General features: G+C 69.0%; 100 protein-coding genes and 3 tRNA genes. 58 read left to right on the top strand and 45 right to left on the bottom strand.

Features of this window, described 5'->3' with window-relative positions:
• The 4 genes from C475_RS11080 to C475_RS11065 all read left to right on the top strand — a co-directional run.
• A partial coding sequence (locus C475_RS11080; protein ID WP_204366162.1) for a TasA family protein occupies positions 1 to 653 on the top strand: 653 nt, incomplete at its 5' end.
• On the top strand, positions 654 to 1,202 hold the full coding sequence (locus tag C475_RS11075) for a signal peptidase I (RefSeq protein ID WP_006883919.1): 549 nt from the start codon (positions 654 to 656) through the stop codon (positions 1,200 to 1,202).
• Complete coding sequence (locus C475_RS11070; RefSeq protein WP_006883918.1) at positions 1,199 to 1,984, top strand: SipW-dependent-type signal peptide-containing protein; 786 nt, start codon at positions 1,199 to 1,201, stop codon at positions 1,982 to 1,984. The genes C475_RS11075 and C475_RS11070 overlap by 4 nt, the downstream gene beginning before the upstream one ends.
• A gap of 280 nt (positions 1,985 to 2,264) precedes the next feature.
• On the top strand, positions 2,265 to 2,645 hold the full coding sequence (locus tag C475_RS11065) for a hypothetical protein (protein WP_049930472.1): 381 nt from the start codon (positions 2,265 to 2,267) through the stop codon (positions 2,643 to 2,645).
• Here C475_RS11065 and C475_RS11060 read toward each other — a convergent pair.
• The 4 genes from C475_RS11060 to C475_RS11045 all read right to left on the bottom strand — a co-directional run bounded on the left by C475_RS11060 (position 2,639) and on the right by C475_RS11045 (position 7,507).
• On the bottom strand, positions 2,639 to 3,457 hold the full coding sequence (locus C475_RS11060) for a hypothetical protein (protein WP_152436388.1): 819 nt from the start codon (positions 3,455 to 3,457) through the stop codon (positions 2,639 to 2,641). The genes C475_RS11065 and C475_RS11060 overlap by 7 nt on opposite strands.
• A gap of 209 nt (positions 3,458 to 3,666) precedes the next feature.
• Positions 3,667 to 4,803 (bottom strand): N-methyl-L-tryptophan oxidase, encoded by a 1,137-nt coding sequence (gene solA / locus C475_RS11055; protein ID WP_006883915.1) that lies wholly within the window; start codon positions 4,801 to 4,803, stop codon positions 3,667 to 3,669.
• Positions 4,804 to 4,924: 121 nt separating this feature from the next.
• Positions 4,925 to 6,916, bottom strand: coding sequence for an AMP-dependent synthetase/ligase (locus C475_RS11050; protein ID WP_006883914.1), 1,992 nt, complete (start codon positions 6,914 to 6,916; stop codon positions 4,925 to 4,927).
• A gap of 114 nt (positions 6,917 to 7,030) precedes the next feature.
• Positions 7,031 to 7,507: an Hsp20/alpha crystallin family protein gene (locus tag C475_RS11045; RefSeq protein WP_152436387.1), complete on the bottom strand. Its 477-nt coding sequence runs from the start codon at positions 7,505 to 7,507 to the stop codon at positions 7,031 to 7,033.
• 582 nt (positions 7,508 to 8,089) lie between these two features.
• On the opposite strand from C475_RS11045, the gene C475_RS11040 reads away from it, so the two are divergent.
• The 7 genes from C475_RS11040 to C475_RS11010 all read left to right on the top strand — a co-directional run bounded on the left by C475_RS11040 (position 8,090) and on the right by C475_RS11010 (position 16,670).
• Positions 8,090 to 9,538, top strand: a complete 1,449-nt coding sequence (locus C475_RS11040; protein ID WP_006883912.1) for a hypothetical protein — start codon at positions 8,090 to 8,092, stop codon at positions 9,536 to 9,538.
• A 431-nt stretch (positions 9,539 to 9,969) separates the two neighbouring features.
• A complete protein-coding gene (locus tag C475_RS11035) occupies positions 9,970 to 12,324 on the top strand; it encodes a S8 family serine peptidase (protein ID WP_006883910.1) in 2,355 nt (784 codons plus the stop codon).
• Between the two features lie 69 nt (positions 12,325 to 12,393).
• Positions 12,394 to 13,293, top strand: a complete 900-nt coding sequence (locus C475_RS11030; protein WP_006883909.1) for an NOP5/NOP56 family protein — start codon at positions 12,394 to 12,396, stop codon at positions 13,291 to 13,293.
• On the top strand, positions 13,290 to 13,919 hold the full coding sequence (locus tag C475_RS11025; protein WP_006883908.1) for a fibrillarin-like rRNA/tRNA 2'-O-methyltransferase: 630 nt from the start codon (positions 13,290 to 13,292) through the stop codon (positions 13,917 to 13,919). The genes C475_RS11030 and C475_RS11025 overlap by 4 nt, the downstream gene beginning before the upstream one ends.
• A 258-nt stretch (positions 13,920 to 14,177) precedes the next feature.
• Positions 14,178 to 15,260, top strand: coding sequence for a glutamate--cysteine ligase (locus C475_RS11020; protein ID WP_006883907.1), 1,083 nt, complete (start codon positions 14,178 to 14,180; stop codon positions 15,258 to 15,260).
• A 99-nt stretch (positions 15,261 to 15,359) separates the two neighbouring features.
• Complete coding sequence (locus C475_RS11015) at positions 15,360 to 16,007, top strand: winged helix-turn-helix domain-containing protein (RefSeq protein ID WP_006883906.1); 648 nt, start codon at positions 15,360 to 15,362, stop codon at positions 16,005 to 16,007.
• A gap of 96 nt (positions 16,008 to 16,103) precedes the next feature.
• Positions 16,104 to 16,670, top strand: coding sequence for a phosphopantetheine adenylyltransferase (locus tag C475_RS11010; protein WP_006883905.1), 567 nt, complete (start codon positions 16,104 to 16,106; stop codon positions 16,668 to 16,670).
• Positions 16,671 to 16,715: 45 nt separating this feature from the next.
• On the opposite strand, the gene C475_RS11005 is transcribed toward C475_RS11010, so the two are convergent.
• From C475_RS11005 to C475_RS10985, 5 genes are all read right to left on the bottom strand, one after another.
• Positions 16,716 to 17,024 (bottom strand): transcription initiation factor IIB family protein, encoded by a 309-nt coding sequence (locus C475_RS11005; RefSeq protein WP_006883904.1) that lies wholly within the window; start codon positions 17,022 to 17,024, stop codon positions 16,716 to 16,718.
• A gap of 89 nt (positions 17,025 to 17,113) precedes the next feature.
• A complete protein-coding gene (locus tag C475_RS11000; protein ID WP_006883903.1) occupies positions 17,114 to 17,917 on the bottom strand; it encodes a hypothetical protein in 804 nt (267 codons plus the stop codon).
• A gap of 34 nt (positions 17,918 to 17,951) precedes the next feature.
• Positions 17,952 to 18,248 (bottom strand): DUF5827 family protein, encoded by a 297-nt coding sequence (locus tag C475_RS10995; RefSeq protein WP_006883902.1) that lies wholly within the window; start codon positions 18,246 to 18,248, stop codon positions 17,952 to 17,954.
• Positions 18,249 to 18,409: 161 nt separating this feature from the next.
• On the bottom strand, positions 18,410 to 19,021 hold the full coding sequence (gene sod / locus C475_RS10990; RefSeq protein WP_006883901.1) for a superoxide dismutase: 612 nt from the start codon (positions 19,019 to 19,021) through the stop codon (positions 18,410 to 18,412).
• Positions 19,022 to 19,208: 187 nt separating this feature from the next.
• A complete protein-coding gene (locus C475_RS10985) occupies positions 19,209 to 20,630 on the bottom strand; it encodes a cryptochrome/photolyase family protein (protein WP_006883900.1) in 1,422 nt (473 codons plus the stop codon).
• Positions 20,631 to 20,770: 140 nt separating this feature from the next.
• On the opposite strand from C475_RS10985, the gene C475_RS10980 reads away from it, so the two are divergent.
• Entirely contained in the window at positions 20,771 to 21,460 is a 690-nt protein-coding gene (locus tag C475_RS10980; protein WP_006883899.1) for an enoyl-CoA hydratase/isomerase family protein, read from the top strand.
• 92 nt (positions 21,461 to 21,552) lie between these two features.
• On the opposite strand, the gene C475_RS10975 is transcribed toward C475_RS10980, so the two are convergent.
• A complete protein-coding gene (locus C475_RS10975; protein ID WP_006883898.1) occupies positions 21,553 to 22,608 on the bottom strand; it encodes a DMT family transporter in 1,056 nt (351 codons plus the stop codon).
• Between the two features lie 242 nt (positions 22,609 to 22,850).
• On the opposite strand from C475_RS10975, the gene C475_RS10970 reads away from it, so the two are divergent.
• The 12 genes from C475_RS10970 to C475_RS10915 all read left to right on the top strand — a co-directional run bounded on the left by C475_RS10970 (position 22,851) and on the right by C475_RS10915 (position 34,013).
• The gene (locus C475_RS10970; RefSeq protein ID WP_006883897.1) at positions 22,851 to 23,651 is read left to right on the top strand and encodes a helix-turn-helix transcriptional regulator; all 801 of its coding nucleotides are present in this window, start codon (positions 22,851 to 22,853) and stop codon (positions 23,649 to 23,651) included.
• A 207-nt stretch (positions 23,652 to 23,858) separates the two neighbouring features.
• On the top strand, positions 23,859 to 24,644 hold the full coding sequence (locus C475_RS10965; protein ID WP_006883896.1) for a TMEM165/GDT1 family protein: 786 nt from the start codon (positions 23,859 to 23,861) through the stop codon (positions 24,642 to 24,644).
• A 70-nt stretch (positions 24,645 to 24,714) separates the two neighbouring features.
• On the top strand, positions 24,715 to 25,641 hold the full coding sequence (locus C475_RS10960) for an HhH-GPD family protein (protein ID WP_006883895.1): 927 nt from the start codon (positions 24,715 to 24,717) through the stop codon (positions 25,639 to 25,641).
• Between the two features lie 240 nt (positions 25,642 to 25,881).
• Positions 25,882 to 26,652 carry a cytochrome c biogenesis protein CcdA gene (locus C475_RS10955; protein WP_006883894.1) on the top strand — a complete coding sequence of 257 codons (771 nt, stop codon included), beginning with the start codon at positions 25,882 to 25,884 and terminating at the stop codon, positions 26,650 to 26,652.
• A 75-nt stretch (positions 26,653 to 26,727) separates the two neighbouring features.
• The gene (locus C475_RS24910; protein WP_006883893.1) at positions 26,728 to 27,330 is read left to right on the top strand and encodes a TlpA family protein disulfide reductase; all 603 of its coding nucleotides are present in this window, start codon (positions 26,728 to 26,730) and stop codon (positions 27,328 to 27,330) included.
• A 3-nt stretch (positions 27,331 to 27,333) separates the two neighbouring features.
• Positions 27,334 to 28,215, top strand: coding sequence for a hypothetical protein (locus tag C475_RS10945; RefSeq protein ID WP_006883892.1), 882 nt, complete (start codon positions 27,334 to 27,336; stop codon positions 28,213 to 28,215).
• Between the two features lie 107 nt (positions 28,216 to 28,322).
• Positions 28,323 to 29,330 carry a sodium:calcium antiporter gene (locus C475_RS10940; RefSeq protein ID WP_006883891.1) on the top strand — a complete coding sequence of 336 codons (1,008 nt, stop codon included), beginning with the start codon at positions 28,323 to 28,325 and terminating at the stop codon, positions 29,328 to 29,330.
• An 85-nt stretch (positions 29,331 to 29,415) separates the two neighbouring features.
• Positions 29,416 to 30,846, top strand: a complete 1,431-nt coding sequence (locus tag C475_RS10935) for a receiver/sensor box histidine kinase (protein ID WP_006883890.1) — start codon at positions 29,416 to 29,418, stop codon at positions 30,844 to 30,846.
• Between the two features lie 57 nt (positions 30,847 to 30,903).
• Positions 30,904 to 30,987 (top strand) — tRNA-Leu (locus C475_RS10930).
• 299 nt (positions 30,988 to 31,286) lie between these two features.
• Entirely contained in the window at positions 31,287 to 32,297 is a 1,011-nt protein-coding gene (locus tag C475_RS10925) for a nicotinate-nucleotide--dimethylbenzimidazole phosphoribosyltransferase (protein ID WP_006883889.1), read from the top strand.
• A gap of 124 nt (positions 32,298 to 32,421) precedes the next feature.
• Positions 32,422 to 33,225 (top strand): diadenylate cyclase DacZ, encoded by an 804-nt coding sequence (dacZ, locus tag C475_RS10920; protein ID WP_006883888.1) that lies wholly within the window; start codon positions 32,422 to 32,424, stop codon positions 33,223 to 33,225.
• Positions 33,225 to 34,013, top strand: coding sequence for a mechanosensitive ion channel family protein (locus tag C475_RS10915; RefSeq protein WP_006883887.1), 789 nt, complete (start codon positions 33,225 to 33,227; stop codon positions 34,011 to 34,013). The genes dacZ and C475_RS10915 overlap by 1 nt, the downstream gene beginning before the upstream one ends.
• A gap of 42 nt (positions 34,014 to 34,055) precedes the next feature.
• Here the strand turns inward: C475_RS10915 and C475_RS10910 are convergent, their stop codons facing one another.
• The 5 genes from C475_RS10910 to C475_RS10890 form a co-directional block, all read right to left on the bottom strand.
• Positions 34,056 to 34,529, bottom strand: coding sequence for an acyltransferase (locus tag C475_RS10910; protein ID WP_049930476.1), 474 nt, complete (start codon positions 34,527 to 34,529; stop codon positions 34,056 to 34,058).
• Between the two features lie 197 nt (positions 34,530 to 34,726).
• Complete coding sequence (locus C475_RS10905) at positions 34,727 to 36,133, bottom strand: DUF4397 domain-containing protein (protein ID WP_049930466.1); 1,407 nt, start codon at positions 36,131 to 36,133, stop codon at positions 34,727 to 34,729.
• Positions 36,134 to 36,516: 383 nt separating this feature from the next.
• Positions 36,517 to 36,587 (bottom strand) — tRNA-Gly (locus C475_RS10900).
• Between the two features lie 65 nt (positions 36,588 to 36,652).
• Entirely contained in the window at positions 36,653 to 37,294 is a 642-nt protein-coding gene (locus C475_RS10895) for a class I SAM-dependent methyltransferase (RefSeq protein WP_006883884.1), read from the bottom strand.
• Between the two features lie 21 nt (positions 37,295 to 37,315).
• Positions 37,316 to 38,350 carry a tyrosine--tRNA ligase gene (locus C475_RS10890; protein WP_006883883.1) on the bottom strand — a complete coding sequence of 345 codons (1,035 nt, stop codon included), beginning with the start codon at positions 38,348 to 38,350 and terminating at the stop codon, positions 37,316 to 37,318.
• A 168-nt stretch (positions 38,351 to 38,518) separates the two neighbouring features.
• On the opposite strand from C475_RS10890, the gene C475_RS10885 reads away from it, so the two are divergent.
• On the top strand, positions 38,519 to 39,973 hold the full coding sequence (locus C475_RS10885) for an RAD55 family ATPase (protein ID WP_006883882.1): 1,455 nt from the start codon (positions 38,519 to 38,521) through the stop codon (positions 39,971 to 39,973).
• Positions 39,974 to 40,172: 199 nt separating this feature from the next.
• Complete coding sequence (locus tag C475_RS10880) at positions 40,173 to 41,450, top strand: RNA-guided endonuclease InsQ/TnpB family protein (RefSeq protein ID WP_049930464.1); 1,278 nt, start codon at positions 40,173 to 40,175, stop codon at positions 41,448 to 41,450.
• Positions 41,451 to 41,461: 11 nt separating this feature from the next.
• Here the strand turns inward: C475_RS10880 and C475_RS10875 are convergent, their stop codons facing one another.
• Positions 41,462 to 41,719 carry an HAH_0734 family protein gene (locus C475_RS10875; RefSeq protein ID WP_006883880.1) on the bottom strand — a complete coding sequence of 86 codons (258 nt, stop codon included), beginning with the start codon at positions 41,717 to 41,719 and terminating at the stop codon, positions 41,462 to 41,464.
• Between the two features lie 173 nt (positions 41,720 to 41,892).
• On the opposite strand from C475_RS10875, the gene C475_RS10870 reads away from it, so the two are divergent.
• From C475_RS10870 to C475_RS10840, 7 genes are all read left to right on the top strand, one after another.
• Positions 41,893 to 42,642: a potassium channel family protein gene (locus C475_RS10870; protein ID WP_006883879.1), complete on the top strand. Its 750-nt coding sequence runs from the start codon at positions 41,893 to 41,895 to the stop codon at positions 42,640 to 42,642.
• A gap of 139 nt (positions 42,643 to 42,781) precedes the next feature.
• The gene (locus C475_RS10865) at positions 42,782 to 43,066 is read left to right on the top strand and encodes a 50S ribosomal protein L44e (RefSeq protein WP_006883878.1); all 285 of its coding nucleotides are present in this window, start codon (positions 42,782 to 42,784) and stop codon (positions 43,064 to 43,066) included.
• Positions 43,067 to 43,068: 2 nt separating this feature from the next.
• Entirely contained in the window at positions 43,069 to 43,242 is a 174-nt protein-coding gene (locus tag C475_RS10860; protein WP_006883877.1) for a 30S ribosomal protein S27e, read from the top strand.
• Positions 43,242 to 44,042 carry a translation initiation factor IF-2 subunit alpha gene (locus tag C475_RS10855; RefSeq protein WP_006883876.1) on the top strand — a complete coding sequence of 267 codons (801 nt, stop codon included), beginning with the start codon at positions 43,242 to 43,244 and terminating at the stop codon, positions 44,040 to 44,042. The genes C475_RS10860 and C475_RS10855 overlap by 1 nt, the downstream gene beginning before the upstream one ends.
• A gap of 43 nt (positions 44,043 to 44,085) precedes the next feature.
• Entirely contained in the window at positions 44,086 to 44,268 is a 183-nt protein-coding gene (locus tag C475_RS10850; RefSeq protein ID WP_006883875.1) for an RNA-protein complex protein Nop10, read from the top strand.
• 5 nt (positions 44,269 to 44,273) lie between these two features.
• Positions 44,274 to 45,029, top strand: coding sequence for a proteasome assembly chaperone family protein (locus tag C475_RS10845; RefSeq protein WP_006883874.1), 756 nt, complete (start codon positions 44,274 to 44,276; stop codon positions 45,027 to 45,029).
• 107 nt (positions 45,030 to 45,136) lie between these two features.
• Entirely contained in the window at positions 45,137 to 45,739 is a 603-nt protein-coding gene (locus C475_RS10840; protein ID WP_049930462.1) for a J domain-containing protein, read from the top strand.
• Positions 45,740 to 45,757: 18 nt separating this feature from the next.
• Here C475_RS10840 and C475_RS10835 read toward each other — a convergent pair whose 3' ends face one another.
• From C475_RS10835 to C475_RS10825, 3 genes are all read right to left on the bottom strand, one after another.
• Entirely contained in the window at positions 45,758 to 46,054 is a 297-nt protein-coding gene (locus C475_RS10835; RefSeq protein ID WP_006883872.1) for a HalOD1 output domain-containing protein, read from the bottom strand.
• Between the two features lie 506 nt (positions 46,055 to 46,560).
• Entirely contained in the window at positions 46,561 to 48,483 is a 1,923-nt protein-coding gene (dnaK, locus tag C475_RS10830; protein WP_006883871.1) for a molecular chaperone DnaK, read from the bottom strand.
• Between the two features lie 192 nt (positions 48,484 to 48,675).
• Positions 48,676 to 49,392 (bottom strand): nucleotide exchange factor GrpE, encoded by a 717-nt coding sequence (locus C475_RS10825; protein WP_006883869.1) that lies wholly within the window; start codon positions 49,390 to 49,392, stop codon positions 48,676 to 48,678.
• Positions 49,393 to 49,528: 136 nt separating this feature from the next.
• Between C475_RS10825 and C475_RS10820 the strand changes: the two genes are divergently transcribed.
• Together C475_RS10820 and C475_RS10815 are read left to right on the top strand one after the other, a co-directional pair.
• Entirely contained in the window at positions 49,529 to 50,971 is a 1,443-nt protein-coding gene (locus C475_RS10820; protein WP_006883868.1) for a DEAD/DEAH box helicase, read from the top strand.
• A 123-nt stretch (positions 50,972 to 51,094) separates the two neighbouring features.
• Entirely contained in the window at positions 51,095 to 52,333 is a 1,239-nt protein-coding gene (locus C475_RS10815; RefSeq protein ID WP_006883867.1) for a cytochrome P450, read from the top strand.
• A gap of 82 nt (positions 52,334 to 52,415) precedes the next feature.
• Here C475_RS10815 and C475_RS10810 read toward each other — a convergent pair whose 3' ends face one another.
• Positions 52,416 to 53,087, bottom strand: coding sequence for a hypothetical protein (locus C475_RS10810; RefSeq protein WP_049930459.1), 672 nt, complete (start codon positions 53,085 to 53,087; stop codon positions 52,416 to 52,418).
• A gap of 114 nt (positions 53,088 to 53,201) precedes the next feature.
• On the opposite strand from C475_RS10810, the gene C475_RS10805 reads away from it, so the two are divergent.
• Positions 53,202 to 54,707 (top strand): DUF790 family protein, encoded by a 1,506-nt coding sequence (locus C475_RS10805; RefSeq protein ID WP_006883866.1) that lies wholly within the window; start codon positions 53,202 to 53,204, stop codon positions 54,705 to 54,707.
• Between the two features lie 367 nt (positions 54,708 to 55,074).
• Here the strand turns inward: C475_RS10805 and C475_RS10800 are convergent, their stop codons facing one another.
• Together C475_RS10800 and C475_RS10795 are read right to left on the bottom strand one after the other, a co-directional pair.
• Complete coding sequence (locus C475_RS10800; protein WP_006883865.1) at positions 55,075 to 55,620, bottom strand: DUF7122 family protein; 546 nt, start codon at positions 55,618 to 55,620, stop codon at positions 55,075 to 55,077.
• Positions 55,617 to 56,555 carry an RsmB/NOP family class I SAM-dependent RNA methyltransferase gene (locus C475_RS10795; RefSeq protein ID WP_006883864.1) on the bottom strand — a complete coding sequence of 313 codons (939 nt, stop codon included), beginning with the start codon at positions 56,553 to 56,555 and terminating at the stop codon, positions 55,617 to 55,619. The genes C475_RS10800 and C475_RS10795 overlap by 4 nt, the downstream gene beginning before the upstream one ends.
• A 138-nt stretch (positions 56,556 to 56,693) precedes the next feature.
• Between C475_RS10795 and C475_RS10790 the strand changes: the two genes are divergently transcribed.
• Positions 56,694 to 57,431 carry a proteasome assembly chaperone family protein gene (locus C475_RS10790; RefSeq protein ID WP_006883863.1) on the top strand — a complete coding sequence of 246 codons (738 nt, stop codon included), beginning with the start codon at positions 56,694 to 56,696 and terminating at the stop codon, positions 57,429 to 57,431.
• Positions 57,432 to 57,438: 7 nt separating this feature from the next.
• Positions 57,439 to 58,143, top strand: coding sequence for a LysE family translocator (locus tag C475_RS10785; RefSeq protein WP_006883862.1), 705 nt, complete (start codon positions 57,439 to 57,441; stop codon positions 58,141 to 58,143).
• A gap of 36 nt (positions 58,144 to 58,179) precedes the next feature.
• Here C475_RS10785 and C475_RS10780 read toward each other — a convergent pair whose 3' ends face one another.
• The gene (locus C475_RS10780; protein WP_049930457.1) at positions 58,180 to 58,887 is read right to left on the bottom strand and encodes an HD domain-containing protein; all 708 of its coding nucleotides are present in this window, start codon (positions 58,885 to 58,887) and stop codon (positions 58,180 to 58,182) included.
• 336 nt (positions 58,888 to 59,223) lie between these two features.
• Here C475_RS10780 and C475_RS10775 point away from each other — a divergent pair, with 336 nt between their 5' ends.
• Positions 59,224 to 59,949, top strand: a complete 726-nt coding sequence (locus tag C475_RS10775; protein ID WP_006883860.1) for a GNAT family N-acetyltransferase — start codon at positions 59,224 to 59,226, stop codon at positions 59,947 to 59,949.
• A 163-nt stretch (positions 59,950 to 60,112) separates the two neighbouring features.
• On the top strand, positions 60,113 to 61,150 hold the full coding sequence (locus tag C475_RS10770) for a DNA-methyltransferase (RefSeq protein WP_006883859.1): 1,038 nt from the start codon (positions 60,113 to 60,115) through the stop codon (positions 61,148 to 61,150).
• A gap of 75 nt (positions 61,151 to 61,225) precedes the next feature.
• On the opposite strand, the gene C475_RS10765 is transcribed toward C475_RS10770, so the two are convergent.
• From C475_RS10765 to C475_RS10715, 10 genes are all read right to left on the bottom strand, one after another.
• Positions 61,226 to 61,331: transfer RNA gene (locus C475_RS10765), tRNA-Gln, on the bottom strand.
• A gap of 34 nt (positions 61,332 to 61,365) precedes the next feature.
• Positions 61,366 to 62,127: an HNH endonuclease gene (locus tag C475_RS10760; RefSeq protein ID WP_006883858.1), complete on the bottom strand. Its 762-nt coding sequence runs from the start codon at positions 62,125 to 62,127 to the stop codon at positions 61,366 to 61,368.
• A gap of 49 nt (positions 62,128 to 62,176) precedes the next feature.
• On the bottom strand, positions 62,177 to 62,608 hold the full coding sequence (locus tag C475_RS10755) for a metal-dependent transcriptional regulator (protein WP_006883857.1): 432 nt from the start codon (positions 62,606 to 62,608) through the stop codon (positions 62,177 to 62,179).
• 52 nt (positions 62,609 to 62,660) lie between these two features.
• A complete protein-coding gene (locus C475_RS10750) occupies positions 62,661 to 63,143 on the bottom strand; it encodes a hypothetical protein (protein WP_006883856.1) in 483 nt (160 codons plus the stop codon).
• A 132-nt stretch (positions 63,144 to 63,275) separates the two neighbouring features.
• A complete protein-coding gene (locus tag C475_RS10745) occupies positions 63,276 to 63,488 on the bottom strand; it encodes a hypothetical protein (RefSeq protein ID WP_049930455.1) in 213 nt (70 codons plus the stop codon).
• A 104-nt stretch (positions 63,489 to 63,592) separates the two neighbouring features.
• The gene (gene sufD / locus C475_RS10740) at positions 63,593 to 64,681 is read right to left on the bottom strand and encodes a Fe-S cluster assembly protein SufD (RefSeq protein WP_006883854.1); all 1,089 of its coding nucleotides are present in this window, start codon (positions 64,679 to 64,681) and stop codon (positions 63,593 to 63,595) included.
• A 241-nt stretch (positions 64,682 to 64,922) separates the two neighbouring features.
• Positions 64,923 to 66,353 (bottom strand): Fe-S cluster assembly protein SufB, encoded by a 1,431-nt coding sequence (gene sufB, locus C475_RS10730; protein ID WP_006883852.1) that lies wholly within the window; start codon positions 66,351 to 66,353, stop codon positions 64,923 to 64,925.
• Between the two features lie 45 nt (positions 66,354 to 66,398).
• Positions 66,399 to 67,313: an ABC transporter ATP-binding protein gene (locus C475_RS10725; protein ID WP_006883851.1), complete on the bottom strand. Its 915-nt coding sequence runs from the start codon at positions 67,311 to 67,313 to the stop codon at positions 66,399 to 66,401.
• 158 nt (positions 67,314 to 67,471) lie between these two features.
• On the bottom strand, positions 67,472 to 70,198 hold the full coding sequence (locus tag C475_RS10720) for a DNA-directed DNA polymerase (protein ID WP_006883850.1): 2,727 nt from the start codon (positions 70,196 to 70,198) through the stop codon (positions 67,472 to 67,474).
• Positions 70,199 to 70,524: 326 nt separating this feature from the next.
• Entirely contained in the window at positions 70,525 to 71,721 is a 1,197-nt protein-coding gene (locus tag C475_RS10715; protein ID WP_006883849.1) for a threonine synthase, read from the bottom strand.
• A gap of 138 nt (positions 71,722 to 71,859) precedes the next feature.
• Here C475_RS10715 and C475_RS10710 point away from each other — a divergent pair, with 138 nt between their 5' ends.
• Positions 71,860 to 73,122 carry an NAD(P)/FAD-dependent oxidoreductase gene (locus C475_RS10710; protein WP_006883848.1) on the top strand — a complete coding sequence of 421 codons (1,263 nt, stop codon included), beginning with the start codon at positions 71,860 to 71,862 and terminating at the stop codon, positions 73,120 to 73,122.
• A 25-nt stretch (positions 73,123 to 73,147) separates the two neighbouring features.
• On the opposite strand, the gene C475_RS10705 is transcribed toward C475_RS10710, so the two are convergent.
• From C475_RS10705 to C475_RS10695, 3 genes are all read right to left on the bottom strand, one after another.
• The gene (locus tag C475_RS10705) at positions 73,148 to 73,597 is read right to left on the bottom strand and encodes a CBS domain-containing protein (protein WP_006883847.1); all 450 of its coding nucleotides are present in this window, start codon (positions 73,595 to 73,597) and stop codon (positions 73,148 to 73,150) included.
• Positions 73,598 to 73,757: 160 nt separating this feature from the next.
• A complete protein-coding gene (locus C475_RS10700) occupies positions 73,758 to 74,459 on the bottom strand; it encodes a metallophosphoesterase (RefSeq protein ID WP_006883846.1) in 702 nt (233 codons plus the stop codon).
• 64 nt (positions 74,460 to 74,523) lie between these two features.
• Positions 74,524 to 75,195, bottom strand: a complete 672-nt coding sequence (locus C475_RS10695) for a GNAT family N-acetyltransferase (RefSeq protein WP_006883845.1) — start codon at positions 75,193 to 75,195, stop codon at positions 74,524 to 74,526.
• A 111-nt stretch (positions 75,196 to 75,306) separates the two neighbouring features.
• On the opposite strand from C475_RS10695, the gene C475_RS10690 reads away from it, so the two are divergent.
• The 5 genes from C475_RS10690 (at position 75,307) to C475_RS10675 (ending at position 78,890) form a co-directional block, all read left to right on the top strand.
• Positions 75,307 to 76,101, top strand: a complete 795-nt coding sequence (locus C475_RS10690; RefSeq protein ID WP_006883843.1) for a DUF7839 domain-containing protein — start codon at positions 75,307 to 75,309, stop codon at positions 76,099 to 76,101.
• Positions 76,101 to 76,256, top strand: coding sequence for a hypothetical protein (locus C475_RS24350; protein WP_006883842.1), 156 nt, complete (start codon positions 76,101 to 76,103; stop codon positions 76,254 to 76,256). The genes C475_RS10690 and C475_RS24350 overlap by 1 nt, the downstream gene beginning before the upstream one ends.
• Before the next feature lie 129 nt (positions 76,257 to 76,385).
• Positions 76,386 to 77,549 carry a thiolase family protein gene (locus C475_RS10685; protein WP_006883840.1) on the top strand — a complete coding sequence of 388 codons (1,164 nt, stop codon included), beginning with the start codon at positions 76,386 to 76,388 and terminating at the stop codon, positions 77,547 to 77,549.
• 142 nt (positions 77,550 to 77,691) lie between these two features.
• On the top strand, positions 77,692 to 78,399 hold the full coding sequence (locus C475_RS10680) for an SDR family NAD(P)-dependent oxidoreductase (protein ID WP_049930448.1): 708 nt from the start codon (positions 77,692 to 77,694) through the stop codon (positions 78,397 to 78,399).
• A gap of 53 nt (positions 78,400 to 78,452) precedes the next feature.
• Entirely contained in the window at positions 78,453 to 78,890 is a 438-nt protein-coding gene (locus C475_RS10675) for a DoxX family membrane protein (RefSeq protein ID WP_006883838.1), read from the top strand.
• Between the two features lie 62 nt (positions 78,891 to 78,952).
• On the opposite strand, the gene C475_RS10670 is transcribed toward C475_RS10675, so the two are convergent.
• A complete protein-coding gene (locus C475_RS10670; RefSeq protein ID WP_006883837.1) occupies positions 78,953 to 79,600 on the bottom strand; it encodes a DUF6517 family protein in 648 nt (215 codons plus the stop codon).
• Between the two features lie 175 nt (positions 79,601 to 79,775).
• Between C475_RS10670 and C475_RS10665 the strand changes: the two genes are divergently transcribed.
• Positions 79,776 to 80,897, top strand: coding sequence for a pyridoxal phosphate-dependent aminotransferase (locus tag C475_RS10665; protein WP_006883836.1), 1,122 nt, complete (start codon positions 79,776 to 79,778; stop codon positions 80,895 to 80,897).
• Here C475_RS10665 and C475_RS10660 read toward each other — a convergent pair whose 3' ends face one another.
• Positions 80,898 to 82,271, bottom strand: a complete 1,374-nt coding sequence (locus tag C475_RS10660) for an MFS transporter (protein WP_161625185.1) — start codon at positions 82,269 to 82,271, stop codon at positions 80,898 to 80,900.
• A 52-nt stretch (positions 82,272 to 82,323) separates the two neighbouring features.
• On the opposite strand from C475_RS10660, the gene C475_RS10655 reads away from it, so the two are divergent.
• Positions 82,324 to 82,695 (top strand): hypothetical protein, encoded by a 372-nt coding sequence (locus C475_RS10655; RefSeq protein ID WP_006883834.1) that lies wholly within the window; start codon positions 82,324 to 82,326, stop codon positions 82,693 to 82,695.
• A gap of 20 nt (positions 82,696 to 82,715) precedes the next feature.
• Here the strand turns inward: C475_RS10655 and C475_RS25330 are convergent, their stop codons facing one another.
• The gene (locus tag C475_RS25330) at positions 82,716 to 83,279 is read right to left on the bottom strand and encodes a lycopene cyclase domain-containing protein (RefSeq protein WP_006883833.1); all 564 of its coding nucleotides are present in this window, start codon (positions 83,277 to 83,279) and stop codon (positions 82,716 to 82,718) included.
• Between the two features lie 124 nt (positions 83,280 to 83,403).
• Between C475_RS25330 and C475_RS10645 the strand changes: the two genes are divergently transcribed.
• The 3 genes from C475_RS10645 (at position 83,404) to C475_RS10635 (ending at position 86,358) form a co-directional block, all read left to right on the top strand.
• Entirely contained in the window at positions 83,404 to 84,258 is an 855-nt protein-coding gene (locus tag C475_RS10645) for a UbiA family prenyltransferase (protein WP_006883832.1), read from the top strand.
• Between the two features lie 119 nt (positions 84,259 to 84,377).
• Positions 84,378 to 85,442: a guanosine monophosphate reductase gene (locus C475_RS10640; RefSeq protein ID WP_006883831.1), complete on the top strand. Its 1,065-nt coding sequence runs from the start codon at positions 84,378 to 84,380 to the stop codon at positions 85,440 to 85,442.
• Between the two features lie 481 nt (positions 85,443 to 85,923).
• Positions 85,924 to 86,358, top strand: a complete 435-nt coding sequence (locus C475_RS10635; RefSeq protein WP_006883830.1) for a DUF7124 domain-containing protein — start codon at positions 85,924 to 85,926, stop codon at positions 86,356 to 86,358.
• A gap of 24 nt (positions 86,359 to 86,382) precedes the next feature.
• Here C475_RS10635 and C475_RS10630 read toward each other — a convergent pair whose 3' ends face one another.
• Positions 86,383 to 87,564, bottom strand: coding sequence for a redox-regulated ATPase YchF (locus C475_RS10630; protein ID WP_006883829.1), 1,182 nt, complete (start codon positions 87,562 to 87,564; stop codon positions 86,383 to 86,385).
• Between the two features lie 152 nt (positions 87,565 to 87,716).
• On the opposite strand from C475_RS10630, the gene C475_RS10625 reads away from it, so the two are divergent.
• Positions 87,717 to 88,031: a hypothetical protein gene (locus C475_RS10625; RefSeq protein ID WP_006883828.1), complete on the top strand. Its 315-nt coding sequence runs from the start codon at positions 87,717 to 87,719 to the stop codon at positions 88,029 to 88,031.
• A gap of 1 nt (position 88,032) precedes the next feature.
• Here the strand turns inward: C475_RS10625 and C475_RS10620 are convergent, their stop codons facing one another.
• Positions 88,033 to 89,199 carry a polymer-forming cytoskeletal protein gene (locus C475_RS10620; RefSeq protein WP_006883827.1) on the bottom strand — a complete coding sequence of 389 codons (1,167 nt, stop codon included), beginning with the start codon at positions 89,197 to 89,199 and terminating at the stop codon, positions 88,033 to 88,035.
• A 159-nt stretch (positions 89,200 to 89,358) separates the two neighbouring features.
• Here C475_RS10620 and C475_RS10615 point away from each other — a divergent pair, with 159 nt between their 5' ends.
• Together C475_RS10615 and C475_RS10610 are read left to right on the top strand one after the other, a co-directional pair.
• The gene (locus C475_RS10615) at positions 89,359 to 89,556 is read left to right on the top strand and encodes a DUF5800 family protein (protein WP_006883826.1); all 198 of its coding nucleotides are present in this window, start codon (positions 89,359 to 89,361) and stop codon (positions 89,554 to 89,556) included.
• Positions 89,556 to 90,026, top strand: coding sequence for a hypothetical protein (locus C475_RS10610; RefSeq protein ID WP_006883825.1), 471 nt, complete (start codon positions 89,556 to 89,558; stop codon positions 90,024 to 90,026). The genes C475_RS10615 and C475_RS10610 overlap by 1 nt, the downstream gene beginning before the upstream one ends.
• A 39-nt stretch (positions 90,027 to 90,065) precedes the next feature.
• Here the strand turns inward: C475_RS10610 and C475_RS24345 are convergent, their stop codons facing one another.
• Positions 90,066 to 90,206: a hypothetical protein gene (locus C475_RS24345; protein WP_193366307.1), complete on the bottom strand. Its 141-nt coding sequence runs from the start codon at positions 90,204 to 90,206 to the stop codon at positions 90,066 to 90,068.
• A gap of 151 nt (positions 90,207 to 90,357) precedes the next feature.
• On the opposite strand from C475_RS24345, the gene C475_RS10605 reads away from it, so the two are divergent.
• Positions 90,358 to 91,392: a PAS domain-containing sensor histidine kinase gene (locus C475_RS10605; protein ID WP_006883824.1), complete on the top strand. Its 1,035-nt coding sequence runs from the start codon at positions 90,358 to 90,360 to the stop codon at positions 91,390 to 91,392.
• Positions 91,393 to 91,533: 141 nt separating this feature from the next.
• Here the strand turns inward: C475_RS10605 and C475_RS10600 are convergent, their stop codons facing one another.
• Complete coding sequence (locus C475_RS10600; protein WP_049930445.1) at positions 91,534 to 92,010, bottom strand: hypothetical protein; 477 nt, start codon at positions 92,008 to 92,010, stop codon at positions 91,534 to 91,536.
• A gap of 103 nt (positions 92,011 to 92,113) precedes the next feature.
• Positions 92,114 to 93,415: a proteasome-activating nucleotidase gene (locus C475_RS10595; protein ID WP_006883822.1), complete on the bottom strand. Its 1,302-nt coding sequence runs from the start codon at positions 93,413 to 93,415 to the stop codon at positions 92,114 to 92,116.
• Between the two features lie 277 nt (positions 93,416 to 93,692).
• Here C475_RS10595 and C475_RS10590 point away from each other — a divergent pair, with 277 nt between their 5' ends.
• The 3 genes from C475_RS10590 to rad50 all read left to right on the top strand — a co-directional run bounded on the left by C475_RS10590 (position 93,693) and on the right by rad50 (position 98,244).
• On the top strand, positions 93,693 to 93,959 hold the full coding sequence (locus tag C475_RS10590) for a MarR family transcriptional regulator (protein WP_006883821.1): 267 nt from the start codon (positions 93,693 to 93,695) through the stop codon (positions 93,957 to 93,959).
• A 188-nt stretch (positions 93,960 to 94,147) separates the two neighbouring features.
• Positions 94,148 to 95,548, top strand: a complete 1,401-nt coding sequence (gene mre11 / locus C475_RS10585; protein ID WP_006883820.1) for a DNA double-strand break repair protein Mre11 — start codon at positions 94,148 to 94,150, stop codon at positions 95,546 to 95,548.
• A complete protein-coding gene (gene rad50, locus C475_RS10580; RefSeq protein WP_006883819.1) occupies positions 95,545 to 98,244 on the top strand; it encodes a DNA double-strand break repair ATPase Rad50 in 2,700 nt (899 codons plus the stop codon). Before mre11 ends, rad50 begins: the two co-directional genes overlap by 4 nt.
• 47 nt (positions 98,245 to 98,291) lie before the next feature.
• On the opposite strand, the gene C475_RS23850 is transcribed toward rad50, so the two are convergent.
• Positions 98,292 to 98,679: hypothetical protein (locus C475_RS23850; protein WP_006883818.1), on the bottom strand; the 388-nt coding region annotated here is incomplete at its 5' end.

The raw sequence follows: 98,679 nt of genomic DNA, 5'->3' as shown, positions 1-98,679 counted from the left end.
CCCTCGCGCCATCAGAGATGTGTATAAGAGACAGGGACAGTCGATCGCAGACCCGAATGACCGATCAGATCCGATTATCCCGCAGGCGACTGCTCGGTGCGGCCGTAGCCGTTGGTCTCGGCGGTACCGCCGCCGGCGCCGGAACGATGGCCGCCCTCTCGGACACCGAATCGAGTGCCGACAACACCGTTCAGGCGGGGACCCTCGATCTCACTCTCGACGGGTCGAGCCAGACAGTCACCTTTCTCGACGAGGCGGGCATCGCACCGGGTGACAGCGGGAACGGATCGGTCACGCTCGGTAACGACGGGACGATTCCGGGCACTCTCGAAATCGAGGTCACGAGAGTCGAGTCGACCGAGAACGGATACTACGGGAAAGAAAAGGGGCAGGACGGGTCACCGAGCGACGGCGAACTCGACGAGTACTTGGAAGTGCGGGCGTTGCTGGGCGGGACGGAACTCATCGGGTGGACGACGGCGAACGTGGTCTCCGAGGGACAGACTATCACTGCCCCGTCGTCCATTCAGGGCGGCAGTTCCACGTCGTTCACAGTCGAGTGGCGGCTCCCAAACGATACGAGTAACCTGGCCCAGAGCGACGGGTTCGAGTTCGACCTGACGTTCCGTCTGACACAGGAGGGAAGCGCCTGAATGGGGCTCCCCGACTCCGCGAGCGAACCCGACTGGCGGCGCGCGGGCACACTGCTCGGAACTGCGCTGTTCGTCGCCGTCGTCTTCCTGTTCGTGAGCAGCGCGGTTCCGCAGGTCGTCGGCGCCGACGAGAGCTTCGTCGTTCTCTCGGACAGCATGTCGCCAGCGATCGGCGCGGGATCGATGGTGTACGTGAACGACGTGCCCGCGGATCGGATCGGGACCGACGACGTGATCACGTACCGCAGTACCGCAGTCGATAGCCGCGTGACCCATCGGGTCATCGAGGTCGTCGAGCGCGACGGACAGCGACGGTTCCGAACACAGGGCGACGCGAACGAGGAACCGGACCCGGACCTCGTCGCAGCGAATCAGGTGGTCGGCCGGGTGGCGTTCCACATACCGCTGATCGGGTACGGAGTGTCGTTCGCGGGCACGACCGCCGGCACCGTGTTGCTCGTCGTGGTGCCCGCCCTGGTTCTCCTGGTGACCGAGCTACGTGATCTGCTTCTCTCGCGGGAGCCTGACGAGGGCGGTGAGAGTGGATGAGGGAGGGAGTTCGGTCCGCGCTGGTCGTCGTCTGTGTCCTGGTGCTGGTCTCCGCGGGGAGCGCGACCACCTACGGACTGTTCTCCGACAGCGAGCAAGCGAGCGGTACGATCCAGGCAGCCGATAAGTTCAACGGCAACAGCGACAGTGGCAGTTCGTCTGGCACCGCATACAACGACGCCGATGGCGATGGGGAGAGAGATATGAACGAGCAGACGTATTCCCAGAGCGACCTCGTCGGCTTCGACAACCCATCGGCGAATCTCGTGATCCCCGAATCGGTGGGGCCGGTTGAGAAGACGGATAACGGAAACATCCAGATGACGGCCCAGAGCATCACTAGCGAGGTGAAAATCAGGACGAAAAATGGTGGCATCACCCTGACCGCGGACGGAGGAAATATCGACCTGGCGGGACCGGTTGTGGCGGAGACGGGTTCGATAGATATCAACGCTCAGTCTGGAGATGTGAATCTCGAAGGGGCGACCATCGATTCGAAGAACAGGTATATTGACGTGACCGCCGGCGGCCACCTCAACATGGACCGAGCGACGATCGATACGAACGCACAGATCACACTCCGCTCCGGGTCCGATATCCGGCTCGAAAACGCGGAAATATCGAGCAAGAACGGCGAAGCGTCCGCGACTCTAGGATCGGCAGGTGACACGCTCTACGTCAACGGAGCCACGATCGGGGACAAGGACGATACGCTCCGATACTCGCCGGCTGACGCGACGGTTGACGGGACCCCTAACTCGGGGACAACGCAACCCAACTGAATTCGAACGAGGACCTTCGGCAGAGTCCCGCATGACGACAAGCACTGCTCTAATCATCTTCTCCGTTCTGACTCGGAGAACGGTCGGACATTCGGTGACGGGATACCCGATTAGACTCAGAAATCACTTTCAAACCGTCCTTGGGCCGAATCTGTGACTCCCGCCGTCCTCGGTTTGCATATTTCCGGTGATCGATATCCAAGTCGAATGTCGCGCCAGATTATCCAATTCGATAATTGGGGGCGCATGTATTAGTATGCAAACGACAGATTAATACTCAATGTCAACAGCGGACGCTTCTTGGCTCGATTTCGACGGGGGCCTGTCAGATGCTTCTATCTTCGACGAGGTATCATTCTCGCGAATGTGGTTGCTCGCAGTCGCGACGTACGGCGTCGGCGACATCGTGACGACGATCGCGCTGGTGTATTTCAGCCCGCTACACACCGAGGCGAACCCGGTCATCCGGCAGGCGATCATGGCGTTCGGCGGCGGCGGCTTCCTCGGGCTCAAACTGCTGGTCATCTACGCCTGTATCGGGATCAGCCTGTGGGCGGGCGTCGGCGACGACGACCGGCTCATGTTCTACGCGCCACCGCTTCTGCTGGCGGTCGTCGGGCTCTACACCACGGTCCACAACCTCGGAATCCTGCTTCACTGAGGGGTCGTGGTCCCGTTGACCGACCGGAGCGTGAACGCGATATCGAAGGAGACGCTGTCGCTCTGTACATCGTTGCCCGTCTCGGCCGGGAGCCGCCACTCCACGACGATAATCACGTCCTGTTGGGCGGCGAGCCCGTCCCCGATCGTCCGGTTGCCTGCGTCGAGGCTCCCGATCGGGACGAACGCACCGTCCCCGTAGAGGTCGACCGTCTCGTCGTTCGGGTACTCCGCGGAGACACGGACCAACAGACGCTCGTCGAGCTCGCCTTCCTCGGGCGAGTCGTCGTCCGGCGACTCCGGCGGGAGGACCCCTCCCTCGTCGCTCTGGACGTCGAGTTCGGTGACACTGAGTTCGCCTGTCGCGGTGCCAGTGTTCCGCAGTCGGAGGCGCGAGGTCCCTTCGTCACCGGGGACGACGCCGTCGGCACGCAGCAGCGTCGCGTCCGCCGCCGTCGTCAGCGAGACGTTCCCCGTGGCGTTCGGCGCGGGAGCCGGGGTCGCCGACGGAGTCCCGGGCCCCGGCGACCCGTTCGGGAAGTCGTCGAGGACGAACGTCCCCAGCCCGCCACCCACGAAGACGAGCACCAACAGTAGTAACAGCAGTAAGATCCGGCGCCGCGAACTGCTCTCCTCCGCAGGCGGGTCCTCGGTCGTCTCGTCCCCGTCGGACCCACCTCCCGGCTGCTGGTCACCGTCCGACACCGACCCCTCCAGGGAGTTCTCGGGCGCCGATTCCCCGGGATCGGACCCCGGATCGGGTTCCGTCGAGGAACCGTCGGGGCCTTGCGGTCCCTCAGACGGGTCCGTCACCGTCACCTCCCGGAGGACTGTCCGAGCCGTCGCTGGTTCGGTCGACTCGATCGACGGCCCGTACTGCGCCGTGCATCGTTTCTGACACTCACCCGAACGCCGGGCCACCACGGATCGACCGTCGAGTCCGGTCCCACCCGCCCGAACGGCCGCTGTTGCCCGAAGCGATCCTGCTACTGATCAGGTGAACGGCGCTTAAATGTATTGCGTCACTCGAACCGGTCGAGAGCGTAGCCCGACACATCGAAGTCGGTCCCGCCGTCGAGGGTCAGGTCGGCGAGAATCCCGCCGAGCGCGGGGGCGAACTTGTAGCCCCGTCCCGACAGCCCGGCGGCGACCGCGACGCGCTCGTCTGCGAGCGTGTCGAGGACGAACCGGCCGTCCGGGGAGTTGGTGACCAGCCCGGTCGAGAGCCGCAGCGTCGGCCCGGCCGCGCCGGGGACGTACTCGTCGGCGAACGCGCGCAGCGGCCGCTCGTCGGCCTGGGTCGGGTCCGAGAGCGCGTCCGGTGCGGTGGGTCGGAAGTCCGCGCGACCGAACTTCATCCCCGGCAGATCCGGGCCGGGAAGGCCGTAGAAGTTCTCGCCGTCGACGGTCGCGACGAACGGGGGCAGGCGGTCTTCGGCAGCGAGCGAAGCCGACCGGTCGCCGCTCGGGGCGAACCAGGCGGTCGCGTGGCGACAGGGTTCGAGCAGGCCGTCGAGGGCGTCGACGGCCCGTGCCGCCCAGGCACCGGCGGTGACGACCAGACGGTCGGCGCGGTAGGTGTCGCGGTCGGTGTCGACGCGGACGCCGCCGTCGACCGTCTCCCAGTCGACGACGCGTTCGCGCGCTCGGACCGTGGCCCCGGCGTCGAGCGCCGCTGCGACGTGCGCGACGACCCCGCGTTCCGAGGCGACGACCGCGCCGTCGGGCTGGTAGAGCGCCTCGGCGTCCGCCGGGAAGTCGTAGCCGGGGAACCGCTCGGCGAGGTCGGCGCCCGATAGCGACTCGTGGGCGAGGTCGTGGCGTTCGCAGGCCCGACGGGCGCTCGCGACGGGGTCGTCGCCGCCGACCGCGACCGCCAGCGACCCCGTCTCCGTCAGGAGGTCACGGCCCGTTTCCGATTCGAGCGCGCGCCAGGACTCGTGGGCGCGGTCGGCGAGCGCCATCGTCGCCGGTTCCGTGTCGAGCGACCGCTGCAGCAGCCGGGTCCGCCCGTGGGAGGAGCCCCGACCGTGGGGCACGTCGAACCGTTCGAGACCGAGAACCGAGGCGCCGCGGCGGGCGATGTGGTACGTCGCCGCGCTCCCGACGCCGCCGACCCCCAGGACGATCGCGTCGTACCGCCCGCCGCTCGCTGTCATATCGTCCTCTGCGAGACCGTCCGGCAAAGCGATTACGTCATCCGGACGCGCCCGGCAGTTCGACCGGCGCCACGCGGTCCGGCCCGCACTGGCGCCCGTCGACGGCGATCGCCGTCGGTGGTCAGTCGGCGGCCACGGCGGCGCGCTCCTCGTAGATCCGCTCGATCGCGTCGTCGTGAACGTGGCGGATGTTCCGGCGCTTCTTCTTCATCGAAGGCGTCAGCAGGTCGTTGTCGGCGGTCCACTCCCGGGAGACGAGCTCGAAGGCCTTGATCCGCTCGACCCGTTCGAGATCGGCGTTGACCTCGTCGATCGCCTCGCCGACCCACTCGCGGACGCGCTCGTCGGCACAGACCGCTTCGTCGTCGGCCGGCAGGTCGATCCCCTCGCGGTCGGCCCACCGTCGGACCGCCTCGAAGTTGGGGACCACGACCGCGCCGACGAACTTGCGTTCGTCGCCGACGACCATCACCTGGTCGACGCGGTCGCTGGTCGCGAAGCGGTCCTCGATCGGCTCCGGGGCGACGTTTTTCCCCGTCGAGAGGACGATGAGTTGCTTCAGCCGGTCTTTGTACCGGAGGAACCCCTCGGGCGTTATCTCGACGATGTCGCCGGTCACGAAGTACCCGTCCTCGGTGAACGTCGCGTCGGTCTCGGCGGGCATGTTCCAGTAGCCGTCGGTGACGTTCGGGCCGGCCACCTCGAGTTCGCCGACCGGTCCCGCCGCCGTCGGGAACTGGTCGTCGCCGACCGCCGACTCGTCGACGCGGGCGTCGACGTCGGTCACCGGCGGGCCCATCGTTCCGGGACGGATCGCCTCGGGCGGGTTCACCGAGAGGACCGGCGCCGTCTCCGTCAGGCCGTACCCTTCGACGATGGGGATCCCCATCCCGAGGAACATCTCCGCGAGCTCCTGGCTGAGGCTCCCGCCGCCGCTGACGAGGAACTCGATCTCGCCGCCCATCCGCTCTTTGACCGTCGAGTACACCAGCCGGTCGGCGAGCGACCGCTTGGCACCGAGGACGGCACCCGGATCCTCGGCCCGCGCGTAGTCGCGGGCGACGCCGACGGCCCACTCGAAGATCCGCTCTTTGGCCGCCGAGTCGCTGGCCTGCTCGCGCATGTTGTCGAAGATGCGCTCGTACACCCGCGGGACGCTCGCGCCCGTCGTCGGACTGAGCAACTGCAGGTCCTCGGGAAGGGTGTCCGGACTCTCCGCGTACCCGACGGTCGCACCGGAGGCGAACATGAGGAAGTGCCCGGCCAGTCGCTCGAAAACGTGTGCGAGCGGCAGGAACGAGATGGTCCGCGAGTGGTCGTCGAGCACCGGCGTCTCGCCCTTGTCCGGGCGCGGACCCATGCGCTTGCGACACTGGTTGACGTTCGACCGGAAGTTCCGATGGGTGAGCCTGACGCCTTTCGGTTGTCCCGTGGTGCCCGACGTGTAGATGATGCTCGCCAGGTCGTCGGGGTCGCGCTCGTCGATCCACCCCTCGTAGGCGTCGAGGTCAAACGCCTCGTCGCCGCGCTCGTAGAGGTCCGCCAGCGTCAGGGCGTCGTCGCGGTCGGCCGCCGGGCCGTCCGGCGCGGTCTCGTCCATCACGACCGAAAAGGAGAGGTTGAGATCGTCTTCGACCGCCTGCACCCGCTCCAGCAGCGAGTCGTCGCCGACGACGACGCCCGTCGCTTCGGGGTCGTCGAGCAGATACTGCACCTGTTTCGGCGAGGAGTCCGTGTAGACCGTCGTCACCGCGGCGCCCGCCGCGAGCGCGGCGAAATCCGCCAGCGCCCACTCCATGCGCGTGTCCGCGAAGATGGCGATGCGGTCGCCCGCCGCCACTCCCAGGTCCCGAAACCCGGCGGCCAGTCGCCGGACGACCGAACGCATCTCTGCGTAGGAGATGTCGGCGTACTCCCCGTCGGGCGCCGCCGGTATCACCGCCGGCGCGAGCGACCGGTCGTGGACGCCGCCCTTGTAGCGCTGGGCCGGCGCCGACCCGTAGCGGTCGGCCGCCCCCTCGAACATGGCTGCGAGCGTGTCCGTCCCGACGACCTCGTCGGTGTAGGTCTGTTCCGCGGCCCACCACTGGCCCGTGGGCTCCGGGGAAGTCATGCGGTCCTATAGGATCCGGGGTGTGATATATGTTATCGAACGTGCGGTCGGCTCTCCGTCGTTGAACGTGACGAAAACGGAAGAGTAGTTGTCAGAGGCCCGCCGCCGGGGCGGTCACTCCACGTCGATGGCGGTCGCGTCGTCGCCGTGGTCGGCGAACGGGAGCCGGAGTTCGAGGACGCCGTTGCTGTAGGTGGCACTGGCGTCGTCAGCGACCACGTCGTCGGCGACTCGGACCCGCTCGGAAACCTGCCGGGTCCGGTAGTGGTCGTCGCTTTCGACCTCGTGGACGGCCTCGATCGAGAGGTGGCCGTCGTCGAACTGCACGTCGATCTCCTCGCGGTCGAAGCCCGGAAGGTCGCCGATTACGACCAGTTCGTCGTCGGTCCGCTCGAAGCGGAGGCTCACGTCGCCGTAGTCGCTCCGGGTCGTCATCTCGTCGCCTTCCGATCCCGGTCGCTCGGCCCCGAACGCCGGCCGGGCGCTCCGTTCGTCCCAGGACCCGATCGGCGAGTTCCACGCCGCGTGCATGTTCCGTCGCATCTGCTCGAAGAGTCGGTCCATCTCGCTGAACGGGTCGTTCGGTGCCATCGTGATCAGCACTCAATTGGCCTCACGAATCCTTAACTATTCCGAGAAGTATGCTAACAGCGGTCCGCCGAACGGGGCGCTATAGGGCGGTGGAGACGGGTAGAGATAGCTGTCAGGGAGTAGCGGGGTCGACGGCCTCGACCCCCCGGACGGCATCACCTCTGACACCGTCGAGGAGGCGTTCTACGACGCTCGCTACTTCGTCTCTGACGGAGTGGTGCGCCGCGCCGAGACCGACCGTCACGGGTCTCTCGCGGATCCGGACCTCTCGCAAGCCGGCGTTACTCTCGTCTGCCCGGGTTGACGGCCGCCGCGTCCGTCGGTCCCGACGACCCCGACCCGCCACTCGGTAGGGGCGGGTGAACGTATCGGTAAGATGTGAACTTACGACTTACAATTATACACTGTTAATTCCGTCGGCACGTGACCTCGATCCGTGGTGAGTGTTACCAATATGCAATTTGGGGAACAACAACGACAGCGGGCGCAACGCAGTTGACCGCGGAGCGGGGGGACACGGTCGGGGCGGCGACGAGACAGAACCGACCCAGGGTGCAGTACGAGGACACCAGGGACCGACAAATGTCACACACAGACATCGACGAGATCAGCGAGGAGATAAAGGAACTCGATCAGGAGAAACAACAGGAGCTGACGAAGACGGTAAGCGAAGACCGGCTGTCGAAGTATCTCGAGTTGCGAGGGGAGTTCAGGGACCGACTCGAAGACAACGACCTGACGAACACGATGCCCAGAGAAGGGCCCGTAGCGGACTACTGCTCGGAGCATCCCGACGACCCGCTGTGCAAGCGGGTCCAGGGGTCGAGTCCGCCGCGGACCGTCCAGGACTCGATGGAGGCGTATCGAGAAGCGCGCGCCGAGTACATGGACGAGCTCCGCGAGAACAACCTGCTCGACCTCGAGGCCCGGTTCGGCCAGGCGGACGCCGACACCGGCGGCGGGGCTGGCGCCGCCGGCGAGTTCTCGCCCGGCATGGGGATCAGCTACGGGGACGTTCTGGGTGCCGTCAGAGACGTTCGGGAGGCCGTCGAGAAGGCCGAACCGCTCGTCAGAGAGATCGAGGGCTGGTTCGGGACGGCGGGACCGGGGGCCGGCGCGAACGCGAGTGCAGGTGCCAGCGCAGGGAGGAGTCCCGGCTACCGGGGTGCCGCCGGGACGAGTCAGCACGGCGCGACGTATCAGGACGTGTTCCGGGCACTCCAGGACGTGCGTGACGCGATCCAGCGGACCGAACCGCTCGTCAGAGAGATCGAGGGCCTGTTCGGCGCCAGCGGCGGGGGCTTCGCCGCGAGTGGCGGCGCCGGCGGCTACGGCCAGCAGTCGCAGTTCGGCCAGCAGTCGCCGTACGGACAGGCCGGGATGGCGGCGGACCCGTACGCGATGGGCCTGTTGGGGGACGTCGCCGACACGGTCAGCGACGTTAAGGACGCAGTCGATACGGTGACCGACACGGTCAACACGGTGACCGGCCGCGGCGTCGACTCGGTGTCCGACCTCTTCGGCGATAGCGGTGGCACCTGGGGCGGAGGCCGAGGCAGATACCCGCGACGCGGGGGCGTCGGTGGCCCACGCTTCGGGATGACCAATCGAGCCACGCCGGCCGCGGCACACGGCGGACGGGCCAGCGGCGGTCCCGGCGCGCCGGCGTACGGGACGCAAGTAACGTTCGACGACGTTCTCGGTGCGGTCGAGGACGTGAAAGACGCCGTCGAGAAGGCCGAACCGGTCGTCCGTGAGATCCAGCGCTGGTTCTCGATGGGAGGGCCGTCGATGAGCGGCCAACCGATGGGTGCCGGCGCCGGCGGGTACGGCGCGGCGATCCCGGCCGGGCAGCAGCAGATGGGATCGGGCGGCGGCCCGCGTCAGTACACGCCGCTCCCGGACGGGCCGTTCCCACAGTTCCCGCCCGTGGACTGGCCGCCGTGGCCGAACCAGCCGCAGATCCCGCTGGGACCACCGATCGTGAACCCGCCGGCCCCGTGGACGGAATCCGGATCCAACCGGAACTGAATCGAGCGGCGAGACCGGGGTGAGACCCCGGTTCGAGCCCGAATCGAACCGATTCGGCGAGAGAGCGGGGGTGGGACGAAACGGGGGTGATACCCGTCTCGACCGCCCGCCGCTCGGTCTCGGAACCCCGCGGCGGTGACCGGGACGCGTCCCGAATCACTCGACGGGGACCGACCGCCACGCGCCGACGGGTGTGGGCGCACGTACGTCGAGGCGACCGGCGGTGCCCGTCACGCGGACCACAGCGACCATGACCGACGACACACGAGCCACCGAACCACCGACCGCCGGGGTCGTGCGGCGCCGGCTGCACGCCCGAACGGAGCCGATCGAGCGAGCGACCGCCCCTCCCTCCGGGCCGAGACGCGAGAGGGGCGAGACAGTCCCGGACGACGCCGCGGACGGCCGAACGCCGATGGGCGGTGAGCGGGATGCGTGACCCCGAGGCGAGCGGCGAGCGTGGGGCGAACGACGAGAAGATGCCCGCCAGCGACGGCGACGCGATCGGGTCGTTCGACATGAACGTCGGGACGCCCGGTGGGTCCGGGGGCGAAGGGCACCGCCCGGATGCGCCGTCGATGGGGATCGACGTGGACGAAGAGCGCGAGCGGGTCGACGCGCTGCTGGAGGTCACGATCGGGCAGGGCGCGTCGATGGCGAGCATCTACGCCATGGTCGAGTCCATCGCCGGCGCGGCGGTCGACCGCGAGTTCGAACCGGTCACGGTCCGCCCGACGCGGGAACGGATCCCGAGCACCGACCCGGAGAGTCAGCAGGTCGTCCTCGTCCGGGCGAGCGTCGAGCGGTCGCGCCTCGACGAGGTCGAGTCCCAGGTCGACGGCCTCTGGGAAGACAGGGCGGTGTTGCAGCCGTTCGAACAGTCCACGGACGAACCCGGCGGGGGTACCGTCGCCGGTCCCGCGGACCCGTTCGACTTCGCGGGGACGGCGTCGGCGAGCGTTGCCGAGGACTCCTACTGCCCGGACGAGGCGGTCGGGTCGCTCCACGACGGGTCCGTGACGGAGTACCTCGGCGTCGACGAGGTCTGGGACGACGAGGTCCGTGGCGAGGGCGTCGTCGTCGGCATCGTCGACGGAGGGATCACCGCCGAGGGGCGACGGATCGACCCCGAAGACAGGAACCACCCGCAGTGGCCGGGAAAGACGGTGCCGAACGTCACCGACGGCTACCCGGCCGACTCCTGGGGGACGACGGGTCGCGGATGGATGTGGCACGGGAACATGAGCGCGACGGACGTGCTCGGCGTCGCGCCGGCCGCGGAGCTGTACGACATCCGGCTCACCGGGCGGTTCGCCTCGTCGCTCGTCAGCGCGGTCGACTGGGCGATCCGGAAACACGAGGAGACTGGGACTCCCCACGTGCTGAACGTCAGCGCCGGCATCTACCAGCGAGTCTGGGACCCCGAGTTCGCCGAGAACCCCGACCACCCGGCCACCCGGAAAGTCCTCGAAGCGGTCGACGAGGGCATCGTCGTGCTGTTCGCGGCCGGGAACTGCGGACAGGGGTGCGCCTCGACGAAGTGCTCCCTGCGGGACGACCCAGAGACGGACAACGTCGGTCCGAGTGACAGCATCTGGGGCGTGAACGGCCACGAACGGGTCATCACGGTCGGCGCGGCGACGATCGACGAGCGGCGCCTCGGCTACAGCAGTCAGGGCCCCTCGGCGCTCGACGAGGACGGGACGAAACCGGATATCTGCGGCGTCTCGCACTTCGAGGGGTACAACGACGTCGACTCGGGGACCTCGGCGGCGACGCCGACCACGTCCGGCGTGGTGGCGCTACTGACACAGGCCGACCCGGAGCTGTCGACCGCCGAGACGAAGACGGTCCTCCAGTCGACCGCCGTCGACATCGGCGAGTCGGGCCTCGACAACGACACCGGCGCCGGGATCGTCCAGGCGGACGCCGCGTACGAGCGCGTCCGGCCGTCGTCGACCGGGAGCTACGGCGACTGGACGGCGGTGACCGGGGACCTCCTGTACGCGCCGACCGTCGTCGCGACGGCCGACGGCGGCCTGGAGCTGTTCATGTTCGGCTACGACTTCGGCCTCTACCGGAAGTCCCACGCGGACGGTGCCTGGACGGAAGGCCTCACGCTGATCAGCGACGAACTGGCTGGGCTGTCCGGCCCCGCAGCCGTACGGAACGGCGGGACCGTCGAGCTGTTCGCGGTGGGGCCCGAGCGCGACCTCTACCGGATCACGGTCAGCGACCGCGACGGCGCCGGCGAGTGGGAACGGGTCGGCGAGGGCCCGTGCCTGTTCGCACCGGCGGCGGTCGCCCGAGACGACGGGGTCGACGTGTTCGCCGTCCGCGGGAGCGAAGGGGAGCGATACCTCTACCACGGCCGCTTCGACGGTGGACGCGGCGACTGGGAGCGACTCGGGGGCGTCTGCACCTCCGGGCCGGCCGCCGTGTCTACCGGCCCCGACGAACTGGACGTGTTCGTCCGCGGCGGCGACGACGCCGTCCACCGGATGCGCCGACGCGACGGCGAGTGGGGCCGCTGGGAGTCGGTCGGCGGGACCGTCTGCGGCGGAGTCGCGACGACCGCCGGCACGGACGAGATCCACCTCTTCGTCGGGGGTCCGGGTGGGCGGCTCCAGCGGACCGGGTTCGCCGACGGATCCCGAGACGACTGGGAGACGGTCGGTCGCCCGTCCGTCGAGTCGCCTGCGGCGGTCGCCCGCGGGGACGCTGTCGAGGTGTTCGCGGTCGCGCCCAACACGAACGTCCTGCACAAGACGCGGAAGCCCTCGTAGTCCGCGGGAGGGGTCCCCGCCCGGTCCGCTATCGAAAGCACATTTAGGAGGTGGCCGTCTAACCGGAGTATGAGCGACGACGCATCCGACTCGGCGTGGTTTCGAGGCCTCGACCCGGGAGACGCGGCCGGCGCCCGCGAGGCCATCGACGACGGGAGCGCCGAGCGACCGGCCGACTGGCCGGCGCTGGCCGTCGACGAGGGGTTCGCCGCCGACGAGTCGGAGTACTACGAGCGCCTGCACGACGCGACGATGGCCGCGGCCCGCGCGGGCGTCCACGAGGCCGAGCGCGACGACGACAAACAGCTCATCCACGCCGTCCGCGCCATGGACGACTGCGAGCGGACGGCGAACGAACTCGCCGAGCGCGTCGCCGAGTGGGCGGGCACCCGCTTCGACGACGCCGCCACCGGGGTCGACTACGCCCGCGAGTTGGCCGCCCGGGACGAGGAGCCTGCTGACCCGAGCGAGACCCGACTGGTCGCGCTGGCCGAGCGGACCGCGGCGCTGGCCGACGAGGCCGACGAACTCCGGGCCTACGTCGAGGAGACGACGCCGTCGGTCGCGCCGAACCTCGCCGCGATGGCCGGCCCCGTGCTGGCGGCGCGGCTGATCTCGCTCTCGGGCGGCCTGGACAGCCTGGCGAAACAGCCCTCCAGCACGGTGCAGGTGATGGGCGCCGAGGACGCGCTGTTCGCGCACCTCCGGGGGTCGGCCCCTTCCCCGAAACACGGCGTCATCTTCACCCACGAGTACGTCCGCGGGACGCGCCCGGAGAAACGCGGCTCGGCCGCCCGGGCGCTGGCCGGGAAGCTCACCATCGCCGCCCGCGTCGACCACTACAGCGGCGAGCGCAAGCCAGATCTGGACGCCGAGCTCGACGAGCGAATCGCGACTGTCCGCGGGACCGGCGCTGGGGACGCCGGGAACGGAGACGACGCCGCGACCGACGGAGGTGACGACTCGTGAGCGACCTTCCCGAAGGCGTCGAGCGCCGCGCCTTCGAGGGGGACGAGCGGCTGGCGACGCGGGGCGAGCCCCACTACGGCGAACCGACCGACGGCGAGTACCGGGCCTGGAACCCCGACCGCTCGAAGCTGGGTGCGATGCTCGAACTCGGGATGGACACCGGGCTCGTCGGCGACGAGGCCGTCCTCTACCTCGGCGCGGCGTCGGGAACGACTGCGAGCCACGTCGCGGACTTCGCCGGCCCGACCTACGGTGTCGAGTTCGCCGCCCGACCGGTGCGGGACCTGCTCGACGCCGCCGAGCCGCGGGAGAACCTCTTCCCGCTGCTGAAGGACGCACGCAAGCCCGAGACGTACGCTCACGTCGTCGAACCGGTCGACGCGATCGTTCAGGACGTGGCGACCCGGGGCCAGGCGAAGGTGGCGACCGCCAACGCCGAGTTCCTCCGCGAGGACGGTCGGCTCCTGCTCGCGATCAAGGCCCGGAGCGAGGACGTGACCCGCGACCCGGCCGACGTGTTCGACGACGCCCTGGCCGAACTCGAATCGGTCTACGAGGTGCTCGAAACGCGGCGGCTGACCCCGCATCACGACGACCACCTCGGCGTCGTCGCGACGCCGCGGTGAGCGGGCTGGCGGTCGGCCGCCCCATTGCCCGGGTACCGGAGGTGTTATCCGTCGGCGGGCGCTCGTTCGTCGTAGACGGCACGGTCAGCGGCACCTTTCGGCCCGCGTGGTTTCCACGTGGGCTCACGCCGACTGCCCTAAACCGTCTCTCTAACACCGCCGAGCCGCTGCCAATGCGGTGTTCGGGGGACGGACTCGCCGGCAGCCGGCTCGCCGCGAAGGGAAATTTTTAGCGCCGTCGCCCCGTCGTACGGAGCGATGGACCGGGGCTCGCGCGAGGCGTTCAGTCGGATGGGCACGATCGGGATCGAAGAGGAGTACTACGTCGTCGACGAGGACGGCCGGCCCACCTCGGGCACCGACGAACTCGTCTACGAGTCCGACCCGCCCGAGATCCTGGACGGACGGCTCGACCACGAGTTGTTCAAGTGCGTCATCGAGTCCCAGACACCTGTCATCGAGGACCCGACCGACGCCCGCGAGCAGTTGCTCGCGGTCCGCGAGGCGCTGGTCGACCACGCCACCGCCCACGGCTTCGACATCGCCGCCACCGGCCTGCACCCGCTCGCGAAGTGGCGCGAACTCGAACACGCCGAGAAACCTCGCTATCGGGCCCAGCTGGACCGCATCCAGTACCCCCAGCACCGCAACACGACCGCGGGGCTGCACGTCCACGTCGGCGTCGACGACGCCGACAAGGCCGTGTGGATCGCCAACGAACTGCGCTGGCACCTCCCGGTGATGCTCGCGCTGTCGGCCAACTCGCCGTACTGGAACGGCTTCGACACCGGGCTCCAGTCCGCCCGCGCGAAGATCTTCGAGGCGCTCCCGAACACCGGGATGCCGACCCGTTTCGAGGATTACGACGCCTTCGACGACTACGAGCGGCGGATGCTGGCGACCGACAGCATCGACGACCGCGGCGAACTCTGGTTCGACGTGCGCCCCCACTCCGGTCACGGCACCGTCGAAGTCCGCACGCCGGACGGCCAGGCCGACCCCGACGTGGTACTCGCGTTCGTCGAGTACACCCACGCGCTCGTCGAGGACCTGGCGGCCCGCTACGAAGACGGCGAACCCGGCACCGACGCCCGCAGGGAGCTGTACGACGAACACAAGTGGCGCGCGATGCGTCACGGCCACGCCGCCGCTCTGCTGGATCAGGAGTTCGAGTCGACGGTCGACCTCGGAGAGATCGTCGACCGAGAGGCCGAACGACTGGGCGTCTCCGGCATCCGCGAGGTCTACGAGGACGAGAGCGGCGCCGAGCGCCAGCGCCGGCTGCGCGAAGAGGAGGGCGCCGACGCGCTCTGTGACTCGCTGCGCTTGCAGTACGAGTAGGCGGACGGAAGCCGGGGCGCTCTCCCGCGATTTCGCCTGAATGAGAACGTCGGCAAGATTTTTACCCGGCTGGGGCTTTTGTCCTCGTAGAGGCGACGTATGTCTACAGACGATCCTGCCGACGACAGCGAGGGGACCGACGAGCCCGACGCGGACGCCCAAGAGGGTGGCAACGTCCGCGAACGGCTGGAAGAGGAGGCCGACAGGGCGGTGACGGGCTTCGACGAGGGGATCGTGGACATGCTCTCGTGGGTACTCGAGACCGAGACCCGCGCCCGCATCTACGTCTATCTCCGCCAGAACCCCGACAGCACGAGCGACGAGATCGCCGAGGGGACGGGGCTGTACCCCAGCACGGTTCGCGAGGCGCTCGCGGAACTCCACGAGGAGGGAAAGGTGACCAGAGGGAAACGCGAGAACGACGGCGCGGGCAACAACCCCTACGAGTACGCGGCCATGGCGCCCAGCGAACTCGTCGGGAACGTCGTCGACGACGTGCAGGAAGAGCTGAACACGGTGTTCAACCTCGACGAGATCCTCGGCAGCGACGACGAGCATCCGACCGTCGACTCCGAGCCCGTCACCATCACCGTCGAAGACGACCCCGAGGGCGGTGAGGAGAGCGACGACGGCGATGCCGACGCGGACGCAGCCGACGATGGCGACGCAGCCGACGAGTTCGAGTTCACTGCGGACGACGCCGACGACGCCGACGACTCCGACGACTCCGACGACGCGGACGAGTAGGCCGACGAGTGGAGCCGACAGAACCGTTCTCTCGCGCCGTGGTGGCGGGCACCGAAAGCCGAAGGCACTTTACCGGCCTGGCCCGAGTGAGCCAGTATGAAGGTCGCGCTGGGTGGTACCTTCGACCCGGTCCACGACGGGCACCGCGCGCTGTTCAGGCGCGCCTTCGAGTTGGGCGACGCGACGGTCGGGCTGACGAGCGACGGCCTGGCCCCCAAGACCCGCCGCGAGGACCGCTACGTCCGCCCCTACGACCAGCGCCACCGCGACCTCGACGCCGAGCTCGCCGCTCTCGCCGACGAGTACGACCGCGACTACGAGATCCGGCGGATCGACGACCCGACCGGCTTCGCCCCCGAACCGCAGTTCGACGCCATCGTCGTCTCCCCCGAGACCGAGACCGGCGGCAAACGCATCAACGAGATCCGCCGCGACGACGGCGTCGAGCCGCTCGACATCGAGGTCGTCGACCACGTCTACGCCGAGGACGACGAGATCATCTCCAGCACCCGCATCGTCCGCGGGGAGATCGACGAACACGGCGAGCTCACGCCCGACCGCGGCGGCCGCGACGCCCCCGGGGAGACCGACGCCGAGACCGCCAGCGACGCCGCGGACGCGTCCGCCGACGGCGGTCCCGAAGCCGAAGTCGACGACGCCTGACTCCCGCCGGCGGGGCGACCGCCGGCTATCCGCGCCGACTCGGACCTACCAGCCCGGCGCGTCCAGTCCCTGACTCTCGAGCAGCGCCTCGTAGCGCTTGGAGATCGTGAGCCGGGACACGTCCGCGGCCTCGGCGACGCGCTGCTGGCTGCGGCTGTCGCCTTCGACGAGGCCCGCGACGTAGACGCTCGTCGCCAGGACCGCCCGCTTCGAGCGGTCGGTCTCGGGGACGTTCGAGAGGAAGAGATCGGCCGCGCGCGACCGCGCGGCCTCGTCCATGTCGAGGCGCTCGGCGGTCGCCTCGACCTCGTCGAGCCACTCGGAATTTTCGACCTGATCGCGGGCGCTGTACATCACCGCTGTGTACGGATCCGAGGTACATAAATGCACGACGAAATCGGGGTCGGTCAGCTCCCGCGTCGCGCCGGACATCCCGGGATAGATCAGTCGAAGGCGGCGGCGAGAACGGCGTCGTAGGCGTGTTCGTAGGCGTCGGCGACGGCCGTGGGGTCGCCGCGGTCGGCCTCCGAGAGGGGCGGGAGTCGGGTGTCGGCCGCCGGTTCGATCAGGCTGGTCACGTCGCCGACGCGCTCCTCAAGTTGCCCGGCGTCGGGGCCGCCGCTGGCGATGGCACACCCCTTCGCGTAGCGGTCGCCGTCGTACACGCGGACCCGACCGGGTTCGACCACGGCCACGGCGTCGGGGTCGATCTCCCGGAACGGCCGGGCCACGTCGGCGTAGGACTCGACGACCGCGCGGTCGGCCGCCGCGATGTCCTCGCGCAGCGCGCGCTGTTGCCCGAGGTGGCGGTCGGTCATCACCTCGTTGAACCCCGCGACGGTCGAGACGCGCGGTGCGTCGGCGAGCGCCAGCGCCTCGCGGACCGAATCGGGGAGTTCGACGGTGCCGTTGACGACGAACGACTCGCCGACGCGGTCGACGAGGAACTCCCGGTCGTCCCTGCCCAGCAGCCCGCTCGCGCCGCCCGGGCTGGGTCGCCAGAGGCGGTGGACGGCGTTGATGTCCTCGGGCCGAACGTCGGCGGCGCTGGCGGCGGCGAGTTTGCGCGCGTCCTTGCCGTACAGGCGCCCGTCGGCGGTCGCTCGCAGGTAGTCGTCGTGGTCGAACCAGTAGTCGTTGCCGGCGCGGGGCTTGAACCCCACTGCGCCGGTCCGGGCGACCAGCCCCGTCGAGAAGGTGGTCTTGCCGGCGTCGACGCGGGCGCCGCCGACGACGAGCAGTCTCATCGCTCGCGCTCCCGGTCGTGGTCCCGCTCGCGCGTCATTGCTCGGCGGTGTCGCCGGCGTCGACGCCCGGTGCGAGCCCGTAGTAGCCGGGCTCGCCGTCGCTCTCCGGTTCGGCGAAGACGAACTGCTCGCTGTGGCCCATCATCCACGGGATCGCCCAGTCCAGCAGGACGTTCTCCGTCTCGATGTCCAGCTCGGCCTCGGCGTCGAGCCCCTGCAGCAGGCGGCCGATCTCGTAGATAGTGTACAGCTCGTCGGCGTCGAGGATCTCCGCCGGCTCGTGGAACGCCAGCGGCCGCAGGTCGTCGAAGTCGTCTTTCGGTCGTGGCATGGACTCGGCTACACCCGGTCGACGCCTAAAGCCCTCGAAACGGCGCCGGCGGGCTCGGAACCGTCCGCGGCGGCGACCGAGCAGGCGGCTGGTCGGTGAACTGCGGACCGGCGGCTGGCCGGTCGGCGCGAAAAAAACGGCGATGGTGAACTGACTCGTCGTTACTCGAAGTGGCCGACGGCGGTCTCGTACTGGTCGGCGACCTCGTCCCAGTCGACGACCTCGAAGAAGTTGTCGATGAAGTCGCCGCGGTCCGGACCGTAGTCGTAGTAGTACGAGTGCTCCCAGACGTCCAGGGCCAGCACGGGGTGTGCGCCCCACAGGGCGCCCTGGTCGTGCTTGTCGACGGCCACGTTGCGCAGCTGCTTGGCGACCGGGTCGTACACGAGCAGCGCCCAGCCACCGGCGGCGCCGGCAGCGGCCTCGAACTCGCCCTTCCAGCCTTCGTAGGAACCGAAGTCCTCCTCGATGCGGTCGGCCAGGTCACCGTCGGGCTCGCCGCCGCCGTTCGGGTCCATGTTGTCCCAGAACAGCGTGTGCAGATAGTGACCGCAGCCGTTGTGGGTGACGTTGCCCAGCGCACCGGCAGAGGAACCGAAGTCGCCCGCCTCGCGGTTCTCGGCGAGTGTCTCCTCGGCGGATTCGAGGCCGTTGACGTACCCCTGATGGTGGGTGTCGTGATGCCACGTCAGCACCTGCTCGCTGATGTGCGGCTCGAGTGCGTCGTAGTCGTACGGGAGCGGCGGAAGCTCGGGATCGGAATGTTCTGCCATAGATATCTCCTCCATTCGTACGGTCGGCTGGATACCTGTTAAAGTTTGAGGAACTGGATGGGAGGAACTGTCACACACGGCTGACACGGACGGAGCCTGACCCGCGGGACGCGGCCGAATCCGTCGGCCCACCGGACGCCCGAGACCTCTCGGCGTCGAGAGAGGTAGACGCGGTGTCGCCCCGCCGTCAGTCGTCGGCCCGCGCCCGCTCGAACATGTCGATGGCCTGTTCGCGCCGCTGGCTGTGATCGACGATCGGCGCGGGGTACTCCGGCGCGAGCATCTCCCGACGGCCCTGGTCCAGTTCGTGCCACTCGTGGATGGCGTCGGCGGGCACGTCCCGGAGTTCGGGGACGTACTCGCGGATGTACTCGGCGTCGGGGTCGTAGCGTTCGCCCTGGGTCATCGGGTTGAAGACGCGGAAATACGGCTGGGCGTCGGTCCCCGTCGAGGCGGCCCACTGCCAGCCGCCGTTGTCGTTGGCGGTGTCGTGGTCGACGAGTTTCTCGCGGAACCAGTCGTAGCCCTCCCGCCAGTCGATCAGGAGATCCTTCGTCAGGAACGAGGCGACGATCATCCGCACGCGGTTGTGCATGTACGCCTCACGGCGCAGTTGCCGCATGCCCGCGTCGACGACGGGATAGCCCGTCTCGCCGTCTTTCCACGCCTGCAACGCCTCGGGGTCGTGGTTCCACTCGATGGGGCGCTCGTAGGACTTGAAGTTCTGCGTGACGACGCTCGGCTCGTTCCAGAGGACGTGGCCGTAGAACTCCCGCCAGGCCAACTGGGATTCGAACTCCTCGGCGGAGTCGTAGTCGGCGCCGGCGGCCGCCGACTTGGCCTCGCGGACCGCCTCGTGGACCTCCCGGATCCCGATGGTCCCGAACTTCAGATGGGCCGAGAGCCGCGAGGTGCATTCGTCGGCGGGGTAGTCCCGGCGGTCGTCGTAGTCGTACACGTCGCCCTCGCAGAAGGCGTCGAGGAGGTCGCGGGCTACATCGGTGCTCGCCGGTGGCACGTCGGCTTCGGGCTCGTCGAACCCCAGGTCGACCAGCGTCGGGAGGGACTCATCGCCAGTTAGGTCGGCGAGATCGGACGCCTCGGGGGCCGGCGCGGGGGCCTCCTTCTCCCGGTCGCGCCACTTCTTCCAGAAGTAGGTGAACACGGAGTAGACCTCGCCCTGGTTGGTGCGGATCGAGCCGGGCTCGTGCAGCAGGGCGTCCTCGAACGCGCGGTGGGTCACGCCGGTATCGTCGAGGGCCGCCGCGACGGCGTCGTCGCGCTCGCGGCCCAGCCCAGACACCTCTTCGCCCCAGGTGACGGCGTCGGCGTCGAACTCCGCGGCGACGGCCGGGACGACTTCGCGGGGGTCGCCGTGGCGGACGACCAGATCGCTCCCGCGCTCGCGGTACCACTCGCGCAGGGAGTCGAGCGCGTCGAGCATGAACGCGACGCGGGGCGGCCCCGCGTGGGCGAGCACGTCGCGGTCGAAGACGAACAGGGGGACGACGGGGGCGTCGGCGGGCACGTCTTCCAGTCGCCCCGCCGCGGCGGCCAGCCCCCGGTTGTCCGCCGCCCGGAGGTCCCGCCGGTACCAGTGAACTCTCATATACGACCCAGTCGGGACTCCAGCCTCAAAGTACCCCCAAACGAGTGTGGGACCGGTGGCCCGGTGGGCCGCGGCGAGGAGCCACCGGCCGCGCGACACCGCCACGCACGCTTAACCGGGCGGCGACCCACGGTCGGAGCATGGACAACGTCACGCTCGACGTGGCCGACGGCGTCGCGACGGTCACGCTCGACCACCCCGAGATGCGCAACGCCTTGACCAGCGGCGTCGCCACCGACCTGATCGACGCGATGGAGGCGGTCCCCGACGACGCCCGCTGCGTCGTCGTCGCGGGCAACGGCCCCACCTTCTGCGCCGGCGGCGACATCGACGCGATGGTCGAGGGCGTCGAAGGCGACGAACCGGCCCACGACCGCGTCGAGCGTATCGTCGAGGAGACCGCCGGCGCCGTTCGGGCGGTCGCGACCTGCGACCTCCCCACCGTCGCGAAGATCCACGGCCCCGCCTACGGCGCCGGCGGGGCGCTGGCGATCGCCTGCGACCTCCTGCTGGCCAGCGAAGACGCGTCGATCAGCTTCGGCTTCCGCCAGGTCGGGCTCAACGTCGACTCCGGGGCGTCCCAGCTCCTCCCGCGGATCGTCGGCGAGAACGTCGCCAAGGAACTGCTCTACACCGGCGAACTCATCGACGCTGACCGCGCGGAGGCGGTGGGCCTGTTCAACCACGTCTACCCCGACGACGAGTTCGAAGGGCGCGTCGCGGGGATGGTCGACCGGATCGCCTCCGGGCCGACGGTCGCGCTGAAGCAGTCGAAGCGACTCGTCGAGCAGGGGCCCACCGGTTCCCCTGTCTCTTATACACATCTCTGAGCGGGCTGGCAAGGNTCAGAGATGTGTATAAGAGACAGGTCGAGAGCCGGGAACCGGAGTTTCGCGGGGAGTGACGACCGAGGGTAGTTCGGTCAGTCGTCGGCGTGACAGCCCGACCCGTCGCCGTCGATCCGGCAGTCGCTCCGCGCGGGGTCGGCAACTGCGTCGGTCCCGCCGTCGGTCGCGTAGGCGTCGTCGATCGAGCGCAGGCTCTCGGAGGCCAGCAGGCGGCCCGGGAGGGTGTCCCGCAGTCCGGGCCGGGCGAACGACTCGCTCCCGATGACGGCGAAGCCGGCGAAGACGACGAGGAAGCCGACGGCCGAGAGGGGCGAGACGGTCTCGCCCAGCAGCGCCCACCCGCCGAGCGTCGCCACGAGCGGGACGACGTAGAACGCGAGGTTCGCGCGGATGGCGCCGACCTCGTCGATGAGCCCGAAGTAGGCGATGTAGGCGAGCGCGCCGGCGAACAGGGCGACGTACCCCAGCGCGAGCACGGCCTGGGGCGTCCACGAGACCGCGGCGGGCGACTCGCCGACCGCCAGGCTCAGACCGTGGGTGACGAGGGCGGCCAGCGGGAGCCCCCAGGCGGTCCGGACGGTGCTGGAGAGGTCGGCGTCGGCCCGGCGGATCAGCACCGACCCGAGCGCGCCGGAGACCGCGCTGACGACCATGATCCCTTCGCCGACGAAGCCGCCCGCGCCGAACGCCGCCGGGTCGGGGTTGGCCACGAGGACCACGCCCGCCAGCCCGAGGACCATCCCGACGGCGCCGCGCGCGGAGAGTCGGTCGTCGGCCAGCAGGAGCGCGGCGAAGACGGGCGTCAGGATCGGGTTCAGGCTCGCGATGATCGCGCCCACGCCGCTGGTGACGTACTGCTGGCCGACGAACAGCAGGGCGTTCGTCAGGCCGATGGCGAACAGGCCCGTCGCGACGATGCCCCCGATATCGCCGCGCGTCCGCGGGATCAGGTCCTCGCGGGAGCGGGTCAGGACGACGAAGGCCGCCAGCGCGACCGCGGCCACGTCGAAGCGGAACGCGACGAACAGCAGCGGCGGGAAGTACTCCAATCCGCCCTTCGCCGCGACGAAGGTCCCGCCGAACAGCAGCGCGGTCGCGAGGAACGCCGCGATGGTCCTGCGGTCGGTCACCGGGACTCCCCTGGCGCGGTCGGTAGCGAGGAAATGGCGTGAGATAACATCGGTATGTTTCGTAGGGTTCGGGCCCTTATTAGCCCGTTTAGAAAAATTTGAGCGACGAGCAATCGGCGCACGGACCGTCGCGGTTGCAGGGTGTGAAATTATTTCAGGTCGCGAAAGCGGCGGGCGAGGCGGGCACAGGGGGACGGTCGGCGCCCCGAAAACGGTTTAGCCCGACGCGCGCCAGTCCCGGTATGGACGCGGCGCTCGAAGACGTGGAGTTCCTCGCGCTCTCGGCCAATCGCGTGGCGGTGTTGCAGTCGCTGGCGGCCGAGTCGCGGAGTCGGTCGGACCTGGCCACCGAGACCGGCGCCTCGCAGGCGACGCTCGGGCGGATCCTGGCCGACTTCGAGGACCGCTCGTGGGTTCGTCGGACCGAGGGGGCCTACGAGGCGACGGCGACGGGGCGACTCGTCGCCGACGCGTTCTCGGACCTGCTAGAGGCGCTGGACCTCGAACGCGACCTCCGCGACATCGTCGCGTACCTCCCCACCGACGAGCTGGGGTTCGACCTCGCTCGCCTGACCGACGCGACGATCACCGTCCCGACGGGGACTCGACCGAACGCGCCGGTCCAGCGGCTGCTCGACCTGCAGCGCGACGCGACGGACGTGAGAGCGTTCTCCCACGCGTTCAACGAGCAGACGCTCTCGCTGACGGCCGAGCGGGCGGCGGCGGGCGACCTGCAGTTCCGCGGCGTCTTCTCGCCCGGCGCGGTCGAGGCGCTGGCGAGCGACGCGACGCTCCGTCAGCACCTGCTGACGCTCGTCGACGCGGAGGCCGCCGCCGTCAGGGTCCGCTCGGCGGGCGTCCCGGTGGCCGGGACCGTCGCGGACGGCCGCGTTCACCTGCTTGTCCGCGACGACAACGGCGTCCTCCGCGCCTCGGTCGACACCGACGACCCGGCCGTCCGCGAGTGGGCCGAGCGCGCCTTCGAGCGCTACTGGGCGGAGGCGTCCCCGCTCGACCGGACCGACGTGGTGTCGCCCGGCTGACCCGCCACCGCGGTAGCGGGGCTCGGCCGCCCCCACGGCGGTCGGACCGCCCGGAGGACCGCCAGGCCGGCCGCGCGCGATACTGTTGGGTCCGCCAGACTTATGATTTAGATCGGTCTAATTCACGACTATGAAGCGTCGTCTGTCGCTCGACCGCCGCGGGAGCGCCGCCGTGCAGTCAGCCGGTCGGAAGGAGGTGAGTCCGACGTGGACGGGTTCCTGACGGTGATGTTCGCGGCGATGGTGGCTCAGCTGGTCGTCCTGCCCGGGGAGAAGGTCCAGTTCATCATCGCGGGGCTGTCGACGCGGTTCCGGCCGTTGACGGTCGTCAGCGCGGCCGGGCTGGCCTTTGCCGGCTGGACGGCGCTGGAGATCTGGTTCGGTCAGGCGCTGAAAGGCGCGCTCCCGCCGGTGTATCTCGACGCGATCTCCGGGGGGCTGTTCCTGCTGTTCGGGGTCCTGCTGGTCCGGTCGATCCCCGAAGGCGGGCGCGTCCGGCCGGACGACGACGAGGCGCCGTCCGCCGAGGCGGTCGCGGCCGAAACCGACGGCGGGTACGCGGGCGTCGGGGGGAGCGGGGACCTCGACGTGTCGGTGCTGGGTCGGGACGTGCCCGACCGCTTCGGGAGCTTCCTGCCGATATTCGTGCTGATGGCGGTGGGCGAGTTCGGCGACAAGACCCAGATCGTCACGATCAGTCTCGCCGTCCAGTACGGCGCCCACCCCGGCATCTGGGTGGGGGAGATGCTCGTCATCGTCCCGATCAGCCTCGCCAACGCGTACTTCTTCAGCACGTTCGCCCACCGCTTCGACGCGGCGAAGGCCCACCTGTTCGGCGCGAGCCTGTTTTTCTTCTTCGGTCTCGACACCTTCCTCGCCATCCTCACGGACTTCTCCGTCTGGGAGACGGTCGTCGCCGCCGTCTCGAACGCGGTCCAGTCGGTCGTCGGTGCAGTGGCGGCCGCCGGGCCCGCGCTCGCGGTGCTGGGCTGAGGGGACTCGGAGGCCGTCCGACGCCGCGGATCGCCACACACAAGCGAGTCCGGTCGATAGCGACCGATAGATGAGCGAGGCCGACGACCCGGCGGCCGAGGACTATCTCCCCGTTGACCCCGACGCCGTCCGCGACGCGCTGGTGTCGTGGTACGAGGCCGACCACCGCGACTTTCCCTGGCGCCGCACGGACGACCCCTACGAGATCCTCGTCTCCGAAGTCATGAGCCAGCAGACCCAGCTCTCCCGCGTGGTCGCCGCCTGGGAGGCGTTCCTGGAGCGCTGGCCGACGACCGCGGATCTGGCGGCCGCCGACCGCGCCGACGTGGTCGGGTTCTGGAGCGACCACAGCCTCGGCTACAACAACCGCGCGAAGTACCTCCACGAGGCCGCCGGCCAGGTCGAAGACGACTACGGCGGTGAGTTCCCCGAGTCGCCCGAGGAACTCTCCGAGCTGATGGGCGTCGGTCCCTACACCGCCAACGCGGTGGCGAGCTTCGCGTTCAACACCGGGAACGCCGTCGTCGACACGAACGTCAAGCGCGTCCTCTACCGCGCGTTCGACGTGCCGGACGACGACCCATCCTTCGAGCGGGTCGCCTCGGAACTGATGCCCGAGGGGGAATCGCGGGTGTGGAACAACGCGGTCATGGAACTCGGCGGGGTCGCCTGCGGGAAGACGCCCTCGTGCGACGACGCGGGCTGTCCGTGGCGCGAGTGGTGTCACGCCTACGGGACGGGCGATTTCACCGCGCCGGACGTGCCGACCCAGCCCGACTTCGAGGGGAGCCGCCGCCAGATGCGCGGGCGGGTCGTCAACGTCCTCGGCCAGTCCGACGAACTCGCGCTGGACGAACTCGGTCCGAAGATCCGCGTCGACTACGCCCCCGACGGCGAGTACGGCCGAGAGTGGCTCGCCGGTCTCCTCTCGGATCTGGACGACGACGGACTCGTCACGTTCGACGAGTCGGCCGGGGTCGCCCGCCTCCGGGAGTGACGGTCCCGACTCGCCCGGGTCGGACACCTTCCACTCGGAGATACTTTCGTTAGGTTTGAAATGATCGGGGGCAGACGATCGGACGATGCCCTCCGTCGCCGCCGACCGCGGGCGGCGGCCGCGTGCGCCGTCGGCCCGCGGTTCGACGCTGTTACATGGTTCGACGCCCCGGACTCCCAAGCCGGCGCCTCTCGGACGAACGCCGTCGGTCGGCCACTGCCGAGTCCGGAGGGAGAAGCCGTGAGCGCGACCGTGTCGCTGCTCGGGCTGGCGTTCTCGGCGGGGATGGCGACGTTCTTCGCGCCCTGCGCGTTCCCGCTGGTCCCCGGCTACCTCTCGTACTACCTCGGAACGAGCGCCGACACCGTCGCCGATGGCGGGACGGCGCCGCTCGGAGGGACCGTCAGCCGGCGACTCGGGCGGCTCCATCCGGGCCTGGCGGCCGTCGCCCGCGGCGTCGGGGTCGGCCTCGTCGTCGGCACAGGGATGTTCCTCGTCTACGGCGTCATCGCCGGGATCGTGATGGCGGTCGGCGCCCGTGCGGTGTCGGACATCGCCGTGATGGAACTGGTCGTGGGGGCGGCGTTCGTCGTCGTCGGCGCCGCGATGGCGGCGGGGTGGAAGCCGACGGGCCAACTGGTCAGGCTGCCCGAGCGGCGCCGGAGCGTCGGCGGCTTCTTCGCGTTCGGCGTGCTGTACGCCGCGGCGGCCGCCGGCTGCACGGCCCCGCTGTTCGTCGCGGTCCTCCTGCGAGCGGCCGCCGCCGGACCGGGGCAGGGCGCCACCGTCGCCCTCGCGTACGCGGCGGGGATGGCCGTCGTGATGGTCACGGTGACGGTCACGGTCGCGCTGACGGGGACGGCGCTCGTCGGCCGCCTCTCGCGACACACCGGCCGGATCTACCGCGTCGCGGGCGCCCTCCTGGCGCTGTCCGGGGTCACGGAGATCTACTACTACCGCTACGGGTTCCCGCCGTGGGTCCCCGACTTCGCGTCGCTGGTCCCCGTGTGACTGACCGTCCGGCCACCCGCGACTCTCTGCCTCACCGAAAATAACAACTGCCTAACCCGTATACGATCGGGCACGATGCCCTCCGACCGACAATCGCGGCGGCGCTTCCTCCGGGCGACGGGCGGGGTCGCCGCCGCCGCGCTCGCCGGGTGCTCCGGCGGGAACGACGGAGCGACCGACCAGCCAGCGACCGACGCGCCGGGAGCGAGCGGGACCGACGGACCGGACGGGGGTGCAACGCCCACGCCCACGGCGGCGACCGGGGACTCGCTCGCGCTGCCGACGGTGGCGGCGGCCGGGTCGCCGGACGGCGAGGTCCGCCTGCGGCCCGAGGGGGAGCTGTCGTTCGTGAACTTCTTCGCGACGTGGTGCGGGCCTTGCAAGAAGGAGATGCCGGACCTGCGGCGGGTCCGCGCGGAGTTCGACGCCGACCGCGTCCACATGGTCTCGGTGACGCCGGAGGCCGACGAGGCCGCGATCCGGCAGTTCTGGGAGACCTACGAGGGGACCTGGCCGGTCGCGATGGACGTCGACCTCGCCGCGACCGACCGGTGGAGCGTCTCCTCGTACCCGACGAACAAGCTGTTCGACGCCGAAGGGAACGAACTCGCGTACAGCGCTCTACGGCACTACGAGGATATCGTCCCGGCGATCGAGAGCGAACTCGGCGGGGACTGACGGATGGGCGGACCGAGACAGCGCTACGGGTTCCGCGTGCGAGCCGTCGCGGTCGTCTGTGTGACCGCCCTCGTCGTCCTGTCGGGCTGTGCCGGACTGAGCGACGGGGGCGCGACACCCGCCGCGACCGCGGAGGAAACGGTCGGCCCGACCGGCACGACGCCGTCGTCGACCGCGAACCCGGACTCCGGGTCCACGACCGCCGCGGGCTCGCGGCTCGCGCCCGGGCTGACGGCCGACGGCCTCGCCGACCCGCTCGAACTGGTCAACGCTCACACCGCGGTCCTGCGGTCCGAACCGTTCACCGTCCGGTACGAGCGCCGGCAGAGCGGCGACGGCTACGACGTGACCCAGACGCTCTCCAGCAGGACCGACCTGAACGGGACCGTCCGCGCTCGCGCGGCCATGCGGGTGAACACGACCGGGTCGGCGCCCTCAGTCTACGAGAACAGATCCGGCCGGACCGCCATCTGGCGCGACGGCGGCACGGTCTTTCACCGGGCGGTCGAGAACGACAGCGCGACCTACGACCGGATCCGCGCCATGAACGCGTCGATCAGCCCCAACCTCCTGACCCAGCGCCGTGACCTCGCCGAATACCTGTCGAACGTCGAAAATCAGGCCGTGACCGAGGTGAATCGCGACGGAGGGACGTACTACAGAGTCGAGGGATCGTTCCAGGAACCCTACCGCAACGGGCCGACGAACGTGACCGCCTACGTCGCGCCGAACGGCCTGGTCGCCGAACTGGTCGTCGAGGAAGCCGGCGGGGAGCGGGTCGGTCCGTCGGTGTTGCGCGTCACATACGACGATCTCGGTGAGACGGCCGTCGAGCGGCCCGAGTGGGTCGAGACGGCCGAAGCGGCGACTGGCGGGACCGGCTGAGTCGCTCGACCCGCGCGGGGCCGATGTGCGCGGTACCGGCCGACGTGCGCCGGTCCCCGCGACGGGGAGGGGCAGATTGTTACCCCCGGCCGACAAACCGGTCGGCGATGGTCGGACCCCTCGGCGCGGTCGCGCTGGCAGCGGTCGCGACGGTCGTCATCTGGAAGGGCAGCGGTTGGTTCGAGCGCGCCGCCGAGCGGCTCAGCAAGTACTACGGGCTGCCGGTGGCCGTCCACGGGGCGGTCGTCGTCGCCGTCGGGTCGAGCTTCCCGGAGATCAGCTCGATCGTCATCAGCACGGTCGTCCACGACGAGTTCTCGCTGGGCGTCGGCGCCATCGTCGGCAGCGCCATCTTCAACCTCCTCGTGATCCCCGCCGTCTCGGCGCTGGCCAGCGAGGAACTGACCTCGACCCGCGATATCGTCCACAAGGACGCCCAGTTCTACGTCATCAGCATCCTCGTGCTGTTCATCGTCTTCGCGCTGGGGGCGACCTACGTCCCCGGCGGGACGAACCGCGAGGCGCTGTTGACGCCGGCCCTGGCCGTCGTCCCGCTGGCCACCTACGGCGTCTACGTCTTCCTCCACCAGCAGGACGCCAGCGACCACGTCGCCGACCCGGCCGACAGCGTCAGCGCGCTCCGGGAGTGGGGGGTGCTGGCCGTCTCGCTCGTGGTGATCGCCGTCGGCGTCGAGGGCATCGTCCAGGCGGCGCTCGCGCTGGGCGAAGCCTTCCAGACGCCGACGTTCTTCTGGGGGCTGACGGTCATCGCCGCGGGCACGAGCCTGCCGGACACGTTCGTCAGCGTCAACGCCGCCCGGGACGGCGACGACGTCACCAGTCTCGCGAACGTCCTCGGGAGCAACACGTTCAACCTCCTCGTCGCCATCCCCGTCGGCGTCCTGCTAGCCGGGGAAGCGACCATCGACTTCCTGGCCGCCATTCCGACGATGGGGTTCCTCGCGCTCGCGACGCTCGTGTTCATCGTCTTCACCCGCACCGGCCTGGAGATCACGAACCGCGAGGCCTACGCGCTCATCGCCCTGTACGCCTTCTTCCTCGCGTGGATGGGCCTCGAATCTGTCGGCGCCATCGAGACCGTCCGCGGGATCTGAGCCGCCGGCGCGGAGCGAACTCGTGGTATCAGGTTCGGGAATCAGGCCGATACATGTAAACGAACGGGGTACACAGGGCTGGACAATGAGCGACGGCGCGACGGTCCTGTGGGTCGGCGGGGGGTCAGTGACCGGCGGGCAAACGGGCGCGGACACGGACGAGGGCCACGGCGCCGAGCGGCTGGAACGGGCCGGATACGCGGTCGTCCGGTCGACGCCCGACTCGGTCGCCGACGCGCTCGTCGCCGAGCGGTTCCACTGTGCGGTCTGTGACACCGGCGCGCCGTCGAGGGCCGAAGCGGTCGAGGCCGTCGAGACGGTCGAGGGGAGCGCCCGCGCCCTGCCGGTCGTCGTGTTCGCCTCCGATGGAGACGAGTCGCTCGCCCACCGGACCGTCGCCGCCGGCGCCGACGAGTACGTGCCGGCGTCGTCGGACCGCTCGCTCGTCGACGCCGTCGACCGCGCGGTCGAACGCGGTCGGGCGAGCGAGCGCGACCGGGGAGCGGAGCGGCGGCTCGAGGCGCTGTTCGCCGACACGCCGGACCCGGTCATCGAGTACGCGTTCGTCGAGGACGAACCCGTCGTCGAGTCGGTCAACCGGGCGTTCGTCGAGACGTTCGGCTACGAGCCGGGCGTCGCCGTCGGCGAGCCGCTCAACGACCTGGTCGTCCCCGAAGTCAAGCGCGACGAGGCGGCGTCGCTCGACGAGCGGGTCCGCGCCGGCGAGCGCGTCCACGTCGAGATCGAGCGCGAGACCACGGACGGGAGCCGAGAGTTCCTCTTCCGGAACATCCCCGTCGAGTCCGGCGAGCGGCCCGTCGGCTACGCCGTCTACACCGACATCACCGACCAGAAGGAGCGCGAACGGCGCCTGCGCGAGCAGAACGACCGGCTCGAACGCTTCGCCAGCGTCATCGGGCACGACCTGCGCAACCCGATGGGCGCCGTGAAACACCGCATCGAGATGGCCCGCCAGACCGGCGACGACCGCCACCTCGACGACGCCATGTCGGCGCTCGACCGGATGGACGAACTGCTGCGCGACCTCCTCCAGATGGCTCGCCAGGGCGAGGAACTCGGGAAGACCGAGCCCGTCTCGCTCGCCGGGGTCGCCCGAGCCGCCTGGGACCACATCGCCACCGGCGAGAGCTCGCTGGTCGTCACCGACGACGCCACCGTCGTCGCCGACCGCGGACGGCTGACCCAGCTGCTCGAGAACCTGTTCATCAACGCGGTCGAACACGGCGCCACCGGCGACGGACAGGGGACGGTCGAGGTCAGAGTGGGCGTCGACGGAGGCGACTGTGTCGTCGTCGAAGACGACGGGCGGGGCATCCCCGTCGCGGACCGCGGGGACGTGTTCGAATCGGGGTACTCGACGGCCACCGACGGCACCGGGTACGGCCTGGCGATCGTCCGGCAGGTCGCGCGCGCTCACGGCTGGGCGACCGCGGTGACCGAGAGCGACGACGGCGGCGCCCGCTTCGAGTTCCGCGGCGTCGAGTTCCCCGACTGACCGCCCCGTCGACGCAAACGACACCTTCTTGACGCCGTCGGGGATACCGACGACCGGGCGCGGGTAGCCAAGCCAGGAAACGGCGCAGCGCTTAGGACGCTGTCCCGTAGGGGTCCGCCGGTTCAAATCCGGTCCCGCGCACTGAACGGAAGACGACGAGCTACGCGAGTCGTCTGGAGTGAGGGCAGGACCGATTTGAACCCTGGAAGCCGCGCGCAGCGAAGCGAGCACGTCTTCCTCCGGTTCAAATCCGGTCCCGCGTATTTTGCTGCTCGCACTCTGTCCCGAGCCGAGTCCGGGTTCGACGATGACCCGGTCAGCGGGCATCGAGAACGAGACGAGTCTCGGGGGCGACGGAGTTATCCCGTCGCCGCCGAATCCGACGGTATGACCGACCGAGCGGGGAGCGAGTCCGACCGCTCCCCCTGGAGGACCGAGTAGTGCGCGTCGTGCTGGCCGTCGGAACGACGGGGACGGCGACGATCGACGGGATCAGCGCGGCCGGGGCGGACGCCGACGCGATGGTCCACACGCCGAGCGCGGACGCGGAGATCGCGAGCTACGGCGAACCGATCCGGGCGCCGGTCGTGCCGGTGAGTCCGACGGGGACGCCGACGCCGGCGCTGGTGACCCGGGCCGTGCGGGACCTGGTGAACTTCGACCTGACCGTCGTCGACGCCGGGCTGGCCGAGCCGACGGGCGCGCCGACGGTGACCGTTGGCGCGCGGCCCGGCGGAGACGTTCGCGAGGAAGACCCGGTCTCGACGGCGCACGGCGCCTTCGAAGCCGCGCGGCAGTTCGGGCGGGCGCTGCCGGACGACGCGATCTACCTCGGCGAGTCGATCCCCGGCGGGACGACGACTGCGCTGGGCGTCCAGGCGGCGCTGGGCGAGCGCGGGGGACCGGACGCAGGGGTCGGCGTTTCCTCGTCGCTCCCGGAGAACCCGGTCGAGCGAAAGCGCGAGGTGGTCGCCGAGGGCCTGGCGGCGAGCGGCCTCGACGAGGGGGCGGCGGCGGGCGAACCGAAGGTCGCGCTCCGGCGGATGGGCGACCCGGTGCTCGCCGTGGTCGCGGGGACCGCGCTGGGTTGTCTGGAGACCGACACGGCGGTGACGCTGGCCGGCGGAACGCAGCTCGCGACGGTCGCGGCGCTGTTGCGCCACGCCGGTGTGGACCAGCGGCTCGAACTGGCGACGACGAGTTTCGTGGCCGCCGACCCGTCGGTCGACCTCGACGCGCTCGCCGGCTCGCTGGACCTGTCGGTGACGGTCACCGACCCGGAGTTCGACGAGGGCGACCACCCGGCGTTCGACGGCTACCTCGCCGGCGAGGCCAAGGAGGGGGTCGCGATGGGGGGGGCGCTCGCGCTCGCCCGCGCCGCCGGCGTCCCGATGGCCGACGTCCGCGACCGCGTGCTGGCGCGGTACCGGGCGCTCCCAGACGTGTCATAGCGGTGTTGTTTAGGTGGCCCGTGGAAAGCTACGGACCCGCAGTTCGTCCGCCAGGTAAGACGAACGCGTGACGCGGGTCAGACGTGCCGAAACGCTTTTTCCTGTCGGATGGATTGATACGACAATGACCGGGCTCGACGAGTTTCTCGAGGGGTTAGTCGCCGATGCGGACGCGGTCTGTCTGTTCTCGCCGGGGAAGTCTCACTACGAGACGCTGGCCGGCGACGACGTGGTCGTGGTCGGACCGGACAACGACGTGGAGGCCGACGCGTTCGTGAAGCTACCGCTGGAGTTCGAGGACCTGCGCGACCGGATCCGCTTCGGCGTCGAGGGGGCCGTCGAACACGGGTACGTGGAGGAGGACGCCGATCTGGTCTGTCTCGCGAAGGTGTTCGGCGAGGACGCGGACACGGTCGCGCGGGTCCGCGCCGACGAGTTCGAGAAGTCGGGCGTCTACGGCCTGTTCGCCAACTCGCGGGCCGAGCCCTCGGTGATCAGAGACGTGCTGGAGGTGGCGGTCGAGCTCGGCAAGAAGGGCCAGAAGGGCAAGCCCGTCGGCGCGCTGTTCGTCGTCGGCGACGCCGGGAAGGTGATGAACAAATCGCGGCCCCTGTCGTACAACCCCTTCGAGAAATCGCACGTCCACGTCGGCGACCCCATCGTGAACGTGATGCTCAAGGAGTTCTCGCGGCTCGACGGCGCGTTCGTCATCTCCGATTCGGGGAAGATCGTCTCCGCCTATCGGTATCTCGAACCCTCCGCGGAGGGCGTCGACATCCCGAAGGGGCTGGGCGCGCGTCACATGGCCGCCGGCGCGGTCACGCGGGACACGAACGCCATCGCCATCGTCCTCTCCGAGAGCGACGGGCTGGTCCGGGCGTTCAAAGCGGGTGAACTCATCCTGGAGTTGGATCCGGAGGCGTACTGATGCAGATCGAGTGGCCCGACGTCATTCGGTCGGTCTTCTCCGAGCGCGGCGCGTTCGCCGCCTCGATAGCGATCCTGCTCCTCGGCGTGCTGGGAAGCTACTTCGTCTGGCGGTGGACGCGGACGTTCCTGCGGAGCGCCGGCGTCTCCGACGCGGTGGAGGGGACGCCCTTCGAGCGCACGGCCAGGAGCTTCGGCACGTCGACGGTCGGTATCGTCTCGACAATCGGAGCCGTCTTCGTCTACGTCCTCGCCATCGTCCTCGCGGTGAACCTCGCTCAGCTCGGCAACCCCGACCTGTTCTGGCAGCGGTTCACCGGGTTCCTCCCCAGTCTGTTCGTCGCCGCGTTCGCGCTGATCATCGGCCTCGTTGTCGGCGACAAGGCGAAACTCCACGTCAGCGAACGCCTCCGGAGCGTCAAACTCCCGGAGGTCAGCATCATCCCCGAACTCGTCAAGTACAGCATCTTCTACGTCGCCACCCTCATCGCGCTCAGCCAGCTCGGCATCGAGACGACGGCGCTGGTCGTCCTGCTGGGCGTCTACGCGTTCGCTATCGTCATCGTCGTACTGGTCGCGTTCTGGGACCTGCTCCGCTCGGGCGCCGCGGGCATCTACCTCCTGCTGCGGGAACCGTACAGCATCGGCGACCGCGTCCGCATCGACGACAACCAGGGGATCGTCCAGGAAGTGGACATGTTCATCACGCGTATCGAGAGCGACGGCGAGGAGTACATCGTCCCCAACCAGAAGGTCTTCTCCAGCGGTATCGTCCGCATTCGGGACTGAATCCGGCGGTCTCGGCCTCGGCGGCTCGTCACCCGCTCCGACTCAGTCCTCGTCTTGTACCGTCGCCGGGACGCCCGCGACGGTGGCACCGGGTGGCACGTCTTCGCTGACCAGCGAGTTGGCGGCGACCTGCGCGCCCGCGCCGACCTCGACCCCGGGGAGGACGACGGCACCGGCGCCGATCATCGCCCGCTCGCCGATCACGACCTCGCCGGTCCGGTACTCGTCCTGCAGGAACTCGTGGCAGAGGACGGTCGCGTCGTAGCCGACGATAGCGTGGTCCTCGACGGTGATGAGATCCGGCCAGAACACGTCGGGCGTCGACTCCAGCCCCCACGCCACGCCCGTCCCGACCGTGACGCCGATGCGACGCAGCAGCCAGTTCTTCGCTCGCATGCTCGGACACACCCGGCAGGCCAGGATGACGACGTAGTTGACCATCACCCGCAGCGGGTTGCGGGCGTCGGTCCAGTGGAAAATGGAGTTGTACGGCCCCGCGGTCGGGTGTCTGGTCACCCGGCCGTACCGCCGGTTCGCCCCGCTGGCAGCCGTCTCCGACCCGGATCCGCCGCCGCGAGCGGCGTCACTGGCCGTCTCGTCGTCGCCGCCGTCCGCCCGCGTGTCGTCGCTCACGCTCCGACGTTCGTGCGCCGCTGCCTTCAATCTCGCCACATCGCACGACGCGACCGCAAAAAAGTGGCTCGCTCGCGAGTCTACGCGCCGGCTTCCGTCGCGGTGTCGGTGCCGGTGTCGGTCGCCGTTCCGACGCCAGTGTCGGTCGCTGTGTCGGTACCGGTGTCGGTCGCCGTTCCGACGCCAGTGTCGGTCGCTGTGTCGGTGCCGGTGTCGGTCGCCGTTCCGACGCCAGTGTCAGTCGCCGTATCAGTACCGGTGTCGGTGGCCGTGTCAGTACCGGTATCGGTCGCCGTGTCGGTGCCGGCGTCGGTTTCGGTCGCCGTGCCGTCGTCAGTGGCGGTTTCCATGCCGGTCTCCGTCTCGGTGCCAGTCTCGTCCTCGGCCGCAGTCTCCGTTTCGGTCATCATGTCCGGGAGCGAGACGGTCATCGTCGCGTCCTCCACCGGGATGACGGTGAACGCCGACCCGGCGGGCGCGTCGGCGGGAGTCGCGTAGCCGGCGGCGAACACGGAGTAGGCGGTACCGCCTTCGACCGAGAGGTCGACGGTCGCGACGACCTGCTCGGTGTCGTTCGTGCGGATCTCGACCGTGTAGTCACCGGCCGGGACGTTCACGTAGTCCGAAGCGTTCTGGAACGTGAGGTTCCGCGCGAGGTAGGTCTCGTCGTCCTCCTGCTGGGCCGGCATCAGGTTGTCGATACCAACGGTGTCAGTGGCCGTCCCGGTCGCACCCGCTTCGGTGGCGGTGTCGGTCGCACCGAACGGCGTCGACGTGGTCGTCGCGGTCGGCGACCCCTGTGCCGTCTCGGTCGTCGTACCGGCGTCAGTCGCCGTCTCGGTCGCCGTACCGACGTCAGTCGCCGTCCCCGTCTCCGTCGCCGTACCGACATCGATCGCGGTCCCCGTCTCGGTCGCCGTGCCGATGTCGGTCGCCGTCTCGGTTTCGGTCTCGGTCTCCGCGTCGCCCTCTTCGGTGGGGCCTTCGGTCACGACGACGTCGACCGCGGGGGCGTCCGGCGAGAGGTGGACGAGACTCACGGCCGCGGAGTCGTTGTCCGGTTCCCAGGCGTTGTCCTCGAAGAGGACCGGCTCGAAGTCGGTCTGGGACCCTGTCGAGAACTCGCCGCTGGCGGCGAGCGTCCCGACCGTCCGGGGTTCGAGCGTGAGGTTCCCCTCGAACAGCACGGTGTTCGGCTGGTCAGCGACCGTGATGGTCGCGTTGTACTCCCCGCTCTCGAGCGCCAGGTACCCGGTCACGTCGCCGAACACCGCGTTTTCGACGACGGTCTCGTTGTCGATCGACACGTTCACTGCGGGCGCGTCCGGCGAGAAGTGCCCGACCCGCAGGTACGACGTCTCCTGGGTCTGTGTGGTCGTCTCTTCCTGTGCCGCGAACGACGCCGCTCCGCTCGCCGCGAGCGCGCTCACGACGAGTGTCAGAGCGACGGCTCCGACTATCGCTTTCGTGTACCTATCGTAAGTCATGCGACTGAGGAGAAGGCCGAGATACACTTTGTTATCCTCCGCCCACGAACTCGCTACGAAACGTAAGCCCGAGCAACCGCCGCCCGGTCGCGGCTAGGCCGAACGTTGTGTCAGCGGATACCAGGCCCACTGAACCCCTACACACCGCGTGAACGGACGACACACCGATGGACTCTGCTTACCGCCGGTAACAGCAGGTTACTCGCGCGTGTCGGGCGGGACCGCTCCCCCGCCCCGTCGGTCGATCGATCCCCATAGCACTCGTGAACGACCCCAGACAGAACTGCGGAAACCGGCATCGCAGTCGGGGCTGCGCGACTCGGCTCGCCCCCGGATCGAGCCGCGCTGGCGGCGCCGCTCCTCGCAACGGTTTCGAGGAAAGATGCGCCGGCCGGGATTTGAACCCGGGCCATGAGCTTGGAAGGCTCAGGTCCTACCACTAGACCACCGGCGCGCATCCGTTCGTTTCACACCCCGAAGTAAGGGTGTTTCCTTTCGGCCCGGACCGGCCCTGGCGACTCACCCGGGCCGCACGGCAGCGTAACAGTTCCCGCTCGACACCTCGAATTCGACCAGTTCCAGCCCGCTCTCGGAAACGTCGGCCCGGAACTCCTCGGGGTCGTAGATGTGGTAGAACCGGTCGACGCCCGTCCCGCCGGGCAGCGTCCATTCGACGGTCGTGTCGAACCCCTCGGCTCGGTCGAAACGGTCGTGTTCGGTCGACCACGCGCTGACGAGCGCGCGACCGTCACCGCCCAGCACGCGCGCCAGTTCGTCGAGACTCGCCACCCGCAACTCCCGAGACGGTAGATGCGGCAGCGTCGCTACGTACACCGCGAGATCGACGACGCCGTCGCGAACCGGCAGCGAACTCGCGTCGGCCTGTGCGAGCCCGTAGTCGAACCCGCGCTCGGCCGACCGATCGCGCGCCGTCGCGACCATCCCCCGACTGAGATCGATGCCCAGAACCCGCTCGCAGCGCTCGACCAACAGTTCCGCGTGGCGCCCGTTGCCGCAGCCGACGTCGAGCCCGACAGACCCCGATCGCCCGTCCAGAAACTCCGAGACTTCGGGCCACGCGTACTCGCGAGTCTTCGAGAAGTGGTCGGCGATCCGGTCGTAGGTCGCGCGGACAGACGCCGCGCCGGGTTCTTCGGCCATCGAAATCGATCCTCGGCTCGGTCAGTCGTACTTCTCGGGGTAGGCCTCGGCGAGCAGTTCCGGCTGGTCGTCCAGCCGCTCGCGGATGGGCGCGATGACTTCGGAGATCGCCGCGCCCGCCGAGGGCTTCAGATCGGCGGGGTGGAGTTCCCCGGAAACGAAGTCCTCCTCCAGGGAGTCGTAGGACTCGTAGGTCAGGTCGCCGCCGTACTCCTCCGGGCGCTCGACGACGAACGAATCGCCGCGCTCGTCGAGGATGGGAAAGACGAGGTACTCCATGTACTCCAGGACGCCGTTGTCCTCGCGCTCGCCGGCGGGGCAGTACGCCTGTTCGATCTTCTCGACGACCTCGTCGTGGCCGTCGTTGAGGTTGACCTTCGAGGACTCGTCGGAGGCCGACATCTTGCCGCCCGAGAGGCCCGAGAGGAGGGGAGCGAACATGCAGACGGGTGCCTCGCCGCCGTGGTCGGGGAGGACCTCCCGCGAGAGCATGTAGATGCCGCGCTGGTCGATGCCGCCGTAGGCCACGTCGGCGTCCAGCGCGTCGACGTCGAGGGTCTGCATGAGCGGGTAGAGCAGGCCGCCCAGTTTCGGGGAATCGGACTCGCGGACGACCTCGCTGCCGGCGCGCTGGGCGCGGCTGAGCGTCGTCTCTGCGGCCATCCGGTACATCTCCAGCGTGTACTCCTCGCCGAGCTGAAAGTCGCTGCCGCGGACGAAGTCGATCCCGTCGGCGTCTGCGCCGGCGGCGTCGATCATCGCCTCGATGGTCGCCTCGTAGTAGGCCGAACGGGCCTCTAGCAGGTCGAAGGGGCTCTTGTTGTCGTCCAGATGGGCGTGGAGGTCGGCGATCAGGACGGTCACGTCCATGCCGGCGCCGAGGAAGTCGGCGAGCTTGCGCATCGTGGTGAAGTGGCCGATGTGCATCTCGCCGGTCGGCGCGTAGCCGATGTACACCGAGGGGTCGCCGTCGTCGAATAACTCCTCGAGTTCCGATTCCTCGACGACCTCCGCCGTGTTGCGGGTCGCGAGTTCGAGTCGCTCGGCCGTGTCCATACCGAGTCGTCGCCCCGGCCGACAGTAAAGCGTTTCTTTCGGGTGAGGACGGCGATCACCGCCCCGATACGTTCTTCCCGTCCGCCGGCCGGTAGCGACGTACCCCGCCACCGACATACTACAGTAATCTGCCAAATTGATTTACCGAACGAATCCTATTGGTGGACGATGGGCCTCTCGACCGGGTGCGAACGGCTGGACGAGCTGCTCGATGGCGGCGTGCCGGACAAGCGAAGCCTGCTGGTCTCGGGACCGCCCGGGACCGGCAAGACGACGCTCGGCATGCAGTTCCTCCAGGCCGGGCTCGACGCGGGCGAGGAGTGTCTGTTCGTCAGCACCGAACAGACGATCGGCGAGCTCGAAGATACGTTCGAACCCTACGATTTCGAGCTACACCACGAGGACCTGACCGTCGTAACGGTCCACTGCGAGCCCGGCGACACGATGGAGCGGGAGGACGACCTGGTCGTCCGCACGCTGGAGGGCGGCGACCGGGCCGTCACCGAGTGGTTCGACCTCCCGTTCACCCGGGAGAACGTCGTCCACTACCTCTCGGAGTACGCGCCCAAAGACCGGGTCCTGCTCGACAGCCTCTCCGGACTCAGGCCGATCGCCGCCGACGAGGTGTCCTTTTGGCGCTCGACGTACGACCTGATCCGGCTCTTTTCGGACAGCTTCGGCGCTACGTCGCTGCTGACCGCCGAGGACAGCGGGGTCGGTGACAGCGTCGCGAGCGACCTGCTGCGGTACGCGACCCACGGAGTGATCGAGCTGTCGTCGGCCGACCGTGCGAACCAGCGGCACACGTTCCTGCGCGTCGAGAAGCTCCGCGGGCGCGACCACGACACCCGGCGACACAAGCTCGTCCTCGGCGGCGACGGCGCGACCGTCCAGCCCACCCAGCGCACTCCCCCGAACGAACTCCACGCTCACGACCACCTCTCGACCGGCGTCGACGCGCTCGACGACGTGCTCGGTGGCGGCCTCGTCCGCGGGGGGTTCACGCTGCTCTCGCACGACGGGACCACTGGCCACTACACGCTCGCCACCCGGATGCTCGCGCAGGCCGTCGACGACGGGATGGCGCTGGCCGTCGCGCTCCCGGCCGGCGTCTCGCTGTCCGAACTCGACCGATACTGGGCCGACGCCGACTACACCGTCGACGGCCTGCTCGACGACGACCGGCTGTTCGTCCTCGAACTCGTCGCCAGCGACGGCTCCGACCACCGGAACGTCCTGCGCTACGACGAAACGGCCGACCGCGACTGGGAGCGACTGATGGAGACGTCCTACGAGCGCAGCGGCGACCGCCCGCTGTTCGCGTTCGTCGACACCGAACCGCTGCTGGAACAGGTGTCTCGCCAGCGGGTCCGAAAGGTCCGCTACCAGGCCGCCGCGTCCCACACCGGCGAGGACGACGTGGTCGTCTACGCCGTCAACCCCGCGATCCAGGACCAGTCGCTCGTCGAGTTCTTCGTCGACACGAGCAGTCAGACCCTTCGGATCGAGCGGGGCGACGACGGCATCGAGTGGCTCACCCTCCGAAAGTCACTGACCGGCTCCCCGGGGACGAGCGCGGTCGTCGCCTACGACGAGGAACCGCCGTACGTCGATCTGGTGTGAGAACGCTCCCGACGAACCGGAGGAGCAGCGGTTCAGCGAAATGCAAGGTGGAGCCTCCGACCTAAAGGAGCGAGCGTAGCGAGCGAGTGGGTCAGAGCGGAAACCGACATGGTACGACATCAACCACGCTCGATGGCTGGTCGACTCCCCCACTAAACCGTCACTAATATAAAAAGATTGGCTCACGTCTGAAACACGGATGGAGGTACGTCGTACTGTCCCGGTCAAACTCAACGTGACCGACAGCGACGCCGACCTCCTCCAAGAAACCATCTCCGAGTTCCTGTGGGCCGCCAACTACGTCGTCGACCACGCCTGGCAAGGCGAGTACAAGACCACGAGCAAAGCCGGACTTCAACGTGGAACCTACGACGACGTACGGGCCGAGACGCGACTGCAAGCGAATCTCGTCCAGAACGCTCGTAACAAAGCCGCCGACGCCGTACAGAGTGTGGTCGCACGGTGGAAGCAAGGTGACTATGCCGGGAAACCGCACTTCACTGCGCCGATGCTCGTCTACGACAAGCGGTGTGCGACGTTCAACGACGACCACGCCACGCTCTCGACCGTCGACGGACGCATCACTGCCGAGTACGTCCTGCCAGACGAGAGTCGCGAAACACCGCACTCGGAGTACCTGTTCGACGACGACTACGAAGTGACCGGTGCGGAACTGCACTACCGCGACGACGAGTTCTACCTTCACGTCCGAACAAAGGCGGACGTGGAGTCCGAGACTGCCGATGATGGCAACGACGAGCACAGCACAGTCCTCGGCGTTGACCTCGGCATCGAAAACATCGCCGTCACGTCGACCGGAGAGTTCTGGAACGGGTCGGAATTGAACCATTGGCATCGTGAGTTCGAGAAGCGACGCGGGTCGCTCCAACAGTGTGGAACGCGAGCCGCCCACGAAACCATCCAGTCGGTTGGACGCACGGAGACGGGACGCTACGACCACTTCTTACACACCGTCTCGAAGGAACTCGTCGCGGAAGCCGTCGAGAACGGCTGCGACGTGCTCGCGTTCGAGAACCTGACCGGGATTCGTGAGCGGATGCCCAACGCCAAGCAGTTCCACGCGTGGGCGTTCCGACGTCTGTTCGAGTACGTCGAGTACAAGGCCGAAGTGGTCGGTATCTCGGTCGAACAGGTACCGCCTGCCTACACGAGTCAGCGGTGCTCCAAGTGCGGGACGACGCTCCGCGAGAACCGCCAAACTCGAGAGCGGTTCTGTTGCCAGAAGTGCGGCTACGAGGTGAACGCTGACTATAACGCAGCGAAGAACATCGGTCTGAAGCATCTCCGCTCGGCGCAAACGTCGTCGGACGGAGACGCACCCGTAAACGTGCGCTTGAATCGCGGGACGTTGAACGTGAACGGCAACTACGAGCCTGCCGCAGATGGCGGCCAGAACGGGAGTCCACGCGAAAGCCCTACCCGCAACGAAGCGAACGGCCACGCCGTGAGCGAGTAGGGTGGGGTAGTTTACGCGCTCGCTTTCTCGAGGACCTCGACCGCTTCGGCGTCGACCGCCTCGGTGTCGAGGAAGTTGGGGATGTAGTCCCGGCGCTGGTAGGTCTCGCGCTCGTCTTCGCTGCCAACGGTACACCACAGCTGGGGGCGGTCGGGGCCGTGCCAGTCGCCCTGGCGCGCGACGCCGAAGACGACCAGCTCCTCGCCGTCGACGGAGATGACGGCGTCTTTCCGGAACCCGGCGTCCCCGTGAACGATGAGCTTCTTCATGCCCGCCGGTTCGGCGAAGACGTACTTAGTGACTTCGAAGCTGGCCGCCCCAGCGGCCCGAATGCGGGCGATCCCCCGTCGCCCCGAGCGCCTCCAAGGCCATGGGTGGCGTCCAAGGGACCATAATGACTTAAGAGGCGAAACTTATTGACACCGCCGAGAGCCACGGGATCGTGGCAGGCGAGTACGTTCGGGCGCTGATAGGTCGCCCGCTGGCGCGCCGCGTCGGCCGCCCGGTCGCCGCGTTCGCGGCGCTGGTGGTCGGGGGCGTAGTCGGGTTCGGTGCCCTGGCCGGCGTCGGCGCCGTCGAGGCGCTGTTCTGGCTGCTCGACCCGACGAGCATCGAGATATTCATCGAGTCCCACGACGCGCCGGCGCGGTCGATGCGGGCGTTCACGATCGTCGTCGAGTCGGGGTTGATCCTCTCGGGACTGTGGATCGGCGAGACGGTCATCTCGGCGACCTTCGGCGGACAGATCGAAACGGAGTTGAGACAGATGCAGGTCGAACGAACCATCGACGGGACGGAACAGCACGTCGTCGTCTGCGGGTACGGCACCTTCGGCAAGACGATCGCACGACGGCTTCGCGACCGGGACCGCCCGGTCGTCGTGGTCGAGACGGGCGACGGACAGTACGAGCGGGCGCTGGACGACGGCCTCCTCGCCGTGCAGGGCGACGCCCGCCGCGAGGAGTTGCTCGTCGAGGCGGGCGCCGAGCGAGCCGACGCCGTCGTCGGCGCCGTCGACGACGCGAACGTCAACATCCAGGTCGCCATCACGACGGGCGAACTCGCGCCCGACGCGCGGGTCGTCGTCCGCGCCGGCGACGAGATGTACGAGTCCGTCGCCCGGCGCGCGGGCGCCGACGAAGTGATCGTTCCCGAGGTCGTCAGCGGCGAGCAGGTGACGACCACACTGTGAGCGACGGCGAGGCAGGCCGTATCGTGCGCATCGATCCCACACGAGACGGGGCGCGAGCCGGCGATCTGGACCGATCGGCCGGACCGAACCAAACGGGTTTTAAGCGGGGATGACCAAGCCGTCCGCAAGGTCGATATCTATGGAGATGCCACGCCGATTTAACACGTACTGTCCGCACTGCGACGAGCACAACGAACACGAGGTCGAGCGCGTTCGAAGCGGTCGCACCTCGGGGATGACGAAGGTCAACGGGCGCCAGGCCGAGCGAACGCGCTCGGGCTACGGGAACGCGGGCAAGTTCTCGAAGGTTCCCTCCGGTGGGAAGCCGACCCAGAAGACCGACCTCAAGTACCGCTGTTCCGACTGCGGCAAGGCCCATCTCCGCGAGGGATGGCGCGCTGGCAAACTGGACCTTCAGGACTAACGATGGCAGGAAACTTCTTCAACGTCGAGTGCCCGGACTGTGAGAACGAACAGATCGTCTTCGGCAAGGCCGCCTCCGAAGTCGCTTGCGAGGTCTGCGGGCACACGCTCGCCCGACCGACCGGCGGCAAAGCGGCCATCGAGGGCGAGGTCCTCGAAACCGTCGAGGCACGATAATGAAATACAGCGGCTGGCCCGACCCCGGTGAACTCGTGGTCGGACGCGTCGACGAGATCGAGGACTTCGGCGTCTTCGTCGACCTCCAGGAGTACGAGGACAAGCGCGGCCTCTGTCACATCAGCGAGGTCGCCTCCGGCTGGATCAAGAACGTCCGCGACCACGTCTCCGAAGGGCAGACGGTCGTCGCGAAAGTGCTGGACGTCGATCAGGGCTCCCAACAGATCGATCTGTCGATCAAGGACGTCAACGACCACCAGCGTAAGGACAAGATCCAGGAGTGGAAAAACGAGCAGAAGGCCGACAACTGGATGCTCCTGGCGTTCGGCGAGGACATCGACGACGAGACCTACGCCGCCATCGCCAACGAGCTGCTGGCCGCCTTCGGCTCGATGTACGAGGGCTTCGAGGAGGCCGCGATCCACGGCGAGGAAGCCCTCGACGAGACCGACCTCGACGACGACGAGGTCGACGCCATCGTCGAGACCGCTCGCGAGAACGTCTCGGTGCCGTACGTCAACGTCACCGGCTACGTCACGCTGGAGTGCGCCAACGGCGACGGTGTCGACGTGATCAAGGAAGCCCTGCAGGCCGCCGAGGGTAACGGCGAGATCCCCGACGAAGTGGAGCTGGAGGTCACCTACGTCGGCTCGCCGGAGTACCGCATCCAGGTACGGGCGCCCGACTACAAGACCGCCGAGTCCCACCTCGAAGAGAGCGCCGACCGCGCCGTCGACGTCGTCGGCGACCACGGCGGCGGCGGGCGCTACCACCGCGACCGCGAGGTCGAAGCGGAGTAATCCACGGGACCCACCGCGGTGGCGGCCCCGGTCCAGTCTTCACATGAAATCCGACATTCTCGTCTGTTCGGCGTGGCGATCGGCCCACGAGCGGCCGCGCTACACGCTCTCGGACAGCTGTCCCGACTGCGGCGCCGAGGCGGTCAACTCCGCGCCGGCGCCGTTCTCACCCGAGGACAACTACGGGGAGTATCGACGCGCACTTAAGCGGCGGCGCCGCGACTAGGGCCCATGGACGAATTCGAACGCGAAGCGCTGGGCGACGTCGAACTCGACGACCCCGTGCTGGTCGAGGGACTGCCCGGCGTGGGTCACGTCGGGAAGCTCGCCGCCGAGCACCTCCTCGAAGAACTGGAGAGCGAGCCCGTCGAGCGCGTCCACTCGACGCACTTCCCGCCGCAGGTCAGCGTCGACGACGGCCGCACGGAGCTGGCGGGCGCGGAGTTCCACGCCGTCCGCCCCGAGGACGGCCGGGACATGCTCGTGCTCACCGGCGACCACCAGGCCCAGGACAACACCGGCCACTACGGTCTGACCGAGACCTTCCTCGACGTGGCCGACGACCACGGCGTCTCCCGCGCCTTCGCCCTGGGAGGCGTCCCGACCGGCGAACTCATCGAGGAGTACTCCGTGCTGGGCGCGGCGACGACCGACGGAGTGGTCGACGACCTCGAAGCCGTGGGCGTCGAGTTCCGCGAGGACGAGCCCGCCGGCGGCATCGTCGGCGTCAGCGGTCTCCTCCTCGGCCTCGGCGAGCGCCGCGGCTTCGAGGCGGCCTGTCTGATGGGCGAGACCAGCGGCTACCTCGTCGACCCCAAGAGCGCACAGGCCGTCCTCGAAGTGCTCCAGGAGGTCGTCGACTTCGAGGTCGACTACGCTTCCCTGGAGGAGCGAGCCGACGAGATGGAAGAGGTCGTCCGCAAGATCCAGGAGATGGACCAGGGGACGCCGACTCCCTCGGACGAGGACCTGCGGTACATCGGCTGACCGCGGCCCGTCGCCGACCCGGCTGGGGGCGACCCGACCCCCGGTCGAGACCCGAGCGACGATCCGCTGGCGAGACTTTGATAGTGGAGCGACGCCAACGCTCGCGCGTGGTACTCGACGCGCTGTTCGGGCTGCCCCGCTGGTTGCTCGTCGGTCTCGGGCTCGGCCTCGCCAGCAGCGTCCTCGCCGCCTGCCTGTTCGTCGCCGCCGACCGCCTGTTTCCGACGCGTCAGCATCCGCACGGTCGCGATGGCGGCGAACAGCGCCGGCGGGCCGAGTTACGCGACTACCTCGACGCCATCGGGGAGGCCTACGCCGAAGAGCACCCCGTCGAGGGACAGCCGGTCGCCTTCTACCTCCCCGAGCGCGACGTGGCGATCACGTTCGACGCGCAGGCGTACTACCGCATCGACCGCTCGCCGACCGTCCCCATCCTCGTCGAACACGAGATGCCCGGCGTCCACCTCGGCGACCGCCTCCCCTTCGAGGTGCCCGACGTCGACTTCGGTCCGGCCGAGCCGGCCGAGACCCGCGACCCCGCCACGGCCGCGTTCGACGAACTCGGCCTCGCGACGACCGCCAGTCTCGACGAAGTCAAAGCCGCCTACCGACGGAAGGTCAAGGAGGCCCACCCCGACCAGGGCGGCGACGAGGACGAGTTCAAACGCGTCCGCGAGGCGTACACGACGGCGAAACGCCACGCCGGGTGACGCGCTCTTCGGCCCCCGTCAGGGCGCCCCGTCGCGGTCGCCGTCCGTCCCCGGCGAGCCGTCGCGGTCGTCGGGCCGGACGAGGACGTGGCGTCGCGTGACGGTCACTGTACAGCCGGCGTACCGGAACGACACCCTCGTGCGAGTGCCCCGCCCGAGGAGGTCGTCGAACGCGTCCGTGTCGACCGTCTCGTGCAGGGGGTCGAGGTCGACGACGGAGCGGTCCGTCGCGGCGGCGACCGCCCGCACGACCGCGTGGCTGGGGCGCTCGTCCTCGTAGGCGTGCGTGACCGCCCAGTCGCATGCCACGGTCATCGGCGGACCGAGGGCCCCAGCGGGTCGACGGACCGACCGAGGGAGTCTCCCGGGCCGCCCGGGCGCCCGGCACCGGTCTCGGCCCTGTGCAGATACCAGTCGCGACTCGGCAGTTCGAATCGCGCCATGCACGTTCTTGATCGCCGACACCATTGAGCGTCGTACCTGAGTACTCTGGTGTCTCAGCGACTCCCCTCGGAATCGGGTCGTCGAACAGCGCCGGCCACTCGAAGGAGCCCGAGACGTATGCGCCTCCGGCGCGCCCCGCCGTTTTTCGGTCAGGTCCGCCGCGAGGCCCCGACGGAACTCGGGAGTGGTCCCTAGCCGACGAATTCGAACCGTGGGCGAAAACGGCGTTGCCGAGCCCGCGGAATCGCGGGACAGGCCGGACGGCCCGATTACTCGTCGTCTCCACCCTCGTCTATCGAAAAACTCTCTGCGGTCGCTTTTCGAGACGCCGGGAGAGCGACGCTCTCCGGAGCCCAAGCGGAAGACTCGGACTCGCGTTACTCGTCCTCGTCTTCCTCGTCGACGTCCTCGAAGTCGGCGTCGACGTACTCCTCGCCCTGGCCGCCGGCGCCGCCTGCGCCCGCCGCACCGCCGGGACCGGCGCCGCCCATGCCGCCCATGCCGCCGGCACCGGCCGCGCCGCCCGCGGCGCCCGCGCCGGCAGCGCCTTCGGCGGCCTGGTCCTGGTACATCTGCTTGCCGATCTCCTGGAGCGCCTCGGCGAGGCTCTCGGTGGCCTCTTTGTACTCCTCGGTCTCGGCGTCCTCGTCTTCGAGGACCTCGCGGACCTCGTCGATCTCGGCCTCGATATCCTCGACGAGCTCCTCGTCGACCTCGTCCTCGTTCTCTTCGAGGAGGGTCTCAGCGCGCTGGATCGTGCTCTCGGCCTCGTTGCGGGCCTCGATGCGCTCGCGACGTTCCTCGTCCTCCTCAGCGTGCTCTTCGGCCTCCTGCTGCATCTCCTCGATCTGGTCGTCGGAGAGGCCGGCGCCGCCTTCGATGGTGATCGCCTCCTCGTTGCCCGACCCCTTGTCCTCGGCGGAGACGTTCACGATGCCGTTCTCGTCGATGTTGAACGACACCTCGATCTGGGGGGTTCCGGCGGGCGACGGCGGGATGCCCGAGAGCGCGAACTCACCGAGGAGTTCGTTCTCGTTGGCGATCTCCCGTTCGCCCTGGAAGACGCGGATCTGGACCTGCGTCTGGTTGTCCGCGGCGGTGGTGAAGATCTTCGACTCCTCGGTCGGGATCGTGGTGTTCTTCTCGATGAGCCGCTCGAACAGGCCGCCCTTGACCTCGACACCGAGCGAGAGGGGCGTCACGTCGAGCAGGACGATGTCGTCCACGTCGCCGCTGAGGACGCCGCCCTGGATGGCCGCACCGAGCGAGACCGCCTCGTCCGGGTTGACGTTCTTCTTGGGCTCCTGGCCGGTCATCTCCTCGACGCGGTCCTGAACCTGGGGCATCCGCGTCGACCCGCCGACGAGGATGACCTCGTCGATGTCGCCCTGGCCGTAGCCGGCGTCTTCGAGGGCCTGCTCCGTCGGGCCGACCGTCCGCTCGATGAGGTCCTCGGTCAGCGACTCGAACTTTGCGCGGGTGAGCTTCTCCTCGAGGTCGAGGGGGCCGTCGTCCGTGGTCGTGATGAACGGCAGGTCGATGCGGGTCTCCTTGCGGTTCGAGAGCTCGATCTTCGCCTCCTCGGCGGCCTCGGTGAGCCGCTGGAGCGCCTGGCGGTCCTCGCGCAGGTCGATGCCGTGCTCGTCGTGGAACTGCTCGGCGAGGTAGTCGATGATGGCGTGGTCCCAGTCGTCGCCACCGAGGTCGTTGTCACCGTTCGTGGCGACGACCTCGTAGACGCCGCCGCCCAGATCGAGGATGGAGACGTCGAAGGTGCCCCCACCCAGGTCGTAGACGAGGACGGTCTGGTCGGACTCGTCGTCCAGCCCGTAGGCCATCGCGGCCGCGGTCGGCTCGTTGACGATGCGCTCGACCTCGAAGCCGGCGATCTCACCGGCGTCCTTCGTCGCCTGGCGCTGTCGGTCGTTGAAGTACGCGGGAACGGTGATGACCGCCTTCTCGACGTCGTCGCCGAGGTACTCCTCGGCGTCCCGTTTGATCTTCTGGAGGATCATCGCCGAGACCTGCTCGGGGGTGTACTCCTCCCCGTCGAGTTCGACCGAGTAGTCGTCCTCGCCCATGTGGCGCTTGATGGACTGGATGGTCTCGTCGGGGTTCTTGACCGCCTGATTCTTCGCGGGCTTGCCGACGAGACGCTCGCCGTCGTCGAACGCGACGACCGAGGGTGTCGTCCGCTCGCCTTCGCTGTTGACGATGATCTCGGGGTCGCCTCCCTCCATGACCGCGAACGCACTGTTCGTGGTCCCGAGGTCGATTCCGAGAATCTTGTTGCTCGCCATCTTACGCGTCTATACCCGATTGTGCCGGTTAAAAGTTGCTAGACGCGACCGACGGTGACCCCCTCCAGACGCCCGCAAACGGCCGATCTGTGGCTGGACCGCCGCGGTCGACCGGTGCCTATAAATCCGACCGCAATACGAGCCAAAGACCGTCGAAAAATCAGTCGGAAGACAGGTCTGCGGGCGTCGCAGCTACTGGCCTGCGCCGTCGCTGACGGTGACCTGCGCCTCGCGGATCACCTTGTCGGCCATCTCGTAGCCGGGGCGGTGGACCTCGGCGATGGCGCCCTCGGGCTGGTCCGAGTCGACGCGGACGAGCACCTCGTGGCGGTGAGGGTCCACGTCCTCGCCCGGCTCGGGTTCGACCACGTCGACGTTCTCCGCGTCGAGCACGTCGTCGAACGACCGCAGCGTCGACTCGACGCCGCCGCGGATATCGGCGTCCTCGTCCTGTTCGAGCGCGCGCTGCAGGTTGTCCCGCACGTCGAGCAGCCGGGTCACCAGGTCCTCGGTCGCCCGTTGTTCCTCCTCTTCGCGGCGCTTCTCCATCCGCTTTTTGAAGTTCTGGAACTCCGCCTGCTTGCGCTTGAGCTTCTCGGTCAGCTCCTCGATCTCTCCCTCCCGGTCGTCGAGCTGGTCCTCCAGTCCGTCGACGCGCGTCCGCAGCGCCGCGAGTTCGCGGGCGACGGACTCCGGGTCGGACTCGGCGACGCGGTCGACCAGTTGCTCGTCGACAGCGACCTCGCCGTCGGCCGCCGCGTCGCTCGACCCGTCGCCGTCACCGGCCTCGTCGGCGTCGATGACCTCGTCGGGCTGGACGGGCTCGTCGCTCGCGTCCCCCTCCTGCGCGGTCGCGCCTGGCTGCTCGTCTGCGGCCTCAGCGGGGTCGGACGCGTCCTGCTCGCTCATACCCGTAGGCAGTCGCCGCGGCGACAAAAGGGTTGAGAATCCGACCGCCGGCGCGCCGGCGAGGCCGCGTGACCGACGCGACATCGACCGGTCTCGGCCCGCACCGCTTAACTCCCAGGCGCGGATACAACCTGCAGTGACCGTCCGGCTCGTCTACGAGGAGGGCACCGTCAGGATCACCGGCGGCGACGCGCTCGACGACCTGCCGTTCGTCGAACGGGACGCCCGCTCGAAGTCCCGCCGGGCGCCCGCCCATCGCTACGTCGACCTCCTGGGGGCGCTGGACGAGCGCGGAGTCGCCTACGAGGACCGCGTGTTCGCCCTCTCGGACCTCTCGCTCGACTCGACGTACCAACTCCGAGAGTACCAGCGGGCCGCGCTCGACGACTGGACGGCCGCCGACCGCCGCGGCGTCCTCGCGAGCCACGCGAGTGAGGGCTCGCGACCGCTCGCCTGTCGCGGCGTGCTCGAACTCCCGACCGGGAGCGGCAAGACCGTCGTCGGTATCGCCGCGATGGAGGCGCTCGATACGCCGACGCTCGTCGTCGTGCCGACCATCGACCTGCTCGAACAGTGGCGCCGCGAACTCGAACGGGAGTTCGACCGCGAGGTGGGTCAGCTGGGCGGCGGCGAACAGCGTCTGGCCGACGTGACCGTCTCGACGTACGACTCGGCGTACCTCCGGGCGGACGAACTCGGCGACCGGTTCGGCCTCGTCGTCTTCGACGAGGTCCACCACCTCGGCGGCGAGGGCTACCGCGACATCGCCCGTCTGCTCGCCGCGCCAGCGCGGATGGGTCTCACCGCCACCTTCGAGCGCCCCGACGGCGCCCACGAGGTCGTCGAGGAGCTGGTCGGGCCGCTCGTCCACCGGATCGCCGTCGACGAACTCGCCGGCGACCACCTCGCCGACTACGACATCAAGCGCCTGACGGTCGAACTCACTCCGGAAGAGCGCGAGGTCTACGAGCGCCACCAGGAGACGTTCACCGACTACCTCGCGAGTTCGGGCATCCAGATGCGCTCGGGCAGCGACTACCAGGAACTCGTCAAGCGTTCCGGGAGCGACCCCCGAGCGCGGGAAGCGCTGCTGGCCAAACAGCGCGCCCGCGAGGTGATGATGAACGCCGACGAGAAGGTCGAGCGGCTCGAATCGCTGCTCGACCGCCACCGTGGGGGCGGCGAAGCCGCCTCCGGACCGAAACGCCGGCGAAGCCGACGCAGCGACGACCGCGTCATCGTCTTCACCGCTCACACCGACCTCGTCTATCGCCTCTCCGAGCGCTTTCTGATCCCGGCGATTACCCACGAGACGAGCGCGGACGAACGCCGCGAGATCCTCGAACGGTTCCGCTCGGGCGAGTACTCCCGGGTCGTGACGGCGAACGTCCTCGACGAGGGGGTCGACGTGCCCGACGCCAACGTCGCGGTCGTCCTCTCGGGCAGCGGGAGCGAGCGGGAGTTCACCCAGCGACTCGGCCGGATCTTGCGCCCGAAGGCCGACGGTGAACGCGCGCTACTCTACGAGATCGTCACCGAGGAGACGGCCGAAGAACGGGTCGCGCGACGGCGGCGCTAACGATCTACTCGATTCGATAAACTGCCATTTCATCGCCCATATGGGCCACATACGGCAGATTTACTTGCGAACCAGTGCCCGATCCGACGGAGGGTTTAGCACGGTCGCGTCCGAAGTGCGCACATGAGTTCTGCAGGCCCCCAGGGACTCCAGGCCGTCCCCGAAGCGCTCCAGGACCGCGAGTCCTGGCTCGACCCGTTCGACTGGTACCGCCGCATGCGCGAGGAGGCGCCGGTGAGATACGACCCTGGGCGCCGGACGTGGGACGTGTTCCGGTACGAGGACGTCAAGCGCGCGCTGGACGACGACGAGACGTTCTCGGTCGACCCGCGCGAGGCCGACGACTTCGAGGAGCCGGAGCAGCCGGGAGCGGGGTTCATCCTCGACACGATGCTGTTCGAGGACCCGCCCCGACACGGCGAACTCCGCGGCGTCGTCGACGACTGGTTCCAGCCGCGGACGCTCGCCGACCGCGAGCCCCACTTCCGGGAGCTGGCGGGCGAGTTACTCGACGACGCCGTCGACGACTCCGGGGAGATGGACGTGGTCGCGGACCTGGCGTACCCGTTCCCGGTGACAGTCATCGCGCAGTTGCTCGGCATCCCGCCGTCGGACCGCGGCCGGTTCAAGACGTGGTCCGACACGCTCGTCGCGGCCGCGAGCGACGACGAGGGCGCCGACGAGTTCACCGAGCGCCAGCAGCAGAGCCAGATGGAGATGGCCCAGTACTTCCTCGAAGCGGTCGAAGACCGCCGCGAGAACCCCCGCGACGACCTGCTGACGGTCATCGCCACCGAGGAGTCCGACACGGGCGGGCGCCTCTCTCACGAGGAAGCGCTGGGCACGTGCATCCTGTTGCTCGTCGCCGGCAACATCACCACGACGAACCTGCTCGCCAACGCGGTGCGGTCGTTCGCCGAGGCCGACGCCGTCCGCTTCGAGGAGTTGCGCGGCGACGAACGCGCGCTCTCGAACGCCATCGAGGAGGTGTTGCGATACCGCTCGCCGGTCCAGGCGATGAGCCGCGTCGCAGTCGAGGACGTTCGGATGGGGGGCGAGACCATCGAGGCGGGCGACCGGGTCGTCGTCTGGCTCGGCTCCGCCAACCGGGACGAGCGCCGGTTCGACGACGCCGACACGTTCGACCCCGACCGGTCGCCGAACCAGCACCTCGGGTTCGGCCACGGCACCCACTACTGTCTCGGCGCGCCGCTGGCTCGCCTGGAAGCAGAGGTCGGACTGTCGGAACTGCTCGACCGCGTCGAAAACGTGCGACTCGCGGACGCCACCCTCCAGCCGACCCGGAGTTCGTTCGTCTACGGCGTCGAGTCGCTCCCGATCCGCTACGACGAACGAGAGTGAGTCGAACGGTTCCAGCGGGACGGGCGGTCGAGCGAACGCGGAGGGCGTCTACGGCGAGTCGAGTCGACGCGTCCGCGACGGCTCACTCGCTCGGGTTCGGGGTCGACCCGGGCGTCTCGCTCGGCGTGTCGGTCGGCGGTACGGACGGAGTCGGGTCCGGGCTCGAGGCGGCGGCGGTCGCTCCCGTCGTGTTCGAGTCGGAGTCGGCCGACGTCGAGGCCCGGGTTTCGCGGTCGGTCGCAGTCGGCCGGTCTTCGAGGTAGGGCGTGACCGTCCCCTCCGGGATCGGCGTGTCGGGCGGCCCGGACTCGAAGGTGGGGTCGAAGTCCGTCATCTGGCGTTCGGCGATCGGGAAGCGGAACACGTACTGTCGGCTCGCGTTTCGCTGGAGGACGACGTGGCGCGACGACGTGAACGTCTTGTCGTCGGCCCCCACGGAGACGGTCAGCACCGCTTCGTGGGCGACGTCGGCGCGATTTCGGACCATCAGCTCGACCAGCAGGTCGCCGTCCTCGTCGGACCGGAACGTCCGAGCCGGGATAACGAACCGCTGCTGGTCCGGCGTCGGCTCGGCGTCGTCTCCGCTCCCGTCGCCGTCTCCGCCCGACTCGCCGGCGAACTCGTCTTCTTCGGGGGTCGCGATCCCCGCCGGCGGTTCGGGAGCCACAGCCGGCACCTCGCGGTTGGCCGTACAGCCCGCGCCCGCCCCCGCCGCGAGGGCGGCCAGCCCGCGCAGGACCGTCCGTCGTTGCATACTGCTCTCCCGGGTGCGGTCCGGTAAGAATCTTCCCGTCACGAACGGCGCGGCCCCCTCTCGACCCGGCGCACTCCCGCCGCGCTTATCCCGTTCGCCGGCCGAGTCGCGGGTGTGCTGACGAAGGACCTGCTGCGCGTCTCGCGGGCCGGCGGCGGCTTCCACCCCCAGTTCGTCGGGGAGGCCCAGCGCGACCTCGCGGCCCGCGTCCTCGGCGTCTACCAGGGCCACGTCGACCACACGCGAGCGGCCCTCGACGACGCGCTGACCGACCTCGAAGGCGACGCCGAGGACTTCAAGCTCGTCCGCGGATTCGCCAAGCTCCTCGACCGGGAGGCCCGCTTCGAGGTCCGAGCCCCCGTCGAACCCCGCCGCGCCCGCGAGGTCGCCTTCGAAGCGAGCGAAGCCGTCGGCGTCGTCAGCGCCGACGACCGCGAACGGGCGCTCGCGCGGGCCGCCGACCGCCTCGACACCGAGCCGGACGACGTGGCCGACGCCCTCTACGCCGACCTCGACGACCGGCAGGTCCTCGCCGAAATCGACCCGCGCTGGGACCCCGGGGAGCTGGTCGCCCAGTACAACCTCTCGCTGGCTCAGACCGCGCTGTTCGACGCGACCGAGGTCCGCGTCCGCTCCTCGGACCCGAAGGCGCTCGTCTCGGCCGTCAAGCGCTTGCGGCTGATGTACGAGGTCCGGAAGACCGACGCCGGCCGCGAGGTCGTCGTCACCGGACCGGACGCCCTGTTCCGCAGTACGCGTCGCTACGGCACCCGCTTCGCTCGCCTGCTTCGCACCGTGGCGAAAGCCGACGAGTGGACGCTGACCGCGACCGTCGACGACCGGGGCACCGAGCGGGAGATGACGCTGACCGACGCGCACGTGTCGGTCCCCGGCGTCGAACCAGTCACCGAGGTGAGTTACGACAGCGGCGTCGAGGCCGATTTCGCCGCGCGCTTCGAGTCCCTCGGGCTGGACTGGGACCTCGTGCGCGAGCCCGAACCCCTCGAAGCGGGCGCCAGCGTCGCTATCCCCGACTTCGCCTTCGACTACCGCCACGCCGACTTCCGCGTCTTCTTCGAGATCATGGGGTTCTGGACGCCCGAGTACGTCGAGAAGAAACTCGGACAGCTGGACGCCATCGACGACGTCGAGATACTCGTCGCCGTCGACGAGAGCCTCGGCGCCGGCGAGGCGATCGAGGCCCGCGACCACCGGGCGATCCCTTACTCCGGGACGGTCCGCATCAAGGACGTGCGCGACGCGCTCCGGCGCTACGAGGACGAACTCGTCGCCGAGAGTGTCGCCGCCCTGCCCGACGAACTGGTCCCCGACGCGGACGTGGTGACCATCGAGTCGCTGGCCGCCGAGTACGGCGTCAGCGAAGACGCCGTCGAGGGCAAGTCGTTCCCCGACCACGAGCGCGTCGGGCGGACGCTCGTCAGGCCGGCGGTGCTGGACGACCTCGGCGAGCGGATCGAGACCGGGATGACACTCGGCGACGCAGAAGCGGTCCTCGACGAGTACGGCATCGACGACGCCAGCGCCGCGCTGTCGGCGCTGGGCTACCGCGTCGAGTGGGAAGGCCTGAGCGGCGGGACCCTCCGCGAGCGCGCCGACTGAGTGCGGTTACGGTGCGGTCGGCGCGCGCTGGAGCGCGCTTTCATGCGCGCGACGGTATCGTGCGAGGGATGAGCATCGGAGCGAACGCAGTGAGCGCGAAGCGCAATCGGCTCGGGAGGTCTGTGGCTGTCTGCGGTGCCGTGCGGGGCGGTCGCGGTTCCTGGTGGACTGAACGGGCGAGGGGCGCTCGCGTCCGCTGTAGTCGTCTGAGCGGGCCACTATCTGAGCGACCACAGGGAGCGAAGATATCCCGCTCAGCGACCGCGAGCGCGGCGAGGGGTTTCAGCGCTCACCGCTGCTTGCGGTAGCGACTCGGCTAACGATCCGGAGACTACCAACACCCTGCCGCCGGAATCATACACTCGAGTCACAGCTCCCGCCGTCGCCCCTTCGGAACCTGCGACCGGAGTTCGCCGTGGACGTACAGCCCGACGCCGACCGGCTCGGACTCACCCGCAACGTCCGTCGTGACGATCAGGTAGCCCCAGTCGCCGTCCCAGTCGAGTTCCTGGTCGTCGCCGGCGACGAACGTCGCGGCCGCCTCGCGGGGGAGGTGGATGACGCACTCCTCCGCGCTGTCGCCGAACCGCTGGACCGCCTCCAGGGTCGGCTTCCAGTGCTCGCGGCGGGTCCGCAGGAAGGCCAGCCCGAGCCCCTCGATAGCGACCGGCGAGGCGACGTCGTCGGCGAACGCCCAGATCTTGCCCGAACCGCGCTCCCAGAAGGTGTGGCCGTCGAACGTCTCCGGCGGGACGCCGAACCGCTCGTCCCACCAGTCCAGCACCTCCTCGCGGGTGGGCCGCCCCTCCACGACCCGCTCGTCGGCGGTCGCTGGCAGCCGGTCGAATCGCGTCCCGTCGTTCTCGGGCGGTGCGTCGCCGGCGCCTCCCGCGTCGGCGTTCTCGGGGCTCATTGGGCGGTCACCTCCAGTTTCGCGCAGAAAAAGCCGCCCGTATCGTTGTGGTGGGGGTAGATGCGCTTGGCCTTCTCGACCGATCCGTCGAACGAGTCGCCCTGCCACTCGGTGACGCCGGGGGTCGACTCCAGGGGCAGGTCGAACTCGACCAGCTCGCAAGGCTCCTCGGACAGGGCGTGGTCGAGAACGGCCTCGTTCTCCTCGGGCGCGAACGTGCAGGTGGAGTAGACGACGGTGCCGCCCTCCCTCGTCGTCTGGATCGCGCGGCGGAGCACGCCCTTCTGGACGCCGGAGATGCCCTCGACGTGGTCGAGTTCCCAGTCGTCCAGCGCGTCGGGGTTCTTCCGGATAGTCCCCTCGCAGGAGCACGGCACGTCGACGAGCGCGCGGTCGTACGGAGCGCCCTCGCGACCCCCGTCGGAATCCGGTGCGCGGAAGGGTTTGAGCGAGTGGTTGCGGGCGTCCTCGTGGGTGACGGCGACGTTCGTGGCGCCGGCGCGCTCGGCGTTGGACCGGAGCGCCGAGATGCGGCCGAGGTTGTTGTCGGTGGCGACCAAGAGGCCGGTGTCGTCCATCAGGGCGGCCAGCTGAGTCGTCTTGCTCCCCGGGGCGGCGCAGGCGTCCCAGACGCGCTCGCCGGGCTGGGGGTCGAGTACCGCGGCGGGGACGGCCGAGACCTCCTCCTGACCGTGGATCCACCCGAGTACGTAGGGCCAGTTGGTCCCCGGCTGGTCGTCGGGGAGAGCGAACAGGCCGTCGTGCCACCCGACGGGTTCGTGGGCGATGTCGGCTTCGTCCAGGGCGGCGCGGGCCCGCTCGACGGTCGTCTTCAGCGTGTTGACGCGGACGACCGACGGGAGCGGGCGGTCACAGGCCGCGCGGAAGGCGTCGAAATCGTCGACGAGCGACTCGTAGCGCTCCAGTACGTCCATTGGCTCCCCGTTGTCAGCCGGCCGTGTTAACCCTCTCGGCTCCGCCTCGACGCGGGTCGACGGCCGCTGGGACAGGGTCTTCGACCGAACAGGGCCGTCCGCGCTCGGTTTTAAGCCGCTGGCGGCCGGGGTGACGGTATGGCGCAGATCGACGTACACCGCGAGGACATCGAACTCGACGAGCCGACGCTGGTCGAGGGGCTCCCCGGCGTCGGTCTCGTCGGCAAGATCGCCGCGGACCACCTCGTCGACGCCCTGGACATGACCTACTACGCCGCGTGTCACTGCGAGGGGCTGCCCGAGGTCGCCGTCTTCGGCGAGGACGACCGGACCTACCAGCCGCCGGTGCGGCTCTACGCCGACGAGCGGCGCGACCTGCTGGCGCTCCAGAGCGACGTGCCGGTCTCGCCGAACGTCGCCGACGACTTCGCGACCTGCCTGACGGGCTGGCTGGCCGACCGCGACGCGACGGCGCTGTACGTCTCGGGCCTCCCCGCCGAGAAGGAGGGGGTCCCGAACCTCTACGGCGTCGCCAGCGGCGAGGCGACCGGTCTCCTCGACGAGTACGATATCGCGCCGCCGGCCGAGAGCGGCGTTATCAGCGGCCCGACCGGCGCGCTGCTGTATGAGGCCGAACGGAGCGGCCTCGACGCGCTCGGGCTCGTCGTCGAGGCCAACCGGAACTTCCCCGACCCCGAGGCGGCGCGGGTCGTTCTCCTCGACGGCTTCGGCCCGATCGCCGGCGTCGACGTGGACACGGACCACCTCGTCGAGCAGGCCGAAGAGATCAGCCAGGCCCGCGAGAACCTCGCCAAGCGGATGCAGGAAGGCGACGAGGAGAGTTCGAGAGCCCAGCCGATGGGCATGTACCAGTAACGCTCGAATGAGCGTCGCCACCGCAGCGGGAACGTTCGGCGTCGGTGTCGTCTTCGGCCTCGCGTTAGCGGCGCCGCCGGGACCGATGAACGCCGTCATCGCCGAGGAGAGCGTCCTCCGCGGGTGGGTCGCCGGCTTCACCGCCGGCCTGGGCGCGATGACGGCCGACCTCGTCTTCTTCGCCCTGTCGCTGGCGGGCGTCGTCGCCTTCCTGCAGGGCGCCGAGACCGTCCGCGCGGCGATGGTCGGCGTCGGCGGCCTGCTGATGCTGTACTTCGCCGTCGGCGCCGCGCGGGACGCCCGCGCGGACTTTCTGTCGGACGACGCGGGTCCGGACGCCGACGACGCCGACGCCCGCGGGTTCACGAAGGCGTTCGTCCTCGCGCTGACGAACCCCTACCAGATCATCTTCTGGCTGACCGTCGGCGTCGGCCTGCTCGAACCGGGGACCGTGGACGTGTTGTCGTATCTCCCGGCGGTCGGCGAGGGCCTCGCCGGCGCGCTCGTCGTGCGGACGGGGAGCCCGGCGCTGCTGGCGGGGCTGTTCGGCGGCATCGTCGTCTGGATCACGGGGTTCCCGGCGACGCTGGTCAGCGTCGGGCGACGGGTCGACGCGTTCGCGCCCGCCGCCGCGGTCGCCTCGGCGCTGGTGCTGGCGGGCTTCGGCCTCACCTTCTGCTGGACGGCGGCGCGGACGCTGGCCGGCCTGTGAGGGGATCGACCGCCGGGAACGCCGCCGTTCGGCGCGTCAGTCCGACCCGCCGGGCGGTCCGGGCGCTTCCTCGGGCTCGACGTCGGCGACCTCGGCTTCGAGCCACTCCTTGAACCACCTGACGCGCTTGAGCCGCCGGTGGCAGATGCTCTCGGCGGTGTCGCTGCGGACGCGGTCGCGGGCGTCGACGCCCCGTTCGAGGACCCGGCCGACCATCTCGGCGGCGTCGATGTGCGTGCGGGACTCGTAGCCCATCCGCAACAGCATGAGCGCCGTGCCGTTGGCGCCGACCTTGTCGAGCAGGTCGGCCTCGATGAGACACTGGGTCTCCAGCGGCAGGTCGGTCAACTCGCCCTGATAGGAGTGGTCGCGGACGGCGGCGCAGACCTCGTCGACGAACGACGCCGGGTAGTCGCCGTGGCTGGTGAGATACTCGCGGGTGACGCGGGCGCCCTCCTCGGCGTGGAGGTCCTGGTCAACCTCCAGCTTCGCGATGTCGTGAAAGAGGGCGGCGACTCGGGTCACGTCGACGTTCGCGCCTTCCGCCTCGGCGATCTCCTCGGAGAGTTCGACCACGTTGAGGATGTGGTTGAACCGGTACTCCGCGGAGTGCCAGGGGTACCACCGCATGCGACCGCCGTCGTCCTCGCTCTCGACGCTGGCGGCCAGGTAGTCGTGGACGAAAGCTTCCATCTCCGCGAACGCCTCGGCCGAGACGGGCGACTCCCTAATTTCGACGCCCACGGAACCCCCTCCAAGAGATACGTGCGTCAGTCATCTTACGAACAGAAAGGCGCGTTCGACTCTTAGGCGTTACGACACCCGTGGCCCGCCGGTTTCGACCCCGTTGCGCCCCCCGCGAACGGCGGTGTCCGACCGCCTGCGCCCGTTCCACGACGGACGGATTCGCACGCTATCGGTCGATCCGTCGTTCGGCGAACCGGAACGCGTCCCGGATCCCGCTCCGTGCCGTTCACCGATCTCGACGCGCGTCCAGCGCGCGGGCCGACCGGTTCGCGAGTCGGAACCCGATCGGCGGTGTGGCGTGGTTTTATCGTGGTGCGTGCCAACGTATGTCGTATGAACGTGCGCACCGCAGAGCGGGGGGACCGACCGGCGATCCGGGACGTGGCGCGGCGGTCGCTGCAGGCGTCATACTCGCTGAGTCCGGAGGCGATCACCGGTGCCGTCTCCGAGTGGTACGGCGAGGCGGCGCTGGACGAGGCGACGAACGACGAGCAGCGACACCTGCTGGTCGCCGACCGGGAGGGACAGGTCGTCGGCTTCGCCGAGAGCGAACTGTCCGGCGAGGACGCGACGCTGCTGTGGCTCCACGTCGACCCCGCCTATCGGGGCGAGGGGATCGGCACGGCGCTGTTCGAGGAGACCCGCGAGCGGCTGACCGAGGCCGGCGCCGACCGGATGGTCGGCCGCGTCCTCGCCGACAACATCGACGGCAACGGCTTCTACGAGGCCCAGGGCTTCGAACAGGTCGACGAGGCCGACCTGGAGATCGCCGGTCACCACCACGTCGAGAACGTCTGGGCGGAGTCCGGCGACGGCGGCCTCCAGGCCCTCAAGAGCGCCGACGGCGCGACCGTCTACGTCGACGAGACCGACTGGGACGACGGTTCCGCCGCGAAGTTCTACACCGTCTACCGCGACGAGGACGGCACCGACCATTACGGCTACTTCTGTAGCAACTGCAACCGCCTCGCCAACGCCATGGACGCGATGGGCCGCATCGAGTGCGACAACTGCGGCAACGCCCGCAAGCCGACCCGGTGGGACGCCGCCTACCTCTGAGCGGCCCGTCGGCGTTCGATTCGCGATAGCGTCCGACAGAGGACGGTCACCGCTTGCCGCCGCGCGGAGTCACTCCGCGTCACCGGACCCAGACCCGAGACGGGACGTCGAGGGTCGACTCAGGTCGGGAGACTCAAGGACCGCGGGTGGGAGGTGGGAGACGATGGAGACGAGTCATCGGGTCGTCGTCGACGACGCGCGCGAACTCGATACGCTGGCCGACGACAGCGTCGACCTGGTCGTGACCTCGCCGCCGTACCCGATGATCGAGATGTGGGACGAGGCGTTCGGCGCGCTCGACCCGGCCGTCGCGGACGCGCTGGAGGAGGGCGACGGGCAACGCGCCTTCGAGGCGATGCACGGCGTCCTCGACGAAGTGTGGGCGGAACTGGAGCGGGTCCTCGTCGACGGCGGGGTCGCCTGCGTCAACGTCGGCGACGCCACGCGCACCGTCGACGGGAGCTTCCGCGTCTACCCCAACCACGCCCGCGTGCTCGAAGCGTTCCAGTCGCTCGGGTTCGATCCGCTGCCGGACGTGCTCTGGCGCAAACCCACCAACAGCGCGGCGAAGTTCATGGGCTCGGGGATGGTCCCGCCCAACGCCTACGTCACGCTCGAACACGAGTACGTCCTCCTCTTCCGCAACGGCGGGGACTCCCGGTCGTTCGAGCCCGGCGCCGACCGCCGCTACGAGGCCGCCTACTTCTGGGAGGAGCGCAACCGCTGGTTCTCCGACGTGTGGACCGACGTGACCGGCGACCTCCAGGCGCTCGACCACGACGAACTGCGCGAGCGCTCCGCGGCGTTCCCCTTCGAGATCCCCTACCGCCTCGTCAACATGTACTCCGCCTACGGCGACACCGTCCTCGACCCCTTCTGGGGCACCGGTACCACCTCCCTCGCCGCCCTCGTCGCCGGCCGCGACTCCGTCGGCTACGAGCGCGAGGCCGCCTTCGCCGAGGTGTTCGACGACGCGGTGGCCGACGCGCCCGCGCTCTCCCGGTCGGTCGTCGACGAACGCCTCGACCGCCACCGCGCGTTCGTCGCCGACGTTCGAGCCGAGGGCGACGAACTCGGCTACGACGCCGTCCACTACGACTTCCCCGTCCGAACCAAACAGGAACGGGAGATCCGCTTCTACGAAGTCGAATCAGTCGAGTCGACCGACGAGGGGTATCGGGTGACTCACGAACCGGTCTGAGCGTTACGAGCGTCACTGGAAAAGATCGGTCGTATCTGGAACCTCAAGCCCGACAGAAGTGTAATATATTTTACATAGTCCCGAACGGATTCGAACCGTTGTCAGTGGCTGTCTCCGGGGATCTGACGGGTTTCAGAACCCCTCCAAAGGCCACTATGATTGGCCACTACACCACGGGACTTCACGAATGGCTATACGACGGTCGCATAATAGCGTTACTCTTGCGTATCTCCGGAAGACGGGATCTCGATCTGTCCGCACTCGGCTCGTCGATGGCACTCCGGGCAGAGCGACAGCAGGTTATCGAGCGTATGAGCGTCTTGGGGGTCGTCGAACGTTCGGAGCGGGACGATGTGGTGAACGTCCGGGTTCCGACCGATTTCGGCGGCAGTTTTCCGACAGTTTTGACATCGATACTGATCGCGTCGGCGGGCTCGACGTCGGGCGGACCACCACTTTCCAGCGTACGTTCGACTGCCCGTCAACCACTGGTGATGGTCTTTCCCGGACCGCGTTTCCGACATCCAGTCGGAGAGACAATCGAGCGAGCAGAACCGACCGTGGCCGTACTTTCGCTCCGAAGCCAAGACTATCATCTCCTCCCCACAGTACTCACATTCGCGCTCGACCCGTTCGATGTCGTGAACCTCGGCGTAGTGGTCGCCGAGGAACTCGTCGGCCTCGCGCACGCAGTCGGGACAGTAGACGCCCTCCTTGTCCGAAGGGTAGTACTCGAACTCGTCGCCACAGCGCTCGCAGTCTGTCCGTTCGCTCGCGTCTTTCCAGTTGCCGTTGTTCTCGCCCGCGTTCGGGTCGCAGTCGTCGCAGTACGACAGCCGCGATTTCGGGTCGTAGAACTCGGTGCCACAGTCCACGCACGTCCGGTTCGGGAGCGACTCGCCGTGGACTTTCGCGTGATGCTGGCGCTTTCCGGCCTCGGTCGAAAGCGACGTTCCACAGGTCGGACAGTCGGGCACACCGCGGGGTGGCCGCGGGATTCGGCAAAAACGTACGGACGACTACGGTTCAGTCGTCGGCCGTGGCGGGGACTTCGAGCAGGCCGCAGACGTCGTTCTCGGGGTCGAAGCAGTCCGGACAGGCGGGGTCGCGGTCGATGATGGTGTCGAGTCGGTCGGCGACCGTCTCGTCGATGACGCTCTCGAGCTGGCGGGCCTCGCCGCGGAAGTCTTCGACTTCGAGGACCTCGACGAGGAAGCGCTCGATGATGCAGTAGTTCTGGAGCGCGTCGCGGGCGCGGACGATGCCCTCGTCCGACAGCGAGACGCCCTTGTACTTCTCGTGTTCGGCCAGGCCGTTGTCTTCGAGCTTGCCGATCATCTCGTTGGCGCTGGCGGGGCTCACGTCGAGTCGGTCGGCGAGGTCGCCCGTCGACGCGGGGCCGTCCTCGATCTGCTGGATCAGGTAGATGGCTTTCAGGTACTGGTCGGCCGTGTTCACAGGTATTCCTCCGTTCGAGCGGGTATCCGGCGGCCCACCGGGCCGTCGGCGGTCATCGTCGCTCCTCCATGAGCTCGGTCACTTCCTCGACGCCCTCGGCCTCTTCTTCGCGGATGGCCGCGAGCGTGTCGAGCAGCCGGTCGCGGTCGATACCGAACTGCACGTCCGAGGCTTCGACGGCCTCGATGAGGTCGTCGTAGAACTTGTAGGCGGTCTCCTCGTTGCAGAGCTGGTCGTAGAGGACGCCGTCGAAGTCCTCGTCGGACTCGTACTGGGCTTCGACGAGCGCCTCGATCTCCTCGTAGGCGACCGTGTCCGCGTCGAGTTCCGCGATCAAGTCCTCCAGGCGGTCCCGGTGGTCCGCCGATTCGGCCGCGGCGTCGCCGAGCATCGCCCGCACGTCCTCGGTCAGGTCCGCCCCGCTATCGTGCGCGTGTTTCGACGCCCGCGCCTCGACGACCTCCTCCAGCACGATACCGATCTGGAGCAGGCGGGCCAGCTGGTGGTCGGACCCGACGGGTACGGTGAGACTCACCCCGCCACCTCCCCGCGGTCGTCGCCCGTCGCACGGTTCATAGGCACTGGTCGGGTAGGCGGGGACGTAAGTCCTTCCCTCGGCACCGTCGGTGGACGGATACGCTCGGGGCGCTCGCGGTCCGGCGCGGGCTCACCGGTTGGACCGACTCTCTCGGTTCCGGGCCCCGTCGTCGCCGCCGTCTGTCCGGTCGTCACCGGCCCAGCGCAGCGCGAACACGTACAGTCCGACGACGGCGACGCCGACCGCCACGCCGAGGACCGAATCCGTCACCACGTGGGGGCGACCCGTGTGCAGCGGAACGACGGACGCGACCACGAGGGGCACGAAGTGCAGTGGACGCATGCTGTGGTGTGTATCACGCCACCGCCGTAGTTAAACGACGGGCGCGTTTTCGAAATCCGGGAACGGGAGCGACCGTCGCCGAGGCGGACTGAAAACGGGGTTCGCTACCCCTGCAGGCGCTCGACGATCAGCTCGTCCATGTCCTCGCGGAGTTCGTCGACCGCGACCTCTTCGAGGACGGGCACGAAGAAGCCCTCGACGAGCATGTCCTTCGCGCGCTTCTCGTCCACGCCGCGGGAGGTCATGTAGAACAGCTCCTCGGCGTCGACCTGGCCGACCGTCGCGGAGTGGCTGGCCTCGGTGTCGTGGTTGTTGATGATCAGCTTCGGCGAGGCGTCGGCCTCCGAATCGTCGCTGAGCATCAGCGTGTTCTCGCGCTGGTAGGAGTTGGTGTCCCAGGCGTCGGTGCCCACGTCCTGGACGCCCTCGTAGACCGAGCGGGCGTCGTCGTCGAGGACGCCGCGCGTGACGAGGTCGGCCGTGGTGTGCTCGTGCTCGTGCCAGACGCGGCTGTTGATGTCGAAGTGCTGGTCGTCGTGGCCGAAGAAGGCGCCGACGATCTGCGACTCGGAGCCCTCGCCGAGCAGGCGCGTCTCGACGCTGGACTTGGTCAGCCGGGAGCCGATGTTGCCCTCGATCCAGTCGACGGTGCCGTGGTCGGCGGTGTGGCCGCGCTTGACCTGGAAGTTGTAGGTGTCCTCGGCGAGGTTCTGGAGCGTCCCGTACTGGACGTTCGAGTTCTCGCCGCCGACGACTTCGACGACGCCCGAGTAGTACTGGTCGCCCTCGACGTTTTCACCGGTCGTCTGGCGCTCGAGGATCGTCGCGGACGACGATTCCTCGACGACGACGAGCGTGTAGTTGAACAGCGACCGGCTGTTCATCGTCGTTCGGATCTTCACGTCCTCTGCGGCGACGCCCTCGGGGACGTAGACGAGCGTCCCGGCCGAGAACAGCGCCGTCGACAGCGCCGTCAGGAAGTCCCGCTGGGGGTCGACGACGCTCCCGAAGTGCTCCTCGATCAGGTCGCCGTGCTCGGCCAGGGCCTCGTCCCACGCCAGCACGTCGGCGCCCTCGGCCTCGACGCGGTCTTTCTCCTGTTCCCACTCCAGGGGGTCCACGAGCGACTCGTAGTCGAGGTCGACGAGGTTCGTCCAGTGGCGCGGGCCGGGCGTGGTGATCACGTCCGGCATGTCCAGCTCGTCGAGCGCCGCCAGCGCTTCCTTGCGCGTTTCGAGGAGCCACTCCGGTTCGCCGAGTTCCTCGCTGATCTGCTCNGATCACGTCCGGCATGTCCAGCTCGTCGAGCGCCGCCAGCGCTTCCTTGCGCGTTTCGAGGAGCCACTCCGGTTCGCCGAGTTCCTCGCTGATCTGCTCTACTTGTGCCTCTGTGAGGTTCGCGTGTAGCTGCGTACTCATTGTATGCACCGGGGGTTACCCGAGCGAGCCCTCCATCTCCAGTTCGATGAGGCGGTTGAGCTCGACCGCGTACTCGATGGGCAGTTCCTCGGTGATCGGCTCGATGAAGCCGGCGACGATCATCTGCTTCGCGTCGTCGTCGTCCAGACCGCGGCTCTGGAGGTAGAACACGTCCTCGTCGCCGATCTTGCCGACGGTCGCCTCGTGGGCCACGTCGACCTTGTTCTCCTGGATCTCCATGTACGGCATCGTGTCCGACGTCGATTCGTTGTCGAACATGAGCGCGTCACACTCGACGGACGTGGAGGCGTTCTCCGCGCCGTCGGCCATGTGGACCAGGCCGCGGTAGTTGGTGCGGCCGCCGTCCTTGGCGATGGACTTGGACTCGATGGTCGACTTCGTGTCGGGCGCGTTGTGGTAGACCTTCGCGCCGGTGTCGATGTCCTGGCCCTCGCCGGCCATGGCGATGGTGATGTGGTTGTCGGTCGCGCCGGGGCCCTTGAGGATGGTGCTCGGGTAGAGCATCGTCGCCTTCGAGCCCATCGAGCCGGAGACCCACTCCATGGTCCCGTCGGCCTCGGTGATGGCGCGCTTGGTGTTGAGGTTGTAGGTGTTTTTCGACCAGTTCTGCACCGTCGAGTACTGGACGTGTGCGTTCTCGCCCACGAACACCTCGACGCCCCCGCTGTGGAGGTTAAAGGCGGAGTACTTCGGGGCGGAACAGCCCTCGATGTAGTGGACCTCGGAGTTCTCCTCGGCGATGATGAGCGTGTGCTCGAACTGGCCCATCCCCTCGGAGTTCATCCGGAAGTACGCCTGCACGGGCATGTTGACCGTGGTGTCCTCCGGGATGTAGACGAACGAACCGCCGGACCAGACGGCGCCGTGGAGCGCGGCGAACTTGTTGTCGCTCGGCGGGACGCACTTCGTCATGAAGTGCTCTTTGACGATCTCCTCGTGCTCCTGGACGGCCTTGTCCATGTCGCAGAAGATGACGCCCTTCTCCTCCCAGCGCTCCTGCATGTTCTGGTAGACGATCTCCGACTCGTACTGGGCGCCGACGCCCGAGAGGGCGTTCTTCTCGGCTTCCGGGATGCCCAGCTTGTCGAAGGTGTCCTGGATCTCCTCGGGCAGGTCCTCCCAGTCCTCGGCGCCGCCGCGCGTCTCGATGTCCGGGCGGATGTAGGGGACGATCTCCTCGATCTCGACCTCGGAGAGGTCGGGCTGGCCCGGCCAGTCGGTCGGCATCGGCATCTCCTGGAACTGCCGGAGCGCGCGCAGGCGGCGCTCGAGCATCCATTCGGGCTCGTCTTTGTCCTCTGAGATGAGACGGACCGTCTCCTCGGTCAGTCCCTTCTCGGTCTCGAAGGCCGAGTTCTCCTCTTTCTTGAACTCGAAGCGGGCCTCGGTGTCGGTCTCCTTGAGATGGTCTTGATCTGAACTCATTGTTGTATTGTAGGTTTGGTCTGTAGCCGTATTAGGCTGTGCACGTCAGGCCGCCTCGTAGACTTCCTCGCGAACCCAGTCGTAGCCCTCGTCCTCGAGGGTCTCGGCCAGCTCCGCGCCGCCGGACTTGGCGATCTTGCCGTCGAGCATCACGTGGACGTGGTCGGGCTCGACGTAGTCGAGGATGCGCTGGTAGTGGGTGATCTGCAGGATGCCCGCGCCCTGCTCGTCACGCAGCGCGTTGATACCCTTCGATACGTCCTGCAGGCGGTCGATGTCCAGCCCGGAGTCGATCTCGTCGAGCACGGCGATGCTCGGCTCGAGGATCGCGGCCTGGAGCACCTCGTTTTGCTTCTTCTCGCCGCCGGAGAAGCCCGCGTTGAGATAGCGGTTCGCGAACTTCTCGTCCATGTCGAGCTGCTCCATCTTCTCCTGGAGGATCTCCTGGAACTCCGCGACGCCGACCTCGCCCTCGTCGGCGGGGCCCTCCATCGGGGAGGTCTCGTAGCCCTCGTCCTCGTCGTCTTCGGCCTCGGCCTCCTCCTCGTCGTCCTCGAAGAGCTCCGCGCGCTCCTCGAGTTTGGCGTTGAGCGCCGTCCGGAGGAAGTTCACCATCGTGACGCCCTCGATCTCGGCGGGGTACTGGAACGCCAGGAAGATGCCCAGCGCCGCGCGCTCGTTCGGTTCCAGGTCGAGGAGATCCCACGTCTGCAGATCCGCGGGGATCTCGGTGTCCTCGAACTCGTCCTCCTCGATGTGGAGGTGCACGTCGCCGCCCGTCACCTCGTAGGCCGGGTGGCCCGCGATGATCTTCGCCAGTGTCGACTTGCCCGAGCCGTTCGGACCCATCAGCGCGTGGATCTCGCCCGACTGGACCTCGAGATCCACGCCCTCGAGGATCTGCTCTCCGCCGTCCTCTGCGACTTTCGCCTGCAGGTTGTCTATTTCGAGTACAGCCATGTGTTTCGGTCATCCTAAAACACGGTCCTATCGCTGATAATAGTTTCGAGTTTCCACGACGGACTTTTCCGAAACAGGAAGTCAATTTGTGGTATGAACAAATTCGGGGCCTGCCGAGCGCCCGGTCCGGACGGTCCCGCACTCGGCGCAGGTCCGGCCTACATGAAGCTCTCGAGGCCGGTCTGCTCCTGGCCGCTCTTGACCTCTTCCCAGGAGATGTCGAGCGCCTCCAGAACGCGCGCGATGGGCCCCTTGAGCGTCTTGTCGAGCATCTTGTCCCAGTCGACCTCGAAGGCCTCGGGCACCTGGTCGGCGTACTCGAAGCAGATCACGTCCGGGTCGCGCTTGAACTCGCCGTACAGCACGTCCTCGGCGGGATCGAGGTCCAGTTCGTCCTCGACCTCCCGGAAGAACTCGGGATGGACCTTCTTCAGGTAGACCCGCTTGGGTTTCGACCCGCTGGCGAAGTTGGTGTCAAGCAGGAGATTGGCGTACTTCGCGCCGCGGACCTGCGCGGTGTCGGTGTCGTAGTTGTCGAGCTTCTTCCCGATGCCGCCGGGGATGCCGATGTCGTCGAGGCTGGCCTCGCCGTTCTGGAAGTCCTCGATGACGTCGTGGACGTAGTCTTTCACGTCCTCCAGATCCTCGCCGTGGACGATCATCTCGATGACCTGCAACTGCACTTCCTTCGTGATCGGCGCGATGTCCGAGCGCTGGTACTCGAAGCCCGTGATGTCGATGTCGTCGACGTCCTTGCCCTCGCTCCAGACGATGTGGCCGGCGTAGCGTTTCTTCTTGCCCGCCTGGAAAAAGCGCCGGTAGAGCTTCTCGAACTCGATCTGGAAGCGGTGCGAATCAGCGTTAAGTTCCGACTGCGCGAACTCGTCGTAACGGCCGTTGATGTGCTCCTCGATCTCGAACGAGCGCTCGATGGCCTCGTCTTTCGGCGTGTCGCCGCCGAGTTCGAGCATCACCGAGTCGGTGTCACCGTAGATGACCTCCTTGTCGAGTTCGTTGGCGGCCTGCTCGGTGAAGCTGATCACCTCCCGGTTCGTGGAGGTGACGCCGGCGCTCATCGCCCGGTCGTAGAGGCGGAACCGGTCCCAGCCGAACACGCCGTACAGCGAGTTCATGATGACCTTCACGGCGGCCTGCTGCCGGTCGTAGCGCTCGTAGTCCTCCGATCCGGGGTCGTTGTCGTTTCGGAGCGCCTTCTTTTCTTCGCGCTCTGACAGTAGCTCGTCGACCATCTCCCGGATGATGCCGTCCGGTTCCTTCCGGAAGTGGACGCCGCTGGGCGTGCGGTAGGTCTCGCCGTCGTAGGCATCGGGGTCGACCTTCGTCTCCGGCGAGGCGTTGATGGTCGTCATCGACATCGGGTACAGCGACTTGAGGTCGAGCACCGAAACGTTCTCGCGGACGCCGGTGATCGGGTCGAAGACGGCGCCGCCCTCGAACTCGTCGGTGGCCTCCTGCTGGCCCTTCGAGGGGAGCGCGAACTCGCCGTAGGCCTTGTGGAGGACGTACATGTCGACGGCGTCGCCGGCGGTCGGGGCGTCCTCGATCTTGCAGCCGACGAGCTTGCGCGCCTCGTCCCAGAAGGCGATGATGTCCTGCTTGCGGTCGAGTTCGACGCACAGCTCCACGTCGCGGAGGTTGTACTCCAGCAGGCGCTCGGGGTCGTCCTCCCAGAGGTCGCCGATGTCGCCGGTGTACCGTTCCTTGCCCACGTCGAGTTCCATCTCGCCGACGGCGTCGAGTCGGTACGACTCCAGCTCGGTGAACTGCGTGCTCTTGTACGCCCGCAGGAGGTCGAAGACCACCCGGCCCTTGATGTCCGGGCCGTTCCAGTCCGAGCGCCACACCTCGTTCACCCGGGAGAGGCGATCGATATCGAGGTCGTAGTCGTGGTTCGGTCCCGCCAGCTCCTCGACGCGGTCGAGGAAATAGGGTGCGTCGAAGTCCGCGAAGTTCCACCCCGTCAGGAGGTCCGGATCGGTCTCTTCGATGTACTCGATGAACGCGTCGAGCATCTCGGGCTCGGAGTCGAACACGCGCACCTCGGCGTCGATGTCGTCCTCGATGGGATCGTACGCTTCGAGGGCCGCGGGGCCGTCGACGCCGTCCGGGGCGTTGTAGAGCCAGTTGATGTACTGGTCGTCGTAGGAGTCGTGGGAGGTGAGACAGACGATGGTCTCGTCGCCGTCCTCGGGGAACCCGTTGCGGTCGTCGACCTCGATGTCGAAGGTGTTCACCCGCGGCGTGGCGTTGTCGTCGACGGCCTCGACCTCCTGGTGGGGGATACGGATCGCGCCGTCCTCCGTGCGCCGTTCGGGCACGCGAACGCCGCTCTCGATGTCCTTGTCGATGAGCAGGCGGTTGGGGAAGAGGATGTCGGCCTCGTAGTGTTCGAAGTCGTCGCGGATCTGGCCCACGTCCCGGGGCGTGCGACCGATGATCTTCGCGAGGCGCTCGCCGCGGATGGACTCGAACGGGTCGCCGTTTTCGTCGGTCTCGCGGTAGTCGACGAGGCCGTCGTAGCCTGCGATGCGCTGGTCGTCGACGTTCTCGAGCGGGGCGTAGAAGTACGGCTCGAAGTCGTACACCTCGACGTGTTCGAGTTCCGGGTCCTCGCCGTCGGCGCCGGTCTCCCGGCGGCCGAAGACGTGGACGACGGGGAACTCGTCGTCGCCGCTGTACTCGACGGTGTAGTCCACCTGCGTGACGGTCAGCGTGACCGATCCCTGCGCGTCGGGGAAGCGGACCGAGTCGGCGTCGACGACCGTGGCGGCCTCGACGCCGGTCCCGTCGCCGGCGACGGCCTCGGCCTCGTCGGCGGGCCGGTCGTCGCCGGCCCCGAAGTCCCCGAACTCCGTTTGCTCCATGTTGGTCGGGCTTGGCGGGGCCCGACTAAAATAGTCGCGGTATCCGGGATCCGTCGCGGTCGATTCGCGTGCGAGCGTCCCGGTTGGCTCGGGTGAACGAGTCGCGGAATGACGGCGAACGACGGCGACCGCACGCGACCGAGACCGCAGGCGCTGAACGCCCCCGACCCGCTCGCGCCACAGCCGTCTGCTCGCGGGTCAGGGCCCGCTCGCACAGTCCGCAGGATCCTCGCTCCCACGCGATTCGGATCGGGGCGCCCCGACCGCCGTGCCTCGCACCGCTCGACAGCGCGCGCCACCGGGAAAATCCCGCCGTCTCGATCCGTTCAGACGCCCTTTCGCATCAGGTGGCTGCGGAGTACGTCGTTCTCCTTGGCGCCGGCGACGGGGTTGACGAGGACGACCGTGTCGTCGCTCCCGAGGTGGCCGCCGTCGGCGAGTTCCCGGGCCGCCGCGGCGCCGACGCCGCCCGTCGCGCTCGCCTCGATACCTCCGGCGTTGAGCTGGACCGCGGCCTCCAGCGCGTCGTCGTCGCTCGCGCCGACGGCCCAGCCGCCGGTGTCGCGCACGGCGTCGAGCGCGAGCGCGCCGCCGGCCGGGTCCGGCACTTCGAGCGCACCGATCAGCGTGTCCGGGCGCTCCCACTCTTCGGTGTCGTCGTCGCCGGCATCGTCGGCGGCGACGACCGGCGCGCAGTGTTCGGGCTGTGCGACGTGGAGCGCGGGCGCGTCGTCGACGAGGCCGGCCGCCTGCAGTTGCTCGGCGGCGAGGTGACTGCCGACGACGCCGAGGCCGTGACCCGTCGGGTGGACGACCGCGTCGGGGACTTCCCAGTCGAGCTGCTCGACGACCTCGAACAGGAGGGTCTTGGCGCCCTCGTGGCGATAGGGGGTGTCGAAGGGGGCCAGCGAGTGCCAGCCGGCGTTGTCCTCGTCGCTCATCGCGCCCTCGAAGGCGTCGACGGCGTCGGGATAGCGACCCTCGACGACGCTCATGTCGCCGCCGTGGACGTTGGTCATGGCCTTGGCGACGAACGTCGAGCGGGTCGGGACGAACGCCTCCGAGTCGAGGCCGGCGCGGGCGGCGTAGGCGGCGGCGCTCTGGCCGGCGTCGCCCGTGGTGGGCAGGGCCACTTTCTCGGCGCCGTGGTCGCGAGCGGCGGTCACGGCGAAGGCGGTGCCTCGGTCGGCTGTCGTACCGGTCGGGTTCGCGCCCTCGTCTTTGACGTAGACGGCGCCGACGCCCAGCTCCGCGGCGAACTCGGGCGCGGGGATCAGCGGCGTCGTCCCCTCGTCGAGTGTCACGAGGGCCTCGGCGGGGAACGGCAGCAGGTCGCCGAAGCGGGCGAGGCCGTCGAAGCGGGCTCCGGCGAGCGACTCGCGGGTCACGCCGGCGCTCGCGGCGTCGTAGCTCGCGCGGAGGACGCCGCCGCAGTCCGGGCACCGGCGCGGGGCGGCCGCGGGGTCGTGGGTCGTCGCGCAGTCGACGCAGACGAGGCCGTCCAGCGACGTGGTCGTGTCCATATCGGGCCCGCAGGCTCGGACCGACTAAGCACTGTTCGTTCGCGCCCGCCGCGGACGCGAACGAGTCCGTGGCGCCGGGGTCCGCGGGGGTCGGGCCGAGACAGGGGGCGTTTAGTGGGTCGGGCCGAAGGAGGGGGTATGAGCGAGGTCGTCATCGTCGGCGGAGGACTGGCTGGCCTGGTCGCCGCGCGACGCCTGGCGCGGGACGGCGCGGACGTGACGCTGTTCGAACGCCGCGACGAACTGGGTGGGCGCGTCCGTTCGCGGGAGGTCGACGGGTTCACCCTCGACCGTGGCTTTCAGGTGATGTTCACCGCCTACCCCGCGGTCCGCGAGGAACTCGACCTCAACGCGCTGGACCTGCGCACCTTCGCCCCCGGCGCGACCATCGCCCGCCCGGACCACCGCTCGACGCTCGCGGACCCGTTCCGGGCCCCGCTCTCGGTGATCGAATCGGCGCTCAACCCAGACGTGACCGTGACGGACAAGATCCGCGTCCTCCAGCTGCGTCGCGAACTCGGTAACGCCGACCCCGAGAGCCTGCTCGACGGGCCGACCGAGAGCATCCGCGAGTACCTCGACAGGAAGGGGTTCTCCCAGAAGTTCGTCGAGAACTTCGCCGCGCCGTTCTACGGCGGCATCACGCTCGACCGCTCGCTGTCGACCGACGCCGGCGTCTTCCGCTACACGTTCTCGATGCTCTCCCGCGGCGCCACGGCCGTCCCCGCCGACGGGATGGGCGCGATCTCCGACCAGCTCGCTGCCCGCGCCCGCGAGGCCGGTGTGTCTATCGAGACCGGCACCGAGATCACCGCGGTCGACGGCGCCGCGGGCGAGGCGACCGTCGAAGCCGGGCCGGAGACAGTCGACGCCGACGCCGCCGTCGTCGCGACCGACCCGAAGCGCGCCCGAGAACTGACCGGCGTCGAGTCGGTCCCGACCGACGCGCGCGGCTGCGTCACCCAGTACTTCCGCACCCGCGAACATCGGTCGCTCGACACCGGCCACCGGCTCGTCCTCAACGCGGTCGACAGCTATCCGAACACGGTCGCCCCGCTCTCGACCGTCGCGCCGGAGTACGCGCCCGACGGCCACGCCCTGCTCTCGGCGACGACGCTCGGCGTGCCCGACCGCTCCGACGAGGAACTCGCGACCGCCGTCCGCGACGCGCTGGTCACCTGGTACCCCGAACACCGATTCGACGACCTCGAACTCCTCGCGACCGACCGGATCGAGTTCGCCCAGTTCGACCAGCCGCCGGGCTTCCGCGACGGGCTGCCCGCAGTCGACGCCCCCGAGGGGTCAGTCTACCTCGCCGGCGACTACACGCAGTGGTCCGCGATCCAGGGCGCGCTCGAGAGCGGGCAGGTGGCGGCCGACACCGTCTCCGACGATATCTGAGCCGAGGACTGGGCGGTCGGCTCGCTCAGTCGCCCGCGGTCACGCCGGTGGTGCCGGACCCGTCGACGCGAAGCGGGTCGTCTTCCCACTCGACGGCGACGTTGTGCCGCGAGCAGTACGGCGCCAGCGACGACGCCGAGACCAGTCCGAGAAACACGCCGTCGTCGACGACGGGCAAGTGTTTCACGCCGGCGGCCCGCATCCGCTCGGCGGCCTCGAACACCGTCGCGTCCGACGCGACCGTCGTCACGGGCGTCGACATGATCGCCCGCACCGGTGGCCGCTCGCCGGTCTCCGCGACCAGCGCGACGATATCGCCCTCGGTGACGACGCCGACGACGGTCCCCGAATCGAGCACCACCAGCGCCGACACCTCGGTCGTCCGCAACCGCTCGGCGGCCTCCGTCACCGGCGTCTCGGGGTCGATCGTCGGCGTAGTCGGGGTCGTAACGGTCTCCACGGTCGTCTCGATCATATGTGTCACACACTACCAAACAACGCTACTTAATCTTCATGGACATACATCCTAGATAACCTATTATCCATGGGCGAAAAACGTCATAAAGTCCCCGGAACGAAATGATCGATCACTTACGGCAGTCGAAAGTGACTTATCGTGGATCGGTAGTGGTAACTCACAGCATCCGGGAGAACTGCCCGAGCGGCGGAAAGGTCAGGGCTTCGTCGCTCTCCTCGTCGAACACCACGGGGCGGTACTGGGAGACGCCGGTGACGACCGGGGACAGTTCCGGTCGTGCGGTCCCGATCCGCCCGTTGACCGAGACGCCTTCGACGAGGCGGTTGAACGACGGCAGTACCAGCACGTCCGAGCGGCGATAGGCGCCGTCGCCGACGAGGAAGCAGGGCCGCTTTCGCCCCTCGATCTCGATGGCCGGGTGGTCGTGGCCGACGACGTAGGCGTCGGCCGGCGTGTTCGGTTCCTCGTGGCCGTGGGTCACCACGACCGTCTCCTCGCCGTCCGTGTCGAGTTCGTACTCGTCGTGCAACTCCCCCGAGTAGGCCGCGCCGAGCATGGTGTCGTGGTTGCCTTCGACGACGACGAGGCGTGCGCCGGCCTCCCGCACCGCCCGGACCACGCCCGACAGCGCCTCGTCGGCGGCATCGGGGACGTAGTCGAACGAGTGGAACACGTCGCCCGCGAGGACCACCTCGTCGGGATCGAACCGGTCGAGTAGGCCTGCGAGGCGCTCGACGCAGTCCTCGCCGGCGCCGATGGGGAACTCGACGGTCGAGGCCTCGCCCTTCCCGAAGTGGGTGTCCGCGACGACGAGCGTCCCGTCGATGTACGCCGCCCGGTCGCGGTACGTCGGGTCCATCGCTCGACTCTCGGCGGCGCGCGGACAAATGCCTGACGCACCGGGCGACAGGACGGAGGACTCGCTACTCCGTGTCCTCGTCTGCGGTCGCAGCCCGGTACTCCGCGGCAGTGACAGTGAACCGATGCACGTCGGCGACCGACCCGTCCATGTTCACCTCGAAGTTCCGCAAGAGGCCCTCGCGGCGGCCGCCGTGGGCTTCGACGTACCGGGAGACGGCTTTCCGGGACTTCTCGTTGCCCTCGTGGACGGCCACGACCACCGCTTCGAGGTCGAGGCGGTCGAAGGCCACGTCCATCAGGGCCGCCGCGCGCTCGCCGGAGTAGCCCCGACCCCAGAACGGCTTGCGGAGCCACGCGCCGAACGTCGCCGTCTTCGCGTCCCAGTCGACGCCGATGCCGGTGAGGCCGGCAAACTCGCCGGCGCGGTCTCGCGGTACACCGCCGCTCGACTCTTCCGAGGCGCTCCGCGCCTCGCTCTCCTCACCGGGCTTCGGCCGGATCACGTACGTCGCGCCCTCGCCGCTCTCGCGCTCGTCGGTGACCAGTTCGAGGAACTCCGCGGTCTCCTTCGGCGTCTCGTGGGGGTCCCAGGTGACGTGTTCGGTGATCTCGTCGATGTGCGGGGCGTCCTCGCGGGTGTGTTCGTACAGATCCAGCGGGTCGACCGTCTCGGTCGTCGCCGCTTCGAGGACCAGCCGCTCGGTCTCGATGCGTTCGGGGAAGAGATCGGACATACTCCGACGGGGACGGCCCAGCGGAAAAGCGCTTTCCCGTGAGTGGGAGGGCGTGACAGGGGCCGACCGACGGCGGGGAGATTTATACCGGCGGGGTCCCCAGACGGGAGTATGGTCGATGTGCTCGCGAACAAGCGCGCGGCGACCCGCTTTCGCGTCCTCGTGGAGATCGCCGAGCGCCAGCCGGCGGTCAGCCAGGGCGAGATCGCCGAGGCGGTCGGCGTGACCAGCCAGGCCGTCAGCGAGTACATTCGCGACCTCGTCGAGGACGGCCTCGTCGAGAAGCAGGGCCGCTCCCGGTACCGCGTCACCACCGAGGGCGTCGACTGGACCCTTCAGGCAGCCGCGGACGTGCGCCGCTTCGCCGAGCACGTCACCGACGACGTGCTCGGGTCGGTCCAGGAGGACGCCGCCGTCGCCACCGACGCAATCGACGAGGGCGACACGGTTTCGCTGTCGATGCGGGAGGGGCTCCAGCACGCCACGCCCCTCGATCCCGACGGGCACGCGATCGGGAACGAGGCGGCCACCGGCGTCGCGACCACCGACGCCGCGGCGGGCGAGGTCGTCGGCGTCACTGGCTTCGAGGGCGTCATCGACCTCGACCCCGGCGAGGTGCGCGTCCTCCAGGTCCCCTCGATCCGCTCGGGCCGCCCCGACGACGACCGCCTCGACGACCTGGCCGGCGCCTGCGCGGACGCCGACCTCGTCGTCGCCTCCGGGGTCGAAGCCGTCGGCGCGCTCCGGTCGGTCGACGTGGACCCCGCGACCTACTTCGCCGCCGGCGAAGTGGCGGCCGACGCGGCCTCGCGGGGCCTCTCGGTGGTCGTCGTCGCCATGGCCGACGGCGTCGGCCGCGTGACCGACGCCCTCCGCGACACCGGCGTCTCTTACGAGGTACGATGATGACCCAGGATATCGAAACCGCAGTCGAGGAGTTCCTCGACAAGACGGACGCAGCGCTCTCAGAATACGACGACGGCTACGCCGACGCCGACGCGACACTGCGCGTCGTTCGCAACCACCTCGCCGACCTGCGCGAGGCCGCCGAAGACGAGTAGAAACCCTCTCCGGGGTCGTATTTCCGGTTTCCGTCGCCATCCGTTGCACCCCCTTCCGAGTCGCGACGCTCGCCCGCAGCACCCCGCTCGGGACAACACCGATAACGGAGCCACGCGAACTGCCCACACATGACAGACGTAGTGATAGTCGACGGCTCGCGGACCGCCCACGGTGCGATGCTCGGCTCGCTCTCGGACGTGCGCGCGCCGGATCTCGGTGCCACGGTCCTGGAAGACCTGATCGACCGGTCGGGCGTCGAACCCGAGGACCTGGACTGGGTCGGGCTCGGTAACGCCGTCCAGGCGGGCGTCGGACAGGTCCCGGCGCGGCAGGCGGTCACACGGGCGGGACTTCCCGAGGACACGCCGGCGACGACCGTCAACGAAGCGTCGGGGTCGGGATTGCGGGCGATCACGCTCGCCGCGGACCGCATCGCGGCCGGTCGGGCCGACATCGCCGTCGGCGGCGGCATGGAGTCGATGTCGAACGCCCCGTATCTCCTCCGGGAACACCGCGAAGGACGCCGCCACGGCAACACCGAACTCGTGGACGCGATGATCTTCGACGCGCTGTGGGACGTGGGATACGACGCCCACATGGGCGAACTCACCGAGCGACTGGCCGAGGCCCACGACGTCTCTCGGGAAGAGCAGGACCGCTACGCGCTACGGAGCAACCGCCACGCCGCCGAGTCGGTCGAGGACGGGCGCTTCGACGAGGAGATCGTTCCGGTGGAGGTCGGTGACCGGCTCGTCACGACCGACGAGGGGCCGCGGGCCGACACGTCGTTGGACCGGCTCGGACAGCTCGCGCCCGCCTTCCGGGAGAACGGGACCATCACGCCCGGCAACGCCTCGAAGCTCGCCGACGGGGCAGGGGGTGTCGTCCTCGCCAGCGCCGAGGCCGCCCGCGAACACGGGTTGGGTCCGATGGTCCACGTCGAGGACTACGCGGTCGCCTACCGCGACCCCGCGGAGTTCTCCCAGGCCATCGGCGACGCCATCGAGAACCTGTTGGGGCGGAACGACCTCACCGTCGACGACGTGGACCATTACGAGGTCAACGAGGCGTTCGCGGCACAGACCGTCTACGTGCGCGACAGGTTGGGGATTCCGGAGGAGCGGCTGAATCCGCTCGGCGGCGCGGTGGCGCTGGGGCATCCGATCGGCGCCAGCGGCGGGATCTTGACGACGACGATCGCTCACGCGATGGTCCGCGAGGACCACGACTACGGGGTGGTGGGGATGAGCGTCGGCGGCGGCGGTGCGGTGATGGCGTTGCTGTCGCGGTAGGGCGGGGCGGTGTGGTGCGGTGACCGCCGGCGGCGTCGCGAGTGAGCGTCGGCGGCGGCGGTGCGGTGATGGCGTTGCTGTCGCGGTGAGGGAGTTGTCCGCCGGCGGAGTTACTTTGTCGCTGACGGCCGTGGGCTCGACTATGACACGGACCGCGGTGGTCGCAGGTGTCGGACCTGGCTTGGGCGAATCGATCGCACGCAAATTCGCGTCGGAGGGGTGCGAGGTCGCGCTCCTCGCACGGTCGGCGGAGTACATCGAGGGCCTCGCGGACGACTTGCCGGCGTCGGGGACGGGCCTCGCGGTTCCGACGGACCTCGCACAGCCGGCGGAGATCCGGGCGGCCTTCGAGACGGTCCGGGAGGCCTTCGGCCCCGTCGACGTACTGGTTAACCACGCGAGCGCCGGTTCGTGGAACGGTCTGCTCGACGCGTCGGTCGAAGACGTCGACCGCGCGTGGGCGGTCAACGGCCGCGGAGCGTTCGTCGCCTCCCAAGAGGCGGCCGAGGACATGGTCGAGGGCGAGGGCGGGACGATCGTCTTCACGGGCGCCACGTCGGCGCTCCGGGGTCGCGACGGGGCGATCGGGTTCTCGGCGGCGAAGTTCGCCGCCCGCGGGATGGCCGAGAGCATGGCGCGGGAGCTCGGACCCGAGGGCGTTCACGTCGCTCACGTCGTGATCGACGGGCAGATCCTGCCGCCGGACGGGAGCGAGCGCGACCGCGACCGCGACGAGGGGGCGTACCTCGACCCTGACGAGATCGCCGATAACTACTGGCACCTCGTCGAGCAGGACAGGTCGGCGTGGACGCTGGAACTCGATCTCAGGCCGCACGTCGAGGCGTTCTGAACCGCGGACTCGACGCGGTGTCGTTTTGGGCGGCCGACCCCAACGGGGAGTGAATGGACTTTCGCCGTCGCTTCGTGGACGACGAGACGGTCGCCCGACTGGTCGACCGCACGCCAGCACCGCTGTCGGTCGCCCGCGTCGGGCTCGGCGCGATGGTGTTGCTCGCCGGCGTTCACAAACTGCTCGTGCCGGGGGTCTGGGCGACGTACGTCACCGACTGGTTGGCGCCGTGGCTGGTCGTCTCGCCGGTGGCGTTCATGCTGGTCAACGGCGTGCTGGAGGTCGGCTTCGGCGCGGCGATCGTCGCCGACCGGGCGACCGCGTTCGCGGCCGGTGTCGCCGCCGTCTCGCTGTCGGCGACGACCGCCTATCTCGGCCTCGCGGCGGTCGTCGAGGGAGGGTTCTTCGTCGACGTGTTCGTCCGCGACGTGGGGCTCTCGGCGCTGGCGTGGGCTGTCCTGTTCGACGCGTTCCGGCGGTCCCGTCGGTGAGCGCAGTGGCTCACCGCTCGTAGTGATCCGAGCGTGAGAAGCGCGACGCGGACGGCCGTCAGTCAGTCGTCGCCGTCGTGGTCGAGGCCTTCCGTGAGCGCGACCACGTTCTCGGTCTCGCCGTCGAGCCGCTGCGGGTGGATACCGACGGCGACGATGTAGTCGCCTTCGTGCCGGAACTTCGCGGCGTGAACGTACACGTCGACTTCGACGCCGGAGAGCGTCGCGGTCCCTTCGTACTGCTCGAGGGTACGCTGGCTACCGAGCGCCTCGACGCTCCGGTTCTCGACGCGGTCACCCACCGACAGGCCGTCGTACTGAGACTCGAACTGGCCGAGGACTTCCTCGGTGGACATGTCGGAGATGGGGTTGAACGTCTGTCCGACGGCGCTCACCTCCGGGCTGGCGAAGGTGACGAACACGGCCGCCCGCTGGGAGCCCAGCGGCCCCAGATCGACCGCCCGCTCGTATCTGGCCTGTTGGTTGGTTACCTCGACCTGTCGGGTCTGCCCTGCGGCGCTGACGTTGCGCGTGACGGTCGAGTTATCGACGGCGACCTCGTCGTAGCCAGTCTCCGAGAGCGCGTCGTCGCTCACCGTCGCCGGCGACGCGCCGAACGCCAGCGCGCTCTGGCCGGTGATGAATCCGCAGCCCGCCGTCACCGTCACGAGAACGACCGCGAGCGTCGCGAGTATCCGCTGTGCGTGCATGGTCCCGCCATTCGTCAGGACGCTGGTAAACCTGCTGATGCCCGACGTTCGAGTTTCGAGTCCGGAACGTCCCGTTCGGTGACGGAGGATGGACTGATCCCGGAAGTTCGTTCGACCGCGGACGACGGAGGATAGACCCTCAACAGTTATCGGGGAGCGCGCCCGCGAGTGAGGTATGACGGAGTTCTCTCGACGCGTCGAGCAGGTGTCGATAAGCGGGATCCGGGAGGTCTTCGAGGCCGCCGGCGAGGACGCGATCAACCTCGGGCTTGGCCAGCCGGACTTCCCGACGCCCGAGCACGCCCGCGAGGGCGCCATCGAGGCGATCCGCGCCGGCGAGGCCGACGAGTACACCTCCAACAAGGGCACCGAGTCGCTGCGGGAAGCCATCTCACACCGTTACGCCGAGGACCGCGGGATGGAGATCGACCCGAACGATGTCATCGCCACCGCCGGCGGCAGCGAGGCGCTGCACATCGCGATGGAGGCCCACGTCGACCCCGGCCAGGAAGTCATCTTCCCCGACCCCGGCTTCGTCGCCTACGACGCGCTCACGCACATCGCCGGGGGCGAACCGAAGCCGGTTCCGCTCCGGGAGGACCTGACGATGGACCCGGCCACCGTCGAGGACGCGATCACCGACGACACCGCGGCCTTCGTCGTCAACAGCCCCGGCAACCCCACCGGCGCGGTCCAGTCGCCCGAGGACATGCGCGAGTTCGCCCGCATCGCCGACGAACACGACGTGCTCTGTATTTCCGACGAGGTGTACGAACACATCGTCTTCGAGGGCGAACACCGTTCGCCCCTGGAGTTCGCCGAGAGCGACAACGTCGTCGTCGTGGGCGCCTGCTCGAAGACCTACTCGATGACCGGCTGGCGGCTGGGCTGGGTCACCGGCTCGAGCCGACGGGTCGAACGGATGCTCCGGGTCCACCAGTACGGCCAGGCCTGCGCGACCGCCGCCGCCCAGCACGCCGCCGAAGCCGCCCTGACCGGCCCGCAGGACCCCGTTGACGAGATGGTCGAGAGCTTCGAGGAACGACGGGACGTGCTACTGGACGGCCTCGACGATATCGGTCTGGACTGTCCCACGCCGAGGGGCGCCTTCTACGCGATGCCGGAGGTCCCGGAGGGGTTCGTCGACGAGGTGATCGACCGCGGGGTCGTCGTCGTCCCCGGCGAGGCCTTCGGCGAACACGGCGAGGGCTACGCTCGCATCTCCTACGCAGTGAACGTCGAGACGCTGAAAGAGGCGCTTTCGGTCATGGGCGACGCCTACGACGCCGTCAGTTGATCAGCCGTCTGCGGTCCCGGCACCGGTTGCGCCGCTCGCCTCATTGGGGAACGGCGACCCGAGGACTGCGAGCGGGACGGCCGCCACGAAGAGCATGACCCCCAGTGTGCCGTACGCGGCGACCGGTCCGCGAGCGCCCGCGGCCACACCCGCGAGGACGACGAACGGCGTCCGGGCGAGGCCGAAGACCATCGAGACGGCCGACAGCACCGTCGCCCGGCCCACGTCATCGACGTGGCCGTTGACGTGGTTCTCGACCATCGGCCGGAGGAGGTAGTGGACCGCCCGGAGGAGATAGAACGTCGCGAACGCGGCCAGCGGGACTGCGAGCGGGAGGAGCGTCCCGACGACGAGGACGACCGCGGCCGCGCCGAGCACTCGCGAGAGGCCGAAACGCGCCTCGATGGGTCCCGCGTAGTAGCTGACGGCGCCGGCGACGAGGGCGAAACTCGCGTACAGGGGGCCGAGGCCGGTCGCCGCGGTCACCGGGATGTCGACCGGTAGCGACGCCCGACCGACCGCCGCGACGGCGCCGACGACCGGGAGGGCCGCGAGGTCGGCGCCCTCGGCGACGGCGACGGCGATGGGCTGGACGTACTGGTTGCCGGCGCCGACGACGCCGAACAGCAGCGCGGCGAAGGCGACGAACGACCGGAGCGGCGGGCGGGCGATCCGGTCGCGGAGCAGCGGGACCGCCTCGCGGACCGACGGACCGGCCGTCTCGCCGGCCTCGAACTGCTCGGTTCGAGGGAGCGTCGCTATCACGGCCGCGCTCACGAGCATGAGTCCGCCCGCCGCGAGGAACGGCGCGCTGGGGTCGACCCCGTAGAGGACGGCGCCGAGGAGCGTCGTCACCGCGGAACTCCAGCGGGCGATCGACTGCCCGCGCCCGCGGACGGTCGTGAACTGCTCCTCGCCGACGGTCGATTCGAGCACCTCGTAGAGCCAGGCGCCGCCCGTCCCCGACGAGAGCGCGATGCCGACCGCCCAGAGGACGTACACGGCGAGGTACGACGCGAACGAGTCGACGGCGAGAAAGCCCAGGAGCGAGGCGGCCATCGTCACCTTGCTCGCGACGAGTGTGTCCCGACGCCCCACCCTGTCGCCGACGTAGCCCGTCGGGATCTCGCCGGCCACCAGCACCAGCGAGTAGACCGCACTCAGCGTCCCGTACTGTGGATAGGTCAGGTCGCGGAGGACGAACAGCGCGAAGATCGGCGAGACGAACCCGACCGCCGCCAGCGCCTGGAAGAGGTAGTACCGGCGGATCAGCGCCCGCGGGTTCGACAGGTCGACGCGCACGAGCGATCCGTCGTCACCCGCTCCCTTGACGCTTCCCTGAACGACGTTGCAGTAGCCGGGTTGACATCTCACCCGACATTCGCGTGCGGAACGTAGAAACGTCTCGCGATCGTACGCGTGAGCGATGGACCAACTGACGCCGTCGAACGTCCCGACCTACGAGACGAAGGCCGAGGGACGCTCGCTGTGGGACCGCTGTGCCGACCGCGGGCTCCCGGTGGTCGCCGTCCGCGAGGGCGAGCGCGGCTACGTCGTCCGCTACGACCTGCAGCATCTCGACGGGCAGCTCTCCGAGCGAGCCCTCCGAAAGCTCCGGGAGCACGTGCGCTCGTTGCGGTCGTACTCCGTCCGCGTCGACCCCGACTCCCAGACCGAAGGCGTCGGCGGCGAGACCGGCCACGTCGCCGGCGAACTCCACGCCGAAACGGAAGACGACGCCCGCCGGCTCGCTTCCCACGTCTCCTCGTTCGTCTTCGACGACGACAACCTGGTCTGAACGGGCCGCGCCTCGGCGCTCTACTTCGATTCGCGCCGACCGTGCAGCGTCTCGTGGAGGCCCAGCACCAACGCCGGCACGACGACCATGAAGACGTGTTCCTCAAGCGGTATCCCGACGAACTCGACGCCCGTCCGTAACGGGATCGCGAACACGCCGACTTCGAGCGTGTACCAGTCCCAGACGTACGCGAGCGGGTAGACGACGGCGACGGTCACCGCCGTCCGCCGGAGCGCCGCGCGGCCCGCCCGGACGAGCAACCCGAGTGCGAACGTGCCGAACACCACCTCCGTCGCGAGGTACGTGTAGGGACCGAGGACGCCGATGTCCGGGAGCGCAACCCCCGACAGCGGTTCGACGAAGACCGCGACGGCGAGCGCGAGCAGACCGACGCCGCCACCGACCGTCAGGCGGCCGGACGCCCCATCGACGGGACCCGCCGCGACCACGAGCGCAGTCGCGATCCAGACGACTCCGGCGAGGCCAGCGCTCGGCGGAACGGCGCCCGCGACGGTCGCCCAGAGCGTGACGACGCCGAGGGCGAAGGTAGCGGCGACGACTCGCCCCGCGCGGTCGCTGTCCATACTTTCGCAAGCGTCCCCATTCACATGAGCGCCGCGGTGGTCGCCGGAGCGGTTCGGCAAATGGCGGCGGACGCGGACCTGACCCTGCGAAAGAACGTTGTCGGTCCCGGTCCAATGGGACTCCATGGGGGAGGCCACGCACGCCAGCGGTGGGGTCCCGGTCGCTCGAGCGCTGCTGTCGCAGGTGCATCCGGTGTTCATGTTGCCGCCGCTGGCGGCGTCGCTGTTCGGCGGCGTGTTCGCCGGGTCGGTCGACCCGTCCGCGGCCGCCGCCCACGTCACCGCGCTGTTTTTCGCCGTCTACACCGCCCACGTCAAGGACGGCTACGTCGACTTCCACGTCCGCGACGAGGACGACACCCATCCGCTCTCCGCACCGACCTGTCGACGCGCGCTCGCCGGGTCGACTGCCGGGTTCCTCCTCGCGCTGGCCGCCGTCTGGGCGCTCGCGGGACCGGGCGCGGCCGCGCTCACCGCGCCGACGTGGGCGCTGGGGTACTTCCACGCCCCGCAGCTCGACACCAACACCGTCGGCGCCACGTTGGGCTATCCGACCGGGATCGCGCTCGGACTCCTCGGCGGGTTCTACGTCCAGGCCGGTCGGCTCACGCCCGCGGTCGTCGGCCTGGCCGGCGTGTTCCTGCTGTTCCTCTCGGGGATCAAGGTGATCGACGATGCCCAGGACTTCGACTACGACCGCTCGATCGACAAGCGGACGGTCGCGGTCGTGCTGGGCGAGCGCGGCGCCCACCGGGCCGCCTACGCGCTCATGGCGACGGGGATGGTCGCCGTCGTCGGCCTCGCGCTCGGCCTCCGGGGGATCCCGCCCAGCGCCGGCCTCGCCGCGCTCGTCTTCGGGGCGATCGCGCTCCTCGCCCGCCGCGCCGAGCCCGAACTCGCGACGATGCTGCTCATCCGCGGCTCCTATCTCTTCCTCGCCACGCTCGTCGCCGCCGTGTGGTTCCGACCGCTCGGCTGAGCGCGAGTGAGGGGAAGAGGCGTCCGTTCGGCCGGCCGCGCTCGACCGGAATAGACACCGGACACGCTCTCGGCGGACCGTCACCGCTATACGGGCAGACCCGTTACGATTGTGGCGGTATGGACAACCTCCGAACCGGACTCTCGTACGGCGACGTTCTGCTGGTCCCCCAGCGGTCGCCCGTCGACAGCCGGAGCGACGTGGACCTCTCGACGCGGCTGACCGACGATATCGAACTCGACAACCCCCTCCTCTCGGCTCCGATGGACACCGTAACCGGTCCCGACGCGGCCATCGCGATCGGCCGGGCCGGCGGGTTCGGCACGATCCACCGGTTCATGACCGTCGACGAACAGGCCGCCGCCGTCGAGCGCGTGGTCGAGGCGGGCCAGCCGGTCGGCGCCGCCGTCGGCATCGCCGAGGACGCCGCCGCCCGCACGGCCGCGCTCGTCGACGCCGGCGTCGACTGCGTGATGGTCGACGTGGCCCACGGCCACCTCGACCGCTGTCTCGACACCGTCGAACGGCTGCGCGAGGAGTTCCCCGACACCGACCTCGTCGTCGGCAACGTCGCCACGCCACAGGGCGTCCGCGACCTGGCGGCCGCCGGCGCCGACTGCGTGAAGGTCGGCATCGGCCCCGGCTCCCACTGCACGACTCGCCGGGTCGCCGGCGCGGGCGTCCCGCAGCTCACCGCCGTCGACGACTGCGCCGACGCCGCCGACGAACTGGGTATCCCCATCGTCGCCGACGGCGGCATCCGCTCGTCGGGCGACGCCGTCAAGGCGCTGATGGCCGGCGCCGACACGGTGATGATGGGCAGCCTCTTCGCGGGCACCGAGGAGACGCCGCCCGCGATCGTCGAGGTCGACGGCGAGCGCTATAAGAAGTCCCGCGGCATGGCGACGACCGCCGCCGCCGAGGATCGCACGGACAAGGACGAGGCCGGGAAAGAGGTCGACGCCGACGAGGGGGTCGAGGGCTTCACCGAGTACAAGGGTCCGCTCGCCGACGTGGCCGACGAGTTCTGCGCGGGCATCAAGTCCGGCCTCTCCTACTGCGGCGGTCACACCATCCCCGAGGCCCGCGAGAGCGCGGAGTTCATCCGCGTCGAACAGGCGGCCAAGGAACGCGAGGGCGCCCACGGCGACCACGACTGGGAGACCGTCGTCGTCGACGACTGACCCACTGGGTGCGGTCTGAACGCCCCGTCCGCAGAGGGTCAGCAGAGGCGATGGACCTAGCAACCCACCGTGGCGCGCGCTGTCGCGCGCTCTCGTGCGCGCGGCGAAGCCGTGCGAGGGACGAGGAGCGCAGCGAAGCGAGCACCGCAGGAGGTTGGGGAGGCGTGAGGCTCACGACTGGCCGATCAACCGCCGCTCACAGACTCACGTACCGAGACATCCCCTGGCGGATTGAAAGGGCGAGGCGCGCTCGCGTTCATTCAGTCGCCTGCGGCGGCACTATTCGAGCGTAGCGAGAATATCCGCCGCAGCGACCGCGAGCGCGCCGAGGGCTTTCATCGCTTGCTGTCCCCGGTGAGTGTGGGCGCTGTCGTTCGACTTCGTTCCGCGACTCGTCCAGCGGAAACACTCGATACACTCGCACGTTCGTCTGAACAGCACGCGGACAGTTGCTTTACCCCCGGGCGACCGAAGGACACCCATGAGCGTTGACGCCGACGGCGAGCGCACCGGCGAGATGACGCTGGCGTTCGAACTCGCCGCCATCGAGCAGTTCGCGGACCCAGAGCGGGTACTCGACGACGCTCGCGAGTGGAGTCGCTACGTCGGCGTCGTCGCCAACGACACCGACGCGGTCCGCGCCTTCGTCGCCGAGCGTGACCTCGAACAGGACTTCGAGTTGGGCGACCGGGACATCTGGCTGATCATGGAAGGGATCCGCGAGGCCAGCGACGCGCCGCGGCACGTCTTCGTCGGCACCACCCCGGAGGACCGCCGGATCGCCGACGCCACGGGCTGGGAGTACCGGACGCCTACCGAAGTGGCCGACGCCGCCGGGTGGTCGCTCGGCGACTCTGACGGCGACTCGGCCGACCCGGGCCTGTTCGCGCGGCTCTGGGCGCGGATTACGGAGTGACCGACCGCTCGATCCCCGGCCCGCTCAGTTCGCCGTCGAGACGATCTTGATCACGTCGCCCTCCTCCAGCTCCTCCTCGTCGCTGATACGCATGTTCTTCTTGCCGTCGACCGCGTGGAGGTAGCCGTCGCCGATGTCCGAGTGGACGGCGTAGGCCAGGTCCTTCGGCGTCGAGCCCTCGCCGAGCAGGAACGCGTCCGGGAGCGCGTTGCCCTGGCCGTCGGTCCAGTGGGTCTCGTCCTGGACGGGGTAGGCCGTGATCTGGTCGAGCACGTCGTACACAGCCGTGTCCAGCGCCTGCTGGACGCCGGTGCCGCCGTGGTCGGCCATCACCTCGCGGATCTGTTCGAGGCCCTGGGCCTGCTGGTCGCTCACGTCGCCGACGATCTCGAAGTCCTCGTCGCCCGGGTCGTAGTCGACGACGCCAGCCTCGGCGGCCTTCCGCAACGCGAGTTCGCCGTCGGCAGTGGTCGGGATCGTCGCCTCGTTGCGCTCTTTGAGCGCCTGGAGGTTCTCGGGCGGGGCCACGTCGGCCTTGTTCGCGACGACGACGATGGGTTTCGTGCGCGCCCGGATCTCGCTCGCCAGCTCCTCGCGGTGGTCGTCGGTCCACTGGATTGGGTCGTCGGGGTAGTCCAGGTCCCGTAGAGTGCGGGCCACGTCCAACTCGGTCGCGCCGACGCCGGTCAGCAGCTCCGTCAGCTCCTCGTCGATGTCGAAGTCGGGCGAGCGGGACGCCCGCTCGACGCCCTCCCAGTTGCGGTCGACGATACTCGCCAGCCACAGGTCCATCTCCTCCTCGATAAACTGCAGGTCCTCGACGGGGTCGTGTTCGCCGATTTCGACGGGCTCGCCCTCCTCGTCCGTTCCCCCGGAGGCGTCGACGACGTGGAGGATGGCGTCGGCGTTCGACAGTTCGTCGAGGAACTGGTTGCCCAGGCCGCGGCCCTCGTGGGCGCCGGGGACGAGGCCGGCCACGTCGAGCAGTTCGACGGGGACGAAGCGCTTGCCGTCGTGGCAGTTCTCCTCCCCACAGCGCTCCTCGCGGTCGAGGCAGGGGCAGTCGGTGCGGACGTGGGTCACACCGCGGTTGGCGTCGATGGTCGTGAACGGGTAGTTGCCCACGTCCACGTCGGCCATCGTCGCCGCCTTATAGAAGGTCGACTTGCCGGCGTTTGGCTTGCCGGCAAGCGCGATAGAGAGCATGCTACCGAGTACCGCCGGCCGGGAAAAGCCGCTTTCGGTCCCGTCACTCCGTCGACCCGCCGACGAGGCCGCCCGACGCCCCGCCGACGGGGACGAGCGCCGACTCCGTCGGAGGCGACCGATTTTATGTCGCGGCCGTCCTATCAGCCGACGTGAGGCGCTTCGGGATCGAACCGTCGAGCGGGGATCTGCTGTTCGCGCTGCTGGTCGGAGCCGGGTTCCTCGCCGCGTGGCTGATCGGCGGCAACGACGACTCGGTCGCGTTCGCCACGGCGACCGGCATCTCCGGCGCACTACTGGCTCGGGTCGTGCTGGACGGCGCTCGGCAGGACTCGGTAGACGGCGCTGACCTGTCTGGATTCCTCCGGAAGAAAGCCGTCGACTACGTCGTCACGGTCGTCGGATTCGTCCTCGGTGCGGTCCTCGGCACCGTCGGGCTCTCGGTCGCAATCGGTCTCGTCGGGTGACCTACTCGACTTCCGCGAGTTCGGCGTCCTCGTCGTGGCCGTTCTCGCTGTGAGTCGGGTCCTCGCCCATCATCGGGACGACGCCGTCGAGTTCCGCCTCGACCGCCTCGCGGCTCTCGACCGCGGGCGGGTCCTCGGTCCCGCCGCCGTCGACGTCGGTCGCCGAATCTTCGTCGGTTGCCTCGACCTCCTCGTCGTCCGTCGTCTCGTCGCCTTCCGTCTCAGCGGCGTCGTCCGTCTCGGGTTCGGCGGTCTCCGTTTCAGGTTCGGCGGCCTCGGCCTCCTCCGCGGTGTCGGCCTCGTCACCCTCGGTTTCGGGGTCGGGCCCGAGCGCGTCGCGAACCTGCGTGAGTTCGCCGCTGACGCGGATCTTCCCCTCGACGACGGCGTGTTCGTGGAGTGCCACGTCCTCGGCGGAGATGTCGCCCCAGACGGTCGCGCCCTTCGCGACGGACACGTCGCCGCCGCGGGTGGTCACGTCGCCTTTGATCTCGGTGTCCGGGCCGACGACCACGTCGCCGCGGGCGCGGAGGCTCCCGAAGATCGTGTTGTCGTTCCCTACCTCCAGCGACTCGGCGCGGACGTTCCCGTGCAGGCGACAGCCGTCGCCGACGACGGCCGGCGTCGAGACGCGCCAGGCGTCGTCGCTGACGCGGGCGCCCCGCGGGATCACGACCGGCTGGGCCTCGTCGTCGTCGGCGTCGACCAGCTGGCTCGCCAAGTCCTCGGCGGCCTCCTCCTCGCCGATGCGCAGGAGTTGCGAGAGGTAGACGACGAGGAAGACGACCGTGGGCATCGGGTTGCGGATCTCGATGTGGCCGCTGGCCTCGAAGCTCTGCTCGATGTCGACGTCGTCGCCGATGTCGACGTTGCCGGCGACCTTGAGTTCGCCGCCGACGCGCGTTCGCTCGCCGAGGTAGGCGTCGCCGCCGACGAGCACGTCCTCCTCGACCTCGCTCCACATGTCCAGCCGACAGTCGCCCTCGGCCTCGATGTGGCCGTCGAACGTGACCCGCTCGCCCGCCATGACGTCGTCGCCGCGGACGCCGAACTCGACGGTGCTCTGCCCGCCGACGATCACGTCGCCCTCGGTCACCAGGTCGTGCTCCTCGACCGTGGTACCGTCGGGGATCGTCAGTTCGTCGAGCGGGTCCGAGCGGATCGGCACACCCCATATAGCGATTTCGGTCGTAATAAACCCTCACACCGCGCACGACGGGCGTCTGACGCGTGTCTGACGGTGCCGGTGTGGGGCGGTCCGTCCGGGAGCGGCCCGCGCGGCGCGCGGATCTCCAGATATTTATCCGGCGGCGGTCTACGGGTGGGTATGACCGTACTTTCCTTCGACGAACAGGGGGTCGACGTGGTGTACGAGGGCCACGACTTCCGCCTGGAGAAGTCGCTCATCGAGGACGCAATCGACAAGCCTTACCCCGATATCACCGACCACGAGGTCCTGCGGATCGTCGAGAAGAACGCCTCGCCCTCGGGCGAAGCGCGACAGATCTCCGAGATCGTCGACTGATGGACGCGTCGCGGCGCGACCTGCTCGCGGCGGTCCCGGCCGCGGTCGCGATCACCGGCTGTTCGTTCGTCTCGGGCAGCGAGTCCGAGGACCGTCCGCCGTACGTCGTCGAAAACGAGAGCGGGGAACCCCGCAACGTCGACCTGCAGGTCTGGAAGGTCGGGCGGGTCGCCCCTTTCGACGAGCGACCGGACTCGTTCCGTGAGGAGTTCGAGGCCGCCGCAGCGGACGGGAGCGTCGACGACTCCGCGTTCGAGTGGACGGACGGCTACGACCTGACGATCGAACCCGGCGCCGCCGCGAAACCGCTGGCGTCGTCGAGCGCCACCGGCCTCCTGTACGTCCAGGCGTCCGCCGACCACGGCGAGCGGATCGGCGTCTGGGTCGAGGCCGGTGACTCGCCCGGCGACTTCTTCGTCGACATCTCCGTGTACGGGAGCGGCGCGAGCGCGACGACGGGCGAGTACTGAGCGGTCGCTCTGCGTTCGCCGGTGGGCCGACGGCTCCAGTCAGGCCAGCACCTGCGAGTAGACGAGGAAGGGGACGAGGAACAGCAGCGCGAACAGGACCGCGAGGACCAGGCCGTAACTGGTGAGCGTCGCGGCGGCCGTGACCCACGCGGGGCCGTCGAAGCGGTCGAGCGCGTTCACGGTCGCAGATCGGCGGCCGCGAACTTAGGCGTTCGGCCGGTGTCGCGCCGAGGGTGGCCGAAACCGACCCCTGCGCCGCCCGACAGTCGAAAGTACTGACCAAATTCTTTAGGCCTGTCTGGTAAGCGACTGAGGCGGAAACGATCGGGCGATGAGTGTACTCCGGGGCGTAACGCTTCCGTCGGCGTTCGACGACCTGGACGTCGGGATCACTCTTCACGACCCGGAGAGCGGTGCGATCCTGGACGTGAACGAGAGCCTGGAGCGGCTGTACGGCTACTCGGCGGCGGAGCTTCGGGAGATGTCTGTCGGCGACTACACGGCGCCGTCGACGAAGTACACCGAGCGCGAAGCCGGAGAGCGGATACGAGCGGCCGCCGGTGGGGAACGCCAGTCCTTCGAGTGGCAGGTCGAACGGGCCAGCGGGGAGTTGCTCTGGGTCCGAGTGCGACTCAGTCCGACGACGATCGACGGCCGGACCTGCGTCGTCGCGGAGGTCGACGACATCACGGAGTACCGGACCCGCGAGCGGCGACTGCGACTGCTGAGCCGCATCGTCCGGCACAACCTCCGCAACAGGATGAACCTCGTGCAGGGCCACGCGGCTCACGTCGGGCAGGCCGTCGACGACGAGATGCTGGCCGCCGAAGTGGAGACCATCGAGCGAGTCGCGGGCGAGGTCGGCGGCCTCAGCGACTCGGTCTCCCAGATCGAAGAGATAGCCGAACCCGACGCGACCGAGCGGGAACCGACCAACGTCCGCGCGGTCGTCGCACCTGTCGTCGACGCCGCTCGCGAGTCCTATCCCGAGGCGGACCTGACGCTCACGCTGGCGGAGAACGCCTGGCTGATCGCCGACGACGGACTCCGCTACGCCGTCGAGCACGCCGTCGAGAACGCGCTCGAACACAACGACCGCGACTCGCCGACGGTCGAGGTGAGCGTGACCGCGGACGACCGCGGCAAGTGCGTGATCCGGGTCGCAGACGATGGCCCGCCGATCCCCGACGTAGAGACCGACGTGCTCGACGAGACCGTCGCGGCCAGCAGCACCTACCACGGCACCGGCGTCGGGCTCTGGGTGATGCAGTGGTGTGTCGACTCGCTGGGCGGCGAACTATCCTTCGGCGAGAACGAGCCGCGCGGGAACGTGGTCGAGATCACGCTCCCGCGGCTCGACGAGTGAGTCGCGAGTACCGGACGGCCGGCCCGGTCACGCCGGGCCGACCCGATGGTCCCGGGAACGCAGGTACCGACACGTCCTCGTCGTCGGTCCGGGGCTGTACGACTCCGGCGACCCGCGACGCAGCCCTGCTGACCGTCAGTGTCACTCGGTGCCGCTCGGCGTCCCGGTGGCGACTGGTGCCCCCTCACACTGGTCGTCCGAGGACGGGAGGGCCAGCACCCAGAACTCCGCGTCCCCGTTCTCCCGGACGTCGAGGTCGGCATGGAGATATCGGCCGGGCTGTCGGCGGTCGCTGTCGAGGGTCTCCCAGCGGTCGCGGTCGTCGACCCGTGCGCGGACGACGAACTGGGCGGGTTCGGTCGGCCACGAGCGTGAGACCCACTCGCGGTCGCCGGATTCGCGCTCGTCCTCGTGGGCGGCGAGTTCAAGTGACTCCCGGGCGACGCGTTCGCCTCCGTAGTCGACGGTGATCTGGACCGTGTGGGCCTCGGCGTCGTCGTTCGTCGCGCTCACGCAGTTCAGTATCGGCTGGTCCGGACGGCTTCCGAGACAGCCAGCGACGCCAGTCAGTGCCGCCGACCCCGCGACCACACCGAGCACGTCGCGTCTGGAGGGCACGGCGAATCTGACAGTCAGAGGTCACAAATGTGTTACGGTCACGACGCAGTCGGTCGCGCTGCCGGTCGTCGCGAAACCGTGGGGAGAAGGTGGACCGAGGCGGTTACGCGAAGGTGCGCGAGACGTCCTCGTCTTCCTCCTCGGCCTGGATCTTGTCCCAGGCGTCGAGGAAGTCCTGCATGCGGACCTCGGTGCGGTCGTCGCGGATGGCGAACATCCCCGCCTCGGTGCAGACGGCCTTCACGTCGGCACCGGAGGCCTCGCCGGTCATGTCGGCCAGCTGGGCGAAGTCCAGCTCCTCGTCGAGGTTCATCTTGCGCGTGTGGATCTTGAAGATCTGCTCGCGGCCCTCGACGTCCGGCTTGGGCACTTCGATCAGGCGGTCGAAGCGGCCGGGCCGGAGGATGGCGCGGTCGAGCATGTCGAAGCGGTTGGTGGCGGCGATGATGCGGACCTCGCCGCGGTCCTCGAAGCCGTCCATCTCCGAGAGCAACTGCATCATCGTCCGCTGGACCTCGGCGTCGCCGGAGGTCTTCGAGTCGGTGCGCTTGGCCGCGATGGCGTCGATCTCGTCGATGAAGAGGACCGACGGCTCGTGCTGGCGGGCGAGCTCGAACAGGTCACGGACGAGCTTGGCGCCCTCGCCGATGAACTTGTGGACGAGCTCGGAGCCGGCCATCTTGATGAAGGTGGCGTCGGTCTGGTTGGCGACGGCCTTCGCGAGCATCGTCTTGCCGGTGCCGGGCGGGCCGTGNTCGGAGCCGGCCATCTTGATGAAGGTGGCGTCGGTCTGGTTGGCGACGGCCTTCGCGAGCATCGTCTTGCCGGTGCCGGGCGGGCCGTGCAGCAGGACGCCGCTCGGCGGTTCGATACCCACGTCGTCGAACATGTCGGGGCTCTTGAGGGGCATCTCGACGGTCTCGCGAACCTCGTCGAGCTGGTCCTCGATACCGCCGATGTCCTGGTAGGTCACGTCCGGCGACTCCTCGACTTCCATCACGCGAGCACGCACGTCGGTCTCGTCTTCGAGGCTCTTGACGATCGAGAGGGAGTTGTTGACGGCGACGCGGGAGTCCGGTTCGAGGTCGTCGCGCATCTCCTCGGTGACCTCGGTGATGGCCTCCTGATTGTTGCCGTGCTGTTTGATGATGACGCCGTCGTCGGTCAGCTCCTGCACCGTGGCGACGAACAGCGGCGACTGCTTGAGCTTCTTGTTCTCGTGGGTCAGTCGCTCCAGCTTCTGCTGGTACTTATTGTTCTCGGCGTTGGCGTCCAGCAGCTTGTCGCGCATCTCCTCGTTCTGTGATTCGAGCACCTCGAGGCGCTCCTCCAGTGCCTCGATTTTGTCCTGTTGGGAGGCGTCGTCGTCGTACGGCAGATCCACCTCGTCCACGGTGTCGGTCATTACACCCCTGCTAGCGGATGGGATAATAAGAGGTTTCGGGTCGGTCGGGTCACTTGCCGATCCGAGGGATTTCGCTCGTCTCCACCGCCCTCTCGCGATTGACGGGTGATATTTATGTGGTGTGTTAGCTACACCCACTTTTATCGACCGGATCGGAACGCGACCGAACTCCATCCGGATGAGCTGAACGTCGTCGCGGTTCTTGCCGATAGATTCACAGAGGTAATTATACGAAACGGGAAATATTATTAGGCTGTATCCAGAAGCCGATAACACGATGAGCACGTCCGAAACTGCGGAGGCGGAATCGGCGGCCGAAGAGGGCTGGGACGCCGTTCGCGACCTGCCGCCGAGCGCGAAACTGGTGGCCAAGACCCTGGAGTACAACGACGCGCTGACCCAGAGCCAGCTCGCCGAGGAGACGCTCCTGCCCCCGCGGACCGTTCGGTACGCCCTGAACAGACTCGAAGATGTCGACGTGGTCAGTTCGCGCTTCTCCTTCGCCGACGCCCGCAAGCGCATCTACACGCTCGAAATCGAGTAGTCTCGCGTTCCGACAGATCCGGCCGAGCCGCCCCCTCTCCCCTCTCGCCGATCCCCACTCTCCACGCGTTCTCGCCGCTCCGTCGCCGGGACTCACCGAATCTCGGAGTAGGTCGACCGTACCCCTCGGGAATACTTTCACCGCGCTCGCGACACCTCTTTAGGCCGCGGTTTCGTACCCTGCCGTAGATGACGCGCGTGATACACACGGGGGACACTCACCTCGGCTACCGGCAGTATCACCGGCCGGAGCGCAAGCGGGACTATTTGGACGCGTTCCGGCAGGTGGCCGACGACGCCGTGACCGAGGACGTTGATGCCGTCGTCCACGCCGGCGATCTCTTTCACGACCGGCGGCCGACGCTCGACGACATCATGGGCGCCCTCTCCGTCCTGCGGACCCTCGACGACGCCGGCGTGCCCTTCCTCGCCGTCGTCGGGAACCACGAGGCCAAACGCGAGGGCCAGTGGCTCGATCTGTTCGAATCGCTCGGCCTCGCCACCCGACTCGGCTCCGAGCCGGTCGAGGTGGGATCGACCGCCTTCTACGGTCTGGACTTCGTCCCGCGCTCGAAGCGCGAGGGCTTCGAACTGGATCTGGAGCCCCACGACAGCGACCACGCCGCGCTGGTCACCCACGGGCTGTTCGAGCCGTTCGACTTCGGCGAGTGGGACCCCCGGGATATCTTCGCGACCACCGACGTCGAGTTCGCCGCGCTCCTGCTGGGGGACAACCACCACGCCGAGACCGCGCAGGTCGACGACACCTGGGTGACCTACTGCGGGTCGACCGAGCGCACCAGCGCCGCCGAGCGCGACGAGCGCGGCTACAACGTCGTCGAGTTCAACGGCGAGGTGGACGTACGTCGCCGGGGACTTGACACCAGGGAGTTCGTCTTCGTCGACCTCGAACTCGGCGAGGGCGAGGGCGTCGAGCGCGTCCGCCAGCGCGTCGGCGAGTACGACCTCGACGACGCGGTGGTCGTCGTCGCCGTCGACGGCGAGGGCGAGCCGGTCACGCCGGCCGCCGTCGAGGAGTTTGCCCTCGATCGGGGGGCACTCGTCGCCCGCGTCACCGACCGCCGGGAGACCGCCGAGGAGGGCGAACGGGAGGTGTCGTTCGGCGACCCCGACGACGCCGTCCGCGAACGGGTTCGCGACCTGGGCCTCAGCGACGCGGCCCGGTCGCTCGACGAGACCGTCCGCGCCAGCAAGGTCGCCGATTCCAACGTTGACGACGTCGTCCAGGACCAGGTCGCCGACCTCGTCGAGGACGGCGACCCCGCGCAGTTCGAGTCGGTCGACCCCGGCGAGGGGGAGGCGACGGACGGCGAAGCGAACGCGGCGGACGGCGAGTCGAACGCGACGGACGGCGAGTCGAACACGACCGACGATGGCGGATCCGAAGCGGTCGAAGCAGACGGGGACGGAGCGGTCGCCGGGAACGCGGCGGCCGACGGCGGTGACCCCGCCGACGAGCCCGACGCCGACGACCCGGGCGCTGACGGGGGCGAAGGGCCCGACACTGGCGAGGACGGAGCGTCCCCGGAGGACGGGGACGGCCAGGCGACCTGGGGTGAGTACCAGTGAGATTCGAGCGCGTCAGGCTCTCGAACTTCAAGTGCTACGACGACGCGGACGTGCGACTCGACCGCGGCGTGACGGTCATCCACGGCCTCAACGGCAGCGGCAAGTCCTCGCTGTTAGAGGCCTGCTTTTTCGCCCTCTACGGGTCGAAGGGGCTCGAAAACGAGCTGGGCGAGATCGTCACGATCGGCGCCGACGATACGGAGGTCGAGCTCTGGTTCGCCCACGCCGGCGACTCCTACCACGTCGAGCGGCGCGTGCGCGCGACCGGCGAGCGGCCGACGACCGCCAAGTGCGTGCTGGAGGGTCCCGACGAGACCGTCGAGGGCGCCCGCGACGTGCGCGCTTACGTCGAGGAACTGCTACGGATGGACGCCGACGCGTTCGTCAACTGCGCGTACGTCCGTCAGGGCGAGGTGAACAAGCTCATCAACGCCACGCCCGCCGAACGGCAGGACATGCTCGACTCGCTGCTCCAGCTGGGCAAGCTGGAAGAGTACCGCGAGCGCGCCAGCGACGCCCGCGTCGGGGTCGACCGGGTGCGCCGGGACAAGCGCGGCTCGCTCTCCCAGCTCGACGACCAGATCGAGGCCAAGGAGGACGAGAACCTCCACGCGCGGCTCAACGACCACCGAACGGAGCTCGAATCGGTCACGTCCGACATCGACCGTTTCGAACAGCAACGCGAGAAGGCCGTCGAGACGCGCGACCAGGCGGCGGAGATACTCGACAGCTACGAGGACAAACGCGCGGAACTCGACGACCTCGAATCGGACATCGAGGGACTCCGGGAGGCCATCTCGGAGACCGAACGCGACCGAGAGGACCTCTCGGAGACGATCTCCGACCGCCGAGAGGCCAGGGCGGACCACCGCGAGGAGCTGGCCGGCCTGCTGCCCGAGACCGAGCTGTCGGGGAGCGCCGACGACCCGCCCGAGCCGGCCGCCGTCGAGTCGCTGCTCGACGACCTCGCCGAGCGCGACGACGAACTACAGGAGACGCTTCAGGACGTGACCGCGGAGGTGTCCGAACACGGGACGAGAGCCGAGAACCTCCGCGAGTCCGCCGACGACCTCGAATCACAGGCCGAATCGAAGCGCGAGCAGGCCGACGACCTCGACGCGGACGTGGCCGAGACGCGCGAGAAAGTCGCCGACAAACGCGAGCAGATCGCTGATCTGGAGGAGCGCATCGAGTCGCTGGAGGGCGAGTTCGAGGACGCACCCGCCGAGTTCGGCGCGGCCGAGTCGTTCCGCGAGGAGGTCGCCGAGGAGCTGAGCGAGGTGCGCGAGACCGTCGCCAGCCTCGACGCGGACGTGAAGAACCAGCGAGAGGCGATCGAGGAGGCCGAGTCGCTGCTGGCGGAGGGCAAGTGCCCCGAGTGCGGCCAGGACGTGGACGGCTCGCCCCACGTCGAGTCGATCGACGACGACCGCGAGCGCCTCGCCGACCTGGAGACCGACCTCGAAGCCGCACGCGAGCGCCGCGACGACCTCGAAGCCCGGCTGGAGGAGGCCGAACGGCTCGTCGACGTCGAGTCGGAGGTCCGGGAGTGTCGGTCCGACCGGTCGACGTTCGAACAGCTGGTCGACCAGCGCGAAGACACGCTCGAAGAGAAGGTCGAGCAGGCCGAGCGGCTCCGCGAGGAGGCCGACGAGGCCGAATCCGATGCGGCCGAGAAACGGGAGGCCGCACAGGCGGAGGCGGACGCCGCCGAGGCATCCCGCGAGCGGGTCGGCGAGATCAACGCCGAGCGCGGCACCATCCGCGAGCGCCGCGAGCGGCTCGAACGCGTCGACGGACTACTCGCCGAGATCGCCGACGCGACCGACGCCGTCGAGCGACTGCGCGAGCGACGTGAACAGCTGGAAGAGACGAACGACGAGCGCCGCGAACGGCTCGCCGAGAAACGCGAGCGCCGTTCGGATCTGCAGGAGGAGTTCGACGAGGACCGAATCGAGGGGGCCCGCGAGCAGCGCGAGAAGGCCGCCGACTACATCGAACAGGCCGACGCCAAGTTGGAGGGGCTTCGGGAACGGCGCGACGAGTTACAGAGCGCCGTCGGCGGCGTCGAGGCGGAGATCGAGGAGCTCGAATCGCTGCGCGAGCGCCGCGAGGCCCTCGCCGAGCGCGTCGAGTGGCTCGACTCGCTGTACGACGAGGCCGAACAGCTCCAGCGGATGTACGGCGACCTCCGCGCGGAGTTGCGCCGGCGCAACGTCGAGAGCCTGGAGGCGATGCTCAACGAGATATTCGATCTTGTCTACCAGAACGACTCCTACGCCCGGATCGAACTCTCCGGCGAGTACGAGCTCACCGTCTACCAGAAGGACGGCGAGCCGCTCGACCCCGAGCAGCTGTCGGGCGGCGAGCGCGCCCTGTTCAACCTCAGCCTCCGCTGTGCTATCTACCGGCTGCTCGCCGAGGGCATCGAAGGGGCCGCCCCCATGCCGCCGCTCATCCTCGACGAACCGACCGTCTTCCTCGACTCGGGCCACGTCTCCCAGCTCGTCGAACTCGTCGAGGCGATGCGCGACTACGGCGTCGAGCAGATCCTCGTCGTCTCCCACGACGACGAACTCGTCGGTGCCGCCGACGACCTCGTCCGCGTCGAGAAGGATTCGACCACGAACCGCTCGTCGGTTCGGCGCGAGCGCCCAGAAGACCGGATCGCCGAGGCCGTCGAGGCCGACGACTGAGAGCGAATGCCACGCTCGGACGGGCCCGGGTTTCGGACGACCCCGTGTTACCGAGTGAGGCGCGCGAGCGAGGCGCCAGGCGGCGTCAGGAGAGCGGCCCCGAGCGCGTACCACACTGTCCCGACACCGAGCGTGTACGCGACCGCCGGGCCGAGTATCTGACCGAAACTGGGGCCGGGGCCGGCGTAGGAAAACAATCGCCAGGCGAACGCGAACATCGGCGGGAATACAGCCGCCCAGGTCGTGACGAACCCGCCGGACCACCGGAGCACGAGGCGAGTCAACCCCGCGGCACCGATAACGTAGGTGACGACGGTCAGCACCGCGAATCCGGAACCCGCGCTCAGTACCGCGAGGAACAGTTCGAGCGCGACCGCGGCGGCGACGCCGGCGTGGACGACGGCATCAACGTCCTCGGTCACGGCGTCGTCGGCC

The sequence above is a fragment of the Halosimplex carlsbadense 2-9-1 genome (assembly GCF_000337455.1).
Taxonomy (GTDB): Archaea; Halobacteriota; Halobacteria; order Halobacteriales; family Haloarculaceae; genus Halosimplex; species Halosimplex carlsbadense.
The sequence above is the reverse complement of the archived record's forward strand: the minus strand, read 5'-3'. Positions and strand labels throughout refer to the sequence as shown.

Coding starts and splice junctions, on each gene's coding strand:
- C475_RS10855 (WP_006883876.1), top strand. CDS start 43,242: ATGAAATACAGCGGCTGGCCCGACCCCGGTGAACTCGTGGTCGGACGC.
- C475_RS24910 (WP_006883893.1), top strand. CDS start 26,728: ATGCCCTCCGACCGACAATCGCGGCGGCGCTTCCTCCGGGCGACGGGC.
- C475_RS10890 (WP_006883883.1), bottom strand. CDS start 38,350: ATGGACACGGCCGAGCGACTCGAACTCGCGACCCGCAACACGGCGGAG.
- C475_RS10960 (WP_006883895.1), top strand. CDS start 24,715: ATGAGCGAGGCCGACGACCCGGCGGCCGAGGACTATCTCCCCGTTGAC.
- C475_RS10985 (WP_006883900.1), bottom strand. CDS start 20,630: ATGAGAGTTCACTGGTACCGGCGGGACCTCCGGGCGGCGGACAACCGG.
- C475_RS10655 (WP_006883834.1), top strand. CDS start 82,324: ATGGACCAACTGACGCCGTCGAACGTCCCGACCTACGAGACGAAGGCC.
- C475_RS10845 (WP_006883874.1), top strand. CDS start 44,274: ATGGACGAATTCGAACGCGAAGCGCTGGGCGACGTCGAACTCGACGAC.
- C475_RS11070 (WP_006883918.1), top strand. CDS start 1,199: ATGAGGGAGGGAGTTCGGTCCGCGCTGGTCGTCGTCTGTGTCCTGGTG.
- C475_RS10640 (WP_006883831.1), top strand. CDS start 84,378: ATGGACAACCTCCGAACCGGACTCTCGTACGGCGACGTTCTGCTGGTC.
- C475_RS10940 (WP_006883891.1), top strand. CDS start 28,323: ATGGTCGGACCCCTCGGCGCGGTCGCGCTGGCAGCGGTCGCGACGGTC.
- C475_RS10695 (WP_006883845.1), bottom strand. CDS start 75,195: ATGTCCGATCTCTTCCCCGAACGCATCGAGACCGAGCGGCTGGTCCTC.
- C475_RS10610 (WP_006883825.1), top strand. CDS start 89,556: ATGGACGCGTCGCGGCGCGACCTGCTCGCGGCGGTCCCGGCCGCGGTC.
- C475_RS10860 (WP_006883877.1), top strand. CDS start 43,069: ATGGCAGGAAACTTCTTCAACGTCGAGTGCCCGGACTGTGAGAACGAA.
- C475_RS11065 (WP_049930472.1), top strand. CDS start 2,265: ATGTCAACAGCGGACGCTTCTTGGCTCGATTTCGACGGGGGCCTGTCA.
- C475_RS10875 (WP_006883880.1), bottom strand. CDS start 41,719: ATGAAGAAGCTCATCGTTCACGGGGACGCCGGGTTCCGGAAAGACGCC.
- C475_RS10715 (WP_006883849.1), bottom strand. CDS start 71,721: ATGGACACGACCACGTCGCTGGACGGCCTCGTCTGCGTCGACTGCGCG.
- C475_RS10705 (WP_006883847.1), bottom strand. CDS start 73,597: ATGATCGAGACGACCGTGGAGACCGTTACGACCCCGACTACGCCGACG.
- C475_RS25330 (WP_006883833.1), bottom strand. CDS start 83,279: ATGGACAGCGACCGCGCGGGGCGAGTCGTCGCCGCTACCTTCGCCCTC.
- C475_RS10775 (WP_006883860.1), top strand. CDS start 59,224: ATGAACGTGCGCACCGCAGAGCGGGGGGACCGACCGGCGATCCGGGAC.
- C475_RS10665 (WP_006883836.1), top strand. CDS start 79,776: ATGACGGAGTTCTCTCGACGCGTCGAGCAGGTGTCGATAAGCGGGATC.
- C475_RS10790 (WP_006883863.1), top strand. CDS start 56,694: ATGGCGCAGATCGACGTACACCGCGAGGACATCGAACTCGACGAGCCG.
- sufB (WP_006883852.1), bottom strand. CDS start 66,353: ATGAGTTCAGATCAAGACCATCTCAAGGAGACCGACACCGAGGCCCGC.
- C475_RS10885 (WP_006883882.1), top strand. CDS start 38,519: ATGGGCCTCTCGACCGGGTGCGAACGGCTGGACGAGCTGCTCGATGGC.
- C475_RS10690 (WP_006883843.1), top strand. CDS start 75,307: ATGGTCGATGTGCTCGCGAACAAGCGCGCGGCGACCCGCTTTCGCGTC.
- C475_RS11045 (WP_152436387.1), bottom strand. CDS start 7,507: ATGGCACCGAACGACCCGTTCAGCGAGATGGACCGACTCTTCGAGCAG.
- C475_RS10590 (WP_006883821.1), top strand. CDS start 93,693: ATGAGCACGTCCGAAACTGCGGAGGCGGAATCGGCGGCCGAAGAGGGC.
- C475_RS10785 (WP_006883862.1), top strand. CDS start 57,439: ATGAGCGTCGCCACCGCAGCGGGAACGTTCGGCGTCGGTGTCGTCTTC.
- C475_RS10825 (WP_006883869.1), bottom strand. CDS start 49,392: ATGAGCGAGCAGGACGCGTCCGACCCCGCTGAGGCCGCAGACGAGCAG.
- C475_RS10800 (WP_006883865.1), bottom strand. CDS start 55,620: ATGAGCCCCGAGAACGCCGACGCGGGAGGCGCCGGCGACGCACCGCCC.
- C475_RS10645 (WP_006883832.1), top strand. CDS start 83,404: ATGGGGGAGGCCACGCACGCCAGCGGTGGGGTCCCGGTCGCTCGAGCG.
- C475_RS10815 (WP_006883867.1), top strand. CDS start 51,095: ATGAGTTCTGCAGGCCCCCAGGGACTCCAGGCCGTCCCCGAAGCGCTC.
- C475_RS10635 (WP_006883830.1), top strand. CDS start 85,924: ATGAGCGTTGACGCCGACGGCGAGCGCACCGGCGAGATGACGCTGGCG.
- C475_RS10905 (WP_049930466.1), bottom strand. CDS start 36,133: ATGACTTACGATAGGTACACGAAAGCGATAGTCGGAGCCGTCGCTCTG.
- sufD (WP_006883854.1), bottom strand. CDS start 64,681: ATGCCGGACGTGATCACCACGCCCGGCCCGCGCCACTGGACGAACCTC.
- C475_RS11050 (WP_006883914.1), bottom strand. CDS start 6,916: ATGACTTCCCCGGAGCCCACGGGCCAGTGGTGGGCCGCGGAACAGACC.
- C475_RS10795 (WP_006883864.1), bottom strand. CDS start 56,555: ATGGACGTACTGGAGCGCTACGAGTCGCTCGTCGACGATTTCGACGCC.
- C475_RS11035 (WP_006883910.1), top strand. CDS start 9,970: ATGCGTGACCCCGAGGCGAGCGGCGAGCGTGGGGCGAACGACGAGAAG.
- C475_RS10865 (WP_006883878.1), top strand. CDS start 42,782: ATGGAGATGCCACGCCGATTTAACACGTACTGTCCGCACTGCGACGAG.
- C475_RS11015 (WP_006883906.1), top strand. CDS start 15,360: ATGTCTACAGACGATCCTGCCGACGACAGCGAGGGGACCGACGAGCCC.
- C475_RS10615 (WP_006883826.1), top strand. CDS start 89,359: ATGACCGTACTTTCCTTCGACGAACAGGGGGTCGACGTGGTGTACGAG.
- C475_RS10630 (WP_006883829.1), bottom strand. CDS start 87,564: ATGCTCTCTATCGCGCTTGCCGGCAAGCCAAACGCCGGCAAGTCGACC.
- dnaK (WP_006883871.1), bottom strand. CDS start 48,483: ATGGCGAGCAACAAGATTCTCGGAATCGACCTCGGGACCACGAACAGT.
- sod (WP_006883901.1), bottom strand. CDS start 19,021: ATGGCAGAACATTCCGATCCCGAGCTTCCGCCGCTCCCGTACGACTAC.
- C475_RS10935 (WP_006883890.1), top strand. CDS start 29,416: ATGAGCGACGGCGCGACGGTCCTGTGGGTCGGCGGGGGGTCAGTGACC.
- C475_RS10895 (WP_006883884.1), bottom strand. CDS start 37,294: ATGGCCGAAGAACCCGGCGCGGCGTCTGTCCGCGCGACCTACGACCGG.
- C475_RS24350 (WP_006883842.1), top strand. CDS start 76,101: ATGACCCAGGATATCGAAACCGCAGTCGAGGAGTTCCTCGACAAGACG.
- C475_RS10745 (WP_049930455.1), bottom strand. CDS start 63,488: ATGCGTCCACTGCACTTCGTGCCCCTCGTGGTCGCGTCCGTCGTTCCG.
- mre11 (WP_006883820.1), top strand. CDS start 94,148: ATGACGCGCGTGATACACACGGGGGACACTCACCTCGGCTACCGGCAG.
- C475_RS11000 (WP_006883903.1), bottom strand. CDS start 17,917: ATGAGACTGCTCGTCGTCGGCGGCGCCCGCGTCGACGCCGGCAAGACC.
- C475_RS10810 (WP_049930459.1), bottom strand. CDS start 53,087: ATGCAACGACGGACGGTCCTGCGCGGGCTGGCCGCCCTCGCGGCGGGG.
- C475_RS11040 (WP_006883912.1), top strand. CDS start 8,090: ATGTCACACACAGACATCGACGAGATCAGCGAGGAGATAAAGGAACTC.
- C475_RS10675 (WP_006883838.1), top strand. CDS start 78,453: ATGGACTTTCGCCGTCGCTTCGTGGACGACGAGACGGTCGCCCGACTG.
- C475_RS10720 (WP_006883850.1), bottom strand. CDS start 70,198: ATGGAGCAAACGGAGTTCGGGGACTTCGGGGCCGGCGACGACCGGCCC.
- C475_RS11010 (WP_006883905.1), top strand. CDS start 16,104: ATGAAGGTCGCGCTGGGTGGTACCTTCGACCCGGTCCACGACGGGCAC.
- C475_RS10995 (WP_006883902.1), bottom strand. CDS start 18,248: ATGCCACGACCGAAAGACGACTTCGACGACCTGCGGCCGCTGGCGTTC.
- C475_RS10680 (WP_049930448.1), top strand. CDS start 77,692: ATGACACGGACCGCGGTGGTCGCAGGTGTCGGACCTGGCTTGGGCGAA.
- solA (WP_006883915.1), bottom strand. CDS start 4,803: ATGACAGCGAGCGGCGGGCGGTACGACGCGATCGTCCTGGGGGTCGGC.
- C475_RS10710 (WP_006883848.1), top strand. CDS start 71,860: ATGAGCGAGGTCGTCATCGTCGGCGGAGGACTGGCTGGCCTGGTCGCC.
- C475_RS10685 (WP_006883840.1), top strand. CDS start 76,386: ATGACAGACGTAGTGATAGTCGACGGCTCGCGGACCGCCCACGGTGCG.
- C475_RS11005 (WP_006883904.1), bottom strand. CDS start 17,024: ATGTACAGCGCCCGCGATCAGGTCGAAAATTCCGAGTGGCTCGACGAG.
- C475_RS11020 (WP_006883907.1), top strand. CDS start 14,178: ATGGACCGGGGCTCGCGCGAGGCGTTCAGTCGGATGGGCACGATCGGG.
- C475_RS10670 (WP_006883837.1), bottom strand. CDS start 79,600: ATGCACGCACAGCGGATACTCGCGACGCTCGCGGTCGTTCTCGTGACG.
- C475_RS10945 (WP_006883892.1), top strand. CDS start 27,334: ATGGGCGGACCGAGACAGCGCTACGGGTTCCGCGTGCGAGCCGTCGCG.
- C475_RS10970 (WP_006883897.1), top strand. CDS start 22,851: ATGGACGCGGCGCTCGAAGACGTGGAGTTCCTCGCGCTCTCGGCCAAT.
- C475_RS10700 (WP_006883846.1), bottom strand. CDS start 74,459: ATGGACCCGACGTACCGCGACCGGGCGGCGTACATCGACGGGACGCTC.
- C475_RS10915 (WP_006883887.1), top strand. CDS start 33,225: ATGCAGATCGAGTGGCCCGACGTCATTCGGTCGGTCTTCTCCGAGCGC.
- C475_RS10835 (WP_006883872.1), bottom strand. CDS start 46,054: ATGACCGTGGCATGCGACTGGGCGGTCACGCACGCCTACGAGGACGAG.
- C475_RS10770 (WP_006883859.1), top strand. CDS start 60,113: ATGGAGACGAGTCATCGGGTCGTCGTCGACGACGCGCGCGAACTCGAT.
- C475_RS11075 (WP_006883919.1), top strand. CDS start 654: ATGGGGCTCCCCGACTCCGCGAGCGAACCCGACTGGCGGCGCGCGGGC.
- dacZ (WP_006883888.1), top strand. CDS start 32,422: ATGACCGGGCTCGACGAGTTTCTCGAGGGGTTAGTCGCCGATGCGGAC.
- C475_RS11030 (WP_006883909.1), top strand. CDS start 12,394: ATGAGCGACGACGCATCCGACTCGGCGTGGTTTCGAGGCCTCGACCCG.
- C475_RS10725 (WP_006883851.1), bottom strand. CDS start 67,313: ATGGCTGTACTCGAAATAGACAACCTGCAGGCGAAAGTCGCAGAGGAC.
- C475_RS10850 (WP_006883875.1), top strand. CDS start 44,086: ATGAAATCCGACATTCTCGTCTGTTCGGCGTGGCGATCGGCCCACGAG.
- C475_RS10880 (WP_049930464.1), top strand. CDS start 40,173: ATGGAGGTACGTCGTACTGTCCCGGTCAAACTCAACGTGACCGACAGC.
- C475_RS10980 (WP_006883899.1), top strand. CDS start 20,771: ATGGACAACGTCACGCTCGACGTGGCCGACGGCGTCGCGACGGTCACG.
- C475_RS10605 (WP_006883824.1), top strand. CDS start 90,358: ATGAGTGTACTCCGGGGCGTAACGCTTCCGTCGGCGTTCGACGACCTG.